This window comes from Ruegeria sp. B10 (genome assembly GCF_056539825.1).
This window is the reverse complement of sequence record NZ_JBQFVP010000011.1, coordinates 1-114,256: the sequence shown is the minus strand read 5'-3', so window position 1 is coordinate 114,256 and position 114,256 is coordinate 1. Positions and strand designations below refer to the sequence as shown.

The 114,256-nt window shown below is 54.6% G+C and carries 108 protein-coding genes and 1 tRNA gene (1 of these 109 cut by a window edge); 62 read left to right on the top strand and 47 right to left on the bottom strand.

The genetic code is table 11. The annotated features are described in order from the left end of the window. A protein-coding gene (gene ubiE, locus ACR0J4_RS16195; protein WP_170643546.1) for a bifunctional demethylmenaquinone methyltransferase/2-methoxy-6-polyprenyl-1,4-benzoquinol methylase UbiE crosses the window boundary here: on the bottom strand, positions 1-630 show its 5' portion. 123 nt of this gene lie to the left of the window's left edge; 630 of the gene's 753 nt are visible here — the first part of the coding sequence; it begins with the start codon at positions 628-630; the stop codon falls past the left edge of the window. A gap of 86 nt (positions 631-716) precedes the next feature. Here ubiE and mutM point away from each other — a divergent pair, with 86 nt between their 5' ends. The 6 genes from mutM to recF all read left to right on the top strand — a co-directional run bounded on the left by mutM (position 717) and on the right by recF (position 7,313). Further along, entirely contained in the window at positions 717-1,568 is an 852-nt protein-coding gene (mutM, locus tag ACR0J4_RS16190; protein ID WP_170643547.1) for a bifunctional DNA-formamidopyrimidine glycosylase/DNA-(apurinic or apyrimidinic site) lyase, read from the top strand. A gap of 66 nt (positions 1,569-1,634) precedes the next feature. Beyond that, positions 1,635-2,411, top strand: a complete 777-nt coding sequence (locus ACR0J4_RS16185; RefSeq protein ID WP_170643548.1) for an enoyl-CoA hydratase — start codon at positions 1,635-1,637, stop codon at positions 2,409-2,411. 227 nt (positions 2,412-2,638) lie between these two features. After that, complete coding sequence (gene rpsT, locus ACR0J4_RS16180) at positions 2,639-2,902, top strand: 30S ribosomal protein S20 (protein ID WP_170550252.1); 264 nt, start codon at positions 2,639-2,641, stop codon at positions 2,900-2,902. Positions 2,903-3,432: 530 nt separating this feature from the next. Then, positions 3,433-4,809 carry a chromosomal replication initiator protein DnaA gene (gene dnaA / locus ACR0J4_RS16175; RefSeq protein WP_480668738.1) on the top strand — a complete coding sequence of 459 codons (1,377 nt, stop codon included), beginning with the start codon at positions 3,433-3,435 and terminating at the stop codon, positions 4,807-4,809. A 225-nt stretch (positions 4,810-5,034) separates the two neighbouring features. Beyond that, positions 5,035-6,156 carry a DNA polymerase III subunit beta gene (gene dnaN / locus ACR0J4_RS16170; protein WP_170351930.1) on the top strand — a complete coding sequence of 374 codons (1,122 nt, stop codon included), beginning with the start codon at positions 5,035-5,037 and terminating at the stop codon, positions 6,154-6,156. Positions 6,157-6,215: 59 nt separating this feature from the next. After that, entirely contained in the window at positions 6,216-7,313 is a 1,098-nt protein-coding gene (gene recF, locus ACR0J4_RS16165; RefSeq protein ID WP_170643549.1) for a DNA replication/repair protein RecF, read from the top strand. Here the strand turns inward: recF and ACR0J4_RS16160 are convergent. Beyond that, a complete protein-coding gene (locus ACR0J4_RS16160) occupies positions 7,310-7,876 on the bottom strand; it encodes a carboxymuconolactone decarboxylase family protein (protein WP_170643550.1) in 567 nt (188 codons plus the stop codon). The genes recF and ACR0J4_RS16160 overlap by 4 nt on opposite strands. A gap of 100 nt (positions 7,877-7,976) precedes the next feature. Here ACR0J4_RS16160 and ACR0J4_RS16155 point away from each other — a divergent pair, with 100 nt between their 5' ends. After that, positions 7,977-8,549, top strand: a complete 573-nt coding sequence (locus tag ACR0J4_RS16155; RefSeq protein WP_170643551.1) for a TetR/AcrR family transcriptional regulator — start codon at positions 7,977-7,979, stop codon at positions 8,547-8,549. Between the two features lie 102 nt (positions 8,550-8,651). Beyond that, positions 8,652-11,069, top strand: a complete 2,418-nt coding sequence (gyrB, locus tag ACR0J4_RS16150; protein WP_170643552.1) for a DNA topoisomerase (ATP-hydrolyzing) subunit B — start codon at positions 8,652-8,654, stop codon at positions 11,067-11,069. A gap of 577 nt (positions 11,070-11,646) precedes the next feature. Here the strand turns inward: gyrB and mgrA are convergent. The 4 genes from mgrA to ACR0J4_RS16130 all read right to left on the bottom strand — a co-directional run bounded on the left by mgrA (position 11,647) and on the right by ACR0J4_RS16130 (position 15,006). Then, a complete protein-coding gene (gene mgrA, locus ACR0J4_RS16145; protein WP_480668742.1) occupies positions 11,647-12,678 on the bottom strand; it encodes an L-glyceraldehyde 3-phosphate reductase in 1,032 nt (343 codons plus the stop codon). A gap of 440 nt (positions 12,679-13,118) precedes the next feature. Next, positions 13,119-14,180 (bottom strand): YeeE/YedE family protein, encoded by a 1,062-nt coding sequence (locus ACR0J4_RS16140; protein ID WP_170643554.1) that lies wholly within the window; start codon positions 14,178-14,180, stop codon positions 13,119-13,121. Between the two features lie 42 nt (positions 14,181-14,222). Beyond that, positions 14,223-14,531, bottom strand: coding sequence for an ArsR/SmtB family transcription factor (locus ACR0J4_RS16135; RefSeq protein ID WP_170380040.1), 309 nt, complete (start codon positions 14,529-14,531; stop codon positions 14,223-14,225). A 100-nt stretch (positions 14,532-14,631) separates the two neighbouring features. After that, on the bottom strand, positions 14,632-15,006 hold the full coding sequence (locus ACR0J4_RS16130; RefSeq protein WP_170550228.1) for a thioredoxin domain-containing protein: 375 nt from the start codon (positions 15,004-15,006) through the stop codon (positions 14,632-14,634). Positions 15,007-15,086: 80 nt separating this feature from the next. Between ACR0J4_RS16130 and ACR0J4_RS16125 the strand changes: the two genes are divergently transcribed. The 14 genes from ACR0J4_RS16125 (at position 15,087) to ACR0J4_RS16060 (ending at position 28,006) form a co-directional block, all read left to right on the top strand. Beyond that, entirely contained in the window at positions 15,087-15,827 is a 741-nt protein-coding gene (locus ACR0J4_RS16125) for a cytochrome c biogenesis protein CcdA (protein WP_170643555.1), read from the top strand. A 14-nt stretch (positions 15,828-15,841) separates the two neighbouring features. Next, the gene (locus ACR0J4_RS16120) at positions 15,842-16,420 is read left to right on the top strand and encodes a SoxW family protein (RefSeq protein ID WP_170643556.1); all 579 of its coding nucleotides are present in this window, start codon (positions 15,842-15,844) and stop codon (positions 16,418-16,420) included. Positions 16,421-16,551: 131 nt separating this feature from the next. Next, a complete protein-coding gene (gene soxX / locus ACR0J4_RS16115; RefSeq protein WP_170643557.1) occupies positions 16,552-17,028 on the top strand; it encodes a sulfur oxidation c-type cytochrome SoxX in 477 nt (158 codons plus the stop codon). Between the two features lie 46 nt (positions 17,029-17,074). Continuing rightward, complete coding sequence (gene soxY / locus ACR0J4_RS16110; protein WP_170643558.1) at positions 17,075-17,491, top strand: thiosulfate oxidation carrier protein SoxY; 417 nt, start codon at positions 17,075-17,077, stop codon at positions 17,489-17,491. A 36-nt stretch (positions 17,492-17,527) separates the two neighbouring features. Further along, complete coding sequence (gene soxZ / locus ACR0J4_RS16105; RefSeq protein WP_170643559.1) at positions 17,528-17,857, top strand: thiosulfate oxidation carrier complex protein SoxZ; 330 nt, start codon at positions 17,528-17,530, stop codon at positions 17,855-17,857. A gap of 69 nt (positions 17,858-17,926) precedes the next feature. After that, the gene (gene soxA / locus ACR0J4_RS16100) at positions 17,927-18,772 is read left to right on the top strand and encodes a sulfur oxidation c-type cytochrome SoxA (RefSeq protein ID WP_170643560.1); all 846 of its coding nucleotides are present in this window, start codon (positions 17,927-17,929) and stop codon (positions 18,770-18,772) included. Positions 18,773-18,859: 87 nt separating this feature from the next. Next, a complete protein-coding gene (gene soxB / locus ACR0J4_RS16095; protein ID WP_170643561.1) occupies positions 18,860-20,557 on the top strand; it encodes a thiosulfohydrolase SoxB in 1,698 nt (565 codons plus the stop codon). A gap of 24 nt (positions 20,558-20,581) precedes the next feature. Next, positions 20,582-21,844, top strand: coding sequence for a sulfite dehydrogenase (gene soxC / locus ACR0J4_RS16090; protein WP_170643562.1), 1,263 nt, complete (start codon positions 20,582-20,584; stop codon positions 21,842-21,844). Further along, complete coding sequence (locus tag ACR0J4_RS16085) at positions 21,828-23,153, top strand: c-type cytochrome (protein ID WP_170747397.1); 1,326 nt, start codon at positions 21,828-21,830, stop codon at positions 23,151-23,153. Before soxC ends, ACR0J4_RS16085 begins: the two co-directional genes overlap by 17 nt. Positions 23,154-23,173: 20 nt before the next feature. Further along, positions 23,174-23,863 carry a c-type cytochrome gene (locus ACR0J4_RS16080; RefSeq protein ID WP_480668737.1) on the top strand — a complete coding sequence of 230 codons (690 nt, stop codon included), beginning with the start codon at positions 23,174-23,176 and terminating at the stop codon, positions 23,861-23,863. A gap of 24 nt (positions 23,864-23,887) precedes the next feature. Then, the gene (locus tag ACR0J4_RS16075; RefSeq protein ID WP_170643565.1) at positions 23,888-25,150 is read left to right on the top strand and encodes an NAD(P)/FAD-dependent oxidoreductase; all 1,263 of its coding nucleotides are present in this window, start codon (positions 23,888-23,890) and stop codon (positions 25,148-25,150) included. Between the two features lie 79 nt (positions 25,151-25,229). After that, complete coding sequence (locus ACR0J4_RS16070) at positions 25,230-25,664, top strand: DUF302 domain-containing protein (RefSeq protein ID WP_170643628.1); 435 nt, start codon at positions 25,230-25,232, stop codon at positions 25,662-25,664. A 1-nt stretch (position 25,665) separates the two neighbouring features. Further along, positions 25,666-26,889, top strand: coding sequence for a 5-aminolevulinate synthase (hemA, locus tag ACR0J4_RS16065; RefSeq protein ID WP_170643566.1), 1,224 nt, complete (start codon positions 25,666-25,668; stop codon positions 26,887-26,889). Between the two features lie 58 nt (positions 26,890-26,947). After that, positions 26,948-28,006, top strand: coding sequence for a YeeE/YedE family protein (locus ACR0J4_RS16060; RefSeq protein WP_480668736.1), 1,059 nt, complete (start codon positions 26,948-26,950; stop codon positions 28,004-28,006). A 1-nt stretch (position 28,007) separates the two neighbouring features. Here the strand turns inward: ACR0J4_RS16060 and ACR0J4_RS16055 are convergent, their stop codons facing one another. From ACR0J4_RS16055 to ACR0J4_RS16045, 3 genes are all read right to left on the bottom strand, one after another. Then, a complete protein-coding gene (locus ACR0J4_RS16055; RefSeq protein ID WP_170551060.1) occupies positions 28,008-28,949 on the bottom strand; it encodes an MBL fold metallo-hydrolase in 942 nt (313 codons plus the stop codon). Positions 28,950-28,951: 2 nt separating this feature from the next. Next, on the bottom strand, positions 28,952-29,875 hold the full coding sequence (locus tag ACR0J4_RS16050; RefSeq protein WP_170643568.1) for an MBL fold metallo-hydrolase: 924 nt from the start codon (positions 29,873-29,875) through the stop codon (positions 28,952-28,954). Positions 29,876-30,035: 160 nt separating this feature from the next. After that, a complete protein-coding gene (locus tag ACR0J4_RS16045) occupies positions 30,036-30,221 on the bottom strand; it encodes a hypothetical protein (protein WP_170643569.1) in 186 nt (61 codons plus the stop codon). A 587-nt stretch (positions 30,222-30,808) separates the two neighbouring features. Between ACR0J4_RS16045 and ACR0J4_RS16040 the strand changes: the two genes are divergently transcribed. After that, positions 30,809-31,702: a YegS/Rv2252/BmrU family lipid kinase gene (locus ACR0J4_RS16040; RefSeq protein WP_170643570.1), complete on the top strand. Its 894-nt coding sequence runs from the start codon at positions 30,809-30,811 to the stop codon at positions 31,700-31,702. 121 nt (positions 31,703-31,823) lie between these two features. On the opposite strand, the gene ACR0J4_RS16035 is transcribed toward ACR0J4_RS16040, so the two are convergent. After that, positions 31,824-32,918 (bottom strand): AI-2E family transporter, encoded by a 1,095-nt coding sequence (locus ACR0J4_RS16035; RefSeq protein WP_170641642.1) that lies wholly within the window; start codon positions 32,916-32,918, stop codon positions 31,824-31,826. Between the two features lie 365 nt (positions 32,919-33,283). Here ACR0J4_RS16035 and ACR0J4_RS16030 point away from each other — a divergent pair, with 365 nt between their 5' ends. Next, positions 33,284-33,481 carry a hypothetical protein gene (locus ACR0J4_RS16030; protein WP_170643571.1) on the top strand — a complete coding sequence of 66 codons (198 nt, stop codon included), beginning with the start codon at positions 33,284-33,286 and terminating at the stop codon, positions 33,479-33,481. A gap of 294 nt (positions 33,482-33,775) precedes the next feature. On the opposite strand, the gene ACR0J4_RS16025 is transcribed toward ACR0J4_RS16030, so the two are convergent. From ACR0J4_RS16025 to ACR0J4_RS16015, 3 genes are all read right to left on the bottom strand, one after another. After that, on the bottom strand, positions 33,776-34,354 hold the full coding sequence (locus ACR0J4_RS16025) for a TetR/AcrR family transcriptional regulator (protein ID WP_170550168.1): 579 nt from the start codon (positions 34,352-34,354) through the stop codon (positions 33,776-33,778). Then, a complete protein-coding gene (locus tag ACR0J4_RS16020) occupies positions 34,351-34,890 on the bottom strand; it encodes a dihydrofolate reductase family protein (RefSeq protein ID WP_170643572.1) in 540 nt (179 codons plus the stop codon). Before ACR0J4_RS16020 ends, ACR0J4_RS16025 begins: the two co-directional genes overlap by 4 nt. 366 nt (positions 34,891-35,256) lie before the next feature. Next, the gene (locus ACR0J4_RS16015) at positions 35,257-35,967 is read right to left on the bottom strand and encodes a M48 family metalloprotease (RefSeq protein ID WP_170643573.1); all 711 of its coding nucleotides are present in this window, start codon (positions 35,965-35,967) and stop codon (positions 35,257-35,259) included. A gap of 516 nt (positions 35,968-36,483) precedes the next feature. Here ACR0J4_RS16015 and ACR0J4_RS16010 point away from each other — a divergent pair. The 5 genes from ACR0J4_RS16010 to ACR0J4_RS15990 all read left to right on the top strand — a co-directional run bounded on the left by ACR0J4_RS16010 (position 36,484) and on the right by ACR0J4_RS15990 (position 48,305). Continuing rightward, positions 36,484-43,365 (top strand): GAF domain-containing protein, encoded by a 6,882-nt coding sequence (locus ACR0J4_RS16010; RefSeq protein WP_170643574.1) that lies wholly within the window; start codon positions 36,484-36,486, stop codon positions 43,363-43,365. A gap of 3 nt (positions 43,366-43,368) precedes the next feature. After that, positions 43,369-43,710: an Hpt domain-containing protein gene (locus ACR0J4_RS16005; RefSeq protein WP_170643575.1), complete on the top strand. Its 342-nt coding sequence runs from the start codon at positions 43,369-43,371 to the stop codon at positions 43,708-43,710. Next, positions 43,703-44,728 carry a response regulator gene (locus ACR0J4_RS16000; RefSeq protein WP_170643576.1) on the top strand — a complete coding sequence of 342 codons (1,026 nt, stop codon included), beginning with the start codon at positions 43,703-43,705 and terminating at the stop codon, positions 44,726-44,728. Before ACR0J4_RS16005 ends, ACR0J4_RS16000 begins: the two co-directional genes overlap by 8 nt. 544 nt (positions 44,729-45,272) lie before the next feature. After that, positions 45,273-47,162: an SLC13 family permease gene (locus ACR0J4_RS15995; protein ID WP_170643577.1), complete on the top strand. Its 1,890-nt coding sequence runs from the start codon at positions 45,273-45,275 to the stop codon at positions 47,160-47,162. 237 nt (positions 47,163-47,399) lie between these two features. Then, positions 47,400-48,305 (top strand): haloalkane dehalogenase, encoded by a 906-nt coding sequence (locus tag ACR0J4_RS15990; protein ID WP_170643578.1) that lies wholly within the window; start codon positions 47,400-47,402, stop codon positions 48,303-48,305. A 32-nt stretch (positions 48,306-48,337) separates the two neighbouring features. Here the strand turns inward: ACR0J4_RS15990 and ACR0J4_RS15985 are convergent, their stop codons facing one another. Beyond that, entirely contained in the window at positions 48,338-49,225 is an 888-nt protein-coding gene (locus tag ACR0J4_RS15985; protein ID WP_170643579.1) for a LysR family transcriptional regulator, read from the bottom strand. A 104-nt stretch (positions 49,226-49,329) separates the two neighbouring features. On the opposite strand from ACR0J4_RS15985, the gene ACR0J4_RS15980 reads away from it, so the two are divergent. From ACR0J4_RS15980 to ACR0J4_RS15940, 9 genes are all read left to right on the top strand, one after another. Continuing rightward, positions 49,330-49,620, top strand: coding sequence for a putative quinol monooxygenase (locus ACR0J4_RS15980; RefSeq protein WP_170643580.1), 291 nt, complete (start codon positions 49,330-49,332; stop codon positions 49,618-49,620). A 26-nt stretch (positions 49,621-49,646) separates the two neighbouring features. Then, entirely contained in the window at positions 49,647-50,660 is a 1,014-nt protein-coding gene (locus tag ACR0J4_RS15975) for a zinc-binding alcohol dehydrogenase family protein (RefSeq protein WP_170643581.1), read from the top strand. Beyond that, on the top strand, positions 50,661-51,041 hold the full coding sequence (locus ACR0J4_RS15970) for a VOC family protein (RefSeq protein WP_170643582.1): 381 nt from the start codon (positions 50,661-50,663) through the stop codon (positions 51,039-51,041). 143 nt (positions 51,042-51,184) lie between these two features. Beyond that, complete coding sequence (locus ACR0J4_RS15965) at positions 51,185-51,568, top strand: nuclear transport factor 2 family protein (protein ID WP_170747393.1); 384 nt, start codon at positions 51,185-51,187, stop codon at positions 51,566-51,568. Between the two features lie 136 nt (positions 51,569-51,704). Beyond that, on the top strand, positions 51,705-52,208 hold the full coding sequence (locus ACR0J4_RS15960; protein ID WP_170643584.1) for an aggregation factor core: 504 nt from the start codon (positions 51,705-51,707) through the stop codon (positions 52,206-52,208). Positions 52,209-52,221: 13 nt separating this feature from the next. Continuing rightward, positions 52,222-52,674 carry a TspO/MBR family protein gene (locus tag ACR0J4_RS15955; RefSeq protein WP_170550132.1) on the top strand — a complete coding sequence of 151 codons (453 nt, stop codon included), beginning with the start codon at positions 52,222-52,224 and terminating at the stop codon, positions 52,672-52,674. Between the two features lie 11 nt (positions 52,675-52,685). Beyond that, positions 52,686-53,240, top strand: coding sequence for a CIA30 family protein (locus tag ACR0J4_RS15950; RefSeq protein WP_170643585.1), 555 nt, complete (start codon positions 52,686-52,688; stop codon positions 53,238-53,240). Between the two features lie 263 nt (positions 53,241-53,503). After that, complete coding sequence (locus ACR0J4_RS15945) at positions 53,504-53,674, top strand: hypothetical protein (protein WP_170550126.1); 171 nt, start codon at positions 53,504-53,506, stop codon at positions 53,672-53,674. Between the two features lie 355 nt (positions 53,675-54,029). Continuing rightward, entirely contained in the window at positions 54,030-54,797 is a 768-nt protein-coding gene (locus ACR0J4_RS15940; protein WP_480668735.1) for a hypothetical protein, read from the top strand. A gap of 39 nt (positions 54,798-54,836) precedes the next feature. On the opposite strand, the gene ACR0J4_RS15935 is transcribed toward ACR0J4_RS15940, so the two are convergent. The 5 genes from ACR0J4_RS15935 to ACR0J4_RS15915 all read right to left on the bottom strand — a co-directional run bounded on the left by ACR0J4_RS15935 (position 54,837) and on the right by ACR0J4_RS15915 (position 59,383). After that, positions 54,837-55,286: a MarR family transcriptional regulator gene (locus ACR0J4_RS15935; RefSeq protein WP_170550122.1), complete on the bottom strand. Its 450-nt coding sequence runs from the start codon at positions 55,284-55,286 to the stop codon at positions 54,837-54,839. Continuing rightward, positions 55,276-56,226: an Acg family FMN-binding oxidoreductase gene (locus tag ACR0J4_RS15930; protein WP_480668734.1), complete on the bottom strand. Its 951-nt coding sequence runs from the start codon at positions 56,224-56,226 to the stop codon at positions 55,276-55,278. Before ACR0J4_RS15930 ends, ACR0J4_RS15935 begins: the two co-directional genes overlap by 11 nt. Positions 56,227-56,592: 366 nt before the next feature. Then, positions 56,593-57,270 carry a GntR family transcriptional regulator gene (locus ACR0J4_RS15925; protein ID WP_170643587.1) on the bottom strand — a complete coding sequence of 226 codons (678 nt, stop codon included), beginning with the start codon at positions 57,268-57,270 and terminating at the stop codon, positions 56,593-56,595. Further along, positions 57,267-58,298: a Gfo/Idh/MocA family protein gene (locus ACR0J4_RS15920; protein ID WP_170643588.1), complete on the bottom strand. Its 1,032-nt coding sequence runs from the start codon at positions 58,296-58,298 to the stop codon at positions 57,267-57,269. The genes ACR0J4_RS15925 and ACR0J4_RS15920 overlap by 4 nt, the downstream gene beginning before the upstream one ends. Beyond that, complete coding sequence (locus ACR0J4_RS15915; protein ID WP_170643589.1) at positions 58,295-59,383, bottom strand: isocitrate/isopropylmalate family dehydrogenase; 1,089 nt, start codon at positions 59,381-59,383, stop codon at positions 58,295-58,297. Before ACR0J4_RS15915 ends, ACR0J4_RS15920 begins: the two co-directional genes overlap by 4 nt. 135 nt (positions 59,384-59,518) lie before the next feature. Between ACR0J4_RS15915 and ACR0J4_RS15910 the strand changes: the two genes are divergently transcribed. From ACR0J4_RS15910 to otnC, 7 genes are all read left to right on the top strand, one after another. Further along, positions 59,519-60,526 (top strand): tripartite tricarboxylate transporter substrate binding protein, encoded by a 1,008-nt coding sequence (locus tag ACR0J4_RS15910; RefSeq protein WP_170643590.1) that lies wholly within the window; start codon positions 59,519-59,521, stop codon positions 60,524-60,526. 84 nt (positions 60,527-60,610) lie between these two features. Continuing rightward, positions 60,611-61,333 carry a tripartite tricarboxylate transporter TctB family protein gene (locus tag ACR0J4_RS15905; RefSeq protein ID WP_480668733.1) on the top strand — a complete coding sequence of 241 codons (723 nt, stop codon included), beginning with the start codon at positions 60,611-60,613 and terminating at the stop codon, positions 61,331-61,333. 4 nt (positions 61,334-61,337) lie between these two features. After that, entirely contained in the window at positions 61,338-62,849 is a 1,512-nt protein-coding gene (locus tag ACR0J4_RS15900) for a tripartite tricarboxylate transporter permease (RefSeq protein ID WP_170643592.1), read from the top strand. Further along, positions 62,849-63,136: a putative quinol monooxygenase gene (locus tag ACR0J4_RS15895; RefSeq protein ID WP_170643593.1), complete on the top strand. Its 288-nt coding sequence runs from the start codon at positions 62,849-62,851 to the stop codon at positions 63,134-63,136. The genes ACR0J4_RS15900 and ACR0J4_RS15895 overlap by 1 nt, the downstream gene beginning before the upstream one ends. After that, positions 63,133-63,930: an N-acyl homoserine lactonase family protein gene (locus ACR0J4_RS15890; RefSeq protein WP_170643594.1), complete on the top strand. Its 798-nt coding sequence runs from the start codon at positions 63,133-63,135 to the stop codon at positions 63,928-63,930. Before ACR0J4_RS15895 ends, ACR0J4_RS15890 begins: the two co-directional genes overlap by 4 nt. After that, positions 63,927-65,204, top strand: a complete 1,278-nt coding sequence (gene otnK, locus ACR0J4_RS15885; protein WP_170643595.1) for a 3-oxo-tetronate kinase — start codon at positions 63,927-63,929, stop codon at positions 65,202-65,204. The genes ACR0J4_RS15890 and otnK overlap by 4 nt, the downstream gene beginning before the upstream one ends. Further along, on the top strand, positions 65,201-65,842 hold the full coding sequence (otnC, locus tag ACR0J4_RS15880; protein ID WP_170643596.1) for a 3-oxo-tetronate 4-phosphate decarboxylase: 642 nt from the start codon (positions 65,201-65,203) through the stop codon (positions 65,840-65,842). The genes otnK and otnC overlap by 4 nt, the downstream gene beginning before the upstream one ends. 490 nt (positions 65,843-66,332) lie before the next feature. Here the strand turns inward: otnC and ACR0J4_RS15875 are convergent, their stop codons facing one another. Beyond that, the gene (locus ACR0J4_RS15875) at positions 66,333-67,919 is read right to left on the bottom strand and encodes a phospholipase D family protein (RefSeq protein ID WP_480668732.1); all 1,587 of its coding nucleotides are present in this window, start codon (positions 67,917-67,919) and stop codon (positions 66,333-66,335) included. Positions 67,920-68,059: 140 nt separating this feature from the next. Here ACR0J4_RS15875 and ACR0J4_RS15870 point away from each other — a divergent pair, with 140 nt between their 5' ends. Continuing rightward, positions 68,060-69,241, top strand: coding sequence for an adenylate/guanylate cyclase domain-containing protein (locus tag ACR0J4_RS15870; RefSeq protein WP_170643597.1), 1,182 nt, complete (start codon positions 68,060-68,062; stop codon positions 69,239-69,241). A 129-nt stretch (positions 69,242-69,370) separates the two neighbouring features. Here ACR0J4_RS15870 and ACR0J4_RS15865 read toward each other — a convergent pair whose 3' ends face one another. Next, positions 69,371-69,577 carry a hypothetical protein gene (locus tag ACR0J4_RS15865; protein WP_170643598.1) on the bottom strand — a complete coding sequence of 69 codons (207 nt, stop codon included), beginning with the start codon at positions 69,575-69,577 and terminating at the stop codon, positions 69,371-69,373. 232 nt (positions 69,578-69,809) lie between these two features. Here ACR0J4_RS15865 and ACR0J4_RS15860 point away from each other — a divergent pair, with 232 nt between their 5' ends. Further along, a complete protein-coding gene (locus tag ACR0J4_RS15860) occupies positions 69,810-70,310 on the top strand; it encodes a hypothetical protein (protein WP_170643599.1) in 501 nt (166 codons plus the stop codon). A gap of 11 nt (positions 70,311-70,321) precedes the next feature. Here ACR0J4_RS15860 and ACR0J4_RS15855 read toward each other — a convergent pair whose 3' ends face one another. The 6 genes from ACR0J4_RS15855 to ACR0J4_RS15830 form a co-directional block, all read right to left on the bottom strand. After that, positions 70,322-73,066 carry an AsmA family protein gene (locus ACR0J4_RS15855; RefSeq protein WP_170643600.1) on the bottom strand — a complete coding sequence of 915 codons (2,745 nt, stop codon included), beginning with the start codon at positions 73,064-73,066 and terminating at the stop codon, positions 70,322-70,324. Positions 73,067-73,174: 108 nt separating this feature from the next. Further along, positions 73,175-73,924, bottom strand: coding sequence for a DUF3299 domain-containing protein (locus ACR0J4_RS15850; RefSeq protein WP_170643601.1), 750 nt, complete (start codon positions 73,922-73,924; stop codon positions 73,175-73,177). A 263-nt stretch (positions 73,925-74,187) separates the two neighbouring features. Beyond that, positions 74,188-74,568, bottom strand: a complete 381-nt coding sequence (locus ACR0J4_RS15845; RefSeq protein WP_170643602.1) for a hypothetical protein — start codon at positions 74,566-74,568, stop codon at positions 74,188-74,190. A 24-nt stretch (positions 74,569-74,592) separates the two neighbouring features. Continuing rightward, a complete protein-coding gene (locus tag ACR0J4_RS15840; protein ID WP_170380100.1) occupies positions 74,593-74,991 on the bottom strand; it encodes a hypothetical protein in 399 nt (132 codons plus the stop codon). Positions 74,992-75,055: 64 nt separating this feature from the next. After that, positions 75,056-76,447 carry an amidohydrolase family protein gene (locus ACR0J4_RS15835; RefSeq protein ID WP_170643603.1) on the bottom strand — a complete coding sequence of 464 codons (1,392 nt, stop codon included), beginning with the start codon at positions 76,445-76,447 and terminating at the stop codon, positions 75,056-75,058. Between the two features lie 68 nt (positions 76,448-76,515). After that, positions 76,516-77,877, bottom strand: coding sequence for an amidohydrolase family protein (locus tag ACR0J4_RS15830; RefSeq protein WP_170643604.1), 1,362 nt, complete (start codon positions 77,875-77,877; stop codon positions 76,516-76,518). Positions 77,878-78,059: 182 nt separating this feature from the next. On the opposite strand from ACR0J4_RS15830, the gene ACR0J4_RS15825 reads away from it, so the two are divergent. After that, on the top strand, positions 78,060-79,085 hold the full coding sequence (locus ACR0J4_RS15825) for a helix-turn-helix domain-containing protein (RefSeq protein ID WP_170643605.1): 1,026 nt from the start codon (positions 78,060-78,062) through the stop codon (positions 79,083-79,085). A 368-nt stretch (positions 79,086-79,453) separates the two neighbouring features. Here the strand turns inward: ACR0J4_RS15825 and ACR0J4_RS15820 are convergent, their stop codons facing one another. From ACR0J4_RS15820 to ACR0J4_RS15810, 3 genes are all read right to left on the bottom strand, one after another. Beyond that, a complete protein-coding gene (locus tag ACR0J4_RS15820) occupies positions 79,454-80,869 on the bottom strand; it encodes an FAD-binding oxidoreductase (RefSeq protein WP_170550064.1) in 1,416 nt (471 codons plus the stop codon). Positions 80,870-80,985: 116 nt separating this feature from the next. Beyond that, a complete protein-coding gene (locus ACR0J4_RS15815; RefSeq protein ID WP_170376838.1) occupies positions 80,986-81,243 on the bottom strand; it encodes a DUF4242 domain-containing protein in 258 nt (85 codons plus the stop codon). A 27-nt stretch (positions 81,244-81,270) separates the two neighbouring features. Then, a complete protein-coding gene (locus ACR0J4_RS15810; RefSeq protein ID WP_170643607.1) occupies positions 81,271-84,870 on the bottom strand; it encodes an adenylate/guanylate cyclase domain-containing protein in 3,600 nt (1,199 codons plus the stop codon). A gap of 603 nt (positions 84,871-85,473) precedes the next feature. Between ACR0J4_RS15810 and ACR0J4_RS15805 the strand changes: the two genes are divergently transcribed. The 3 genes from ACR0J4_RS15805 to ACR0J4_RS15795 are packed head-to-tail and all read left to right on the top strand — an operon-like array spanning position 85,474 to position 86,658. Next, positions 85,474-86,094: a PNPOx family protein gene (locus tag ACR0J4_RS15805; protein ID WP_170643608.1), complete on the top strand. Its 621-nt coding sequence runs from the start codon at positions 85,474-85,476 to the stop codon at positions 86,092-86,094. Positions 86,095-86,134: 40 nt separating this feature from the next. Continuing rightward, the gene (locus ACR0J4_RS15800; RefSeq protein WP_170643609.1) at positions 86,135-86,446 is read left to right on the top strand and encodes a hypothetical protein; all 312 of its coding nucleotides are present in this window, start codon (positions 86,135-86,137) and stop codon (positions 86,444-86,446) included. 47 nt (positions 86,447-86,493) lie between these two features. Further along, positions 86,494-86,658 carry a hypothetical protein gene (locus tag ACR0J4_RS15795; RefSeq protein ID WP_170376127.1) on the top strand — a complete coding sequence of 55 codons (165 nt, stop codon included), beginning with the start codon at positions 86,494-86,496 and terminating at the stop codon, positions 86,656-86,658. Between the two features lie 878 nt (positions 86,659-87,536). Here ACR0J4_RS15795 and ACR0J4_RS15790 read toward each other — a convergent pair. After that, on the bottom strand, positions 87,537-87,893 hold the full coding sequence (locus ACR0J4_RS15790; RefSeq protein ID WP_170643611.1) for a VOC family protein: 357 nt from the start codon (positions 87,891-87,893) through the stop codon (positions 87,537-87,539). 40 nt (positions 87,894-87,933) lie between these two features. Beyond that, complete coding sequence (locus ACR0J4_RS15785; protein WP_170643612.1) at positions 87,934-88,371, bottom strand: VOC family protein; 438 nt, start codon at positions 88,369-88,371, stop codon at positions 87,934-87,936. A gap of 106 nt (positions 88,372-88,477) precedes the next feature. Here ACR0J4_RS15785 and ACR0J4_RS15780 point away from each other — a divergent pair, with 106 nt between their 5' ends. Further along, positions 88,478-89,182: a helix-turn-helix transcriptional regulator gene (locus tag ACR0J4_RS15780; protein WP_170643613.1), complete on the top strand. Its 705-nt coding sequence runs from the start codon at positions 88,478-88,480 to the stop codon at positions 89,180-89,182. 426 nt (positions 89,183-89,608) lie between these two features. On the opposite strand, the gene ACR0J4_RS15775 is transcribed toward ACR0J4_RS15780, so the two are convergent. From ACR0J4_RS15775 to ACR0J4_RS15765, 3 genes are all read right to left on the bottom strand, one after another. Next, a complete protein-coding gene (locus ACR0J4_RS15775) occupies positions 89,609-89,812 on the bottom strand; it encodes a hypothetical protein (protein ID WP_170550039.1) in 204 nt (67 codons plus the stop codon). Between the two features lie 1,328 nt (positions 89,813-91,140). Beyond that, entirely contained in the window at positions 91,141-92,685 is a 1,545-nt protein-coding gene (locus ACR0J4_RS15770) for a ShlB/FhaC/HecB family hemolysin secretion/activation protein (RefSeq protein ID WP_170643614.1), read from the bottom strand. A gap of 124 nt (positions 92,686-92,809) precedes the next feature. Beyond that, positions 92,810-93,121, bottom strand: coding sequence for a hypothetical protein (locus ACR0J4_RS15765; RefSeq protein ID WP_480668731.1), 312 nt, complete (start codon positions 93,119-93,121; stop codon positions 92,810-92,812). Between the two features lie 378 nt (positions 93,122-93,499). Here ACR0J4_RS15765 and ACR0J4_RS15760 point away from each other — a divergent pair, with 378 nt between their 5' ends. Together ACR0J4_RS15760 and ACR0J4_RS15755 are read left to right on the top strand one after the other, a co-directional pair. Then, on the top strand, positions 93,500-94,015 hold the full coding sequence (locus ACR0J4_RS15760; protein WP_170641590.1) for a DUF805 domain-containing protein: 516 nt from the start codon (positions 93,500-93,502) through the stop codon (positions 94,013-94,015). A 74-nt stretch (positions 94,016-94,089) separates the two neighbouring features. Continuing rightward, positions 94,090-94,860, top strand: coding sequence for a hypothetical protein (locus tag ACR0J4_RS15755; RefSeq protein WP_170643615.1), 771 nt, complete (start codon positions 94,090-94,092; stop codon positions 94,858-94,860). Between the two features lie 21 nt (positions 94,861-94,881). On the opposite strand, the gene ACR0J4_RS15750 is transcribed toward ACR0J4_RS15755, so the two are convergent. After that, positions 94,882-95,775, bottom strand: a complete 894-nt coding sequence (locus ACR0J4_RS15750) for a helix-turn-helix domain-containing protein (RefSeq protein ID WP_170643616.1) — start codon at positions 95,773-95,775, stop codon at positions 94,882-94,884. Between the two features lie 342 nt (positions 95,776-96,117). On the opposite strand from ACR0J4_RS15750, the gene ACR0J4_RS15745 reads away from it, so the two are divergent. The 3 genes from ACR0J4_RS15745 to ACR0J4_RS15735 all read left to right on the top strand — a co-directional run bounded on the left by ACR0J4_RS15745 (position 96,118) and on the right by ACR0J4_RS15735 (position 99,525). Then, entirely contained in the window at positions 96,118-97,776 is a 1,659-nt protein-coding gene (locus tag ACR0J4_RS15745; protein WP_480668730.1) for a sulfatase-like hydrolase/transferase, read from the top strand. A 67-nt stretch (positions 97,777-97,843) separates the two neighbouring features. After that, positions 97,844-98,704, top strand: a complete 861-nt coding sequence (locus ACR0J4_RS15740) for a tyrosine-protein phosphatase (RefSeq protein WP_170643617.1) — start codon at positions 97,844-97,846, stop codon at positions 98,702-98,704. Positions 98,705-98,868: 164 nt separating this feature from the next. Further along, positions 98,869-99,525, top strand: a complete 657-nt coding sequence (locus ACR0J4_RS15735; RefSeq protein WP_480668729.1) for a lipid-binding SYLF domain-containing protein — start codon at positions 98,869-98,871, stop codon at positions 99,523-99,525. Between the two features lie 164 nt (positions 99,526-99,689). On the opposite strand, the gene ACR0J4_RS15730 is transcribed toward ACR0J4_RS15735, so the two are convergent. The 5 genes from ACR0J4_RS15730 to ACR0J4_RS15710 all read right to left on the bottom strand — a co-directional run bounded on the left by ACR0J4_RS15730 (position 99,690) and on the right by ACR0J4_RS15710 (position 102,405). Continuing rightward, positions 99,690-100,223 (bottom strand): GNAT family N-acetyltransferase, encoded by a 534-nt coding sequence (locus tag ACR0J4_RS15730; RefSeq protein ID WP_170643618.1) that lies wholly within the window; start codon positions 100,221-100,223, stop codon positions 99,690-99,692. Further along, positions 100,220-100,774 carry a helix-turn-helix transcriptional regulator gene (locus tag ACR0J4_RS15725; RefSeq protein ID WP_170643619.1) on the bottom strand — a complete coding sequence of 185 codons (555 nt, stop codon included), beginning with the start codon at positions 100,772-100,774 and terminating at the stop codon, positions 100,220-100,222. The genes ACR0J4_RS15730 and ACR0J4_RS15725 overlap by 4 nt, the downstream gene beginning before the upstream one ends. A 119-nt stretch (positions 100,775-100,893) precedes the next feature. Then, positions 100,894-101,910 carry a Fe(3+) ABC transporter substrate-binding protein gene (locus ACR0J4_RS15720; RefSeq protein ID WP_170550012.1) on the bottom strand — a complete coding sequence of 339 codons (1,017 nt, stop codon included), beginning with the start codon at positions 101,908-101,910 and terminating at the stop codon, positions 100,894-100,896. 203 nt (positions 101,911-102,113) lie between these two features. Next, positions 102,114-102,239 (bottom strand): type B 50S ribosomal protein L36, encoded by a 126-nt coding sequence (gene ykgO, locus ACR0J4_RS15715; RefSeq protein ID WP_008755722.1) that lies wholly within the window; start codon positions 102,237-102,239, stop codon positions 102,114-102,116. Between the two features lie 91 nt (positions 102,240-102,330). Further along, a tRNA-Val gene (locus ACR0J4_RS15710) sits at positions 102,331-102,405 on the bottom strand. Positions 102,406-102,552: 147 nt separating this feature from the next. Here ACR0J4_RS15710 and ACR0J4_RS15705 point away from each other — a divergent pair. Further along, positions 102,553-103,413, top strand: coding sequence for an N-formylglutamate amidohydrolase (locus ACR0J4_RS15705; protein WP_170643620.1), 861 nt, complete (start codon positions 102,553-102,555; stop codon positions 103,411-103,413). Positions 103,414-103,416: 3 nt separating this feature from the next. Here ACR0J4_RS15705 and ACR0J4_RS15700 read toward each other — a convergent pair whose 3' ends face one another. Further along, positions 103,417-104,670 (bottom strand): DNA polymerase IV, encoded by a 1,254-nt coding sequence (locus tag ACR0J4_RS15700; protein ID WP_170643621.1) that lies wholly within the window; start codon positions 104,668-104,670, stop codon positions 103,417-103,419. A 388-nt stretch (positions 104,671-105,058) separates the two neighbouring features. After that, positions 105,059-105,763 carry an orotidine-5'-phosphate decarboxylase gene (gene pyrF / locus ACR0J4_RS15695; protein ID WP_170643622.1) on the bottom strand — a complete coding sequence of 235 codons (705 nt, stop codon included), beginning with the start codon at positions 105,761-105,763 and terminating at the stop codon, positions 105,059-105,061. A 139-nt stretch (positions 105,764-105,902) separates the two neighbouring features. On the opposite strand from pyrF, the gene ACR0J4_RS15690 reads away from it, so the two are divergent. Then, a complete protein-coding gene (locus ACR0J4_RS15690; RefSeq protein ID WP_170641755.1) occupies positions 105,903-106,220 on the top strand; it encodes a hypothetical protein in 318 nt (105 codons plus the stop codon). Here ACR0J4_RS15690 and ACR0J4_RS15685 read toward each other — a convergent pair. Beyond that, the gene (locus tag ACR0J4_RS15685) at positions 106,190-106,774 is read right to left on the bottom strand and encodes an isopropylmalate isomerase (RefSeq protein WP_170641757.1); all 585 of its coding nucleotides are present in this window, start codon (positions 106,772-106,774) and stop codon (positions 106,190-106,192) included. The genes ACR0J4_RS15690 and ACR0J4_RS15685 overlap by 31 nt on opposite strands. 191 nt (positions 106,775-106,965) lie before the next feature. Here ACR0J4_RS15685 and clpB point away from each other — a divergent pair, with 191 nt between their 5' ends. Next, positions 106,966-109,584, top strand: a complete 2,619-nt coding sequence (clpB, locus tag ACR0J4_RS15680; RefSeq protein WP_170549998.1) for an ATP-dependent chaperone ClpB — start codon at positions 106,966-106,968, stop codon at positions 109,582-109,584. A 50-nt stretch (positions 109,585-109,634) separates the two neighbouring features. On the opposite strand, the gene ACR0J4_RS15675 is transcribed toward clpB, so the two are convergent. From ACR0J4_RS15675 to ACR0J4_RS15665, 3 genes are all read right to left on the bottom strand, one after another. Then, the gene (locus ACR0J4_RS15675) at positions 109,635-110,177 is read right to left on the bottom strand and encodes a hypothetical protein (protein ID WP_170549995.1); all 543 of its coding nucleotides are present in this window, start codon (positions 110,175-110,177) and stop codon (positions 109,635-109,637) included. A gap of 201 nt (positions 110,178-110,378) precedes the next feature. Then, positions 110,379-111,194, bottom strand: coding sequence for a cyclase family protein (locus ACR0J4_RS15670; RefSeq protein ID WP_170549992.1), 816 nt, complete (start codon positions 111,192-111,194; stop codon positions 110,379-110,381). Between the two features lie 128 nt (positions 111,195-111,322). Further along, a complete protein-coding gene (locus ACR0J4_RS15665; protein WP_170643623.1) occupies positions 111,323-112,282 on the bottom strand; it encodes a hypothetical protein in 960 nt (319 codons plus the stop codon). 198 nt (positions 112,283-112,480) lie between these two features. Between ACR0J4_RS15665 and msrP the strand changes: the two genes are divergently transcribed. Beyond that, positions 112,481-113,383 (top strand): protein-methionine-sulfoxide reductase catalytic subunit MsrP, encoded by a 903-nt coding sequence (msrP, locus tag ACR0J4_RS15660; RefSeq protein WP_170643624.1) that lies wholly within the window; start codon positions 112,481-112,483, stop codon positions 113,381-113,383. A 3-nt stretch (positions 113,384-113,386) separates the two neighbouring features. After that, a complete protein-coding gene (msrQ, locus tag ACR0J4_RS15655; protein ID WP_170549983.1) occupies positions 113,387-114,001 on the top strand; it encodes a protein-methionine-sulfoxide reductase heme-binding subunit MsrQ in 615 nt (204 codons plus the stop codon). Positions 114,002-114,256 lie beyond the last annotated feature (255 nt).

Below are 114,256 nucleotides of genomic sequence, written 5' to 3'. Positions count from 1 at the left end.
CGATTCCACGAGGTACTGGTAGCTGTCGTAGTCATTGGCGATCAGCTTGCCCATGCGCGGGATGACGTTGAAGCTGTAGAGATCATAGAGCTTTTGCAGACCGTCATTGGGCAACTGGCTGAACTCCAGCACCATCAGGCGGCCGCCGGGTTTCAACACGCGGTAGGCCTCGTTCAGCGCCTCTTGCGGGCGAGTGACGTTCCGAATGCCGAAGGAGATCGTGTAGACGTCGAAGGTGTTGTCCTCGAACGGTAGAGACATCGCATCGCCGACGACCCAGTTCAGGCTATCCGACATTTGGTCGGCCTCAGCCCGTTGGCGGCCCTCGACCAGCATCGGCTCGGTCAGGTCCAGGACGGTGGCGTGGCCATAGCCCGCGCGTTTCAGGAAACGGAACGAGATGTCTCCGGTGCCGCCTGCGACGTCCAGCAGGCGCTGACCGGGGCGCGGGGCAAGCCAGTCCATCATCGCGTCTTTCCAAACCCGATGGATGCCCATCGACATGACATCATTCATCACGTCGTATTTCGAGGCCACCGAGTTGAAAACGCCCTGTACGCGCCCGGCCTTGTCGGCCTCGCGGACGGTTTCGAACCCGAAATGAGTGGTCTTGTCGCTGTTGTCGGACATTTGCCTTGCCGTTTGTCGAATTTCGCCTCTGTTATAGGGCCATCAGAGGCGGGCACAATGCGGCCCTTTGGAATAGGAGCCATCTAATGCCCGAATTGCCTGAGGTCGAGACAGTAAGACGCGGCCTGACCCCTGCGATGGAAGGGGTGGTAATCGAGCGTGCTGATGTAAACCGCCCCGATCTGCGCTGGCCCTTCCCGGAGCGTATGGCCGAGAGATTGACGGGACAGCGGGTGGATCGGCTAAGGCGACGTTCCAAGTACATTCTGGCTGATCTCAGCAGTGGCGAGACGTTATTGATTCACTTGGGTATGTCGGGGCGTATGACGGTATCAGGTGACCCGTTGGGGCAGTTCGTCCATGACCATCCAATGCCCGAAAAGCATGACCATGTCGTGTTCCACATGGCCAATGGTGCCCGCGTGACGTTCAATGATCCGCGCCGGTTCGGGGCCATGGATTTACTGCCAACCGCAACCGCAGAAGACCACAAACTGATGTCCGTTCTGGGGCCAGAGCCATTGGGCAATGATTTTCACGAACAGCACCTGATTGATGCGTTCAAGGGCAAGAACACGCCGGTCAAATCGGCACTTCTGGATCAGGGAATCGTTGCCGGGTTGGGGAATATTTACGTTTGCGAGGCGCTTTATCGCGGCAAGGTGTCGCCACGTCGCAAAGCCGGACAAATTTCTGCGGCGCGTGTCGCAGCCCTTGTGCCGATCATCCGGCAGGTGTTGCAGGACGCGATCGAAGCAGGGGGATCGTCACTGAAAGATTTCCGTCAAGCCGATGGAGAACTTGGATATTTTCAGCACAGCTTCGATGTCTATGGCCGCGAAGGCGAATCCTGCCGAACCCAGGGTTGCGGTGCCGAAATCAAGAGAATCACCCAGTCCGGTCGCTCATCCTTCTACTGTGCGCAATGCCAAAGATAGCTTGATCCAGCGAAATCGCGTGTTAAGGAATCGTACCTGAACGGAACAACCGGAAGCTTATACCTCATGGCTTTTGAGACGATCATCGTCGAAATCGAAGACCACGTCGCCCTTATCAAACTCGACCGACCAGATGCGATGAACGCGCTGAACACCCAATTGGTGGGTGAGCTGTGCAACGCGCTGGAAGAGGCGGATCAAAACGACAAGGTGCGCTGCATCGTGCTGACCGGCTCGGAAAAGGCGTTTGCCGCAGGTGCGGACATCAAGGAAATGTCCGAGATGAGCTTTGTCGATGTGTTCAGCACCGACCTGTTTGCCTCGGTCAACGAGCGTGTCTCGGCCATTCGCAAACCGATCATCGCGGCGGTTGCGGGTTACGCGCTGGGCGGTGGCTGCGAAGTCGCCATGATGTGCGATTTCATCATTGCGGCCGATACAGCCAAGTTCGGCCAGCCCGAGATCAATCTGGGTGTTATAGCCGGTATCGGCGGCACCCAGCGCCTGACGCGTTTTGTTGGGAAGTCCAAGGCGATGGACATGAACCTGACCGGTCGCTTCATGGACGCCGAAGAAGCTGAGCGCGCGGGTCTTGTCAGCCGCGTGGTTCCGGCGAAGAAGCTGCTCGAAGAAGCCGTGGGTGCAGCCCACAAGATCGCTGAAAAATCCCTGCTGACGGCGGCAGCCGCCAAAGAAGCAGTGAATCGCAGCTATGAACTGCCGCTGAGCGAAGGTTTGCTGTTCGAGCGTCGCGTCTTTCATTCGATGTTCGCGACCGAAGACCAGAAAGAGGGCATGGCGGCGTTTTTGGAAAAACGCGCCGCACAATTCCGCGACAAGTAAGGTCGCGACAAAGAATTCAGGAAGGGCAGGCTCTGGCCTGCCTTTTTTTGTTGGGCGTACCGGGCAAGAATCGGCTTGGCAAACCCGTAAAACTTGGGTAGAGACCGTCGTCATACATGCGCGTGCGGCCCGCTTGGCCCGACTCACACTCGTGATTTCTGATCCGGTGCGGATAATTCCGTGGCGCGCAACCCTAGATAACCGTACCGAACAAAGGTCAGAGACACATGGCAAATTCGCCCCAGGCAAAGAAACGTGCCCGTCAGAACGAAAAGCGTTTCGCCGTAAACAAAGCGCGCCGTTCGCGCATCCGCACCTACCTGCGCAAAGTTGAAGAAGCGATCGCTTCCGGCGACAAAGACGCTGCAACCACGGCTCTGCGCGCAGCTCAGCCTGAACTGATGCGCGGCGTCACCAAAGGCGTTTTCCACAAGAACACCGCATCGCGTAAAATGTCGCGCCTGTCGGCGCGCGTTAAAGCGCTGGGTTGATTCCCTCTGGAACGCGTCAAGCATTTTCCTAGGTAAAGGCGTCGCGTATTGCGGCGCCTTTCTTGTTTGTTGCCGGAAAGCCGCGACCTCACGAAGTCGAGAGATTCTTTCGCCCTGAACCCCGAGTCAATATCAGAGTTTCGTTGCTGCGACAGGCAACATCTTGCTACCACTGAGTCAGCGATTCACTCGCTTGGGGGGACAGGCTGTTCCAGACATCTGACTGACGGGCATCAGTCAGACATCAGGAACCAGCGTTCGAAAACCGGCCTTGGCCGGTGAAACGATCTGCTCTGGGTCTCGGGTTTTCCGATGATCTCAGCCCTGTCAAACAATTGGGTTACGACGCGTGCCCCGGTTTTCCGGGATCCTGCTGCGGGATACGATTTGTGCATGCTGAGTGTTCATTTACCCGCCGGATGGGACAGTCCGGTGCAGGGTACCCTTGCGCGTGAACGTTAATGACCGGGAAACCGGCGACGATTGATAAGACCGACAGGTCAAAAAAAATGGGATGCGTGAGGCGCTTGATGACACAAGAGAAATGGGGACAACTGCGTAGCAAACTACTGAAGGCCGTTGGTAAGAACAACTTCACCACCTGGATTGAGCCTCTGGAATTTCAGGAGCTGCAGGACGGTGTAGCCGTGTTCTCGGTACCGACGAACTTCATGGGGAACTACGTCAGCCAGAATTTTGCAGATTTGATTCTGTATGAACTGAATACCGCGGGTGAGACGGTGCAGCGTCTTGCGTTCAAGGCGGCTGCCAATTCGACCACCCGACCGGCAGTTGTCACGGATGAACCCAAGCTGACAGAAGTTGCTGCACCGGTTGCGGAGTCCGCCAATGCGGCGCTTGAGGATCTGCAAGCCGCCCCCTTGGATGCGCGCTTTACCTTCGACAGCTTCGTTGTCGGCAAACCTAACGAACTGGCCCATGCCGCCGCGCGCCGCGTAGCCGAAGGTGGCCCGGTCACGTTCAACCCGCTGGTTCTCTATGGCGGTGTTGGGCTGGGTAAAACCCACCTGATGCACGCCATCGCATGGGAGCTGAAGACCAAAAGCCCCGAGCTGAACGTGCTTTATCTATCCGCGGAACAGTTCATGTATCGCTTTGTACAGGCTTTGCGCGAACGCCGGATGATGGATTTCAAACATCTGTTCCGCTCGGTCGACGTGCTGATGGTGGACGATGTGCAGTTCATCGCGGGCAAGGACTCGACCCAGGAAGAGTTCTTTCACACCTTCAATGCGCTGGTGGACCAGAACAAGCAGATCATCATCTCGGCCGACCGCGCCCCGGGTGAGATCAAGGATCTGGAAGATCGCGTGAAATCGCGCCTGCAATGTGGTCTGGTCGTCGATCTGCATCCCACCGACTACGAATTGCGTCTGGGCATTTTGCAAAACAAGGTCCAGCAGCACATCGCCACCTATCCCGATCTTGTTATCGCCGATGGCGTGCTGGAGTTTCTGGCGCATCGCATCTCGACCAATGTACGCGTTCTCGAAGGCGCCCTGACCCGTCTGTTCGCCTTTGCCTCGCTAGTGGGGCGTGAGATCGACATGGAACTGACGCAGGACTGTCTGGCGGATGTGCTGCGCGCCTCAGAACGCAAGATCACCGTCGAAGAGATCCAGCGCAAAGTGTCGGACTACTACAACATTCGCCTGTCCGACATTATCGGCCCGAAGCGCCTGCGGTCCTATGCTCGTCCGCGTCAGGTGGCCATGTATCTGTGCAAGCAACTAACCAGCCGCTCTCTACCAGAGATCGGCCGCCGTTTCGGAGGGCGCGACCACACAACCGTCATGCACGGGGTGAAGCGCATCGAAGAGCTGAAGACGACCGATGGTCAGATCGCAGAAGACGTGGAAATGCTGCGCCGCTCGCTAGAGGCCTGAACCGCACCCATTGTCAGTAAATGCCCCGGGCCAGTGCGTCCGGGGCATTTTCTTGTGCGCTATTCTCCACGGTTGCGGAGGAATGGACGCGTTTCGCGCGCGTACCTCTTGACCACCGGGGTATTCCCACCCAGAAATCGGTAAAAAATCCTTGTGCCTCAGGGCTGAGACGCTAACGTGCCAGTCCCGCCCATTTTCGGCACGCAAGTCAGAGGAACAGAGGGTATGAAGATCAGCATCGAACGCGGCACCCTTCTCAAGGCCGTTTCCCAGGCCCAATCCGTTGTGGAACGTCGCAACACGATCCCGATCCTTGCCAATGTGCTGATCGAGGCCGAAGGCGACCAAGCCCTGTTCCGCGCCACCGATCTGGATATCGAGGTTGTCGACAAAGCGCCTGCGCAGGTCGAAAAGGCCGGTGCGACGACCGTGGCCGCTACGACCCTTCATGAAATTGTGCGTAAACTGCCGGATGGCGCGCTGGTCACCCTGACGGCCGACAGCGCCGCAGGTCGTTTGACGGTTGAGGCGGGCCGGTCGAACTTCTCTCTGGCGACTTTGCCGAAAGAGGATTTCCCGGTCATGGCGTCCTCGGAATATCAGTCAAATTTCACCGCGTCGGCGGCGTTGCTGCGTCGTTTGTTCGACAAATCGAAATTTGCCATCTCGACCGAAGAGACGCGGTACTACCTGAATGGTGTCTACATGCATGTCGCGGACGGTTCCGAAGGCGGCAAGGTTCTGCGCTGCGTGGCCACTGATGGCCACCGTCTGGCGCGGATTGATGCAGACTTGCCGGATGGCGCTGCGGACATGCCGGGTGTGATCGTGCCGCGTAAAACCGTGGGTGAGCTGCGCAAGCTGCTGGACGATGACGAGATGGATATCGCGGTTTCGGTCAGCGAAACCAAGGTGCGCTTTGCCACGCCAGATATCACGCTGACCTCGAAGGTCATTGATGGCACCTTTCCCGACTACACACGCGTTATTCCGCAGGGCAATACGCGCCAACTGGAAGTGGATGCAGCCGAGTTCGCGCAAGCCGTGGACCGGGTTGCAACGGTTTCGTCAGAGCGTTCGCGCGCCGTGAAGCTGCAACTGGATGCGGACAAGCTGGTGCTGTCAGTCAATGCCCCAGATAGCGGCGCGGCTGAGGAAGAGCTGGCCGTTGCTTATGGCGATGAACGTCTCGAGATCGGGTTCAACGCGAAATACCTGCTGGAGATTGCATCGCAGGTGGATCGTGAGAACGCGGTGTTCCTGTTTAACTCGGCCGGTGACCCAACTTTGATGCGCGAAGGCAATGATCTAAGCGCGGTTTACGTTGTCATGCCGATGCGCGTCTGATCGCGCTGGCGCGCGATGCCTCCGGCGGAGGTATTTTTGAACAGAAGAAGGGAGGGGTCATGGGATTGGCCCTGACCGAGCTTACGGTCTCGCATTTTCGGTCTCATAAGCTGGCACGTTTGTCTTTGGATGGGCGCCCGGTTGCGATCCATGGGCCGAACGGGGCCGGGAAGACCAATATCCTTGAAGCAGTGTCACTGTTCTCGCCCGGTCGCGGGATGCGGCGGGCCAGTGCGGCGGAGATGACCCGGCGGCCCGAGGCCTTGGGCTGGAAACTGTCCGGCCTGCTGAGCGCCCTGGGCGGGCGGTATGAGATCGAGACATGGTCCGAAAGTGGCTCGGCACGTCAGGTTCGGATTGATGGCAAGGCCGCCAGTCAGATTGATCTGGGCAAGCTTGCGCGCGTGGTGTGGTTGATCCCTTCGATGGATCGGTTGTGGACCGAAGGAGCCGAGGGGCGGCGGCGGTTTCTGGACCGCATCGCGCTGAGCTTTGATCCCGCGCATGCCGAAGCGTCGCTGACCTATGAGAAAGCCATGCGTGAGCGGAACCGGCTGCTGAAAGATCAGGTCCGGGACGCCCATTGGTACACGGCTTTGGAAGGTCAGATGGCCGAGACAGGGTACCGGATACACGCGGCGCGTCTTGCCGCATTGGATCATTTACGTGCCGCGCAGGATCAGGCCGAAACAGCGTTTCCTTCGGCCGAGTTGGAGTTGGTTCAGACAGAAGGTGCGATGCCCGAGACGGCGGATGATCTGCGCGAGGCGCTGAGCGAAAGCCGTTTCCGTGATCTTGCAGCAGGGCGGACTCTGGTCGGGCCGCATCGCTCGGACCTGTATGGGGTGTTTGCTGCCAAGGGGGTTCCGGCCAAGGATTGTTCCACGGGTGAGCAGAAGGCGTTGCTTGTGTCCCTGATCCTGTCAAACGCACGGGCGCTAGCGGGAATGGTCGGTGCGCCACCGATCGTTCTGCTGGATGAGGTGGCTGCGCATCTGGATGCCGGGCGACGCGCGGCGCTCTATGATGAGATCTGTGCGCTGGGCGCTCAGGCCTGGATGACGGGCACCGGGCCTGAGCTGTTTGCGGAATTGGGCGACCGGGTCCAAACGCTGGTTGTAACCGAAGGCGATGAAGGCTCGGTCGTGTCGGCTTAGGCTGGTTCGCCCACTTTACGTTCCCACAAGAAGCCGCGCATGACCTGATCGACCGGAGTCTTGGCCATGTGGTTGACGTAGTTCGACATGGTTTTCTGCGCCAGACCCAGAACGACATCCAGAACAGCGCGGTGCGAATAGCCTGCGTCAAAGAAAGCCTGCAGCTGTTCTTCTGTCGGGTTGCCGCGGGTTTCCATCACTTGCAGTGTGAAGGTGCGCAGCGCTTCCAGCTTGGCAGTCGGCAGCGGGGTTTCGTTGCGCAGGGCTTCGGTGATCTCGTCCGAAATCTTCATCATCTTGGCGATGCCTGTGTGGGCGGGGACGCAGTAGTGGCATTCGTTTTCAACGTTGATGGTCTGCCAGACGACGGTTTTCTCATCATTGTTGAAATCGGTTTGCAGGAAGAGGCCGTGCAGAACCTGATAGGCCTCAAGATGCTGCGGGCTTTCCGCCATCACCTTGTGCAGGCCGGGCAGGCGGCCAAAGGCGGCTTGCGATTTCTCCAGCAGCGGTTTGGACCCTTCAGGGGCGGATTCGAGGTCGTGAGACGGGAAGTTAGCCATGTCAAAACTCCTGATTTCTGGCGCGATGAGTCGTATTTAGGGTTTCTTGAGCGATCACTCAAGTATATATTTGAGCAAGCACTCAAGAATTGGTGATCTATTGCCACGTAAACCCGCATATGACCGAGACGCGCTGATCGCGCAGGCGCGTGATATCTTCTGGCGTCACGGCTGGGCCGGGACGTCGCTGAAGGACCTTGAGCGCGAGTTGAAGCTGAAGCCGGGTAGTTTCTATGCGGCGTTTGGCTCGAAAGATGCCCTCTATGCGCTGGCGCTGGAGCGCTACGCGCATGACGGGGTTGCGAGCATGTTGACCTTGGCTGAGGAACTGGGGCCGCTCGGGGCGCTCAAGGCGCAGCCCTATCGCGTGATCGCTGCCTCTGACCTGCCGACCAAAGCTTGTATGCTGGCCAAGACCTATGCCGAATTGCAGGCAAAGGATCACAATTTGGCCGGTCAGGCAGGTGCGCATATGATCGCTATGAAATCCTGTTTCGCAGACTTGTTCCGCCGCGCCCAGAAGGCCGGAGAGATAAGCCCAGATCACGATCCCGAACGCCTTGCTGCGCGCTATCAGTCGGATCTTTTAGGCCTGCGATTGACGGCCGAACGGGACGACGTCAACGCCGCCGAAATTGCAGCTGATATCGCGGCAGACCTCGATCGGCTTTGATCCGCAGATAAATCGGATCTCAACCACAAAATCTTGGGGGAGCGCGTGACATTCCCCACCAGAAAACGTATAAGTTACCAAAATAATATAGGTACTAACGGCATGTCCGAAGACGCACAGGCACCCCAGGAATACGGCGCAGATTCCATCAAAGTTCTCAAAGGCTTAGAGGCGGTTCGCAAACGTCCCGGTATGTATATCGGGGATACGGACGATGGCTCGGGTCTGCACCATATGGTGTATGAGGTCGTGGACAACGGAATTGATGAGGCTCTCGCCGGTCATGCCGACCATGTGACCGTAAAAATTCACGCCGATTCCAGTGTCTCGGTCAGTGATAATGGCCGTGGCATCCCGGTGGATATTCACCCCGAAGAGGGCGTCTCGGCGGCCGAGGTCATCATGACCCAGTTGCACGCGGGCGGTAAGTTCGACAGCAACTCGTACAAGGTGTCGGGCGGTCTGCACGGCGTGGGCGTTTCGGTTGTGAATGCTCTGTCCGAATGGCTGGAGCTGCGCATCTGGCGCGCGGGCAAAGAACACGTTGCGCGTTTTGAGCGTGGTGAGACCGCTGAGCATCTGAAAGTCGTCGGTGAGTGTGGCGACCGCACCGGGACCGAGGTGCGCTTTCTGGCCTCGACCGACACGTTCTCGAACCTCGAATACTCGTTTGAGACGCTGGAGAAGCGCCTGCGTGAGCTGGCCTTTCTGAACTCGGGCGTGCGCATCATCCTGATTGATGAACGCCCTGCCGAACGGCTGGAGACCGAGCTATTCTATGAGGGTGGCGTCAAGGAATTCGTCAAATACCTCGACCGGTCGAAAAGCCCGGCCATGCCCGAGCCAATCTATATCAAGGGCGAGCGGGACGATATCGGTGTCGAAATCGCCATGTGGTGGAATGACAGCTACCACGAGACGGTTCTGCCTTTCACCAACAACATCCCACAGCGGGACGGTGGCACGCACGTGGCCGGTTTCCGCGGCGCTCTGACCCGGACGATCAACAACTATGCGCAGTCCAGCGGGATCGCGAAGAAGGAAAAGGTCAGCTTTACCGGCGACGATGCACGCGAAGGCCTGACCTGCGTGTTGTCGGTGAAAGTGCCGGACCCGAAATTCTCTTCCCAAACCAAAGACAAGCTGGTGTCGTCCGAAGTCCGCCCTGCAGTCGAAGGCCTGATGAACGAAAAGCTGGCCGAGTGGTTCGAAGAGAACCCCAATGAAGCTAAGGGTATCGTCGGCAAGATCATCGAGGCCGCATTGGCACGTGAGGCCGCCCGAAAGGCGCGTGAACTTACCCGCCGCAAGACGGCGATGGATGTGAATTATCTGGCCGGTAAGCTGAAGGACTGTTCCGAGAAAGACCCGTCCAAAACCGAAGTTTTCCTGGTCGAGGGTGACTCGGCGGGCGGCTCCGCCCAAACAGGCCGGGATCGTCTGACTCAGGCCGTTCTGCCCTTGCGCGGGAAAATCCTGAATGTCGAGCGTGCGCGGTTTGATCGGATGCTGTCGTCTCAGGAAATCGGGAACCTCGTGATGGCGTTGGGCACCGGCATTGGCCGCGATGAGTTCAACATCGAAAAGCTGCGCTACCACAAGATCGTCATCATGACCGATGCGGATGTCGATGGCGCGCACATCAGAACCCTGCTGCTGACCTTCTTCTACCGTCAGATGCCGGAATTGATTGAAGGTGGCTATCTCTACATCGCGCAGCCGCCGCTCTATAAAGTTTCACGTGGTAAATCAGAGGTTTACCTGAAGGACCAGGCCGCGCTGGACGACTATCTGATCAATCAGGGGGTAGAGGGTGCTGTTCTGAAGTTGGGCTCTGGCGAAGAAATCGTCGGCCAAGACCTGACCCGCGTTGTCGACGAAGCGCGCCAGTTGAAACGCGTGTTGGATGCCTTCCCAACTCACTACCCGCGTCACATTCTGGAACAGGCCGCCGTGGCCGGTGCCTTTGTCCCCGGTGCTGTCGATGCCGACCTGCAAGGTGTTGCCGACAAGGTTGCCGCCCGTCTCGACCTGATCGCGCTTGAATACGAGCGCGGCTGGCAGGGCCGTATCACGCAGGATCACGGCATCCGCCTAGCCCGTATCCTGCGCGGCGTTGAAGAGGTCCGCACGCTGGATGGCCCCATGCTGCGCTCGGGCGAGGCCCGCAAGACCGGCAGCTTTACCCAAAGCCTGCAAGAGGTCTACAACACCCCAGCTACCCTGATCCGCCGCGACAGGATGCAGGCGATCCACGGCCCGTTGGACCTTTTGCGCGCCATACTGGAAGAGGGCGAAAAGGGCCTATCGCTGCAGCGCTACAAGGGCTTGGGCGAGATGAACCCCGATCAACTCTGGGAAACCACGCTGGACCCGGACGCGCGCACCCTTTTGCAGGTGCGTGTGGATGACATGGTCGAGGCCGACGATCTGTTCACCAAACTGATGGGAGACGTGGTCGAACCCCGCCGCGAGTTCATTCAACAGAATGCTCTGAGCGTGGAGAATCTGGATTTCTGAAAACTTTTGTAGGTGCGCGCATAATGCTGCATTCCTAACATTGATTTTATTCAGAGAATCTGGGGATCTTCGCCCATAAGTATGCGCTGCGCGATTGTCTGCATTGGCGATGAATTCAAACTTTTTTTGGCTTAGTCGTTGCGGCTATCGCCCTTTACGTTGCTCAATCCCGCTTAGGGCCTCCCCAATTCGCGAGCGTAGGACACAACTCTTCGAGAACCGAGGATACATTCTTGACGTGATCAAAAAAGGCACTGAACGGGAGCGAGGGCGCACCGAGGCGAAAAGGCGGGATGTAGTTAATGCCCCGGGTCTGTTCCAGTTGTAGCTGACAAGAGGCGGGCGAGCCGGATGAATTTCCGTTTCATCCGCGCTCCCGACATTCGTCCCTCATCAATTCATGCTACTGCAACGAATGGTTTTTTGGGCGGGCCTCATTGCAGAGCAGTGGATGTTCGGCCAATGAACATATTGGGACGATCGCTCTTGTTGTCTGGTTGGTCGAACTACAAACGTTCAATCTGCTAAAGATCGTATGCCTTGAAGTGTTTGACTTTTGCGTACGTTCTAAGGATCGTCATTCTGTTTCTGACGACCGCGCCCACAAATTGATATCTTCTTCCGAACTGATTTCATCGATCTTTTCCAACTCGTCTGCACTGAAGTCGAGATTATCGATAACGCCTGCGCAATCCACGATTTGTTCGGGTCGGGACGCGCCAATAAGTGCGGTCGTCACGCGCCCACTTCTGAGCACCCAGGCCAGGGCCATTTGCGCCAGAGTTTGACCACGTGCCTCAGCCATGTCGTTCAGAGCACGGACACTTGCCAAGGACCGCTCGTTGATCATGCCATCGAGCAATGACTTCCCTTGCGTGGCACGGCTACCACTCGGAATATCGGTCAGATATTTGGACGTCAGAATGCCTTGTGCCAGCGGCGTGAATGCAATCGATCCTACCCCAAGATCGTCCAGGGTATCGAGCAAACCGTCTCGCTCCACCCAACGGTTGAGCAGATTGTAAGAAGGCTGGTGAATCAGACAAGGTGTCCCAAGGTCGTTGAGAATTTTCACCGCCTCGCGCGTGCGTTGGGAGTTGTAGCTCGAAATACCTGCGTAGAGCGCGCGGCCCGATCGTACGATATGATCCAACGCGCCCATCGTCTCTTCGAGCGGGGTGTCGGGGTCAAAGCGGTGGGAATAAAAGATGTCTACGTAATCAAGCCCCATGCGCGCAAGTGATTGGTCACAGGACGCTATCATGTACTTGCGCGACCCCCACTCTCCGTAGGGTCCCGGCCACATGTCGTAGCCTGCTTTGGAGGAAATGATCAGCTCATCCCTGTAATCCGCGAAGTCCGTTTTGAGGATCTGGCCAAATGCTTCTTCGGCTGAACCGGGCGGTGGACCGTAGTTGTTCGCCAGATCAAAGTGAGTGATCCCATGATCAAACGCGGTTCGACACATGGCGCGCTTATTTTCGTGCGTCGAGTCCGCTCCAAAATTGTGCCACAGCCCTAGGCTGACAACAGGAAGCTTCACTCCGGATCGCCCACATCGACGATACGCCATCCGCTCATATCGGTCCGGCTCCGGAGTGTAGGGAATTGGTTTTGGCTTTGGCGGTCTTTGAGCTTTGGTCATGCGCACATAATCAATGGATTGTTGGGCCTGTCAAACGGATCACCTCCAGCAAGATCGACGCGAGCTCATTTTCGTCCTGGTGGTTAGCCTTGCTCCATGTGTGAAAGATTTCACGATCCGATAATTCGCATTCATCGCCAACTCTCCAACGCAGCGGATGTCTCCTATGGTGAACCACACCGCAGCGAAGAGCAAAACAAACGGGAAGGTTTTGAGGCGTAAATCGGAAGTTGCGGGTCTGTTGCTTACACACCGGCGGCATGGACCGCGATTGTCATCTTACTTTTCGAACTGCTAACGGGCATGGTTTGCGGTCTATTTGCCTTCAACGGCGATCGGATGCTGAACAATAGAGAACCGCCGAAACCGTCCTTCACACGTGAATTCTTGTTTGAACTGTGACGTCAACGCTCAGTTATGAAGGACAGCCCAGACACGAGTTGTTTCAACCCAATCGCCGCGCCGGCGAAGATGGCAGCGAATGTTACGGGCGCGCTGTAGGCCAAAAGTGAGAAGGCAGATATACCTTGCCCGACGCTGCAACCTACTGCGATGATCGCGCCTGGCCCCATAATCGCTGCGCCGAGCATTTGACGCTTGAGTTCACGTGGATCCTCGCATGCTTCCCATCGGAAATGACCTTTGGACCAGGACCCCAAGAATGCGCCAATGAGAACGCCGGAGACTGATCCGACCGCAAAGGACAAAGTGTTTCCGGAGGCCGTCATAAGGTAGAATATTGTGTCGCCGAGAGGCGCAGCGAAGGTATGGGTTTGAACCGGCTCACCATCGAAACCGTGCGTCGCAACCCAATTCGTGCCGAGCCACCCTGATACGATCGCCAGTCCAACTACAGATCCCCAGAACACCTGTGCGGGAGTTCGGCGGAAGCGCTGGTTTGCCAAGGCGAAAATCACCAATGCAACGCCAATAACGGAGCCAATGAGCCAAGCTGGGATAGAGGTCAGTTGTTCGGCAAGGAAGCTGATGCTTTGGGGGCCACTAAGACCCATCTCCTCGGGGAAGACCCAAACGCGCAAATAGGCCAGGGGCCCGGACATGACAACGTAAGCAGATAGACCCATGATCAATACTATGACGAATGATCGAAGGTCGCCGCCCCCAAGCCTTGCCAGCGCGCCATAGCCGCAATTTCCGCTGATGGCCATTCCGTATCCGAACATGAGGCCACCTACGATCGACCCAATTGGGTTCCAGGTCTGTGCAAGGTACCTTGTTCCAACAGGGTCCAGCCATCCTAAAGCCATAGCCAAGTGGCTGCCGACAATTGCTACGCCGATCGCAATTGCCCACATGCGCAGCCGCCGGTCATCATCTGCGTAGAGGTAGTCTTCGATTGCACCCAGCGTGCAAAAACGGCCTATGCGTGCGGCCAAGCCCAACACAATGCCACCGATCAAACCGATCAGGGCGACGGTGTTGGCGTCTCCCAATGCTTCAAACATTGCCAGTCTCCTCCCAAAGCTGGCGGGTATTTTTGGCGGCTTCTACTTTTCCCTGCAGAATAGATCGTAGACGACTTCCAGAATCTGTGTCGATCGATCATCCGCCAATCTGTAATAGATCGTTTTCCCCTCGCGTCGCGTTTTGACCAAGCCCTCGAAGCGTAAGCGAGATAGTTGCTGAGACACGGCGGCCTGGCGTGCCGAGAGCATTTCTTCCATCTGCGTGACAGATTTTTCACCCGAAGACAGGTAGCACAAGATCATCAAGCGCCCTTCATGGCTGATTGCCTTGAGGAAATTTGACGCCGTCTGAGCATTTTCCATCATTCTGTCCAGGTCTTCGGCGCACATGTCCTTGGAGAACACAGGCAGTTTCGAAGATTTGTCCAACAAGATCGCCTCGCTTTCATAGCTTCACGCATTCGAAACAGTTTATTTTATTGGCCACGTTTTATCCAGAGGTCTCAATCGGAACCCCAGCGTCACGCAGCAAAACGCCCAGCAACCCCCAGAAAAAGTCTTCGCCGGGATAGCCTTCGATCCGTCCAACCTCTTGACCATTGTCCAGCAGAACAAAGGTCGGCGTGTAGTAGAGAGGCCGCTCCAACACGATGCCTTCAGGCATAGCTGCGTGGATATCGATGCGTTGAAGTGGCGCCGCATGTCCTTCGGATGTCTTGGGATAGATCTCCGAGATTTCGGTGTCCCAACGTGCGCACCACATACATCCATCTTCTTCGGCCATCAGAAGCGTCATTTCTGCCCGTGAAATCACCGGAGAAACGAGCAACGTGATTGCAAGTAAAGGCAGAAGTAGGTGGCGCATCTTAAGCTCCGATTGACCGCAGCGACATATCTTTATTATTTTGAATATGTGAATGATAGCGCGCCAGGACAGGTTTGACCATGCTCGACATTACATTTGCAGGAGCTTTGGTCGCAGGACTGTTGTCTTTCCTGTCGCCCTGCATCCTACCTATCGTGCCGTTTTATCTTAGCTATCTGGCAGGCGTCGGGATTGATCAGATATCTGCGGGCTCAACACTTTCCGCCGGCGTTCGTCGCAGGGCAACGCTTTCTGCGATAGCATTTGCAGCTGGGATCATAACGATCTTCATGACGCTAGGGGCGACAGCTTCGATCTTCGGGCAGCTGGTCCGAGAGTATTTCGACATCCTGCGCTGGATTGCAGCGGCGATCATCCTTGCGATGGGGCTGCATTTCCTGGGGTTCATTCGCATTGGGTTCCTGTATCGCCAATTTCGTGCGGACGTCGGTGAGACATCAAATGTAAGCCTTGTTGGGGCATATGTTCTTGGATTAGCATTTGCTTTTGGCTGGACACCCTGTGTTGGGCCAGTGCTCGCTGCGATCCTGTTTACAGCGGCCGGAACCGAGACGGCTTGGCGTGGAGCGGTACTTCTATTCGTCTACGGGGTTGGAATGACCGCACCGTTTGTTCTGGCGGCCTTTCTGGTCCGCCCTTTCATGCAATGGATGGCGCAGTTCAGAAAGCACTTGCCCCTCATCGAAAAGGCCATGGGTGGCTTTCTGGTTCTCTTCGGCATCCTCATCGCAACCAATTCCATCAACTACATCGCACAATGGATGCTCGACCATATGCCTTGGCTCGCAGCCATTGGATAATCCGGGAGGAAGACATGAAACGAGTTTTGTCAGTATTGATCGCGTGTCTGATCGGCGGGACAGTTTCCGCCGCTGAGCTGGGCGACGACGGTTTGCATAAAACACCGTGGATGCGCGACACGTTCAAAGACCTCCGCGAGGATCTTGAAGAGGCCTCAAGCGAGGACAAGCGGTTGGTTTTATTTATTGAGCAACAAGGCTGCATCTACTGCAAAAAAATGCATGAAGAGGTGTTCCCCCAGCCTGACCTTGCAGCGTTCATCGAAGAGAATTTCTTTGTCGTCCAACTGGATCTGCATGGCAGCACCACCGCTACCGACTTTGACGGGGAAGAAAATGAGCAAAGAGCGCTGATGCGAAAATGGGGGATTCTGTTTACCCCGACGCTTGTTTTTCTGCCGGAAGAGGTGCCGGAGGGCGCGACAGCCATCGATGCTGCGGTCGCTGTTATGCCCGGAGCGTTCTCAAAGGGAACAACCTTAGACCTTTTCACCTGGGTCGATGAAAAGCGATATGAGCTTGATAACGGTGAAGATTTCCAACGGTATCATGCGCGGCGCATTCAAGAGCGAAACAATGTTTCTCAAGATTGAGCGCTGCCGTTATAAATAAAAAAATTCATTATTATGAATTTAATGTTGCGACAAGCGGTACTCGTCGACTACGGTACACAGAGGCTTTGGGTCGCAAGGCGCCGTCGGCGCGTTAGCAAATGGGAGGGATCATGAAGCTGAGACTCTTGACATTGGTCTGCGCAATGACGGGCGTTGCTGCATATGCGGCAGATACAGACCCGCAGGACGTAACCTATGACGACTATGGTGCCATTGAGGCTTCGTTGACCGGTGCTGCTGGCGACGCGGCCAATGGCGCGATCATCGTTGGCGACAAGTCAAAAGGCAACTGCGTCGCGTGCCACGCGGTCACGGTTTTGGCGGACATCCCGTTCCACGGTGAAGTCGGTCCAATGCTGGATGGTGCCGGTGATCGTTGGACCGAAGCAGAGCTTCGCGGGTTGGTCGCAAACGCAAAGATGACATTCGAAGGCACGGTGATGCCAGCTTTCTACAAGGATGACGGCTATATCCGCCCGGGCGACGCCTATACCGGAAAAGCGCCAACCGCGCCTTTGACGTCGATCCTGACAGCGCAGGAAATCGAGGACGTGGTCGCGTTTCTTGCGACCCTGAAAGAGGAATAGTCGCGCTTTTAGGCGTGTATTCACGAAGTTTCAAAGGAGATTGAAAATGGAACTCTCTCGCCGCGAGACACTGGCCCTAGGGCTGGGCGCCGCGTTCCTGACAATTATGCCGCTCCGCGCAAATGCAGCCGCCGAAGATGCCATCGCCGCGTTCACAGGTGGGGCGGATGTGGTCGATGGTGGCGTCACTCTGACGGCGCCGGAAATCGCAGAAAACGGCAACACTGTACCAATCGAAGTCAGTGCTCCGGGTGCTTCTGCAATTCTGATCGTGGCCGCAGGCAACCCCGAACCGGGCGTTGCAACATTCAATTTCGGCCCGCTGGCTGCTCAGCAATCCGCTTCAACCCGTATCCGTCTTGCCGGGACGCAGGATGTCATTGCCGTGGCCAAGATGGCAGATGGCAGCTTCGCCCAGGCATCCGCGACCGTAAAAGTGACAATCGGCGGCTGCGGCGGCTGATCGCCACGCGCGCCTCGAAGAACAGGAGATTAACCCATGGCATCCGGTGTAAAACCCCGCGTCAAGGTTCCAAAGACAGCCGCAGCTGGTGGAACCATCACGATCAAGACTTTGATCAGCCACAAGATGGAAAGCGGTCAGCGCAAGGACAAAGAAGGCAACGCCATCCCGCGTTCGATCATCAACCGTTTCACTTGCGAGTTTAACGGTGAATTGGTTGTTGATGTGACGATGGAGCCCGCGATTTCAACCAATCCGTACTTCCAGTTCGAAGCAACCGTGCCCGAGGCCGGTGAATTCGTCTTCACCTGGTACGACGACGACGGCTCTGTCTACGACGAGACAAAATCGATCGAGATCGCCTGACGGCTCGACCGCTAAGGCAGATCAGCGCTGGCCTGAACGCTGGCGCTGATCCACCAAGGGAGGAACGCAATGAATACCAAGGCACTTACGGCGATCGCGGCCGTTCTGGCTTTCCCAGTGGCAGCGCTGGCCGGACCAGACGAAGACAATCTTGTGATCAATGACGAGCTTGAGATGACGTCGGTCACCGAAGCACCGGCGCATCTCGAAAACTTCGACACGATTTATTCGGGTTGGCATTTTCGCACGGATGAAACCCAAGCGCTGCAGATCGATGATTTTGACAACCCGGCCATGATCTTCGTCGATCAGGCTGCGGACCTTTTCGAGACTGTTGACGGTGCTGCGGGTGAAAGCTGTGCCTCATGCCATGAGGGCGTGGAAAGCTTTGAAGGGCTGCAGGCGTCCATGCCCAAGGTCGATGCCGCAAGTGGCAAGCTGGTGGTCATGGAAGATCTGATCAACGCCTGCCGAACCGACCGTATGGAAGCCGAGCCCTGGAAGTGGTCCGGAGCAGACATGCAGGCAATGGTTGCTCTGATCGGCCTGCAGTCACGCGGGATGCCGATGAATGTCGCGATTGACGGCGATGCCGCACCGTACTGGGAGCAGGGCAAAGAGATGTACTATACCCGCTACGGTCAGCTGGAACTCAGCTGTGCCAACTGTCACGAAGACAATTGGGGCAACATGATCCGGGCTGACCACCTGAGCCAGGGCATGATCAACGGGTTCCCGACATATCGTCTGAAACAGGCCAAGCTGATCTCGCGCCACAATCGTTTCCGCGGCTGTATTCGCGATACGCGGGCGGAAACTTTTGCCGAAGGTTCGGACGAGTTTCGCGCGCTTGAGCTCTATGTGGCCTCGCGTGGCAACGGGCTTTCAGTCGAAACTCCTGCTGTACGCCAATAACGAATGAGCCGCGCGGGCGTTGTCCTGCGCGGGTTTTTCATGCATATAACATTCACACATTTATATGTGTTTTAGGAAAGCTGATAGATGATTTCTCGACGTGACTTCTTGCAGGTTTCAATGGCAGCCTCGGCTCTGTACGGGGCGTCCGGGTTTGGCAACTGGGCCAGGCTCGCTGCGCAGCAAAGCCTAACGCAGGATCAATTGCTGGAGTTCGAGACCTTCGGCAATATCAGCCTGATCCATGTCACCGATATTCACGCGCAACTAAAGCCGATCTATTTTCGCGAACCCGAGATAAACCTTGGTATTGGCGATGCGCGAGGGCAGATGCCGCATGTCACAGGGGCGGCGTTCCGCAAGGCCTATGGGATCGAAGATGGGAGCCCGTCGGCCTATGCGTTGACCTACAATGATTTCTCTGCGCTGGCCAAGACCTACGGTCGGGTTGGTGGATTGGACCGCGTCTCAACTGTCATCAACGCCATTCGTGCTGACCGTCCCGATGCGCTTCTATTGGATGGGGGCGATACCTGGCACGGTTCCTACACCTGCTATCAGACGGCCGGTCAGGACATGGTCAACGTCATGAACGCGCTGAAACCCGATGCTATGACCTTCCATTGGGAGTTCACGTTGGGCAGCGACAGGGTTAACGAAATCGTCGAAAGTTTGCCCTTTGCGGCCTTGGGTCAAAACATCTTTGATGCCGAATGGGACGAACCTGCAGAATTGTTCCAACCCTATAAGTTCTTTGATCGGGGCGGTGCAAAGGTCGCTGTTATCGGGCAAGCGTTTCCTTACATGCCAATCGCGAACCCAAGCTGGATGTTCCCCGAATACTCATTCGGAATCCGAGATGAAAACATGCAGGCCATGGTCGACGAGGTTCGCGATGCCGGTGCCGATGTCGTTGTTGTCCTCAGCCACAACGGCTTTGACGTGGACAAGAAGATGGCAGGTCGGGTGCAAGGGATCGACGTGATCCTCAGCGGTCATACCCATGACGCCCTTCCCGAGCCGGTTCTGGTCGGAAAAACGCATATCATCGCGTCTGGCTCGAACGGAAAATTCGTCAGCCGCGTCGATCTCGACGTGAGGGTCGGGCAGATGATGGGGCTGAAGCACAAGCTGATCCCGATCTTCTCTGACGTCATCGCTCCTGATCCTGCGATCACTGCTCTGATAAATGATCAGCGCGCGCCTTATGAAGCTGCGCTGAGTGAGGTGATTGGCAAAACGGATTCGTTGCTCTACCGCCGCGGCAACTTTAACGGCACTTGGGATGACCTGATTTGCGATGCTCTGATCAATGAGCGTAAGGCAGACATCGCGATGTCGCCTGGCGTCCGTTGGGGGCCCTCAATCCTGCCGGGACAAGATATCACGCGCGAGGACATCTGGAACGTCACATCGATGTCGTATCCGAATGCCTATCGCACAGAAATGACAGGCGAATTCATCCATGTGATCCTCGAGGATGTCGGTGACAACCTGTTCAATCCCGACCCCTACTACCAGCAGGGCGGCGATATGGTCCGGGTCGGTGGGCTTGGCTACCGCATCGATGTGACCAAACCACAAGGGCAGCGGATCAGCGAAATGACCCTGCTCAAAACGGGTGAAGCGATTGATCCATCGAAGACCTACGTCGTGGCTGGTTGGGCCAGTGTCAACGAAGGCACCGAGGGCCCGCCGATCTGGGATGTCGTCGAAAACCACATTCGCAACCTTGGCACCGTCACGGTGCAAGAGAACACCAGTGTCGATGTTGTCGGCGCTTAAGAAACAGATGGAGACCTAAGAGATATGGATGACGCGTTCAAACCGTCCCGCCGGGCCTTCCTGAAAGGCAGCGCTGCGGTCGCCGCAGGATCAGTTGCGGGCGCGGCAGCCGCAAACACGCCTGATCCACTGATAACAGAGCTTCAGGATTGGGCATCTTACACGGGTGCCGGTGTCGATGAGTCACCTTATGGCATGCCGATCAGCTTCGAATCTCATGTCGTTCGGCGCAACGTGGAATGGCTGACCGCCTCTCCGATTTCGTCGATCAACTTCACGCCGATCCACGCGCTTGATGGCACGATCACTCCGCAAGGATGCGCTTTTGAGCGTCATCATTCGGGCGCGATCGAGTTGCGCAAAGAGGACTATCGCCTGATGATCAACGGGCTGGTCGATCGCCCGCTGGTCTTTACCTACGATGACATCGAGCGGTTCCCGCGCGAAAACCATGTGTATTTCTGCGAATGCGCGGCAAATACAGGGATGGAATGGGCCGGTGCGCAACTCAACGGCGTCCAATTCACCCATGGCATGATTCACAACATGGAATACACCGGTGTTCCGCTGCGTACGCTGTTGCAGGAAGCAGGCGCGGATATCTCACCAGACAAATGGGTCTATGTTGAGGGCGCAGACGCGTCATCCAATGGCCGCTCCATCCCGATGGAAAAAGCGCTGGATGACGTGTTGGTGGCTTTCAAGGCAAATGGTGAAGCACTGCGCATGGAGCACGGATATCCCGTGCGACTGGTTGTTCCGGGTTGGGAAGGCAACATGTGGGTCAAGTGGCTGCGCCGCATCGAAGTCGTCGATATGGCGGTCGAAAGCCGCGAAGAAACATCAAAATACACTGATGTCTACGCCGATGGCACAGCCCAGAAATGGACGTGGGTGATGGATGCAAAATCCGTCATCACCTCACCCAGCCCGCAAATGCCGATCAAACACGGACCGGGACCTTTGGTAATTTCCGGACTTGCCTGGTCAGGCCACGGGCAAATTACGCGGGTCGATGTGTCCAAGGACGGTGGGATCACCTGGGAGACGGCGCGCCTGGGCAAGCAGGGCGACAGCAAGGCTTTGACGCGGTTCTATCTCGATACAAACTGGGACGGAGCGCCAATGCTTTTGCAGGCCCGGGCAATAGATGAGACCGGCTATGTGCAGCCGACCAAAGACCAGCTACGCGATAAGCGCGGAGAGAACTCGGTCTACCACAACAATTGTATCCAGACTTGGTACGTGAGCGCAGAAGGGATCGCCGAGAATGTCGAAGTCTCTTAGTCATGTTTTCCTGCCTGTATTCGGCGGCACGGCGTTAGTGCTTGCGGCGGCAGTGGCTATTGCGAACCGGAATTACGGCCAATCGCAGATAGAAACCTTGGAAACCCGGATCAGTCAGGTTGAGGCGCATGCAGCTACAGCCCAGGAAAACGCGCAAGCAGAGGCCAGCCGGGCAGCCGAACTGGCGGCCAAGGTCGAAGAAATCCAGACCGCAGCGGCCGAGCGGGTCGCAAACGGGATGAACCTGACCGCGCCTGCGCCCAGCAGCGAAGGCACCTATGGGCTTGGGCGCCCCGCGCTTGAGCAAGAGATCGCGGCTTGGGACGTCGATGTCTTGCCCGACGGGCGCGGTTTGCCGGTTGGATCAGGCGATGTCTGGACCGGAGAAGAAGTGTTTGTCGATCGCTGTGCGACCTGTCACGGAGAGTTTGCCGAAGGCGCCGACAATTGGCCTGTTCTGGCCGGCGGTTTCGACACGCTTGCCGACGAAGATCCTGTGAAAACCGTTGGGTCTTATTGGCCGCATTTGTCGACTGCTTGGGACTACATTTCCCGCTCGATGCCATTTGGCGAAGCGGGCACGCTTACGGCGGATGAGACCTACGCAATTGTCGCCTACATCCTTTATTCCAATGATCTGGTGGATGACGATTTCGCTCTCAGCAATGAAAACTTCGCCGAATTCGAGATGTACAATATGGACGGTTTTGTCGTCGATGTGCGACCCGAGACGGAATACGCGGAATGGCGAGAAGAGCCTTGCATGGAGAACTGCAAGACAGAGGCAGCGGTTACTATGCGTTCTGTCTTTCTGGTTGAGACACCACCAGAAGGCGGTTCGAATTCGGTCATGAATGAAGCCAGCGCGGACGGGTTACCGACGTTTACGGCGGAAGGGCCCTCGTTCATTCCAGCCGCAGCGCCAAAGCCTGAGGAAGAAGCCGCCGCAACACCGGCTGTTCAGGAAATCGACAAGGCTGATCAGACTACGGAACTGTTCGCAGCCGGTGAGAAGGTCTTCAAGAAGTGTAAGTCCTGCCATCAGGTTGGTGACGGTGCAAAGGACAGTACGGGCCCTGCGCTGAACGGGGTTATCGGGGCCAACGCAGGTTCGGTTGAAGGGTTCAAATACTCCAAAGCTATGAAAACAGCTGCCGAGGCTGGTCTTGTTTGGACCGAAGAAGAAATGGCGGCCTTCCTGGCAAAACCAAAGGACTACATGAAGGGCACACGCATGTCCTTTGCTGGGCTTAAGAAACCAGACGATATTGAAGCCGTGATCGTTTACCTCAAGTCGTTCGGAAGCTGATCATGCGGTGGTTGAACATTTTGACCTGCGCGGCGGTTTTAGTTGCTGTTGCCCCATCGACCCACGCCACCGAAGGCCTCGGCGACGCCGAAGCCGGGAAAGAAGTGTTCGCCAAATGCAAAGGCTGCCATCAGGTTGGAGATGGAGCCAAAAACAAAATTGGGCCGCATTTGAATGGTGTCTTTGGGCGCAAGGCTGCTGGTCTGGATGGTTTCAATTACTCAAAAAGCCTAGAGCGTGCGGGTAACTCGGGTCTGGAATGGCACGCTGATACTCTGTCCGCCTACCTTGAAAACCCACGTGCATTTGCGTCGGGCACGAGGATGAGTTTTCCCGGTTTGAAAGACCCGGAAGACCGCGCCAACGTGATCGCCTATTTGCGGGCGTTTTCTGACAATCCTCAGGACATCCCGGAAGCGGACCCAACCGCGAAAGGCACGGATCATTCGATCGATCCCGCGATCCTGGCGATACAAGGAGATCCTGAGTACGGCGCATATCTCAGCAGCGAATGCACAACGTGTCACCAGATCGAAGGGGGCGATGAGGGCATTCCTTCGATTGTGTACTGGCCTGACGAAAACTTCGTGGTCGCCATGCACGCTTATAAAGACAAACAGCGGCCACATCCGGTCATGCAAATGATCGCTGGACGGCTGAGCAATGACGAGATCGCGGCATTGGCCGCCTACTTCAATAATCCAGAATGAAAGTGCCTAAGGGGAGGAAACGCGATGACACTCAATAGACGAGTATTTCTTGGAGCCGCCGGGGTAGTGGCCGCCGGGCTATCTGCTCCGATGGTGCTGGCTCAAGGCAATCCCCGTGTGGTGGTTGTTGGCGGCGGTGCAGGCGGTGCAACTGCCGCGCGGTACATTGCAAAGGACAGCAAAGGTGAGATTGACGTGACGCTGATCGAGCCGTCTCGGACTTACTACACCTGTTTCTTCTCAAACCTTTATTTGGGAGGTTTTCAGGAGCTATCGGACATCGCCCACAGCTATGGCACGCTTGCCGCGAATTACGGTATCAACGTCGTGCATGATTGGGCCACTGGGGTCGACCGCGACGCAAAGACGGTGTCCTTGGCAGGTGGCGGGTCAGTTCCTTATGACAAGCTGATCCTCAGCCCGGGTATCGACTTTGTTGATGGCGCGGTCGAGGGCTGGGACCTATCGTCCCAAAACAAGATGCCACATGCGTACAAGGCTGGTTCTCAGACTGAGCTTTTGAAAGCGCAGATCATGGCGATGCCCGAAGGAGGTACCTTCGCGATGGTCGCTCCTCCTAACCCGTACCGTTGCCCGCCCGGGCCGTATGAAAGGGTTTCGATGGTGGCGCACGTGCTGAAGGCAAACAACCCAACAGCAAAGATCATTGTAGCTGATCCGAAGCCGAAATTCTCGAAAATGGCATTGTTCCAAGAAGGCTGGGGAAACAACTATGAAGGAATGGTTGACTGGATCGGCGAAGATTTCGGCGGCGGCAATGTATCCGTGAATCCGGAAGCAATGACGGTGACTATCGACGGCGAAGAGACGAAGGTTGATGTCTGCAATGTGATCCCAGCGATGAAAGCTGGTCGAATTGCGGAAATGGCGGGAGTGACCGATGGCAACTGGGCACCAGTAAACGCTGCGGACATGTCTTCCAAAGCCGATCCGGATATCTACGTTCTTGGTGATGCCAGCCAGCAGGGCGACATGCCGAAATCCGGTTTTTCGGCAAACAGCCAGGCAAAGGTCTGTGCGAACGCAGTAAGAGGTGCGTTGACCGGGTCAAAAGTATTCCCGGCCAAGTTCTCGAACACATGCTGGTCGCTCATTGACACCGATGATGGTGTGAAAGTTGGCGCGACTTATGAGGCGACGCCTGAAAAGATCGCCAAAGTCGATGGCTTTATCAGCCAGACCGGTGAAGATGCCGACCTGAGGAAAGCAACTTACGAAGAGTCTCTTGGTTGGTACGCCGGTATCACGTCGGACATGTTTGGTTGAGGCAATCGGGGCTTTGACCAGTGTCAAAGACCCCGATGATCAATCTGAGAAAATGCGGTTTAGGAGGAGGACTAAAACCATGAAACACTTTATCGCCGCAGCCGCGTTTTCCACTGTTCTGGCGAGCCAAGGGCTTGCAGAAGAGATCATCACTATCCCCTTCGACGGCAGTTTTGATGATGCAACGTTCGCCGTGGAGTCCGCGATTGTGGGACAAGGGCTGGTCATCGACTATGTGAGCCATGTTGGGGAAATGCTGAATCGAACAGGCGCAGATGTTGGCAGCGACAAGCAGATATTTGCGGCCGCGGATATCTTTATTTTCTGCTCGGCAAAAATCTCGCGTGAAGTGATGGAAGCAGACCCGATGAATATTGGCTTTTGCCCTTACGGAATATTTGTGACCGAAGACGACGATGGCGTGATGGTTGGATACCGAAGCTATCCTGATGGACCAATGCAAAAGGTCCAGACTCTGTTGTCAGGCATCGTCGAAGAAGCCGTTGGGAACTGAAATGGACTATCAGCAGTTTTTTCGAAATCAACTCGGCCAGCTTCAGGAGGAAGGGAACTACCGGGTCTTTGCGGATCTCGAAAGGCAGCGTGGCGCGTTCCCGACAGCACGTAGCTACGCGGAAAATGGCCCCGAGAAAGTCACTGTGTGGTGCTCAAATGACTATCTGGGAATGGGTCAGCACCCCAGTGTTGTCGCAGCAATGCACAAGGTGATCGATGAGCTTGGTGCCGGGGCGGGAGGAACGCGGAATATCTCTGGAACCACCCACCAGCATGTTTTGCTGGAGCAAGAGCTTGCTGATTTGCATGGCAAGGACGCTGCGCTTCTGTTTACGTCCGGGTACGTCTCGAACTGGGCCGCGCTGGGAACATTGGCGTCTCGCATACCTGGCATCACAGTCTTGTCTGATGAGTTGAACCATGCCTCGATGATCGAGGGCATTCGCCACAGTCGGTGTCAGAAGCGTATCTGGAAACACAACGACGTGGCGGACCTTGAAAGGCACCTTGCTGAGCTGCCTGCCAACGCACCGAAGCTCATTGCATTCGAGAGCGTCTATTCCATGGATGGCGACATTGCACCAATTGCCGAGATCTGTGATCTGGCCGATCGCTACGGCGCGATGACCTATTTGGATGAGGTTCACGCCGTAGGGCTTTATGGACCGAGCGGAGGCGGCATAGCTGAGCGCGAAGGCCTGATGGATCGGTTAACCGTTATTGAGGGGACATTGGGCAAGGCGTTCGGCGTAGTCGGTGGATACATCGCGGCGTCGAAAGAGCTTGTCGATTTTGTCCGGTCGTTTGCCAGTGGGTTTATCTTCACCACTGCGTTGCCTCCCGCCGTGGCCGCAGGAGCTGCCGCGTCGGTTCGGCACCTGAAGCAAAGCAATTCGGAACGACATCTACACCAGCAGCGCGTGCGCGAGGTACGAGACAGGCTCGACGATCTGGGCATTCCGCATACACAGAACCCAAGTCACATTATTCCTGTGATGGTCGGCGATCCGGTCAAGTGTCGCTTCATCTCTGACGTACTGATGCGTGAATATGGAATTTACATCCAGCCGATCAACTATCCAACCGTCCCCAAGGGAACTGAACGTCTACGGATTACACCTTCTCCAGTGCATTCCACAGACGACGTGGATCGACTGGTATCTGCCTTGGGTGAGTTATGGACTCAATGCCAATTGGCGCGCAGGCCAATGGCTGCGCAGTGAAAATGACAACTTGACCGAGGACATGGAAGCGCAAGCAACGAAGTGAGAGTTTCTGTTGATGGAAAGGCTCATCGATTTGTTGGGAGACCCTGGCGCTTTGGCATTTGCCGGTGCGCTTGTCGGTATCTTGTTCGGCGTGACGGCCCAGAAGTCTCACTTTTGTTTGAGAGCGTCGACCATCGAAGTCGCCGAAGGCGAGCTTGGTCCACGCCTTGCGGTTTGGCTGATCGCCTTCACCGCTGCGCTCACCTTAGTACAGGCGTTTGTCGCGTTTGAGTGGTTAAACCTTTCTGAGACACGCGCGATTGCGTCGACGGGCAGCCTTAGCGGCGCAATAATTGGCGGGGCGATGTTCGGCGTTGGCATGGTTCTGGCGCGTGGGTGTGCATCTCGCCTGTTGGTATTGGCCTCCTGCGGTAACCTTCGCGCTCTGATTACAGGATTGGTATTAACCTTAGTGGCTCAGGCGGCCTACACGGGCGTTCTTAGTCCCGCCCGCGAATTGCTTTCCGGGATCTGGACTGTCTCAGGAGGCGCCTCGAGAGATATCTCGGAAATACTTGGATTTTCGACAGTGGCTTATACAGCCGTTGCAGCGTTGGGATTGGTGTCGGCAATTGCATTCGCATTCCACCGGAGAGTCGCGCTTAACAGGGTCGTTACAGCCGCAGGCGTTGGCGTGGCTGTGGCGCTTGGCTGGATGATGACCTTTGCGATCGCGCAAGCATCTTTTGACGTCGTGCCCGTGTCGTCAATCACATTTACCGGACCGGCCACGGATACACTAATGGCCTTGGTTGCCGAGAGGAACGTCGTGTTGTCCTTCGGTATCGGCCTCGTTCCAGGCGTAGCAATTGGTGCCGCAGGCTCGGCCCTAACTGCAGGAGAGTGGAAGATCGAACGGTTTGGCCCGGATACTCCGATGGAGCGCTACCTTGCTGGAGCTGTCCTCATGGGGTTTGGAGCGATGCTGGCCGGAGGTTGCGCCGTGGGAGCAGGGCTTTCCGGAGGGTCCACCCTGTCATTGACGGCGTGGCTTGCCGTTTTCTTCATGTGGGTTGGAGCGATCAGCACGCATAGGCTATTGAGGCGAATGCCTGTTCCACAAACGTCCTGAGCTATTCGAATTCCATCTGCTCAAATACGCGCCCGGCATTTTTTGTCGCCAGTTCCTCAAACGTGTCCAAATGGGCATATGGTGACTGATCGACATAGTAAGCCTCAGCCAGATCGCCGCCAGCATCCATATGCTCTTGGATCTTGCCGCGCAGATAGATCAGGTAGTCGCGTGTATAGCGGCGCACCTGATCCATGTTTGTCGGATGACCGTGGCCGGGGATAACAAATGTGGCTCCCAAAGCTTCGAACTCGTTGTCCCAAGTCTCAAGCCAATCCGCCGTATAGGTCTCTTGAAAAATAGGCAGCATGCGCTCGTGAAACGCCATGTCACCCGCGATAACAAGGCTTTGGTTCGGCAGCCAAATCGAGATATCTCCAGGACTATGGGCCGGCCCGAGATATTTGGCCTCAATCCGGAAATCACCCATTTCAACAACGTATTCATCCTCGAATGTCTCGGTTGGGCCAGCCATAAAGGTTCTTTCCGCCTTGTCCTGATTGTAACTTTGCATTCCTTCAAGGATCTGAGGGCCGTATTCCTCAAATTCAGCCGCAGCATCCGAATGGGCGATAATTGGAACGTCGAGCTCTGACCAGTAGGCGTTGCCAAGCATCGCATGCCCCTGACCATTCTCGTTGAAGACAAGCTTAACCGGCTGTTCCGTGATCGCCTGAATTTCCTGGTGCAGCGCTTCGGCAAGCACGTATGCCGCACCGCCGTTTATGACGACCACGCCCTCCCCGGTAACTATGAAGCTGAGGTTGTTGTTGTGACCAGAGTTTTCATAGGTCGGCGGTGCAGTTGCGCCAATGGCGGAATAGACGCCGGGTATGTATTCGACCGGTTTGGAATACAGAACACTTTGCGGGTATTGGTCTGCAATATCCTCGCTTGCCCAAGCTGGTGTGGCCAGGGCCAAGACAATCGCCAGCGATCGCATCATTATGGTTCTCCAATGAACTTATAAGCAGAGCCAGTCTTCTCGACCCTGCCGATCCCACCATTTGGCAGGTGGAACCCAATCATTTTCATTTGCTCGTGGGAAATCTGATCCAGCAGTGAGTTCCGAGCTGCTGCGGCCGCCTGTGGATCCTGATCCGTGCCGCTGTGCCAGTCGGGGCGTTCAAAAGCTACGTGTGGATTTCCCAACGCGTCGCCGACAATCATCACGGATTCACCACCGCTGCGAATTTCAAACGCCATGTGGCCGGGCGTGTGTCCAAAGCTTGCGCGTGCTGCAACACCGGGAAGAATCTCTTGTCCGTCGTCAAAAAACGCGACCTGATCCTCAATTGCCGCCATACGCCGCTTCGCGCCTACAGCGAACGCAGCGCGATCTTCTCCAATGGTATCCACCGTTGAGGGGTTCCACCAATAATCCCACTCATTGCGGCCAAAGTGATGCCTGGCGTTGGGGAAAAGAAGGTCATCGAAATCATCCAAAACGCCCCAGATGTGATCTGGGTGCGCATGGGTGAAGATCACGTGCGAGATGTCTTCGGGCGACAGGTTGATAGTTTCTAGAGATTCCAGAAGCTTGCCAGATGTTGGCATGAAATCTGGCCCAGCTCCCACATCGAACAGCACCGTGTTTTGACCCTCTCGATAAAGTGCCACATTGCACTCTGGCTCGTACTTGTTCGCGTCCACCTTGTAGCGGTCCAGAAGCTGCCTGAGTTCTTCCTTCGGCATGGCGCCGAAGACCATTTCCGGAGGCAATGACAGGTACCCGTCTGACATAGTTGCAATCCGAGCCGAAGAACCGAGTTGTAGCTCTGCCCAAGCGATTTTGGACTGAACACCAAGTGCCGCGATACATGCGGCGTTGTGTAAGAAAGTACGTCGAGAAAATGAATTTTTACCCATACACAATCAATAAAATGAATGTTTTAATTTGTAAATGACGAAAGATGGAGAAGGATGGAGTTTCGCCAAGCGATCTGCAGGCTGGGCGCTATGTAGAAGAGCTTTTGGTTTCAACCCAAATATGCCGAGTCACGGTTCCCGATCCCGGGCGTTTCCCGCATCAGTTAATCCATACTACTCTGTTGCCGAGACAGCTGATGAGATGATGAAAGAACTCTTTGAGGAAAAGCCGGGACTCGAACTGAGGTTTCGTCGTCGGCTGCTCTGGCGGCACCCTCTTTTCAAGCTTCAGATGCGCCTCGAGCGCCTCTTCCAGTAGTTCTCCCAAACAGATCCATTCTTCCATGCCTCGCTTGAAACGCGTGTTACTTTTAAGCAGTGCACTGTTTTGTGTAGCATGCGTGCAAGGAAACTGAGGGTGCCTAGCTGTAGGGCTTGTGAGTTTGGACGCTCAAGATGACGGTACTGTATAGGCGTTAGGGATCCCCGAAGCCTCAAGAAAATGCGCAATATCATCTTTCTATGTTCAGGCTGTTCGGATGGAAAACTAGGGAAATGGGTTCGTTTGTGAATCTCGCAAAATGACTTTTTTTCTCCCTTGGGAGTTCACGAGCGAGATTGAATCGCGAATTGTTTCGGGCAATCGGCGCGAAATTCTTTGGTCTGCTACACGCAAAATTTCTCAATGATTTTGAGAGGCGATGTGAACGCGTTCGCGGCATGCTTGTAGTATCAGGGAAGATCTTCGGATAGCTACTTACAGCCCGAAGAGGACCTTCACTACTAAGCTTTGTATACTCCGAGATGCGGAGAAAGCTGACTATCGTCATTTGGGGTTGGCTAGCACAAATAAGGTTTCAATTGCTTGAGCGCCTCTGCCATTAGAAATTTTAAAGCAGTTGCTCCAACGTGCGAGAGCTTTATGCTGGAACCATGGCCAAACATACCCTGCTAATTCTCAATAGGAAGTCCGCAGCAAGACCCGATCTGCGTTCTGCTGTCCGCCCATTGGAAAAAGAGCTTGGCATTAGGGTATGTATTCCTTGGTCAGGAAAAGACTTGAGGAAGACCCTTCGAGAAGCCGTAGGCGATGGGGTAACCCGAATAATCGCTGGCGGTGGTGACGGCACTTTGAACTCGGTCGCGAATGCTGTTTTGAAGTTGAAGACAAAGTCGCCTGTCTCGCTAGGTCTTGTTCCCTTGGGAACAGCGAACGATTTCGCTCGGTCGTATGGTGATAAGGGGTTGGACTTGGCAACATCGGTTCGAGTTGCTGCATCGGGAAACGCGCGGCCTATCGATGTAGGATACATAAACGGCAGTCCGTTTGTGAATGTTGCAAGCGGCGGATTTGGAGCGATGATCACTGCAACGACACCCAAGGAAATGAAGAAAAGACTGGGGGGACTCGCGTACACTCTGTTTGGGCTTGCTCGTTTATCTGATGCAAAATCTGTTCCCGCAACAATCTCAATTGATGATGAAGACCCGTACGACGTTTCCATTTCCGCTATCGCGATTGCGAACAGCCGCTATGCAGGTGGCGGTTTTGACGTGGCGCCTGAAGCGGAAGTGTCCGACGGGTTGCTCGATTTAAGCGTGCTTTCCGCAGAGCGTTTAATGCCAGAAAATCTGCCCTTTGGCAGACTGCCGGATATCTCGGATCCCAAGGATGGCGTTGTACAGCGCTCTCGTCTGAGATCTATGGTTTTGAAAACCTCCCAACCGTTTCATATGAATTTGGACGGCGAGCCGTTGATCGATCAACGCTTTGAGGTTTCAATTAAACCAAATGCGCTGAACTTCGTTTTCCCAAGCGGTAAGTAGCTCGGGTTTCTCTTTAAACTCAAACTTCGCACGCTGTTTCGAAATATGTGCGGGGCTGCTTCATACATTCGGTGATATAGTTAGTTAAAAAGCCGCCATCCAGTCGGCGAACGTCTCTCGCTTAGCTGTTTACGGCGTCAGTGTTGTTTATTTTCCCATCACCGGACATCAGTATCGCGATTGGCTGGGTAGATGGGATATTCGATAGTACAATCATTATGCACACGGTGATCGGGACGCTCATCAACGCTCCGGCAATCCCCCAGATCGCAGTCCAAAACGTGAGCGCCAAAATGACCATGAATGGCGACAAATTCAGGCTTTTCCCAAGTAGCATTGGCTCCAGGATATTTCCGACAGAGAATTGAACAGCGCCACAACCAATTAGAACAACAAGAAAGGGCACGACTTCTTCAAACTGTACCAGTGCGACAATTGAAGGAAGCGCGACGCCGACGATAGAGCCGACTGTTGGGATAAAATTCAACAAAAACGCAAGAACCGCCCAGGTTTCAGAGAAGTCTAAGCCGACGGATGCCATCACTGCATAACTGCCCAAGCCAGTCAGTGCACTCACCAGCGTTTTGATACCAACATATCTTTGAATGCTGTCCGACGTGCTCTCAAGAACGCGACGAACTTTTTCAGCGGCTTCCCTGTCTTTGATTGCGAGCTTGATTTTGGCGCGCATTGGAACACGTTCAACCAACATGAATGGCACATAAAGCAGCACCAAGAAAAAAGCGCTTAGGAATGCCCCAGCAGAGCCGATCACTCCTGTCGCGAGCCCAGCCAGGTTGATCTGCTCCAAGGCTTTGATCGCGGCTGCATAGTTGTCTTGCCCAACCAGTGACACCAGCTTTGCGACTATGCTGGAAAACCGTTCCTCATAGCGCGGAAACGCTTCCGAAACCTCGCCGGCTTGACTGGATAGTATCGACAACACAAGCGAGAGGCCGATTAACACAATTGAAATTGCGGCCAAATGCGCAAGCCACTTCGGGACGGTGCTGCCAAATATCTTGACTCTGCCAATTCGATCCGCAGTCGCGGTAAGAAGAACAAACAGGAGAGCCGCAAAAGACAGGGGAACCAGCACAGAGGAGGCGAGGACTAGCGACGCTACGGTCAAGAACACAAGGACGACCAACTGATACCAGAACGTGAGTCCCAAGAAACCTGATGAAGGATCTTGATGATGCATACCCTTTTTCATTTGTAGGCTCCCTACAGGACTGAGCGTTGTCCGACCGCTTTCTGCATTGATAGTGTATTAGCTCGCCTTGATCGTAACTTGGCAAGTGGCTTGGGTACTTCTCTCCAGCGCGAATAGCTGAGGTTTTCAGATGATGGTCCTCACTTCTTTGCCTTGAACTGGCCGTTGATAAGAAACCTTAGGCTGTAAGACTATCAGAAATAGTCTTGTTTCAGCCTCCTTTTGAGATTGGATGTCGGATGGATCGCTTTTGGCTCGGTTCTGTCATCTGAGCGCTTTTTCCGGGTGACCTAAAAGCGACTGAAACTAGGCTCTCAATCCAGTCAGTACCTCGGCAGCGTCTGTATTTACGTCCCGCTGACGGCTTGTGCAGGAATCCGGCTGACAGCCACGAACTCGCGCAGCAGCTTTCCGCCGTCGACATCGCCCGCCGGTCCTACAACGACGCCGGCATTCTCGCGGTTTCACCTGAGATGGCGCAGCTTGGCTTCGAATTTACGACCGTCGCTGACGGCGTGTACAACCTTGTAGACAATGGCGGCTTCTATTTTTCCGTTTTCTAAGCGCTTGGAGTGGATGGACCGGACAAGGGCGAATTCGTGCAAAATAAGTTGCTCGTGCTTTGAGATATTCATTGGGAAGTCTCGATTTCACGAAAGCACAACAGAAAGGATACTTAAGCATAGCGCGTGACTGTGCTCGTCAATGTTGGGTTTTTGAGTTTTGGCCGCCAGGAACGGGCATTAAGCCCGGGTCTCTTTCATAAAATCTCCATTGTATTAGGCGCTCTGCCTCATACGTTTGGCGCACGTAGGCCTTAAAGCGAGACCGGTCAAAATCTTTAAGATTTGAATGCCTCATTTTGAACGGCCGTGCGCACCGCCGATCGCACGCGCCAGTACCCAATCAATACCTCGTAAAAAGTCATCGATTGTTAACGGGTTGTTTTTGCTGCTTGACGCAGAGAGGACAAAACCATGTGTGTAGTCGATAAGAAGATGCAAAAGCACATCGTTTTCGTCACCATCGTCAATTTCCCGCGTACATTCCCGCAGCTTATCTGTGACGTCCAAGAGATCTTTGCTGATGAGCGTGACGTCTTCCAGAACTGCGCGCAGTAGGTTGGCATTCGGCAAGGCCCGAAGATAGTAGGCACTTAGTATGCTACGCGCTTTTGCGCTGGCTCCTTCTTCAAAGGTGGCCTGAAGCGTGTTCGCAAAGGCCAGTTCAACCAAGTCAGCCAGCAGCTTTCGCTTGCTGCCAGAATGGTAAGTTACCGCCATCGGCGTGACCTTTAGCTTATTCGCAAGCAACCGAAACGAAAGCGCATCGGCTCCCTGCTTTTGAACAATTGGCAAGGCTGTTTGCATGATAAGCTGTTTCGACAGACGTTCCTTGGACTTTTTGGGTCGCCCGACAGTTGGTGCTTTGGTCATACGCTTTTCACTTCGTAAACCAGATCGACCATACCCGATGGAAAGGGTGTGGCAGAGATCAGTTCAAGATCAATATCGCCATCCGTTTCACCGAAAATGCGAATGCCATCACCTAGTAGAATAGGAACCAAAGTAATCTTCATGTCTTGTATAAATCCGGCCTGAAGGAACGACCGAATGATCGCACCGCCATCGACATATGCGCGGTTGTAACCGCGCTCGCGAAAGATTCCCCATAACTCTTCGGGGCTGGCAGTGGAGAAATCAATTTTGTCGTGTAGATTTTCAGGTACGTCCTGTTTCGTCATTGAGCGGCTGAGTACCACGACGGGTTTCTCATATGGCCATTCACCAAATCCAAGGACTGTTCGCAGTGATCCGGTCCCCATGACAATAGCATCTACGCTGTTCATAAACTCGATGAGCCCGTGGTCTTCATTTTCAGCGTGCTGTTTATTTAGCCAATCGAGCGAATGGTCTTTTCTTGCAACGAAACCGTCGAGGCTCATGGCCATCATGATGTGCCCGCTTGGCATGGTGTTCTCTTTCCCTTTAAATTATACATAGTATAAATATTTAAACAAATACCTGCAACTTGATCAGTCAAGACGCGCCGCTCTAACGAAGAAAGGGGACATTTGCCTATTCAGTAACCCAAGTGAATTGGGTTCGGCGGGGAAATCCCGACGTTCCAAGAGTGACCGTTTTGCGCAAAAAGCCGCTTTAGTGCGCGATCTGTCATTGCTCGCGCAGCATTTGTACGCGGTCGCATCACGGCCATCGCCTGCATCAAAGCGAGTGTCAGCGGGGCGACCTTGAGAACGTCGAATTAACCCGGGTTCGAAGCTCTCTCTAGCCGCGATCAGACTTTGAGGCCCGGTGAAGACCTTAACTCAAAATGGTTAGCGACTGATCTGAGCCATTGTATCCTGCACCGCATAGTATCTTTGTGCGTTGGGAGGATGCGTCCCTAGAAAACGATCACCGGGATCAGGAACGCGCGCAAAGTAAAGCGCACCATTGAGTGGATCATAGCCAGCTTTGTAGACTATCACCGTGCCTAGTCGATCAGCTTCCAATTCAAAGTTTTTTGAATAGCTGCGACTGCCCACAAAGGCTCCGAGATCTTGTGCTGCGGCAATGTCATTCGGCCCAGTCCCCGCAATTGTTGCCAGACCTGCCAAAAGTACCGCTCCAGCCGCTGCATTTTGGGCCTGTTGGGCCAAATGCCCTTGAATGTGGTGAGCGGCTTCATGCGCCATAACAAATGCAAGCTCATCGGCATTGTTCACATCTCGTGTCAACGCTTGGGTCATTGTTATGACAGGGCGTCCTGACTTACTTAAGCTCTGATACGCGTTTGAGGGCGCATTTTTGTTTGGATCAATTCGGATCAAAAAATCGCAATTCACGCCCCTAGTTTGGCGGCGACACTCGTTTTCAGCAACGGGCTCAATTCGAGAGGCAACCTGCCGAAATCTAGCTTGTGCCTGTTTTGAATTGACCTGGGCACTCGTGCGACCGGGATTTGGGATGGGTGCCGATGGCGGAGGCGCGGTTGAAACGCATCCCGCCAACAAAAATGCAAGCAATACCGAGGCAATCCGCTTCATACCTAAGCCTTCCTACCTTTTGGGAGATCCTAAATTGAGCTCTCAGGCGTCGATAAACCAACACCGATACCCGAATCTTAGGGCCTGCAAAAATTGATATTCAATAACAGAGGAGGTTTGCTGTAGCAGCACCCGATTCCGATGCGACCAAAATGGTAGGCAACGCAAATGGCCTTGAATCAAAGGACCGCGGCTGCCCCTCGGGTACTAAATTATTCCATCTATTGGTATCTTTCGCTCACTTTATCGTAGCTATCTTAACTGGATAGAAAAATGCACTAATCAGAAGAGGCAGCTCAGTCACGGATGCTGTCCAGAAAGAAACTCTGTGACTTCTATCGTATGCCCTCTAAACTCCGGTCTTGTGTGTTTCATTAGTTTGCGTGGGGGGCACGAACGCAGGTGGGTGGAAAGAAGGCATCAACAGAGACTGCTGACTCAGCGTCGTCATCTGCGCAAAGCTCTGGGCTCAGCGCGGATGATCAGCAGGCTCGGTTCGAAGCCACCGCGCGGGTTATGCAAGCGATCTCCGAGACCAAGGACGACATCCAGCCAGTATGCGACCTGATTGTAACGCTGGCAAAAGATCTGTGTGATGCCTTTTTTGCCGGTCTGGTACTCGGGCAAGAAGGGGATGCTTGTCAGCAACTGGTTGCCAGCGTCAATTTACACCCGGATATTCAACAGCTCTGGCTCGATGGCAAATACACGATGGAGCCAGGCAACTCCATTGTGACCGACACTATTCTCAGCGGTGAGACAAAACGTGTTGTCGATATGGGCGACACCGATTTTCACAAATCGGGAGATGAGCGCTTTAAGCTCATTGTCGACACGCATGGGTGCAGGAGCAATCTCTTTGTTCCATTGAAAGTGGGTGGCAGCGCAATTGGATGCCTGATGTTGGCACGGGATGAGGTGCGACCTTATTCCGACGATCAGGTCCAGCTGGTTGAAACTTTCGCCGCACAAGCGGTCATTGCAATCGAAAATGTTCGACAGTTTAGCGAGTTGCAGGTGCGTCTGGCGCGTGAAGGTGCCACGCGTGATGTTCTGGAGACGATCAGTCGGTCTCGGGATGATGAAGCGCCGGTATTTCAGACGATCTTGGAAAACACGGCCCGGCTTTGCGAAACAGATGTAGCAACGTTGAGCCTGCTAAATGAGGCAGGAACGCATTTGGAATATGCCGCCCATTTTGGTGATCAATTGGCGACATACAAGGTGGGCGTGGATCGCTGGTCTCTGGACTCAAATTTACAAATTGCCGAGTCCGTGCGGGAAGCGCGCGTCATTCACAACGTCGATTTGCGCAAGACAGACCACTACATCAACGGGGATCCCTGGCGTCGGCAACTGGTTGACGAGGAAGGTGTTCGTTCGTTTCTGACGGTTCCATTGATGTCAGCAAATGGTGACCCCGTAGGTGTCATTGGGATTTACCGACGCGAAGTGCGACCCTTTTCCGATGACGAGATTTCTTTGGTCGAGAGCTTTGCCGCGCAAGCCGTCATTGCCCTCGACAACACTCGTCAAATGAAAGAGCTGCACACTCAACTGGAACGCCAAGCGGCGACGCAGGAGGTTCTAAGTGTTATCAGCAAAAGCCGGGACAATGACGCACGAGTCTTTGAAGCCGTGCTTCAGCAGGCCACTGAAATCTGTGACGCAGATCAGGCGGCGCTGGTTTTGGTCAACGCTGCGGGAACCCATATTCAATTGGCCGGTGCATGGGGGCACGATAGAACCGACGTCGAATTGGGAGAAGAGTGGCCTCTTGATGGTTCGGTCACGGCGGCGGCTGCGATACGAAATTGCAAGGTCGTACGCGTCGAGGACATCGCCGACACAGAGTTCTATCGCTCGGGGGATCCTACTGCTGTTACAATGGTCGAGGTCGAAGGCATCAGGTCACGGGTTGTTGTGCCCCTGATGCAGGGGGAACAGGCGATAGGTGCTATTGCGGTTAGCCGCCGCGAAGTGCGCCCGTTCTCTGATCCCGACGTACAATTCATCGAAGAGTTCGCCAATCACGCGGTCATAGCGATAGAAAACACGCGACAGTTTCGAGAGGTTCAGGAACGACTTGAGCGCGAAAAAGCATCGCGAGAAATCCTCGAAGTTATCAGCCGTAGCCGCGACGACGAAAGACCTGTGTTCCAAAGCATTCTCGAAAACTCCAGCCGTTTGTGCAAAGCCCCGCTGGCGTTTTTATGTGTCGCTGATAACGAGCGTGGGCTCGCAACGATCCCGGCCAATATCGGCGCAAGAACCGACTTTGACGAAGCGCTCAAAAACTTTGTCGAGCCGCTGACACGCACGGAATTAATTGCGATCAAACCAATGATCGACGGCGAGGTCATTCGCCAGGACGATATCGCGGACGACCCCCTGTACTTCAGGGATCGTGACCCGAAACGGGTTCAGATGGTTGAGATTGAAGGAGCCCGCTCGGTTCTGGCAGTTCCGTTGATGAAGGATGGCACCGGTCTAGGGGTGATCGTGCTCTACCGTCGTGAAGTTGCACCTTTCTCAGACGACGATGTCGCTTTGGTTCAAACCTTCGCGGCTCAAGCCGTGATCGCAATGGAGAACGTCCGCCAGTTCCGCGAAGTCCAGGATCGCACGGCGGAAGTGACGCAGGCTTTGGAATACCAGACCTCTACATCCGAAGTGCTGCGGGTGATTTCGGCATCACCAAATGAGTTGGCCCCTGTTCTTGATGCTATTCTCAAAGAAGCGTCGCGGATCTGCGAATTGCAGGATGCCTATGTTGCGATGCTGAACCCCGACGATCAGCTTTTTCATGTTCATGCGATACTCACGCAGGACACGACCTTTGCGGAATATGTCAAAGCGCATCCTATTTCGCCTGATGAAAGCGGTGTCAGCGGGCGTGCCATTCTGTCGAAACGCACTGTCTATATCGAAGATATTGAAACCGAGACCTCTTATACTTGGATAAAAGACAGCGGCGTCGGGGAATATCGGTCCGTGCTCGGGGTCCCATTGGTTAAGAATGGCGAGGTCGTGGGTGTAATTTCGGTCGGATCAACCGAGGTTTCGGGATTTTCCACCAAACAGATTCAGTTGTTAGAAACCTTTGCCGACCAAGCGACTATCGCCATTACGAATGCCAACTTGTTCCGGGAAGTGGAGGAACGCACTGCTGAAGTCGTGCAGTCACTAGAATACCAGACTGCCACGTCAGAGGTTTTAGATGTCATCTCTCGCTCGCCCAACGATCTTCCACGAGTGCTGGATGCAATCCTGGAAGTTTCCTCACGTATCTGCGACCCAGAATATGCATTCTTCGCAATGCGGGATGCTGACGATGGGTTGTACCGTGTGGCCATGTCCCACAACGTGAGCGATGCGTTTCTTAACTATTTGTCAGACAACCCTATTGCCCCGGAGGAAGGTTCGTGCATCGGCCGCACGGCTCTTCATGGCAAGACTGTTTACATAAAAGACACGAGCAAGGATCCAACTTACACATGGAAGGTGGCGGCAGAGATTGGTGATTACCTCACCACCCTCGGCGTTCCCTTAGTCAGCGACGGCGTGACCGTTGGTGTTATTGTCATGGCCCACCGGAAGCCCGGGGCGTTTAGTGAAAAACAGGTCAACCTGTTAGAGACATTCGCATCCCAGGCTGTGATAGCCATAAACAACACCCGGTTGTTCAAAGAAGTGCAGGCACGCACCGCGGAAGTTGAAGAAGCGCTCGACTATCAAACGGCCACGTCTGAAGTACTGGGTGTGATCTCCCGCTCGCCTAATGAACTTGACCCAGTACTCAAAGCCATTTTGCAAGTGGCGGTTCGCATCTGCAAACCCGAAGCGTCTTACGTCGCACTTCTAAACGAAGAAACCGGAATTTATGACGTTGCAGCGACCCACAATTCCGCCGCAGCTCACAACGACATCATAAACCGTCAGGTGTTTGTTCCAGACAAGGGCACGACCACTGGACGCGTCGCGCTTACAGGCAAAACGGTCTACATTGAAGATTTTGAGCACGACCCGGATTATGCTTGGAAAGAAGAAGCACTGGGTGCCGGATTTCGTTCATCTTTGGGGGTTCCGCTCGTAAAGGATGGGGTCACGCTCGGCGTGATTTCACTTGCTCATTCGAAAATTGGGGCGTTCTCAGACAAGCAAATAGCCTTGGTTGAAACATTCGCCTCGCAAGCGGTCATAGCGCTTGGAAATGCGCACCTCTTCGACGAGGTGACAGCCCGAACGGCGGAAGTTGAGGAATCGTTAGAGTACCAAAAAGCCACAAACGAAGTACTCGAAGTTATTTCCCGGTCTCCTGACGCGCTAGAGCCCGTACTGGAAGCATTGCTGGCCGTTTCGTCCCGCATTTGCCGCCTACAGGATGCCTTCGTGGCGCTTAAGACACCCGAAGATGGAAAGTACCATTATTTTGCCGGACACAATGTATCGGCCAAATTCGCGGATTTTCTAAAGGTGCATCCGTTTGAACCCGGGGAAACATCAGCCACAGCACGTGCGCTTTTGCATGGAAGGGCTGACTATGTTGAAGATACGCAAGCTGACACCAATTATGATCCGCTGCTCAAGTCCAATCTCGAAGGCTATCGATCTGTTCTTTCCGTGCCACTGATCCGTGATGGTGACACAATTGGTGTTATCAGCATGGGGAGCCGAACAGCGGCCGCTTTTGACGAAAAACAAATCAAGCAAATGGAGACCTTCGCGTCTCAGGCAATAATCGCAATTCAGAACTCGCAACTCTTCAACGAAACGCAGACCGCACTCGCGCGCCAAACCGCAAGCGCGGACGTCTTAAGAGTAATCTCTGAATCCCCAACAGATACCAAGCCGGTTTTTGAAAAGATTGTCGGACTAGCGACAACCCTCATAGATTGCGACCTGTCGATTGCCATTCAGGCGAACAAGACTGAACTTTGGCAAATCGCCGCCGCGACACCCGATGGCGTCGAAGAAATCACATGGACCGAGCGCCTGCCAATTGATCCCGAAGACAATTTGCCGTCCAAGGCAATCAAGAACGGCAAGACCTTGCATTTGCCCGAATGGCGATACGATGAGCTACCCCCACGCGATCAGGAGATCATCCGCAGGAAAAGGTTCAAGTCTTCGCTGACGGTGCCTCTGATGCGCGGGACAGAATGTTTCGGTGCCTTGGTATTCATCCGAAAAACTGCCAAAGTTTTCAGCGAAGATGAGGTCGCCATTGCCGAGTCCTTCGCCGATCAGGCCATCATCGCGCTGGAAAACGTTCGCCTGTTTAATGAAACGCAATCTTCCCTGGCACGTCAGACTGCGAGTGCGGACATTCTGCGGGTGATCAGCCAATCTCCTGACGACATCAAGCCAGTCTTCGAGGCAATCGCAGAAGCCGGTGTGCGGTTGGTTTCCTCAGATATGGTTGCGGTCATGACCGCTCAAGGTAACACGTTCGAGGTGCTCGCGCGGGTGAGTGCAGACGGTGTTGCCACCCTTAAAGGAAACCAGAGTTTCCCTATCGACCCGGATCCGATGTCCAGTTTTCCCGCTCAGGTTCTTCATGAGAAGAAGATGCTCCACCTTCCGGATTGGGATACGCTCGAACTCTCGCCGTTCGAGCAGATTACGTATGATCGTCATGGCGTTCGCGCGGCCCTGTTGCTGCCACTAATAAAAGGCAAGGCGTGTCTGGGTGTGTTGGTGTTCACTCGGAAAACAGCTGGCGCCTTTACCAAAGATGAGATCGACCTCGCCTACTCGTTTGCAGACCAGGCAGTAATTGCCATCGAGAATGTTCGTCTATTCCGCGAGGCCGAAGAGGCGCGAAAAGTTGCTGAGGAAGCAAACGAAGCAAAAAGCGCCTTCCTGGCGACGATGTCCCACGAAATTCGAACGCCAATGAATGCCGTTATCGGGATGAGCGGGCTGTTGATGGACACAGAGTTGGATGCAGAACAAAGCGACTACGCCAATACGATCCGCGATAGCGGCGATGCGCTTTTGGGTATCATCAACGAGATCCTTGACTTCTCGAAAATTGAGGCCGGACAAATGGATATCGAGAACCATCCGTTCGACCTGCGCGAATGTGTAGAAAGCGCGCTCGATTTAATCAGCGGCAAGGCTGCCGAGAAACAACTCGATCTGGCCTATGAGTTCGATGACGCGCTACCGCTGGCGATTAGCGCCGATCTAACGAGATTAAGGCAGGTTCTGCTAAACCTTCTTTCCAACGCAGTGAAGTTTACCGAAAGCGGCGAAGTAGTTCTGTCTGTTGAGCAATCTGCCAAGGTACAGGGAATGCTCGAACTGACATTTAAAGTCCGAGACACCGGAATCGGCCTGTCCAAAAAAGGCATGAGTCGACTATTTCAGTCTTTCAGCCAGGCAGATAGTTCAACGACCAGGAAATATGGCGGCACTGGTCTGGGTCTTGCGATCTCAAAACGTCTTGCGGAACTCATGGGCGGGACCATGTGGGCTGAAAGCGATGGCGAGGGGAGCGGTTCCACCTTCATTTTCAAGATTCAGGCAAAAACTGCGAAACCCGTTAAGTCGTCTTCTCGCAGTCTTGTCGGCGTTCAGCCTGAACTCGAAGGCAAGCGAATTTTGATGGTGGACGACAATGCCACCAATCGAAAAATCCTGTCTCTTCAAACCGAGAAATGGGGCACGCAGACCACGACCTGTGAATCTCCGCCAGAGGCGCTGAGCATATTAGAAGAAGGCGTCGAATTCGATTTAGCCATTCTTGACATGCATATGCCCGAAATGGATGGAGAAGAGCTTGCCAAAAAGGTTCGCGCCAGGAAGCCGGGTTTGCCACTCATCCTTTTCAGTTCACTTGGTCCGCGAGATATAGAACTGGAAGATGGACTCTTCGCCGCCAACCTCGCCAAACCTTTGCGCCAATCCCATTTGTTCGACACCCTGGTCACACTGTTCGCGACTGAAAAGGTGCGCGTAAAGCCGTCCAAACCACAGGACAAACCTCAAACAGATCCGGATATGGCGACGCGACATCCGCTGCGCATTTTGCTGGCTGAGGATAATTTGGTGAACCAGAAACTTGCACTCCGACTGCTCGAGCAGATGGGTTACCGCGCGGATTTGGCCAGCAATGGTGCTGAGGCGGTCGAAAGCGTAAACCGGCAAACATACGATGTCGTTTTCATGGATGTGCAAATGCCCGAGATGGATGGTCTTGAAGCGTCTCGCCGCATCAACAAAGCGCATTCGGATGGAAGTCGTCCTCACATTATCGCGATGACCGCGAACGCAATGCAGGGGGACCGTGAGATGTGCCTGGATGCAGGGATGGACGACTATATCACCAAACCGATCCGCGTACCTGTCCTTGTCGAAGCCCTGTTAAATTCCCCAAGAATAAGAAGGTGATCCATGACAGACAGCCCAATTGATCATGAAATCTTCATGGAGCTAAGAGACGCCACAGGCGAAGACTTTGCAGCGGAGCTTGTGAACACCTTTCTCGATGAAGCGCCCAGTATGATAGTCGAATTGAAAGCGGCTGCGGCTGCGGCCGATGCCGACCGTTACCGGCGTGCTGCGCATTCTATCAAGTCAAACGCCAACACATTTGGTGCGACGGCTCTTGCCGAACTGGCCAGGAAAGTCGAACTCGGAGAATTGCCCGAGGCTGGAGTCCTAAAAGATGCGACGGCGCTGGAGATAGCCCTCACCACTGCGGCCGCGGCTTTACGGAGGCTGATTGATGACTGACGCCCCCGGCCACTTGCTCATTGTCGACGACAACAAGGTGAACCGCTTGCTTTTGTCGCGCAGCGTAGAGCTATTGGGTCACCAAGCATCTGTTGCGGAAAACGGCCGGGTTGCGATGGAGATGTTGTCTAATCAGCCGTTTGACTTGCTTTTACTGGATATCGAAATGCCGGAAATGGACGGTTTCCAGGTCCTGGAGGCCGTCAAATCCGACACCGACCTGCGCGATCTGCCGGTAATTGTGACGTCATCTGTTGAGGGTCTGGACAATGTCGTGCGGTGCATTGAATTGGGCGCTGAAGACTACCTGCCAAAACCAGTCAATAAGACACTTCTCAGTGCGCGCGTCTCCAGCGGCCTTGAAAAGAAAAGGCTCAGGGACGAACAAAAAAGACTGCTAGAGCGCTTTGCAACAACGGAGGTTGCACAAGACCTGCAAGAATCCGGTTTTGCGATAGGAGGCAAACGTGCCAACGCTTCGGTCCTTTTCTGTGACATTCGCGGCTTCACGACCCTATCGGAAGATCTCGCTCCCGAGGAAACAATCGACCTGCTCAACACTTTCTACACGCTGATGTTCGAGGCTGTTACCAGCAATGGCGGGATTGTCAGCCTGATGTTGGGAGACGGTTTGATGGCTCTTTTCGGAGTTCCGCAGCCGCTGTCCAACTCCGCGCAAAGTGCAGTGGCGGCAGGGCATGAAATGCACAACATGATTGAGATATTAAATCTCGAACGGCGCTCAGAAGGGAAAAGTGACCTCAAGATCGGTATCGGAATAGCGACTGGAGAAGTCGTCGCTGGTTACGCCGGTACAGACAACAGGGCGACGTATACTTGTATCGGATCGACCGTAAACCTTGCTGCTCGCCTGGAAGCAGAAACGCAGAAAACTGGAAGTCGAATTCTGGTTGATCAAGAAACCTGCGATCTGTTGGAAACGGTTAATGTACTGGAGACATTTGTCGGCACTAGGATCAAAGGTTTCTCCGATCCGTTCGACATCCATGCGCTATGACCATTCGTGCAACGCTTTGGGCAAATCGTGCAAAGTTATGCGCAAATACTGCGCAGAATAATGGGCGAGCGTCCAAGGTTTTCATTAGTCAAATCAATGTAGGAAATGCAGCTTTATAAATACCTACAGACTTGTAGGTTTGCGCAAAATACTTAAGGCACCCCAATTAGACTATGTAGTTTGCCCAAAGTTTACCGCAGAGTGATGCATCACTCTTAACTCCTTGGTGAAAGGCAAGACCAAATAGAGTGAGCGCGCCGGTTTAGGCGCACTCTTTTCGCGGGTAAGGCAATATCTACTATGGACGCGGGGATCTATCACAAGTCTGCGAATGGACACCTTCCCTCCGATTGCGGTGACTAAGAGACGCTTTTGAGTTTATCATCAGGGTCTCTTTGAGTTGGCGAATTCCATGTTTCAGCAGATACCATGTCCAAAAAACGAGCTTCTTGAGCCGGCCTGATGGTTTTTGGCCTTACTTCCGGCGCAGAGTTGGTCCTTCGCATTTGCTGCTAATCAGGTAACGTTAGGTTGGGAGTACGATATGGAATTACCAGCACTGACGTACGAAATGATAGCCGTACTGAGTCTACTGGCTTTTACTGTCTTACTTTTTGTTACCGAGATTATACGGATCGACGTCGCAGCAATTCTTGTGATGGTGCTGCTTGGCGCGCTGAGCTATCTACCGGGGCTAGGTAATCTTGCCGATGTTTCCAGGCTCTTTGAAGGCTTTTCCTCGAACGCTGTGATGTCAATCATCGCAGTTATGATAATAGGGGCTGGGCTTGATAAGACCGGACTTATGTCAAAGGTTGCGGCCTTGATCCTTAAGAATGGTGGCACGACAGAGGCCCGGATAATCCCAATCATATCAACAACGGTTGGCGTCATCAGTTCCTTCATGCAGAACGTCGGAGCTGCCGCGCTTTTTCTGCCTGTTGTAAGCCGCATCTCAGCACGTACGGAAATCCCGATGAGTAGGTTGCTGATGCCCATGGGGTTTTGCGCGATCCTGGGTGGTACGATTACTTTGGTCGGGTCGTCGCCCCTCATCCTGCTGAATGACCTGATTGTTTCGGCAAACTCATCCCTTCCAGCTGACCAGCAAATGGAGACGTTTGGGTTGTTTTCAGTCACGCCTATCGGTGTGATGCTGGTGCTGACAGGGGTGCTTTACTTTGTGCTCTTTGGTCGTTGGGTCCTCCCAGCGCAGCGGGAGCGTGGAGAAGATGCAAGCTCGGCTCGGTCCATGCAGGCCTATGTCGAAAACACCTATGGGCTTAGGGCCGATATGTTTGAGATACGTGTCCCTGAAGGCTCAATCATTATCGGCCAAACGCTTGCGGATCTTATGGTCGCCCATAACATGTACATTCTTGGCACATCTTATCGCGGCCACAAGGTCATCGCGCCGATGGCTGATACCAAGATCGAAGCCCCGGCGCGGCTTGCAGTGCTTGGCCTGCGTCGGGTGGTTGAGCACCAGTTTGCTGAACCTTACGGCTTGGAGATCCTGCCCCAACTAGATGTCTTTGCAGACGATTTCGCCGCGACCCAATCGGGGGTGGCCGAGGTTGTTATTCCTCCCGGTTCTTCAGTGATCGGCCAGACTCCGATCGATTTACGTCTCCGCCAAACACATGGTTTGTCTTTGTTGGCGATTCAGCGTGGCGAAGAAACACTAAGCCACGTTGAGACCGAAGATCATTCAGCTACGCATATCGGGCAAGTTCCTTTGCAAGCCGGCGACACGTGTGTGGTGCACGTGCAGTGGGACCGTCTGACACGAGTGAAGTCAGACAGGGATTTCGTCGTTGTCACCTCGGACTTTCCCCAGGAAGAGTTGCGGCCACACAAGGTCGGATGGGCGCTTGCCTTCTTCCTAATAGCGTTGAGCTTAATTCTGTTTTCTGACCTGCGCTTGTCGTTGTGTCTGTTGGTTGGCGCCGTTGGCATGGTTTTGAGCCGGGTGTTATCGATTGATGAGGCCTACGAGTCGATAAGTTGGAGCACAGTTTTTCTACTCGCTTCACTGATCCCGTTGGGGCAGGCGGTTCAGAACACCGGCACTGCGGATTGGATTGCAGCGCATGTGTTGGCCCTTTTGAAGGGGTGGCCGATCTGGTCGTTGCAAGCAGGAATCGCCGTTTTGGCAACGGCGTTCACGCTGGTCATGTCGAACGTAGGTGCAACTGTTCTGCTGGTGCCGCTAGCAGTTTCTATTGCTGTATCGGCGGGTGGAAACCCGGCTGTATTTGCTCTCACTGTGGCAATTTCAACGTCCAACTCATTTTTGATCCCAACACACCAGGTGAACGCGTTGATCATGGGCCCGGCAGGTTACAGGGTGGTCGATTTCGTTCGCTCGGGCGGAATCATGACTCTGCTTTTCTTAGTTGTTTCAATGACTGGACTTGCGATTTTCTTCTGAGCCACCTCTCGGCGATCCGTACAGATGAACTCATAATATAGGGTTTTTGAGACCAAATTTTTTTGTCGGAACGTTAGATTCAAGACGTCTGCAAAAAAGAACCTCCGCCGCGAGGGACCGAAGCAATGCGTCGAAGTCAACCAAACCTGAAGTCGGTATACGCTGGAACTGGACCGTTTTAGTTTTATCCATCACTGTTGTCGGACCAAGACCGTCGGCAATTTTGGAGAGTTCACGATGAAGTTCCTTCGTACACCGGACCACCAGTTTGACGGGTTGCCAGATTTCGAATTTGGCCCGAACTATCTTGATGTGGATGATACCGAGGGCGGTCTTCTCCGTCTGCACTATTTGGACGAGGGACCGGCGCAGGCACCGCCAGTGTTGTTGATGCACGGAGAGCCAACCTGGTGCTTCCTGTATCGGCACATGATTCCGTTATTCAAAGATGCGGGCCATCGAGTTCTGGCTCCTGATTTGATTGGGTTTGGCCGGTCGGACAAGCCCACTGAGCGATCCGACTACACCTACCAAAGCCATGTAGACTGGATGTCCGAGTGGTTGCGGAAAGTTGACCTGACGGGCATCACATTGGTTTGCCAAGACTGGGGCGGACTCATTGGCTTACGGCTGGTTGCGAGTATGCCCGAGCGGTTCTCTCGTGTGGTTGTGGCGAACACGGCCCTACCTACCGGTGACGTGCCCTTGGGTGAGGCATTTCTTTCATGGCGGGAATACTCGCAATCCGTGCCGGAATTTAATTCGGGACGCATCGTATTCGGTGGCACAACATCCAAGATTTCAGATGAAGAGGTCGCAGCCTATAACGCACCGTTCCCGGATGCGCGCTATCTGGCAGGCGCTCGTGAGTTTCCAGTGTTGGTGCCCGACACGCCTGACAATCCAGCTTCAGAAGCCAACCGAGCCGCATGGGAAACCCTCAAAACCCTGAACACTCCGTTTCTGACTGTTTTTGGAGAAGATGACAGGGTCATGGCGGGGGTAGACAAACTGTTCCAAAAGTCGATCCCCGGCGCAGCTGGTCAAAATCATACTGTTTTGCCTAAAGCGGGGCATTTCATTCAAGAAGATGCTGGGGCAGAGCTAGCACAGGCGACTTTGAAATTCATTGAGCAAACATAGCGGCTATCAGTATAGTGTCTTCCCCTATGGCCTCAACTCACACCAAATTTGCGACGCAAATGCTCGGCCAAGGCCGTTATGCGACGTGGTTGGGCTCGGCTCGGCGGAAACATCATTTGCAAAGGTTTCGGCGGTGGGAGGAAGTCGCGCAAGACAGAAACAAGTCTGCCAGATCGAACATCGTCGCCGACATCCAGCTCTGACTTCAAGACGACCCCATGGCCTGCGATCGCCCAATCGCGGATCAGTGAACCATCATTGACTATTCGATTTCCCTTTACCGATACGCGCTGGGCATTTGGTCCTGACCCAAACTCCCAAACGTTGTCTATCATGTCGCCAAACCTCATAACCAAGCAGTTGTGGTTTAGTAGATCTTCTGGTTTTTCAGGCGTTCCGAATGAGGCCAGATAACTTGGGGATGCACATACGAAACGTTGGTAGCTTCCTAGATTTCGTAACCTGAGCGAGCTGTCTGTGATGTTGCCGAAGCGAACTGCGAGGTCGAAACCCTGGCCGACGAGGTCAACATAGCCGTCCGAGAGGGATAGTTCGATTGAGACGGCAGGGTTCTCTTCGGTGAATTCGGCGACAACCTCGGAAACAATGCTCCGTCCCAAGTCAATCGGCGCGCTTATGCGAATTGGACCAGACAGAGTTTCAGCGCCGTGCCGAACAAGCGTATCTAGGTCCGCAACCTCACTGAGTAAGCTTCTTGCTCCGTCAGCGAGTGTCCGGCCTTCTTCGGTCAGGCTAATGGAACGGGTGGTGCGGTTGAACAAAACCACACCGTAATGTGCCTCCAGAGCCGCGAGCCGCTCGGACACTGTCGTGCTCGACACACCTGTCTCGCGCGCCGCCGCCACAAGACTGCCTTTCTCGGCTATGGTCAGAAACAAGCGAAGATTGCCTAAAAGCATTAAACGGAATTTCCGGATTATATGTTCGATTATGCCCTGTTTATCCCGAAAGTACTGCGGCGTAAATCTTGCGCATCGCTCGAGAACAAAAGGGACCTATTCCAATGGCCAAGCTGACAATCCTCGCCAACATCAAAGCCAACCCCGACAAGATCGACCTCGTAAAAGGTGAGCTGATCAAGCTCATCGACATAACCCGTGCCGAAGAGGGTTGTATTAACTACGACCTGCACCGGGACAACGACAACCCGGCTCATTTCGTGTTCTACGAAAATTGGGAAAGCCGAGAGCTTTGGCAAACCCACATGGGTGCTCAGCACCTTGCGGCTTACCTGGAAGCTACAGAGGGCGCTGTTGCAGAATTCACGTTGAATGAAATGACAGTCATCGGTTGATACAGAACCGGACAAAGGAGCACGTTATGAAAGCCGTGGGATACCGTGAGACAGGGCCGATTGATCGAACGGACGCCTTGATCGACTTCGAGGCCGACAAACCGACGCCGAAGGGGCGCGACTTGTTGGTGAAGGTGCAGGCCGTGTCAGTGAACCCGGTTGATACGAAAATTCGGCAAAAACGTGCTCCTGCGGGTCCAGTACCTGATATTCTGGGGTGGGACGCAGTAGGCGTCGTCGAAGCCGTTGGTGAAGCGGTGGAGACTTTCAGTCCGGGCGATACAGTTTGGTATGCCGGGGCGATCAACCGACCGGGAACCAATGCCGAGTTTCATCTGGTGGATGAACGTATTGTCGGAGCCGCGCCAAAATCCATACCGGCGAAAGCGGCTGCGGCGATGCCGCTAACGACGCTTACTGCTTTTGAGATGCTGTTCGACCGCTTGCGCGTCCAAGATGCCGTTTCCGGCGGAACCAATACGTTGCTGGTTATTGGTGGCGCAGGCGGTGTCGGGTCAATCACCATTCAATTGGCGCGGGCTCTCACTGACTTGACGGTGATTGCCACTGCGTCCCGACCCGAGACACAAGACTGGGTTCGAGAGCTTGGCGCACACCATGTCATCAACCATGCGGAACCTTTTGGCTCACAACTCGAGGCTCTCGGTATCGACAGCGTGGATTTCATCTATTCGACAAACCATTCCCAGCTTTATGCCTCTCAAGCCGGAGAGGTGATGACCCCACAAGGTCGCTTTGGGTTGATCGACGATCCTGAGACCTTCGACATCGCGCCGTTCAAACCCAAATCGATCTCATTGCATTGGGAGTTCATGTACACTCGGTCGCTTTTCGGGACTGGAGATATGAGTCGTCAAAGCGAAATCCTGAATCAGGTCGCCGGGTTGATAGATGATGGAAAGATCAGATCCACAGCGACTGATACACTCGGTAGGATCAATGCTACAAACTTAATGAAAGCCCATGCTATCCTCGAAAGCGGCAAGGCCAAAGGGAAGCTTGTGCTTGAGGGTTTTTAGATGAGAATTGAGCGGCTGGATCATGTGAATATCGTGACGAACAGGTTGCCTGAGATGGTTACTTGGTATGAAGAGGTCCTGGGTTTGAAACTCGGGGCCCGCCCTGATTTTCCGTTTGCCGGAGCTTGGTTGTATGCGGGTGATCACGCGGTGGTTCACCTTGTGGGGCACGAAGGAACGCCAAGTGTCGGCTCCGAAGTGAAGCTCAAGCTCGAGCATTTTGCACTCTCAGCCAAGGGGTTGAGCGCGTTCGAAGAAAAATTGAATTCGAGTCAGATCAAGTACCGCAAAACTGACGTCCCCGGCGCCCGAATGGTCCAAATCCACGTGGCCGATCCTGATGGAAATCATATTCATATTGATTTCGAAGAAACCGAGTAAGTGCAAACCCTCGGAATAGTCGGGCCGCAAAATCAAGCTCGTAACTCTTTGCCGATCAATGATCGAGATCCTTGCCGGGTTGCTTCCAAGAATTACTCGGACCAACATTTTTTGGCGGTACAAACGTCAATTTGGAGATCAGCATGCCGGACCTCGAAACAAACAAGAAAAACGTCATAGCTTTCTACGAAATGATGTTCAACGCGTGTCGACCCGCCGAGGCCATCGCAACCTTTGTTGGGGAAGCCTATACTCAGCACAACCCGCATGTTGGCGACGGTAAGCAAGCCTTTGTCGAGTACTTCGAGCGCATGGCCGCCGAATACCCGGGAAAGCGTGTGGATATCAAACGTGCCTTTGCTGAAGACGATCACGTTATTCTGCATTGCCATCAAATCTGGCCCGATGGTCTCGAGTACGCAGGGATCGATATTTTTCGCCTAGATGCTGATGGCAAGGTTGTCGAACACTGGGACGTTCTTCAGGAAGTTCCAGCAAACGGCGAGAATGACAATGGCATGTTTTGACTTCGCCGTTCTAACTGCAGAGCATGGAACTTCGAAAGCTGCTGTCTGCTAAACCACGATAGTCAAAGGGTATAAGTCTGATCCAGGAGACCCGCCGAGGCGTATCTATCAAGAAGCGTTTAATTAGGAGATAAATATGTTCTCGAAGAGTATTCTTACGGCCACCGTTGGACTATTTGCAGCCACGTCCCTTCAAGCTGGTGTACAAATTCGCTTTATAGAAGGCGCACCCAAGGACCGTTTTGTTCTGACAAATGTCGGAGCTTGCGAAGTAGAAGCCTCGACCCTCAAAATTGACTTGTCGCAATCTGCCGGACGTCTGATTTTCGACGTTACCGAAAAGGGTGCTGGCGTGGAGGTATTCCAACCTCTCGAATTCGTTGAGGGTGCGAATGCTCTGCGGCAAATCCCAGCGGTCGTGGACGGGCAAGATACAATTGAACTTGAGATCGCCTCCCTCGCAGCCGGGGACACACTCGCCTTTACCATCGATGTCGATGATACTATCGGGCAACGCGAAATCACCGTAACGGGGTCGGAGATCGAAGGCGCCACGGTGTCATTTACCGATGCGGATGAGACCAGTACGGCGACCTTCTCTTCCGAAGCACTTGTGAACGTGGCGACCAAGGACTGCTGAAAGCTCTCCCACAATGTCGAACTGGTTGATCCGCATAGCATTTCTTGCGCTCATGGTGGGAGGCGGCATCCTGATCGGGACACTGACTGCACCCGGCGATTGGTATGCGCAGCTTTCTAAACCGGCCTTCAATCCACCTAATTGGATTTTCGGGCCGGTTTGGACGGTGCTTTATGTCTTGATCGCAATGGCGGGTTGGCGTCAGTTTGAAACAGACCGAAGCTCGACCGCGATGAAGCTGTGGTGGGCGCAGATGGTTCTGAACTTTTTGTGGTCCCCAGCCTTTTTCGTACTGCAACTGCCGTGGTTTGCCCTTGTTGTCATTGTTGCGTTGTTGGCTGTGATCGTCATGTTCATTGCTCGGGTCAGGAATTCGGATCGGGTTTCCGCACTCGCCTTCCTGCCGTATTTTGCATGGGTCGCATTTGCCACGGCGCTTAACCTTTCCATTGCGATATTGAACTGAGAAGGAACAATATGCGTGCCAACTTCGTTGGGCTTGTTTCAGGTCTTGCTATCATCGGATGCACAATGGCTCAGGCTGATGGAAAACTGACTGAAGACTTCTCCAAGTCTCCGGAGACGCGTTGGGACTACGTAGCCGACACCGTCATGGGAGGTGTTTCCTCAGGACAGGTGCAATTTCGTTCGGAAGGTGATGTAGCATTCGCGCGGCTGACCGGAACCGTCAGTACAGAAAACAACGGCGGTTTCATCCAATTCCGACGCAAGTTGTCTGATCGACCAGATGAGGGTGTATCAGGCGTCAGGCTATTGGTACGGGGGAACGGTGAGCCATACTTCGTTCACCTCAGAACGCGTGGCACGGTGCTTCCGTGGCAATACTATCAGGCCGAGTTCGCAACTTCTGAAGACTGGACCGAAGTTTATTTGCCTCTATCAGGTTTCAAGGCTTCAGGCGCCATATTGCGCGCTATTCCCGTTGCTGATGAAATCACTTCAATTGGAGTTGTAGCCTTCGGGCGCGATCACAAGGCCCGCGTAGATGTCAGTGAGATTGGTTTCTATTGAAGATCTCCAAAGAGAGGGCTGTGATATTCAGATAGGTCTGCTTGACACCGGTTGAGATCGAGTTGTGCCAATGCCTGAACGTAGATGTGCTGTTTCTTCATTTTAGATGCTGAACCTGTCTTTTCTGAGCAAACATTTCCAGCGTGCTGCATTCCGAACAGACAACTCCACAGGCAGTCTTCAGTTAAAAAAACTTAATCAAAGCAAAATACATTCAGCAAAAGACAACTCCCACATGAAGCTCATCTAAAGGAGTGAGTATCATGAAGAGGATTGCAGCTTTGGGCCTTGTTGCCCTGACCCTATCATTTGTTGGCACTGGTGCATTTGCGGACTGCTATTTTGGAAACGATGTGGTAACCGGAATGGAGACGATCATCTGCGAGACAGACGGTGGCTTTTCCAGTTGGGGCACATTGATCGCCGAAGCTTGAGCGTTTCGGGGCATAACACCAAACTTTCTGTGAGTTAGTCTAAATCAGATCGAACTCTGCAATTGGTAACACCAAAGCTAAGGAAAACTCAGCGCCAAGAGTGGTGACGTGAAAAACTCGTCTATAGTTTTTGCGCGATACGGGTCTCGCTGCGATGCAAGAAACTGCTCCAGTTCTTCACCTTGGTTTGCATCGCTGTAAATCTCCAGTTCGAGTAACCTGGCACCGATTCTTGGCGTCTGCGTCTCTCTGACCTGGCAATGTGGTGACCTCTGTTGTGGGGAGCTCGATCGTGCTTTGCATTGACCCGTCACGACACCGCCCCACCTTTCTAACTCAGTTAGGAGCATCCTGAGTGTTTGTGAGGACCATTGCCTTATTGATTTTTGCTGTGTCGACCCCGGCCACGGCATTGCAGCTTCGCGAAACAGGGCGCTATGAGCTCAATCAACCCGCAAGTCTGGACTACGATCCGACGTTTTGTGGGTTGTGGATTGCGAATGAGGGGCCCGAGGCCATTCTCGTTACATTGCAAGGGGATGAGTTGCGCCGCATATCCAGCGATCTCTTCCGTATCAAAGCAATTGCTATCGAAGGGGATCACTTGTTGTTGGGCGATGGTCTCGGCAGTCTTCAACGTGTCACCAAAGATGGAGAGCCACTCGGAGCGCCTTTCAAACTGGACGGCGGATTCGCAGACACCGAGGGGATCGCGATCAATGCGCAGGGGCAGATCGTGACCGTAGAGGATGACCCCGAACGGTTGTCCTGGTTCACTTCAGAGGGTGCTTTGACGGCAAGGTTGGATACCATGAAGCTCTCTCCCCCGTTAAGTGAGGCACAGGGCATCGCGATTGACCCACGCACCGGTCACATGTTGATTGTTGATGACTGGGAAGGGTCAAACAGCTTGTATGAGTTCACGGCAGATGGTCAACTGCTCGCCCAGCAAAGCCTGTTGGAATTCGGAACTGACCCTGAAGGCATCGCCATTAGGCCGGGATCTAACCAACTGTTTGTAGCATTCGACGGCGGCGCGACGATTGTGACATTTGACTACACGCCCACCTTGCCTGAAGGATCACCGCCGCTTCCCCCGGGCGGAGATTGCATGATGTTCTAAGAATTTGGCTTCGTATTCTGGCAAAAACCGGTTTTTTACCTAGTCCCGTTCGCTGTCCAAAGCTTCGCGTATGAGCGTCAGATTCGGCAGCGAATTGTGAAACGGACCTGACCCGAGTCCGGACAATACTGGAGCCAGGGATTCCGACATCCGCTTCGTACAAGCTTTCAAAAACTCCGCGCCTTGTGGCGTGGACCGGGCTATTTTCGAACGCTTGTCATTGGGGTTGGTTTCAAGGGTAATCAGAGCATGGTTTTCAAGGCTCGCGAGCATGTGCGTCATCGAGGTCTTGGGCACTTGAAACGCGTTCGATAGCTGTAGTGGCGTTTCTCCCTCGGGACGCCGGACCAGGTGGCCCAATATGCCAAATTGGGTTGCGGTCATTCTGCCAGGTAAGAACGCTTCAAGCTTGGTCGAGATCAGCTGGTTGATGATCCCGACCTCGGTGAAGAACCGGTAAACTTCGTTGGTCTCTTCTTCAGGCTTCATTCAGAATTCGCGTCTCCAGCGGCCAGCGGGGCGTGGCAATTGGCTCGGGTCCATACCCCAAACGCAGCAACATTTGCACCGTGTGGCCCGGTGACGCAAGAAGCTCATGCGCCAGAGCGTATTCATCGGCCATCTCAGGATATTCCTGAAGGGCTTGACTGACGGGATGCACGCCTAGCCCCATTTCGGTTGTTTTCAGGTAGAAACGCATTAATTGACGCCCGGCATCGAGTTGATCGCTTCGCGTATTTGTAGCTGTCGTGAGGACTGCGTATTGCGGCGTCGCGTCTAGCATAGCGAAGTAGCCACGCATGTGAGACTGAGTGCCTGGGTGGTCAACATTCATAAGGGTCTCATTGTCCAAAAGGCCGGTAAGTCGCAGCGTTTCCAGCATGGGATCACGCAGTTCAATCCCGTCTGGGTTGGCGTTGATTTCTGCTTTCCCGATCCGCATGAGGTCCACGGATTCTTTCAATGTCTGGGGTGTTCGCATTTCGATTTCGAAAGCGCGTTTCGTGAGATCTCGAATACGGGCCACCAAATCTTTATCGGTAATCAAAGTTGCATAGTTGCCAAGCGTAGACACTTGATCGGCAGAGAGTGGCTGTTCAGTGTACGGTTCTTTGTTGGAATGTCGGTTGAGGATTTGATCTGAGAGCGGATCGGGCACTCCGCCAGGAACAAACACTGCTTCTGCGATTGGTCCGTCATCTCCATTTGGCAGTAGTTTGGCCTCGGTATCAAATCCCTGTGCACCTGCCGCCAGAACCATCGTCTCAACAAATGCGCCGAGGCCAATAAAGAGCTGGCGGTGGTAAGGATCGGTTTCCGGAAGTTCGCGATCAGGATCACGGTGGATGCGCACCGTGTCTTGCCCAACCAACTCGACCAGCCAAGGTTGCAAGTTGTGTGGATTGGGGGCGAGAATAGCGTGGGACAAAGCAGCTTTGCGTGGGTCGTCATACGGTTTTGGCGTCCACGGAGCCAGCGCGTCATGCGGCGTGCGTGTAGCGAGGAACCCAACCGCGCCCGTTGCCGCCAGAATTGTGCCTCCGCCTAGAATCTTAAGAAAACGTCTTCGATTTGGCATCTTGAGTCTCCAATAGTACGATATCGAACTAAATAATACGAAATCGTACTAATTCAACCCCAAGCGATGCAGCGATTGGTTAAGTGATTTGAAAAAAGGAAAGCAGAACAGTCGGACGCAACCACGGACTGCCGCTATCGACAAGTACTCGGAGCGCCTTTTATGTCGCCAAAAAAAGCAGTTATTTTAGTTGATTAACGACCGGATACGAGAAGATCAGAGGCTGTTAAGTCGATGCTTTTCGAGTATCCCGCAAAGCATAGCCTGTGCTTGCAGCCTGTGTTCTCGATGACGTTCACGGGCAACATCTGGTCGACCTTCACTAATCGCTTGAAAAACAACCCGGTGATCTTCGTTGGATTTGACGGGCAGGGGCCTGATGAACAACGTCGTTGCGCGTGCGCGGCGCACCTGGTCGCTCATCATGGCGACAATCGCTTCGACCCGTTTGTTGCCGCCCAACCGAACGAGCTCCTGATGAAACAACTCGTCAGCCTCGGCCCAGGCTTCAAGGTCTTCGGCTTCGATGGCTTGATCCATCTTGGCAATTGATCCAGCAAGGACCGCCAGTTCATCTTCTGAATAACCCGCTTCGGCAGCGCGCTGTGCTGCGAGACTCTCGAGTTCCGTCAGGATGTCGTAGATTTCACGCATATCATCTGATGAAACAGGCAGTATCCGCACGCCCTTACGGGGCCGCATTTCAAGCAAGCCCTTACTCTCCAACATCAGCGCAGCTTCCCGTATCGGGGTGCGGGACATGCCAAGGGTCTCGGCAAGTTCCGATTCCAGATGGTCAGTTCCGGCTGCTAGTTCGCCAGACAGGATCATCTGTCGCAAATCCCTAACAGCGCGTTGGGTATTGGAAAGAGTTTTTGCGTCCTGACCCTTCACGGCGTCTCCAGGTTGATCTTTCGTCCCTCCGCAGCCGAGAGATAGATGTTCTCTTCAATGCGGATCACGTCCAAATAGTCTCGGGCCGTGTTTTCCAACGGCGTGCCCTTTACAAGGCCTGAGACGACGTGACTTTGCAAGGCGTGTACGCAGTCTCCTCCAAACCCATCATGATCGCTCGGAGGAAAAATCTGCTGTCGCTTCTGTTTTCCAAAAGCGCGGAGTTCAACTGAACCGTCGCCGTAAAGAACCAGTGATCCTTCGGTTCCTTCGATGAGAGCCTCACCCATGGTTTGACGCAGGTTTTCGGCACTGTGGTCAAGGCATCTGTTGCCATCGAAAAGGGCTTTCAAGCCGTTGGGGTGATCAAATAGGATGAAACCTGCATCCTCGCCCGCGATAAAGGGGTTAACTTGGCGCAAGTCCGCATAAACCGCGCTGGGCGCATCGAACAAAAATCGGAATGTGTCTACCCAGTGAACCGCTGTTTCATGCACCAGGAAACGCGGCATTTCCTGAAAGTACGGCTGCCGGTCAAGGTAGGCTCGTGGCCCCTGTCCGTCGCCGGGCCGAAGCCGGAAAGTCGCTTGTAGAGGTGTTCCAATACGACCCTCGGTCATCGCCACCTTGATCGCACGATACCAGGGCTGAAAGCGAAAATTCTCATGCACGACAATGGTTGCGCCTACCGCTTCAGCCTCGGAGACGATCTTCTCCGCTTCATCCAGAGACATGCAGAATGGCTTTTGACAGATCAGCCACTTGATACCAGAGTTCAGTACCGTTCGGATGGCTTCGGCCTGCGCTACAGGTGGAAGGATGATGTCCACGAGATCTGGTTTTTCCGCCTCCAGCATTTGTGACAGATCATCGTAAGCGGCAAGTCCTGTTTCTTTAGCCTTGTTGATATCACGGTTGCAGGACGCAATCGGAACCGCTCCGGGCATTCGGGACCAGCTTTCGTAGTGGAACCTGCTGAAATATCCCGCGCCCACACAAGCAACCCTGATGGTTTGTCGAGTATTCATGCCCGTAGTGCTTCCAATACCGATGCGGCTGCATCCTGCGTTCCGGCGGTGCCACCTAGGTCACGCGTCAGGTTCTGTCCGTTCGCAGTCACTTTTTCCACGGCTTCACGCAATCGTTCGCCGTCGTTGGACAGGCCTGGGTGATCATGGGTCAGCCCCAACCATTCAAGCATCATTGCTGCGGACAGGATCATTGCAAAAGGGTTGGCGACACCCTGTCCCGCAATGTCCGGAGCGGAACCATGACAGGGTTGGAATACAGCGTGATTCAACCCTATATCCGCTGACGGAGCCAGTCCAAGACCGCCCATGAGACCTGCACCAAGGTCGGAGAGGATGTCTCCGAACATGTTCTCGGTCACCAAGACATCGAACTCCCAAGGTTTTTGGACCATCCACAGTGCGGTTGCATCAACATAAGCATGGTCTGCCAGCAAATCTGGATGGTGGGCGGCTTCTGCATCAAACATTGATCTGAAGAACGCAAAGGCGCGAAATACATTGGCCTTGTCGACACATGTAACTCGCCCCCGGCCGCGCCCGGTTCTTTTGCGGTTCTGGGCGAGCTCAAACGCAAACCGGAATAGTTTTTCGGACACTTCACGCGTGATCAGCAAGGTCTCACGTGCTTCATGTTCGGTGACTTCGCCAGCGCCTTGGGTGAAGAACAGCCCTTCTGTGCTTTCGCGTATCAAGACAAAGTCGATCTCTTTTCCGGGAGGCAGTGCCAATGGGGTCATTTGTCCGCTGCTTACCTTTACCGGTCGTACACCAGCGAAAAGTCCCAGTTGCTTTCGCAGATCGATCTGCGGTGAAATCTCGGTTCCGTCCGGGTATCGAACATCGGGCAAACCCATTGCCGACAGCAGAATCGCGTCAGCATTGCGCGCAGTCTCGAGTGATCCAGCCGGAAACGATTCTCCAGTTTTGGCGTAGTGGCCTGCGCCTGCCGGCGCGTCTGTAAACACCAGTTCATAGGTGGGATTGCTGAGCGAGAGCTGGAGCAGGATTTCAAGCGTGGGGCCCATAATTTCTGGGCCAATCCCGTCCCCGTGGAACACTGCAATATCGTAAGTCTTTTTCATTTTGCCCCGCTTCCTTCCTGTTTCGCATTCATAGCGCGATCGCAGCTTTCACTACAGTCCGTTGACAACGCATTCTTTAATGTATACGCAAATAAATGCAATAATAAACGCGAAGTTGTTTGGGAGGACTTGGAAATGAAACTAATGCTAGGGCGGTTGGCGGCCGCAGCTGTGATGGCGACCAGTATTGCAGGCGCAGCTGCTGCGCAGGATTACCCCTATCGTGATATCACCACAGCTGTGGTCTGGGGGGCCGGTGGCGGTACGGACACGATCAACCGTATGATCATGGCCGAGATGGAAAAACACCTTCCGGTCTCGATCAATGTGATCAATCAAACAGGTGGTGTCGCAGGCTCCAACGGTATGGTCTACGTTATGAACCAACCAGATGATGGCTACACACTGGTTGGTCTGTCTGAATCGAATGTCACCGCTGGTGTGCAGGGTGGTTGGGATAAGAAATTTGACTTTTGGTATCCCTTCATTGTTGGCGGATCACCTGATCTGATCTCGGTTCCGGCGGACAGCCCTTACAATACTCTGGAAGAACTGGTCGACGCCGCGAAAGCTGCTCCGGGCACTATTCCAGCCGCGGCTTCGGGCGCAGGTTCGATCCACCACTTGAACCTTCTGGCCATCGAAAAAGGGTCCGGTGCAGAATTCAAGTTTGTTCCATACAAAGGCTCCGCGCCCGGGCAGGAGGCAGCGATAGCGGGTGAAGTTGCGTTGGTTGTGACCTCACTGGCTGAACAGGCTCCGTTGATCGAAGGCGGTCAACTTAAACCGCTTGCTATGTTGACGCCTGAGGACGCGCAGATCGCAGGGTCAACCGTGCCGTCTGCCTTTGGCATCTATGACGGTCTCGACCAGTATTTGCCGCTCAAACAGGCGATCGGGTTTGCGGTTCACAGCTCGGCCGGGGATGACGTTAAGGCTGCCTTAGGCGATGCGTTCGAGCAGGCTATTGCGTCTGACACCGTCGCCGAATGGGCTGCGGCAAACAACTACGACGTCGGTGGTCAGCACGGCGAAGAGGCTCAAGAGCTGTTTGCGAACCTCGAGGCTACTTTTGCCTACACCTTGCAAGATTTGGGTGCCGCGACCGTCGATCCGGCCTCGCTGGGTATCGAGAAGCCCTAATCCGATCAATTTTGAAAGGGCGCGCTTGATTGCGCCCTTTCCCTAAGGAGGCAGGCAATGGACAAACCTGACGAAACACTGGTCATGCGGACGCGCGACTTTTGGGCAGCAATTGTTCTAATAGCGGTGTCCGTCTTTTTTCTTTGGAAGACGACAGACATCCCACTTTGGGGTGAAAACCGCGCAGGTGTAAGTGGATCTGATTGGTACAACTCGGCTGCAATTGTACCGCTATTCATTTTCGGTGGATTACTTGTCTTGTCCTGCGTGTTGCTTGCGATTTCGATCCGCTCAGGAGGCGCTCAAAACGTGCTTAGCGCGTTGGGTATCGGATGGGATAAGTCGGAAGCCTATCGAGCTTCAACAATAGGCCTGATCCTTCTTGCATATGTCGTGGGGCTCGTTCCCAGAGTGGACTTCATTCTGTGCTCTGGATTGCTGATTACAGCTTTGACTTACGGCTACTACGGCGGCCATGCTCGGCGTGCTTTGGTTGCCTGTATCGCAGTTGTCGTCACCGGTTTGTTTGCGTTCGCCGCGTTTCCTGCTCAGGCGGATTGGAATGCACACGGTGATGATTGGTTCACACTGGCCATTTGGATCGCGTTAACGCTCGTGGTGTTCACCAAAGCGGCCTCTGAGCCCATTTTGCGGTTCGTTCCATTGGTGGCAATACTTGCCCCGCTCCTCCTTGTTTGCGCGATGGCCTTTGTTTTCCGGCAGAACGTGCCCGCGCGCGGAGGGCTGATCTTCAAGCAAATCGAATACCACTACTACGTGACGCTTCGTCCGCTATGGAAAGACTGACCGGATGGACTTTATCCTTTCGCAACTGGCTGGGTTTGGGACCGCCTTCGTGGGCCTGGCAATAGACCCGCTGACCTATCTTTATTTAGTCGCTTCCGTGTTCCTCGGCATCACGTTCGGCGCATTGCCCGGTCTGACGGCGACCCTGGCTGTGACGATCCTGACGGGTTTCTTCGGCAACAAGATCCCATTGGACTATTCACTCATCGCGTTGCTCGGGGCCTATGTCGGCGCGATCTACGGCGGCTCTTATCCGTCTATTCTGCTCAACATACCTGGTACAGCAGCCAGCGCGGCGACGGCCATGGACGGCTACCCTTTGGCCAAAGTGGGTCGAGGGGGCGAAGCGCTCGGGCTGACCACGACGGCCAGTTTTATTGGTACAGTTATCGGGACCATCACGCTTTTGATTTTTGTCTGGGCGCTGCTTTTGGTTTCAAAGAACATCGCAAGCCCGGAGAAAGCACTATTGGCCCTTTTCGGCATTCTGCTTTCTGGCACTTTGATGAGCGAAGACCTGGTGATTAAGGGATGGATCGCCGGTCTGATTGGGCTTGCGATGTCCATGGTGGGGCTCGACCCTCTGTTGTCTGAGCCACGCTATACCTTCGGCTGGTCTTACCTTATGAGCGGATTTCAGGTCGTGCCAGTTTTGATGGGGGCTTTTGCCATTCCCCAAATCATCGACGGTTTGAGGCACGTCGAGGCCGGGAAGGTTCTGGCCTTGAAAGGTCGTATCCTTCCGAACCTTCGCTCAATTCGACGCTACCTTCCCACCATTGGCCGGTCAGGCGTGATTGGGACAGGGGTCGGAGCACTTCCCGGAGTAGGCGAAGATGTAGCCGGTTGGGTCAGCTACGGTGTTGGCAAGACCGTATCCGACGAGGGCGACAAGTACGGCAAAGGATCATTGGAAGGTCTGCTGTGTTCTGAGACAGCAAACAACGCCTGTATTGGCGGCGCGCTGATCCCGCTTTTGGTTTTGGGTATTCCCGGTTCACCACCCGCCGCCGCTTTGATGGGCGCTTTCAAGATTAACAATGTGATCCCCGGGCCGACGATCGACCCCGAGATCATTCTGCGCGTGGTTGCGATCCTGGTGCTGGCCTCCCTGACGATGTTCCTGATGGGGCTTTTCACGGCTCGGGTCTTTATCAAGATACTCGCCATCCCGCAGACCATCTTCTTGCCCGTCGTTATGGTTCTGACAACAATTGGGTCTTTCAGCGTCGGCGGTGGCATAAATGACCTCTACCTGATGCTCGGCGTCGGTGCCGTTGCCTATTTCATGAACCTGATGAAATACCCAATCGCGCCGTTGGTTATCGGCGTTATACTGGGCGGCCTGTTTGACGAAACCTTCCGCCGGTCGCTGTTCTTGTCGGACGGGGATCTTTCGGTCTTCTTTTCACGACCCGGTGCGGCCATTCTGCTGGTGCTCAACATTGGTCTGATCCTCAGCCAACTGCCCGTCGCAAAGCGCGCTTTCTCACGTCTGAAAGGACTTTCTGTCTAATGTTTGTGGTCACTGTCACTTTCACTCTCAAACCTGGTACGAGAGACACTTTCTTGCCTCTGATGGTAGAAAACGCTTCAACTTCTTTGCGTGAAGAACCCGGATGCCATCAGTTTGACGTTTGCCTCGGCGACGATCCCGAGACAATTTTTCTCTATGAGGTTTATGATGACAGCGTGGCGTTCTCTGCCCACCTAGAAAGCGTGCATTTTCAGTCCTTCGATACGGCAGTGGCTGATATGATCGCCACCAAGGTGGTTCACCAGTATTCCGAGGTCATCCGATGAACGATTGGGAAATCCACGCCGTGAAATACGCGGATCGAAATGCCCGGACGCGCGCTGATAGTTTCATCGTCGATGATAATCACGATGCGCCCCATGCGATGGATTACTTCGTTTGGGTGCTCAAACGCGGCAACAAAGTCATTCTGGTAGATACTGGCTACGACGCCGATGAGGCAGCCGCCCGTGGTCGTCCAATTGCGATGGATCCTCGCGAGGCTTTGCGGCCCTTAGGCATTTCGCCAGAAGCGGTGACCGATGTCATCGTGACCCATCTTCACTATGACCACGCAGGGGGGTTGCATATGTTCCCCAACGCAAAGTTGCACATGCAGTCGGCGGAAATGGCCTTCGCGACAGGTCCCTGCATGTGCCATGGCCACCTACGCGCGCCTTTCACGGCTGGCCATGTTTGCGAGGTGGTAAAGCGTCTCTATTCAGGTAAGGTCGTGTTCTACGATGGAGAAGCTGAGATTGCAGATGGGGTCACCGTGCACTGCATCGGTGGGCATTCGCGCGGGTTGCAATGCGTTCGCGTAAGAACGGCAGCCGGTTGGATGGTGCTCGCCTCTGACGCCTCGCACTACTACGAGAATTTCATGGCGCGCAAAGCCTTTCCCATCGTCGTCGACCTGCAAGACATGATGGATGGTTTCGAGACGCTTGAGAGGTTGGCCTCGCACCCTCGACTTATCGTGCCTGGCCATGATCCACTTGTGCGTGAGATCTTCCCCGTCGGAGCAGCACCGCATATTCATAGGCTGGATCCCGGGCCAACCAGGGACATCAAACTATGAAGATCGGCGTCATTGCAGACGATTTTACAGGTGCGAGTGATATTGCGAACACCTTGGCAAAGGGTGTTGAGCCGGAAGGTGGATTACGAACGGCTCAGTTCCCGGGTATTCCTACGACCCCAGCCGACGAGGAGATCGAAGCGGGTGTGATTTCACTCAAGAGCCGCACCGCACCGACTGAGGAAGCGGTAGCGGACAGCTTGCGCGCTCTGCGGTGGCTTAAAGATCAAGGATGCAAGCAGTTCATCTTCAAGTATTGCTCCACCTTCGATTCCACGATTGAGGGAAACATCGGCCCCGTTGCGGAAGCGCTGGCCAACGAACTGGATGCGCAAAAGGTGGTTTTCTGTCCGGCCTTTCCGACAACGGGGCGCACAGTCTATCACGGTCATCTTTTTGTGTTCGGCAAGCCGTTGAACGAGTCCGGGATGGAAAACCACCCACTTACTCCGATGACGGATGCAAACATCAGGCGATGGTTGCAGCATCAAACCAAAGAATCGGTCGGGTTGGTGTCGATCGACGCCGTCAAGCAAGGATCAGAGGCGATTGCGGCAGCTTTGCAGAACGCCGACGAACGTTTTGTGATCGGTGATGCGATTTCGGACGAAGATTTGCTGGCCTGGGGCGGGGCTCTGAAGGATGCCAAGCTCATTACCGGGGGATCTGGAATAGCATCGGGTCTACCCAGAAACTCCGTCAGAAAAGCTTCTGCTAAAAGAGGTGGCAGTGTGTTCACAGGTATCGCTGGGCCTGCCGCGATCCTTGCCGGGTCGTGCTCGGGTGCAACCCGTGGGCAGATTGGTGTTCATTTGAAATCCCATCCGACCTTCGCCATTGATGTGCCAGGCGTCATGTCCGGGGATGTGACCACGCAAACGCTTCTGGATTTCTTTGAAACGCATCCGGATCAGGCGCCACTCGCGTATTCATCGGGAAGCCCGGATGATGTGCGCGCCATCCAAAGTCAATTTGGCCAAGAAGCCGTGGCGGAAAAGCTGGACAATCTCTTTGCAGATACAGCACGACAACTTGCCAAGACAGGGTACAGGCGTCTTGTGGTGGCAGGAGGAGAGACGTCGGGAGCTGTTGCCAAGGCCGTCTCTGAGGCACTGGGGTCTCCGGCCATGTCAATTGGCCCAGAAATTGATCCGGGCGTGCCAGTCTTGAGCGTTGGAAAATCTGAACCCATTGCGCTGGCTCTAAAGTCTGGAAACTTCGGCGCTCCGGACTTTTTCGCGAAGGCCCTCAAAATGATGGAGGTCGGCAAATGAGTTCTGAAGAACTGGCGCTGCGACAGCAGATGTCGGAACTGTGCGCCTCGCTGTCTGCGCGTGGCTTTTCCGTTGGCACTGCTGGCAATGTCTCCGCGCGTTTACATGACGGGATTCTCATGACGCCAACCAACTCCACCTTGGGGAATATCGATCCCGAGCGCATCGCCAAGATTGATTTGGATGGGAACCATGTCTCCGGAGACAAGCCGACCAAGGAAGTTTTTCTACATCAAGCCTTCTATGAGACGAGACCTGAGGCTGGCGCCGTGGTGCATCTGCATTCGACCTGGGCCACTGCTCTGTCGTGTCTGGAAGACACCGATCCAGACGACTGTATTCCGCCGCTGACACCATACGTGGTGATGCGCGTCGGCACGGTCAAACTGGTTCCATACGTTAAGCCGGGTGACCCAAAATCCGGTGACTTGATCCGCGAACTGGGCGGCGAATGTAGTGCTGTTCTGCTGGCTAATCATGGCCCGGTCGTGTCGGGAAAGGACCTCTTCTCTGCTGTTTGTGCAGCAGAAGAGCTGGAAGAAACGGCCAAGCTGCTGGTGGCTTTGCGCGGTTTGCCAACCCGCCTACTGGATGCTGAACAAGTCACAGAACTCAAAGAGACTTTCGGAAGGATGTAGTCGGACGCCGATAGGAGGAGTGTGCAAACAATTGGGAAAATCGTGAAAAGTTATTCGAAAACACGCTTGAGCTTAATCAATGCAATCAATTGCAGGAACGCACCGTTATGAGCGCGCTTACATGATGCTTAGGTTTGCGCATAACACTACGCTCACCCCATAAGTTTGCGTAGTTTGCCTGTAGTCTTGCGCTGCGCGATTCTCTGCCTTAGCGACGAATTTAATCAGTTTTTGTCGTAGTCATTGCGGCCATGGTTCTTTGCGGGGCTCAACCCCACAAAGGGCCTCTCTAAGGCCCCTTGGGTTCCATGCGGCTTTTCTGCTTGGATTCTCGCGAAGGTCTGCAATGCGCTGAAAGCGAAGTTTGCAAATTCTGGCGGGCGGATGATCCAAATGGCCGGCTGGAAAGGAGCAACGGACGTTTTGAACCCAATCCAGCCGTTTTTGCAGGCCGGAGTTCTCTGGTAGCGTCGGGTATTTGCCAAAATACCTACAGCTGAGACCCAATTGGTAAAATACTTAAAAATCCGGCAACTATGTGATCCCAGGTCGATCCTGTCGGTTCCGATTGGTACTCAAGAACGTTGCCATCATCGCCTCTTGTCGTCCATTTAAGCTGACCAGCTTTCTCGAGAGTCACGTTATATGTGTATGCGGGTAGCGCGTCGTCCAAGGCACCCATGGTCTGTGTCGCCAATGCCGGCGAGTCAATCAGAATTCCCATCTCGGTGTTGATGTTGACAGATCGCGGATCCCAGTTGAACGATCCTACGAACAAGTATCGGTCATCGACTGCAAATGCCTTGGAATGCAGGCCTGACCTGGATTGAGCCCAGTTAATACCGCGGCGTTGGACCTGATAGGCGTCCGGTCGCAGTTCATAGAGTTCTACTCCACCGCGCAGAAGTGCACGGCGTTTTTTGGCGTAGTGGGCGTAGACGGGTGCGACGTCGTTAGAGGCAAGTGAATTGGTTACAACCTTTACGTCGACGCTGCGGCTTTCCAGTTCGGTCAGCCATTTCACACCGTTGTTGCGTGGCACGAAATAGGCGGAGACGATGTTCACTTCACTGCTTGCATTCTCAAAGTACGGAAGCAATTGAGATGCCAGAACGGGACCTGAGTTCTCGAGACCGGCGGCTTTTGACGGCGGATCGGCGTAAAGCTTCGCAGGCAGCCAATCCAGTGACAGGGCTCCATCTGCGAAGTTGTCTTGTGCCGACTTTCTGAGGGCCGCACCATACTGCGTCTGCTTCGCTTCCTCGACCAGTTCGTTCAACCTGACTCGCGCATCACCAAGGTTAAGTTCCTGAGGTTCTCCAACGACTACCCGAGCCGGAACGGCGAATTCGCTGTTCCAGTACGTGTCAAAGCTTTGTGACACCTCGCGTACAACGGGGCCCGCGGCCAGGACATCCAAATCAGCGTAGTTCATTTCTTCTCGCGCGAGAAAGTACTCGGCGCCGATGTTCCTCCCACCCACAATCGTGAACACATTGTCAGCAGTCATGGATTTGTTGTGCATTCTGCGATTGATGCGTTTGAAATCTGTCAAACCTGCGATCAGAAGGCTTTGTTCCCGCCAGAATGGATTGAACAGCCGGATCTCAATGTTTTCGTGATTGTCCAACGCGGCGGTCATCGCGTCATAGCTGGACGTATCCATGTCATCCAGCAACAATCGGACACGAACACCCCGATCGGCTGCCTGCAAAAGACTGGCGGCGAATAGGTGGCCCGTTGGGTCGTCGTGTAGAAGGTAGTATTGCGCGTCTATCGTTCTCTCGGCCGCCGCAGCGAGCAACAGCCGCGAGACAAGAGCTTCTTCGCCGTCACTGATCAGCTTTACGCCCGACCGACCGTCTTTGGGATCGCCAAGCCGATTGGCCGCCCGACTGAGAGCTGTGCGCGAGTCCGCCGGCAGCGAAGCCGATACCGTCTTTTCAAATGTGCGAGTTTTGGGGGCGCAAGCAACAAGGGTCAACGTGCATAAAATACAGACAACCAGCTTCCATCGTGTCATCAGCTTCCTCCATCCCCTTATATTAGGTGACAACGCCGAGACGGGTGATTGCAAGTCTGTTCTGTGAAGTATGAGACTGTTTTGCTGGTCGTTGTTGATTTGGGGAAACCCTCAACTCCCCCATGCAGTTATGTGATTTTGACGCAATCTCAATTCAAACGTACTCTACCAGCAACCAAGCGCGAACGAGGACCATGCCTGATCCCGAACACAGAAATAACTCCGCTGCGGAGCCTTCGCCGCGTGCTGTGGCCGACGGTATCGGCGTGGCAACGGAAGAGTTCAAAATCTCGATGCCAATCGGGATCGGAGCTGTCTTGGCTGCTCTGGCTTCCTTGGCCACGTGCTATTCCGGGATTTTGCTCACCTATTTGGTTGGCTACGAAGCGCTTACGATAAATCCACATGCGCAAGCGGTGCTCATGTGGGTGTTTGCGTTGTTGGCGGTTAGTTTCTTGTGGAGAGACCGAAAACGGCATGCCAAGGAGCTTCCACTCGTCCTTGGTGGGATTGCTGCCGTCATCCTGATTGTCACACTGTACTTCGGCTATGATGAACGCGTCGAAGCTTTGGCTTATGTGCTTTTGGTGATCGCGGCTTTGCTAAACCAGAACTTTATACTCGATGCTTTGAACCACACGGTTCGCAGCCAGACACATGAAATAGAAGCATTGAACGAAAGACTGACTGAGAAGGTAAAGCGCCAGGAAGGCGAGATTGACAGGCTGGGGCGTCTCAAACAATTCCTTGCGCCTCAAGTTGCGGAGCTTGTAGTCGAAGAAAACGCTGACGATCTTTTGAATACTCACCGTCAATACATCGCTTGCCTATTCTGCGACATCCGGAATTTCACCGCCATTTCCGAGGCGATTGAGCCGGAAGATGTCATTACGCTTCTCCAGCATTTCCACGATGAGGTTGGCCATTTAGTTGCCCGACACAAGGGAACAATCGGATACCGAGCCGGAGACGGATTGATGGTCTTCTTCAATGACCCGGTTCCGTGCGATCAGCCCGTTCTGCAAGCCGTGCGGCTGGCCAAGGCAATAAGCGAAGCTTTCGAAGAAATACGAGCGCCCTGGCAGAAACTCGGACACACGATGGGACTGGGTATTGGGATAAGTAGTGGTTACGCGACACTTGGGCTTATCGGGTTTCATGGTCGCGCCGACTACACGGCAATAGGTGGGGTCGTGAACACCGCATCCAGGCTTTGCGACTTTGCCACCGACGGGCAGATCCTTTTGAACCAACGGGCGCTATTAGACATAGAAGAACGTGTGGAGACTGAAGAAATGGGAGAGCGGGAACTGAAGGGCATTGGTAACCCCGTGCAGATTTTTCGTGTTGTCAGCCTCTCCCATCAAGCAAAATAATACTCTTTTTCAATAGCTTTTCGAATTTTCAAGGCCTGCTTTGGACTGCTAGCGGCCTGAGGCACACTTTTTTGAGAACGGCAGCACTGAACGCGCGGCGGCAATCCTACGGATCGCTAAACGCTACACTCAACGGGCGTAGCCGATGGATTGGAAGCTTTTTCCAAGCATCTTGGAAAAGTGACAAGTGGCAGAAAAACCGCGCAATACGTCAAAGTTCACCGACCACTCGGTCAAGGAAATTTCGTGGTCGCTTTTAGCCATGTAGAGCGAGACGAGCGCGACTGGGCCGTTTTTTACTTGTCCCGGATCAAGAGTGGAAAGATCGTCGAACATTGGGATTTTCAGGAACAGATCGGCCCGAAAGAGGCCTTGAATAACTCTGGCAAATTCTAGCTGAGTAGAGCGTCATTTTTTCTCTGGCGGCGGCTGAAGATGATTTCGTGTTCAGGGCAAAGGCGTACTAGCGTTGGCTCAGCATTCCATAAATTGAATGGTTGTATTTGATTTGTCCCGCAAGATAATCTGAATGCAGCTTTAGATACACGGACCATTTGTGGAGCTTTAAATGAACAGGTTGGCGCTGACAGCAATGGCATTGATCTCCGCTGGCGTGGTGTGGGCTGCTGGTATGGAACGGTGGGGTGAATCCGGGGACTGGACAATCCTGATTGATCCCGAAAAGGGCAATGGCTGTCTCGCGTGGAAGCTCTTTGAAGACGAAATGACTGTTGAAATTGGCGCGGCTCCCAATCAGGCTGGTGGTTTTTTTGCCGCCTATAATCCGGCCTGGGTGCAGATCGAGGACGGCGCGACCGGCATCGTAAAGTTCGATTTTGGTGATGCAAAATTCGAAGGCGAAGCGGTTGGTATCTACAAGAATGGAGTTCCCGGTGGCTATGCCTTTTTCGACAACCCAGCGTTTGTGACCGAGTTTGGAAAACGCCAAAGCGTTACGATTATTGGCGAAAGTGGCGCCGAGGTTGAACTCGACCTCAGCGGGTCCGCAAAAGCCATTGAGGCCGTTCTGACGTGTCAGGCCGAACAGCCGGAACCACTGAAGAACTAGGTCACGCCCGACTACTGCAATTGATTGATGTCCGGCACACAGGGTTGCCTGTCGACAGGCATAGCGTCAGCGCCCTCTGGAGTCTTGCTTCTCGACCCACCCACATCCAGCTTGAACTTTGGCGACGAAAGCTGACCCGTTACATCAAATGGCCAAGCACTCCGGGATAGGGGTTTGCCGACGCGACGAGGCTCGGCTCTTAGTGCGATGCTATCGTTCAGCCAGTCCACTTGCCCCCTGGCCACCAATTGAACCGATCCAGTTTCGATGACGATGGAGTTTGAACTGACCCGTCCGGCCTGGATATCAACCGGGGCGACCACGCAAGTGATGTCGGTATAGCCTTGTCGGAACTCTTCTGAAAAGAGCCAAGGGAAAATACCTAGCCCGGCCAACTCTAGTAGGCTGGTACTAATGTAACCTTGCGACATCGACAACGACGCATTGCCACGCATCGAATTGACGAAGGTCTTGCCCGAGGCGGTACTGCCAGAAACGTTGAACTCACCGCTCAAACGCCCATAGGCCTCAATACCAATGCCCAACTCATCTAAGATTTCGCCGAATTCCCATCCCGAGGTCGATCCCGACAATGAAAGCCAATCAGGAGAGTCAATCAGATCCATGACCGCCAGCAGGCTGAAGTTTCCGCCACCATAAGCCATCTGAAGAGGCCCGAAATCCACGGTTCCTTCTTTGGCAGACAATTGGCTTGAAACAGACGTTACTCCTTGCTGGCCTGCAATCTCTTTGAATTCGATCTGTACCTCGACGTCCGCTTCTCGAAGCACGCGTTGTACATCCAGAAGATCGGCAGGTTTTCCTTTTTCCTTTGGCAATACCAAGGGCTGGACGTCTGTCTCCTTCGGTAAAACCAAAGGTTGAACTTCGGCTTCAGGTTCCTTTGCGGTCTCGCCTACCAAGCTTTTCAGTTGGTCCAGCACGGCAGTCAGGTTCTTCAGGTCGTTGAGATCGAGCCTTTCGCTCGTGATGTCGCCCCGAACAACAGTAGCACCCTCGGGAAATTTTGTGTCCAAAGCCGCAAGAAGATGCGAGGACCCTGCTTCGAACTGGATTGCGGCATCAAAGTCCTCGCCCTGTTTGGAGGTTTCCGCATCGATAGCTAGCGATCCGATCTCGACAGGCTGCAGATTCACTGCGGTCAGAAACTTGGCGCTGTCGTCGATGTCCAGTTCCACGTCGAAATCGAGACCGGAAAGCCCTTTTAGCTCGTTGACAGATAGTGCGAGATCGAGCGCCCAGAGATCGGTGCCGTAAGTGGTCGCGTTAAACCTGTTGAGTGAAACCGGCCCACCCGCGTTGGATATGTTGAAATCGGCTTTGATGCCGCCGAACTGGTCAACGTAGTCTTCATCGAGGTTGGGCAAAATCAACTTGGCGGGCCCGTTTAGCTCCCCATCGAAAGTCACGTCCTGAAGCTGAAGCAGATCGAGGATTTCACCTTCGGCTTTCAGGACAGGCTGTTCGATTGGACCGGCTTGTAGCGCAATGCCCAGCATGGCAAGCCGTCCGTCTGGCATGCGGCGAATACTTTCGATTGAGGCTGGGCCGATTACGTCCAGCCCTTGGTCAAATGCATTGGTTTGGAACAGCAACTTCTCAAATTCGAAGGAAGCCAGGGATCCGACCATATGCATTTCAAAGCCGGTGAATTTAAGTTCCTGGATACTTTTTGCTGCTGGCGGAGGCTGTCCTTCGGGATGAAGCCGCGCGTTGAAGATCAGATCAACGCCCTGAGCGGTGTAGAGGTCATCTATTGAACCCTCAGCTTCGAGTTTTTGCCCATCCTCCAAGCTTACAGTTGTTGTAAACGCCTCGATCTTCAGAGCGTCCTGAGACACGAGTTCTGCTTGCAGCTGACCATTGCCTTCCAGAACGCGTTCCAGCCCGATGACGTCCAGAAAATCACCGAACTCACCTGTGTCCATTTCCAAGACTGCCCGATAACCGCCCCCTTCGTCTGCCGAGAAGGGCTCGCCATCGTAGCCTACGGTCATTTCGCCAAAACTGGCGCGTGTCGTAAACGGTGCGGCGTGTGGGTAGTCGCCTTCGATTTCGAAAACCTGACCGTTGACGGAGCCGGAACCAGAGACCTTTGTTCTTTGTCCATTGTCTACTTGTTCGAGCGCGAGTGACTGAAGGTCAAATACAAATGAAAAGCCCGAGACCTTGTCGTCAATGTTTAACCCGATTGATTTGAAACTGACGTTCTTGTCGCTCAGGAAGTTCAGGATTCCACTGCTTTCCGTGTCGGTCTTATCGGTACCATCAGCGCTCGCGACGTCTTTTTGATCATCCGCTGATACAGTTTCCTCTGAAGTTGGCTTGGGTGTTGGCTCGCCTTTTCGCCAGCTTGTGGTGCCGTCTTCTGCCGTCAGAAGATTTGCTTGGAGGCCTTCCACGACGAGATTGTCAAAGTGCAGGCGCCTGTTGGCCAAAGCTGCAATATCCAGTTCCAGCTCCAGCAGGTTCAATTCCACAAGAGCTTCCTCCGGCATTGTCAGGCTCGGGATGACCACACCACCGACGTAAATGTAACTCGTGCGGCCAAGCGCGACGCTTACATCATCATTGACATGAAGTGGCCGACCAATTTGTTCCGAAAGAACTCTTTCCACAAGGTCGCGCCGCATGTCCGAGAACATCGGAGCAGCAAACAACAACCAAACAAACGCGACTGCTGCGAAAGCGAGAAGTGCGACAAGCCCAATTATCCTAAAAAGCCAAACCCTCATGCGCTCCCCTATCGCCGCTTTCGCCGTTCAGTCTCTCACAAGCAGATATTCGGCCCACTAAACTGAATGCCCTTTCTGAACCTTATTCGGGTCAGTTGGGCCGTGTCACTATTCGTCTTTGATAGCCCCGCCAGTCGCTTTTATTCTTCCCATCAGTACACTTGTCCTATTGGTCGTAGCCTCTTCGGAAGTTTTGGTTGGTCCAAAAGTCTGAACGTCATCGACCTCCAAAGTAAACGCAGCCTTCATGAGGACGGGACCATCAACAACCAGCATTTCTTTCTGCGTCGGGTCGATCCTGATTTGACCGGTTACAACGATGGGCTCGTAAACCGTCGAGGGCCTCCAGGAATCACTAAGGCGCAAACGCACCATCTGGTTCGGAGGCGGAGGCGGTACGTGGCTGCACATTCCACGTTCCGGTACGATATACGCCATTTGGGAGCCATCTTCGTCGCGGGGTGCCGGGATCACAAATCCGCCCAATGAAACGGTCACGCCATCGATGTCGACATTGGCGGCCGTGCCCGCCTTCTCACGTCTTTCCATCACAACCCAGCGTTGGGAAATCAGCCAGTTCGCATCAATGCCGTCCTCAGCAAGAGTTGCTTCGGTCGTCTCGATATCCACTTGAAGCTGGTCCAGCTGTTCTGGCGTCGCCCCGCCTTTTTCTTGCCGTGCGCGCAACCGGACCAATTTACGAAGCGCGTTAAGCTGTTTGTCAGTCAATTCAACGAAAGGATCTTCGTAGTCTTGAGCGGATTCATCGATCAGGTCTGACCATTCGATACGTGCAATTTCCGAATGAACCGGCAAAGCCAAAAAGTACGCGGCTATTACCGCAAAGGAAAGACGCATTGTCATATGCTCCTCAATTGTACGCAAAACAGCGCCCACTGCCACTGGCTCTGACGGGTCATTATTAAGTTCCAACGGATTCCTGCGCGAGCAGGACGCGTGCTCATGAAAGGGTCGCAAGCGCAAAAAGTATAAGAAGGGCTTTTTCGATCGCTAGGCCTGGTGTCTGGGTTTTGAACTTGGGCCGGGGTTCACAGAAAGATCGCCCCGGCCAGCGTCAGGGCAAACGAGGTAATTCTTGCCCTGAAACATCGTACTTTCGTCTAGTTGATAAGATCACCGACGATGCCGACGGCATCAACAACGGTAGACAGGTCATTCGTAACTTCGAGAACTTCACCATCGACCTGAATGTAGCGGTTTCCATTGCCCGGCTCCTTCAGCTTCCATTTGGAAAGGTCCCCGATTTCTTCGAACTCCAGGTCAGACGGGAGCTTGGCACCGCGCGTGTAGCGCTTGATCTGACCAGGTGGCACAGCCTTTGGGCCTTTGCCGGGTTTGTCTTCAATCTGAATGCTTACATCACGGTCTTTACCCCCCTTGTTCGGCTTCTTACCCTTGTTGTCTTTGGCATAAGCTTCGCTGCCTCCAAGGATGAAAAACACAACTGATAAGGCTGCGAGAATTCCGTACACGATCTTCATAGACTGTTCCTTTGCTTCCTAACTTCATTCGACCGGAGTTGAAAATTCCGGCACGCGCTTCAGGGCTTCAACCCTGTCCGCGCTCGTCATCAGTTCGATGAACCTGTAGTCTTTCAGAACCCCTTGGCTCAGACGCGAAACATACATGGCCTGCACCATGCCCGGATCGTCTGGGAAACGGACGGTGATGTAGTTCTTGCCATCGGCCAGTCCCCAGAAATAGCTGATCATCTCACCGCCCATTGCGGCGAGTGCAGCGCCCATGTCCTTTTCCCGGTCGGTCGGGTTGTCGATCATGATTTGCCAGGCATCGGGGTTTGGTTCCCCGATCCCCAGATAGTATCGGCTTTGGGTTTGTTCCGCTGCTGCTTCAGCAACGCCGATCCCAAATACGCAAAGAGCTACTGCGATTGCCTTGTTCATTGATCGCTCCCCTGTTCAGGATCGACGATGCAAGGCGCAGGTGTCAAATTCCCGAATACTCCGCTCATTCGAGTGTATTCTTGTAGAAGACGCCGTCTTTCATGATCACGCGAATGGTCTCGAACCCCCGATCCCGCGGTGCTGCATCAAACCACTTTGGATTTGCTCCAAGAACCGACAGATCCTCCAGCGGGTTTCCGTCGGCGATCAGGATGTCTGCATAGGCCCCTTCTTGGATCACCCCCAGTTTGCCAGGGTACGGGTTCCGCTTGCCCGTCAGCTGCGCCAACTCGCCACCGGTTGACGTTGCGGACACCAACATCGCGTGGTTTCCAAACATCTGAGAGAAAAAGTACTTCTCAAAATCCCGGTGCGAACTACCAAAACCAATTGTCGACAATACCGTATCTACGTTGTGCACAACCTTGGGCTTGTGTTTCTTGATGTAGTCAGCAAGATTTTTTGACCCATCAAGATAGGACTCCAGTTTCGGTTTCACCGTCGGCATCGCATAGTTTGGATGATTGAGCAGCTGTGGACCCAAACCCGCAACATTCAGCGCCCAGAAAATCCCCTCATCCGCAATGCGCTTGACGCTCTCTTCGCTCACCATCTGGCCGTGTTCCAGTGATTTCACACCTGCGTCCAGCGCAATGTTCACTGTCTCATCCGTATAGGCGTGGACAGTCACGTAGGTATCAAAGAATGAAGCCGCTTCAACTGCTGCAGCAATTTCATCAACGCTGTATGCCACTGACCAAAGTGGATCGAGTTCTGACGACACTCCCCCACCGGCCATCAGCTTCAGGAAGCTTGCGCCATGGGCGAAGTTCAGTCGCGATGCCTTGCGAATTTCATCCGGGCCGTCAGCGATGTAAGAAAGATTCAGTCTCTTTCCCAATTCGTCAGCTTCATAGTCATAGGTCCGCTGAGTTGGGTTGCGCCAGTCACCATGTCCGGAGGTCGGTCCGATCACTGCCCCTGCGGTGTAAATTCTGGGACCTTCTACAACGCCTCGATCAATCAGTTCTCTCAAACCGGAACCCATTCCACCGGTATCTCGAATAGTCGTGTAGCCATCATAAAGATAGTCGGCTGCGTTCTCGGTAGAGACCGCTCCAATCTGATCCCATTTAGCCGCCTGCATGCCGGCGAATGTCTGAAACACACCAGTAGCATAAATGTGGGTATGGCTGTCGATAAGGCCTGGCATCAGCGTGCGCCCACCGCCGTCAACAAGTGTCGCGCCAGGCGCATCAATACCGTCGGTCGAGACTGTCTTTATGAGATTGCCTTCAACCAGAACATTTGCGTTTTCGATCCGCTCTTCACTAATTCCGTCAAAGATATGCACATTGGTTAACAAGGTCTGCGGGAGTGCGTCCTGCGCCAACGCGCCGCTTGCTGCCAAGGAAACAAGTCCAGCGATTGCTGTCAGTGAGGTCAGTGTCTTCACGTGTCAGTACTCCCATTTCCAAGCTAAGGGGGCGCGGGATGTCGAGGTAAATTCACCCCGCGCGACACTCAATCGAGTGTATTCTTGTAGATCACGCCATCTTTCATGATGAGGTCGATGTTGTTGGTGTAGTCGACCAGGATCTCGGCATCCTCGACTGGGTTACCTTCAACTAGCAACAGATCGGCGTATGCACCCTGTGCGATCACGCCCAGCGGGCCTGCTGTGTAGGGATTGAGTTTTCCTGACAGTGCCAGAAGTTCGGCCGATTTTGACGTGGCCTGTTGCAGGATTTCGTACGAAGTCCACGCCTCCAGCCGGTATTTGAACTCGTCATTCTGCTTGGTCAGAGCCACCGGGTCGCCAATGATATCAGTCGAGAATGCGACGTTTTCGATCTCATACTCTTTCAACAGTTTCATCTGGTTGCGTGCACCGGCCTGAACATCAAGGAATTTGGGCGCTGCCGCAGGGCCAAGCGCCTTCTTCACAACTTCCTCATCAAGCCCAAGCAGGGAATAAAACGGGACAATCCAGGCACCAGAATCCTTGATGGCCTGTGCCGATACTTCAGTCATAAGTTGCCCATGTTCTATGCTGATGACGCCCGCTTCGAGCGACCGCAGGATCGAGTCGTCGTTATAGGCGTGGACCATGACATAGGTTCCCCAATCAGCCGCCGCGCGAACCGAAGCCTCTAACTCTTCCGGTAATCCTTGAACGGTGTGCAACGGATCAACCGAAGATGACACACCACCGCCCGCCATTACCTTGATCTGCACCGCGCCCATACGCAGCGCTTCGCGCGTTGCCCGCAGTACTTCAGGCACGCCATCGGCCAGGAACTCGACATGCTGGTTGAAGAAAGACGGCTGCGCCCCCATGAAGTTCGGATGGGGTTCGGTATAGACCCGATGTTCGCCATGCCCCGAGGTTTGCGAGATCACAGGCCCAGAGGCGTAGATACGCGGGCCAATAGCCTTACCCCGATCAATCGCTTTTTGCAGACCAATTGCCGGGCCACCCGCATCCCGAACGGTTGTAAAACCACGCAGTAGCATTTTCTCGGCTTCAATTGTGGAAACCGCGCCCCAATACATCCAGTCAAAATTGTCCCTCAGGTCCGCGACGGGCTCGGTGATTGCCATATGTACATGCGCATCGATCAAGCCCGGCATCAGCGTGCGACCACCACCGTCAATGATCTGGGCATTGGCGACGGCCAGTGGTTCCACCGATACTTCTGCGATCAGGTTGTCTACGACCAGAACGTTTGCGTTCTCAATTCGCTGTTCATCGACACCGTTAAAAACGTGCACGTTGGTAAATAGGATCGGAAAGCTCTCTTCCTGCGCCAAACCTTGGCCCGCGATTGCCAGGCCTGCAGAAAAGGCTGTCATGGCCACCAGGTGTTTGAATTTCGGTGTCATTGAGGCCCTCCAAATACGAATCACAGATGTATGTTTCTGAATGTGATTTTAGAGTGATTGCCGGATTTTGCCTGACAGTATGGCGGGCTGCGCCAAATTGATTTGGCATTCTGCATGCTTTTGGCACCTTTTTGTGTGTTTTCTGTCTTTCTGTCGTTACCTTCATGATACTTGAGGGCGACATGGACGTATTTGACCAAAACACAAAGAAGGCCTTGCCGCTGGTTCGGGCATCGGTTGCTGCACCCGTGGTAGCTGCTTTGCGTGGCGCCGGTGTTGAACCAGCCTTCGTTCTGGACCCTCTGGGCGTGAGCGAAGCTCAGGTGATGGATCGCCAGAATTTCCTACCACACGAGACGATTTATAAAATCCATCAAGCCGCTGCTGACGCAACATCACCAGACTTCTGCGCGCAAGTTGGTCAATCAATTGACCTTGTTCGGTTTCTGCCCCTTGGTGACATGTTGGCCGAGGCGTTGACGCTAGGCGACTTCTTTACGCGCTACACTCAAGCCGTCTCGAAAGAATCCAACGCTGTCACGCAATCGCTGCTAGTGGAAGGCGAGCATGCTTATTTCAGTGCCAAGCGGAATTTCAGCATTTCGGTTTCGCCCGGACAGACCGACGCATTTCTGGCAAGCATCTGGATATCACTACTGCACCGGGTTCTGGATTTCAGGTGGGACCCGAGCCAGATCATTTTACGGGTAAGCGAACCTGACGTGCTGCCCAAGCACTTTCATGGTGTTCAAGCCATCAAGTGCAGTCCACAGGGATTTTCGATCCGGTTTCCTTCAACCTGGCTGAGCCATCAGTTGCTCTCGGAAACATTGGAAAACCCGTCAGACCTGACAGGCGCTACCCCCGACCAGCATGCGCCTCAAGATTTCTTAGCCGGGCTTCAGGGCCTGATCCGGATTCATCTTGGCGAGCAGGGATTTGGTGTAGACGAACTGGCGCGCCTATGCGGTTTCCACCGGGAGACTTTGAACAATCGGCTGGCCACTTATGGGCTATCAGCATCTCAGGTCATATCTGGTGTCAAACTGGAAGAAGCAAGGAAGCTGCTGGGTCCGGTTGGGAAGTCCGTTGGTGAGACCGCACTGCGGCTTGGTTACGCAGACTCCACCGCGTTTTCGAGGGCCTTCCGAAAATGGTCTGGGATGTCGCCGTCGGCCTTTAAGAAAACGGTGGAGGAACGGGCCTGATCATCTCGGTGCCAATGCTGATCGAGGTTTCTGTTCCTGTAACAAGACTGTACCAAATAGTGGTCTTGATGCTCGGCAAGAAGATCGGTGAACTAGTCCCAAATAGTTGCTAGTCGCCTTGCATCCATTTTTTTGAGGCTGAATTCTGCTAATCAAACTGCAACTTTGATTTAGAAATAACGCTTACACGATTTGAATTTAAAGATCGTATTGACGGAACCTGCAACTAGGTAGGAGCGGGGTCACTAGTTCGATTGTCCACTGGATGCTTCACTTGACCTGACAATTCGTCAACGAGAATAGCCACGTGATGTTAAGGCGCAACGCTCAACATTAATCTGGAACAGTTTATGCGGTTTTGAATTCTATCACGCGGGCAAGATATTGTGGTTTACCCTGAACAAATTGGCCGGGTCATATGTGCCCTTGATCCTAGAAAGCTTGCCACCGTTATCGCCATATGCCCCGGCCATGTGGTCTGCTTCGTCTTCTGGCATGAAGTTGACATACGCACTTCCGCTCGCGTGCGGTTGCATCTGGACGTAAAGTTTTCGCGCCCAATCAATACACTCGGCATCCTTGCCGGGATTCTCCCAACGCGTGTGAACATTCATGATGAAGTGAGCAGATCTTTGGGGATAGGCCGTTGAACCGGCGTCGACGCGCGCCATCGCTCCGCCCACATGGGCAATAAAAACTTCGCACGCCGGGTCAGGAAGATTTGCAATCGCTTTCAGTAAACTTGAGATGGCGTCCGAAGAAAGTTCATCTAAATCATGGCTCTTCCAATAGTTCCTAGCACCTGGTGTTAGAAGCGGGTCAAAAGCGGCCTGCCAGTCTACAAACTTGTGGGGAGAGATCACGTCGGCAATTGGTTCGCCAAGCGCGCGTAGTGCCGCAATAGCTTTTTCACCTTCGTCCATGGACCCGCTATAGCAGGCAGCAAAGATCAACACCTCTCGTCCATGCCACTCAGCTGGCAGAAAGGGTAGAGGAGGCGCTTTCCGCATCACGCTCCAGACGGTCAGTTCCTCCGGGGAATTGTCTGCAATGGTGGCGAATTCGGCCAATAGCTCTGGCGCCTTTTCTATCGGATGAACAATGAGGCCGGAAAGGACGTCGGGTCCTAGCTCATGCAGTTGAAACTCGAAAGAAGTCACCACACCAAAGTTTCCACCCCCTCCTCGAATGGCCCAGAAAAGCTCCGGGTGGCTTGTGGTCGAGGCGGTTACAATGGCTCCGTCTGCGGTCACGACTTCCGCTGAGAGCAAATTGTCGATCGTCATACCAAATTTCCGAGTGGTCCATCCAAAGCCGCCGCCTAGTGTGAGGCCTGCGATGCCCGTAGTCGAATTGATGCCAACGGGAACGGCAAGTGCATGTGCCTGAGTTTCGCGATCCACATCTCCTAGCAGTGCTCCGGGCGCAACCCGAGCAGTTTTGCTGACAGGGTCGACGTGAACCGACCGCATCTGGGACAGATCAAGCATGACCGTTTCATCTGCGACTGCATGTCCCGCTATCTGATGCCCACCTGACCGAATGGACATTATGAGGCCATTGTCGCGTACGAAGTTCACGGCCTTCTGCACATCGCTTGCACCCAAGGCGCGGATCACGAAACCGGGGTAACGTTCGAACATGCTATTCCACGTGGTCCTAGCATCTTCGTATTCCGCAGTGCCCCTATGGTAGACTCCGCCGCGAAGCGAAAAATCAAGAGCGTCTAAAGCGTCTTGGTTTACAGTTGCCGTACTACCATCAAGTGTTTTTAGGTCAAACATGCATTGGCCTCCCTATTGTCAGGTCGGGCTTCTTGCAGGGTTGCCTCAAGCAATTGATATTTCCGTCGCGTTGTCTCGCGACGGCGTTTCATTGAATTAGTAAAATACGATGCTGATCAGGCGAAAATTGCCGGATCAATCCGATCCACAGGCGTTATGACATCGGCGGGAATGTTCAGGCGTTCGGCCGCCTTTCTCAGGCTTTCCTCATCCGGGGCTTCGTACAAGCAGTAGGTTTTGCGCTTGTCTGCGCTGAGAAACGAAAAAATCCACTCGACGCCGACTTCGTCATTGATCTCTTTTATGTGAATTTTGTCATCGTCTGTGACGTTGAGCTGCTCAGCGAAATTTCTTTCAATTATGTACCTTGGCATAAAGTCCCCCAAACCAGATTAATTAGCTTAACTCGCTACTCCTTCGAGCTTTGACCTAAGGGAAACCATACTCAATTTCTGTGAAATTGCCAACGCTTCCCCTTCTAGTTGAAACGCCTGTTCCACATCATTCGGGCGCCCTCGTCGCCTTAATGCAGTAGCAAAAGCCGCCTTACTGTGCGCGACCCAAGGTGGGCATTTCATGCGCGTGTCAATTTCTATGGCCTTCTCAAACATCTTCTCAGCGGCCTCCCAGTCTTTCAGAACCTTACTCAGACTTCCGAGGCGTCGTGCAGCTGCGCCAGTGCAGACTGTAGTGGCCCCAGCGGTGATCGTAAGGTCTTCGTAAGGAGCAAGCATTTCATAGAGCGTCTTGGCGTGTTCCTGATGCTCAATGGCGACACATATGTCGGCCAAATAGGACAATGTCGTTGAATACATGGCGTCGGGGGGAAGATCGAAGCCATTGGCAGCCATTTCGTTCAGTATTCGTTCGGCAGGTTCTTTGTACCCAAGTTCTGCAGCGATAAGACCAAAACCGGGCTTCCATGAAATGTCTTCGGGGCTGTCTGTCATCAGTTTCTTAATCACAGGCGCAACTTCGTGCAGTCGGTTTTGCTCGCGGCGGATCGTGAACATCTGAACTCCAAAGACGCCCTCAACATGTTCCCCATGGGTCTTTCGGCCAATTTTCACCGCCTCGGTGGCGTGTTTCTCAGCTTGTTCAAAATCGCCGTCCATAATTGCAACCATGGCGCGTGCGTGTTTCTGAACCCAATAGAGTTGCAGATGATTGTCCTTTTCCGAAATTTCGGTAAGCAAACCCAAAGAATGGTCCATCAACTCACGGTCGGCCATCTCGGCGCCTACAAACAAGCTCAGAGTTCGGTCCCGCCCTTGGTCGATACTTCCAAGATGCTCGGCCACACCGTGCATCGCCTCCAGATTTTCGCGCCAATGACGGGCTTCTCTTCCCTTCCGCGCAACGAATGGGGCCCCAAAATGCATCATCATTACCGAGAACTGCGATTTATAGTCTCCCAGTTTTGCGGCCAGTTCCATGGACTGCTGGCCAAAACGCGCACCTTCGGAGAACTGACCGACGAACATGTGCGCGCGCGCGAGTTGGCTCATCAGTCTGCACCGACGGACTTCATCGGCATCGGGCAAGTCTTTTAATGCATTGTCGCAGAGATCGATTGCTTCATTGTGCCTTTCGCTGGACATCATGCATGAGTCGGCGAAGTGGTTGGCCGCGTCAGCAGCCAATTCCACATCGTTCACCGCCCGCGCTGCGTTGGAGGCGTCTTTCAGAACTGCTATCCCTTCAGGCAATTGGCCTAGGCTGTCATGGCTGCGACCAACAAGGATCTTGCCTTTGATCAATTCTGTTTTGGAGTCTGATCCAAGTTTTTCAGCAGCTTGCAGCGTTTCTCTGGCGTTCGTCATCGCCTCTTGGCTGGCAGATCGCGCCAACGCCATCTCTGTCGCAATTTGCCATTTTTCGAACGCAGCGCTCCAATCCTTAGCTTCTGAAAGGTGTCGGGCGACCAGTTCGGGACGACGCTCGATCTCGGCGGACCTTGTCTGCATCAACGCACGCGCCACATCCGCATGCTGTTGTTTTCGAGTTGAGCTCAGCATGGACTGATAGGCGGTATCGCGGATAAGGGCATGACGGAATACAAAGTGCCCGCGATTGTGCCCGCTTTCGAAGATTATGCCTGTTCGCGAAAGTTCTTCGAGGCAATTGTTGATATCAGAATCTTCAAGACGCATCGCTGCATTCAAAATGCTCGGCTCAAACTCTCTGCCAATAACAGAGCCTGTAAGCGCGACCTGTTTTGCCTTAGGCGAAACCGCATCAAGACGCGCCATCAAAGCGCCTTTCAGAGACGAGGGTATATGGATTTGCCCTTGCTCACCTGCTTCCACAATCGTTCGCGTCAATTCCTCCACGAACAAAGGTACACCGTCGGTCTTTTCAATGATTTTAGCAATCAGGGCATCGTCCGGTTTTTTGCCTGTGATGTTTGCGACAAGGTGTGAAACATGCGCAGAATCGAACCGGCGCAGTACGAGTGACTGAACGTGCGTGTCCCCATCCTCGCGGGCCAATTCCCACCCAGGCCTGTGGGTAATCAGGATCATCAGAGGAAGGTCGCTGGAAATCGACTTAAACCGCTCCAACAAGGCTTGTGTGGAAGGATCGATCCAATGCGCATCTTCTACACACAGAACAACCGGGCACACGTCTGATCGCACCTGCACTGTGTGAATCAAAGTTTGGATTGTGATGTCGCGCTGCTCCTGCGGCGACATCTCGAGCACCTTTTGGGCCAGCGCACTACGAGGTGCAACCAAAGCTGCGAAGACAGGCAGAACTTGTTCCCAGTCCAGTCCCGGCCGTCTTTCCAGCATCTTCCTGACATGTTCAAGGATCAGATTGTCATCGAAGTCCGGTTCGACACCTGCGTCCTGGGATATCCGTTGGGCAACCGGATGAAAGGGGCTACTGCTGAGATAAGGAGAACAATTCAGCCTTATGATATCTGCCTGGTCGTTCGCGGTGATATCTGCGAGGAATTCCTCTGTAAGTCGCGATTTCCCAATCCCGGCTTCACCGGACAGCAACACAACCTCTCCATGACCATTCTGGGCACGTTGCCATGATTGCAGCAGAATACCTTTTTCGTAGTCCCGGCCGATCATAACACTGTCGACTTCATCGCGATGTGCGGCTCGGAACCGGCTTTCCGCACTGCGTTCCGACACCACTTTCAGTAGAGTCCGAGGCTCAGCAAAACCCTTTAGCTCTTTCTTGCCAAGAGATTTGTATTCAAAAATCCGATGCAAAGCGGTCTCGGTTTCTTCTGCCGACAACACGACCGAGTTTGGTTCCGCAAATTCTTGAATTCGCGCCGCAAGATTGACAACTGGGCCCGTCATGGCCCCTTCTTCATATGTGTTTTCACCGATATTATCGCCGACAACGACATCACCACTCGCAATGCCCAGCCTTACTGACAAGCGCTCTCCGTCCGGGGTTTTGAGTTCGCTGACGCGATGAACGGCCTCAAGACCGGCTTTGATCGCCCGAATTGCGTGATCTTCGTAGGCCCTCGGCCAGCCAAAAAACACGAGAAGACCGTCGCCCAAGTATTTTGCAACATAGCCACCATATCGACTTACGGCGCCCGCAACGGCGTCTTGGTAGTTCTGTAGCAACTCCCGCATATCTTCGGGGTCGAAACGATTGGTGAGTTCCGTCGAGCCGACGAGATCGGCAAACAAAACAGTTACGTGGCGCTTCTCCGCAGTGGCCGGTTCACCATGCTTACTTTTGAGTGGATCGTCACTTTGTGAATGGTTTGAGATGGGTGCGTTTACGTTTTCCGGGGGGTCTTCACGGGATGCTTGTGGCGATGAAGTTGCGCGTTGCTGGCCGCCTAACTCTTGCACTGCGGCGAGGATGATCTTGCGGTGGCCAAGGCTCACCCCGAGCTCTTTTAAGTCGTCGTCTGACAGAAGTGGCAAAACACGCGCATCGATATCATTTGCCGCAAAAACATCTGCGTACTGACACAGTTCGAGATCTTTCAACCACTTTTCAATTTCAACCAACATCTTTGGATCATGCTGGGATACGCATCACTAATCAAGAATACGCATTCAAAACGGGATGACCTTTAATGAATAACTCCAGAATACCATTACCTTCGGATCAACCGAATAGGTCGGTTCTTGCCCCAGCATTCTAGAATTGCGCAACTTGCTAATTTGCTGCACGTATTTGATGATTTGTCTTTGAAGAGAGCTGTATCCGCGATGTGCGAGTGCGTGCAGCGCTAGGCCACATTAGCGCAGTGAGCGTCTTCTTTGATGGGCCGCGACGCGGCATACAGACTCAGCAATGTAGGGCAGCTTTGCGCCGCACAAGATGAGCTAACTCGCCAAACCTCTACAGATGCTGTGCTACCTCTGAGGTCGGTTGTGAGCCCACTTTGCCGGATGTTGCATTGGGCAAGAACGTCTGCTCTCGGGAAGCGAGCCAAAACGATCGTTTTTGACGCCTACAACACCAACGAACACGCGCTGAGTGACTTGTGACTTGGTCGGCTGCTTTGGGTCAGGAGCGGTGTTCACATTATTATTGCATTATTGCGTGCGACAGTTTGCATTGCTTTACTATTTAAGAGTTCTCCGTGGTTCCATTGGGAGTTTTTAATAATGCGATTGACGTTTTTGACTATGTGCACTTGTGCTTTGCCAACGCTCGCGTCCGCCGCGGATGTTGGGCAGGAAGCAATTGACGGCTGTATCGACCAATTGCGCGTTGTAGGTGGTCCAGATGGACAAGGTGGTACGGTGCTCTCTACCGAGTTTTCTGAAGCAAACTCGCTTGTCATGTTGCAAGACAGAGGCGAAACAATCTGGCGATGCCTTGTCTCAAACGATGGTCAGGTTGCAGAATTGAGCGTTGCACAAGCCGCAGATGACGGCGGTGGTGCGATGGTGGGCTCTTCTGGCACAGGCGCGCCAAGCACGGAGCGCGTGGAGTTCGCAAGTGGCACTTCCGGTGCGGAGCTGACCGGCTCCCTCCTGCCACAAGAGAATCGGCGTTATATCCTGGGTGCGCGCGACGGTCAGTTCCTTTATTTCCGTCTCGCCGCGAACGGACCCGGAATGACCTATGTGATATATAATCCGGACGGGTCTGTGCTGCTCGATGAAACGGACGCGGCGCAAGAGTATCGTGGGCAGCTCTGGCAGTCGGGAGATCACGTGATCGAGGTCTACAACACTTCCAACGGTGCACAGTCCTACAACGTGATCTTTGGCATCGAATGACATGAACACGGAAGAGTTTCCTTATCGTAATGGAGATTCCATGAAGAATCCGCTTATGCTGGTTTGTGCATTTGCGACACTCGGCGCGGTGGTGGGTTGCGTGGAGACATCAAGCCCCACTGCACCTTCAACTGACCAGCCGTCCGAAGGAAGCTCCGCCGATCTTTCCGCATTTGAAGGTGCGCGGGCCGGTCAGGCCGAGATGGGCATTCAAAACCTCGGCTACGAGTTGATCCGGACAGACGGTCTAACCGCCTTCTGGTTTAACCGCAGCACGGGTGCCTGCGCGCGTATGACAACTGCCAATGGCCGTTATTCGGATGTCACGATGCTGCCCGCCGCAAATTGCTAACGCTTTAGGTCGTGGCTGAGCACTTGGTCTGATCGAAAGGAAGTTTCATGAAATACACGCTTGCAGCCGCAACACTGTTCGTCGTTTTGGCAGGATGTGCAGAAGAGCAATCATTCACCACGGAAGCGGATATTTCCGAAGCAAACCGCAACACCGAATGCCCTGTGGATGTATCGGAAGCGGATCGCGCGAACTATCCGGCGTGCAACTAATCTGACAGCGGCACGCGGTGAATCTCACTTACACTTACCAAAGAGATTAAGCAGTGTCAGGATCGGCAAATGCCTGTCGTTGGGTTGTTCGAACCGTTGGGGTCTTGTACCTCATAGCACTCGCTCTGTTTCTGGTCGGCACCTTCGGGCTTTTTGCTCAGCAGCGAGACCCTCTATCCGGTATCTTCCTGCTGCCTCTAGGCTTGCCATGGGTTCTTTTGACAGATGGTTTTCCAGAGTCTTGGCGCCCATGGCTTGCGAGTCTGGCTCCGGCGCTCAATCTTGTAATCCTAACGTTGCTTTGCCGTCGCATAAAACAACGCCAATAGACATCATTTCAGTTTTCTGAAAGGAACGCTGTGAGCCTCGATATTCCACATATGATTGTCACCGTAGCAATCAGCTTTGCTGTCCTCTGGGGCCTCGATCAGACGCCATTTTTTGCGAACATGCCGAAACGAAAAGCAACAGTGCTTAAGCTTGTCACCCTATTCGTTGCAATCTTAATTCTGAACCTAATCTGGCCTTACGGGTCGAAGGGCTAACCCGAGACGCAGCTTTGAGGGTCGTAGCTGCAGATTGGTAGTACACCGACGTCGCGCCTTTCGAAGGCAGCCGACCGTCCAAGTTCGAAGTGACGGCGTAATGGTTGCGAAACACTGATGCGAGGAACATAGGGTCACAGGGTTCACCGACACCCACGTGCAGTCTTTTTTGAGATCGGGTGCCTTGTCTGCAGAACGATTGATCGCTGTGACGACTAAATTCTTTGCGAGCGCAGCATCGAGGACAAGCTTACCTGTCCGCCCATTCGCGCCCAAAAGAACGGGCTTAAAAACCTTCTCCTTTCGATCAGGAACTGCACTTGCGACCTGCCCTCAGGCGGAGAGGCAAATCTTGTTGCTGTCCAGATCCCTGACGTAGGCCGAGAAACGCGGTCCCCGTTGGTTCGGCTCGCCTTCGCTCGTGCCACCTAGCTCGATGGCCAATGCATAAAGCCTTTCGACCTCTTCAGCCGACCCGACGCTGAAGCCGACCATGGTTCCGTTTCCATTGGTGGCAGGGTTTTCGTCGAACGGGATGGCGACTGCAAAGGCAAAGCCAGGTCCGAGCCAGTATGTCATTCTGTCGGTGGGCGAGACACGCTCCATACCCGTTTGACCAAAAAGCTGATCATAAAAGTGCGTTGCGGCGGCCATGTCGTTGGTACCGACGACGAAGTAGTTCATTTGCATGGTGCGATGTCCGTTGAGATAGCGCGGAGTGTTGAGTGCGTCACTTAACTGTCAGTTTAAAAAACTCGATCAGCTGACCGTTCGGATCGGTGATCTTGAGCAGGTGGATGCCAGGCTCTTCAATGATTTCCGGGGTGGTCGCTCCGGCGGCAATGGCGCGCGCGTGCAGGACCTCAAGATCGGCGGATTGCAGGTGGGGAACTGCGCCCGAACCTGCCTCGGCCCCCGGTGCGTACTTATCCCGTGACACGATCGCGAACCAGCCACCAGCCACGTCGAACGCCACGAATTCTGGTAGCTCGATTGTCGGTTCACTGTCGAACAGGGCGCGGTAGAAGGCCTCAGATTCCTCCATGTTGTCGGTCGGCACATAGGCGCCCATGGCCATGATCGTCGCAGTTCCCCGCCGCTCGGAAGACTCCGCTGCGAGTGTTGTTGGCAGAACAGCGGCGAGGGTTAAGGCTATGAAACGTCTCATATTCTGATCTCCTTGGTTGAAGCCTTTCCTGCTTTTACCGCGCCTATGCTGACAGCGTGTTGTCAGCATGGTGTCAGTATGATCTGTTTCTTAGAAAGGAGATCACATGAGGCGCGGCGACAGGCTATTTGAAGTCATCGAGATTCTGAGGCGCGCCAAAGGCCCGATCTCAGCCCAGTCCATTGGTGAGGAACTGGGCGTGACCAAGCGCACGGTGTATCGTGATATTGCTGCGCTGATGGGGCAGGGCGTGCCAATAAATGGCGAGGCCGGTGTCGGCTATGTGTTGGAGCCCGGCTTTCATATGCCACCGCTAATGCTGACCCCGGATGAGATCGAGGCTGTTACGCTTGGTGTGCTGTGGGTCCAGACCCGAGGCGAACCCGAGCTTGCGCTGGCGGCTGAGAAGTTGATCACCAAGCTAGAAGCTGTCGCTCCTGACAAGTACCGGACGTCGTTTCTTCAGTCAGCCGTCAGCGTCGCGCCCGTCGCTCAGCCGGATGAAGTGCTCGGCGCGGCGGCCATTCGTCTGGCCATTCGGTGTCGCAAAAAGATAGCCTTGAAGTATTCAGATAACTCAGGCCAAAAGACCCGTCGCGTGATATGGCCCATACTGCTGGGTTATCGAGACACCAGCCGCATCATCGCCGCATGGTGCGAGATGCGAGAAGGTTTTCGTTACTTTCGGACAGAGCGGATCATTGACGCGGAGGTCCTCGAAGACATTATTCCTCGGCGAATGGACCTACTCCGCGCCGAATGGCGCTATGCAGGTGATGCAGAACGAAAGCGCTATGAAGAAGGGGCATAGGGCGGGGCTTGCCGCAGGACCGCTTTGCGAAATCTGCAGCGCAGCGGAGCGCTGGTTCAAAAACCGCTCCGATCAGATTCGTGATGTCATCCGCTCCCAATCAGAGCAACTTTTACGCGACCGTCTTTAACAACATGGATGCCGTGATCACGTGTCGGAGCGGCTTCTCGCGCTTCTGTTAGGGGGAGAGGGAAAACATGCCGAATTGCTTCGAAAAAATGGAAGCTGGTCAGCGCCAAATTCGGAGCATTTGGTAACCGCAATCCATTTGCGTACCAGGGCGACCCGCTCGCGCATCTGACCAAGCTCTTTGAGCCAGAGCGTTTTGAGGGTATCTTCCAGAAAGACCGTCTGCACAACCGATGGGCCATGATCTGGTGCACGGCGCGCGCCAGAGAGGACGATTGCGGTCGCTTGCCCGCTTTTTCACAACAGCGCAAAAGCCCGGTCGCGGCAATTCCCGAGGGATCTGGACAGTGTGATACAGACAATGCGTTCCGGTACCCAAGCACTCCAGGAACGGTTCAGCGTGTCGTCGCGGATGCCTTTGCTGTGCATGGGCAGGTTGATCGCATGATCCGTCAGCGTGGCTGTCGTGGCGTGACCAATGCGATGGTCGCCGCAGATCATCCAGCTGTGCCCGTTGGTAGTGACGCTGAGAACGGATGCGCCAAGGCAATGGCCGGAAACGAATTCCCTGGAATCTCAGTTTCCGTATCTCCGGGCAAAAGCGCGGACTCCTTTATTGTCTGAATGCAATCAGTTTCAGAGGCGCAGCGTTGTGCCCGTACCTACATGACCTTAAAGATGCGCCAAGTGCTACAAGCGCACTAAAACCCACCAAACCGGTTCAACGCTGCTTTCGTTTGACCGATATAATGCAGCCAGAGTGTTTTGGATGCCGTGCTGGTACATCCCGTGCCATTGCGTCCACGTTTCCAAGGTGCCGCAACGCTCCGTTGTTAAGCAAGACACCTCGACCAGCATCATACCGTCGCTGTCCAAATCCGCTGGCAACGCATTCCCAGTTTTCCTTGGCCGCAGCGCTGCGGAATCTCGGTAGGTCGTGCGGGTCATGCCGTCCGGGTGTTGCTGCGACGTGATCGTGTTTCTTTGAATTGCTTTGGTGGGTTAAGTGGTGGGTCACTTGTGTTGAGCCAGGTTGCTGAACAGTGCCGGTTGTCGGCCTCGGCCTTGGGCGCATGATTGTCACGACGCCTTGTGGATTCTGATGTCCTGGGACGGCTACATGAGTTGCCGTGGGTCTTGGTGTCAATTGTGGAACCTGGCCAGGAACCGCTATGGGAACCTGATTGGGAGTCGGGGTTGGGACAAGCGGTGGCACAGCAGTTTGGCCGGTAGGCTGAGGCGGGATCTGACCAGGAACGGCGACTGGTATTTGGTTGGGTGTCGCTGTCGGCACAAGTGGCGGCACATTGGGTTGAGGCGGAACCTGGCCAGGAACAGCTATCGGAACTTGATTAGGAGTCGCGGTCGGAACTTGCGGCGGCACAGTAGCCAATGGCGGAACCTGATTGGGAACGGCTGTCGGAACCCGGTTTGGTGTCGGATTTGGCACTAAGGGCGGAGCTAAGGTCGGCGCTACGATCGGAGTTGGAACTTGCCCCGGAACCGCTATTGGCGTTGCGATCGGAACCCGACCGGGAATTGCGTTCGGGACCGCGCCCGGCACAAGGACAGGCACAGCAACGGACGTGGGCGTTTGCGGCGTTCCCCTTGGTGGCAACTGATTTGCCACCGGCTGCGTTGGACCGGTAATTTGATTGCCTACCCCTTGCCCACCGGCCTGCCCACATCCTTGGCTCGACTGGTGCGGATTCCCTACGCCACGGCACCACCCGAAATGATGTCCCTGTGCGACGACCTGCGTAGCGGCCAGTTCTGCAAACAAACAAGCTGCGGTAAGTAAAGCAATGCGGTTCCGTTTCATAACATCCTCACCAACTTGTTGTCAGAGCAAGATACGCGCCAGGATCTCCAGAGTCGGTCAAAGGGCCGTCTCTCAAAGGGACACCGACATATCCGGACAGGAATAGGTTTTGCTTAAACTCAATGTCCAAACCCAGACCTGTCGAGGCCAGTGTAGCATTATCAACTTCAAAACTCGCAGGGTCATTGTTCGAGATGTAGCCCACGTCGAAAAAGACAAAGGGCGTTAAGCGATGAATGCTTTGGGAACTTGGAAAGTAGGAGTGAGACACTTCGAAAATCGCGGAAATCCCGGAATCACCATCCACTTCGTCAAACCGATATCCACGCAAAGCATAACGATCACCAAGGAAGTACTCCTCGACCGAGGGCAGCCGGTCGGTGGTGTACTGCCCCCAAATCTCAGTGCGCCAAGCTGTGTTGGGCGACAAGCTCGTTAGCGGGCTTTCGTATCCAATGCCGCCCCGCAGATGCCAGAACGAAGAGTCTCCGTCGTCGAAATTCGCGTCTGTCGTGTCGTTGTCATTGTCACCAAAAGATAAGGTTATCCCCGCTTCCAGAGCTTGTCCTTTTGGATAGTTTTGGCCGTAGAGATATGTCAGGCCAACGACACTTGCGTCACTGGACAGTGGAACGCCACCACTGACTGAGTCCGCTTCGGAAATGCGATAATCCAGCAGAAGGTACCCATAGCGGGCCACATCGCGGATCACGGGATATCCCAACGCGACAGTGAAGTTCTCGCCATCAACATCTGTTCTTGCAAAATCCCCCGAGAGGTCACGTTTTGCGTTTATGTTTCCGTAGAAAATCTCACCGTACAGACCATTGCTGTTCAGCGGCGTGCGATAGGTAACAGCGCCCCACAAAGAGTGTTCGTCGTCTTTGTCCCAATTGTAGTTGCCTGACCCCTCAAATCGAAGCAAATCCCCGACGGTCAGCGTCGAATAAAATTCTTGTACGATATAGAAGCTGAGCGCTTCTCCAAGCTCACGCGGAGGGTTGTCAAGTGTCGCACTGCCGGCTTGTTTGCGCAGGGGCTCTCCCAATACCCTCAGCCGAGCACCAGCTTGATCCGGGTAATCAAGTTCGGTCGACACGTCCAAGTCGGGTATGTCCTCGGCCAGCATAACGGCCCGCTCAAATCGTTTGAGAGTTATTGGATATGCGGTGGTGAGGGGCCGAAAAATCTTTTCCAAGGTTTGGAACGTGCGCGTATCTACACCTTCAATTTCGATGGTTTGAATACGCCCTTCATCAACAATTATGCTCTGCCCATCGGGACCGGGCCAGGCCTCAGCCAAGAAGTAACCGTCTTCTCGGTAGATCTGCGTGATCGTTGATGCGACATCCGCCGCTGTGATGCGACCCGACCGATCAAAGGCCAACTGACCGGCAAAAGTTAGCAGCTCATCCGTATCATACACCGTTACGCCGCTGACAGAGTGCTGAGATGCTATGTCCCAAGTTTGGGCCATGCTGTATTTTGGGACGGATACAATAGCCACAAAAGTGCAGATGATCGCAAATACAACCGAGTTTGATACGGGCATTTTCCACAACCTTAGCATGATTGAGCAAGTTAAAGCCCAATCCTATTACGAGGTTAGAATGTCTGAGCTTACCGGTATTCAAATTTGATCACGACTGGTGCTTTCGAGATACACAGCGAGCAGACTACAATGCGCCTTCGTCGCCCAGGAACTCGATACCAGCCGTCGCGCCATCGGTGTAAGCAATACAATTCCAAGGAGCACGATCCTCACCAACACCGACAGTGACTTGTGTTCCAGCTTCGCTAAACGCGGACGAGAGCACAACGACTTGCGAATTGTTCGTTGTTTTGGCCACATCTCGCAAACACGCCTGCTGAGCGGGTGTGGGTTCGGCAGATGCGCCCGACGTACTCGTTTCGTCACATGCCGCAAGCAATGCAAACAAAGTTGTGCCTGCAATCATCACTGTCTTTTTAGTCATTTTTTTCTCCATCAGGGTCCTTCGAACTTAATGAATTTGGACACTCCTTTTTGAAGCGCCCGCTTCTATTCAGCCAATTGAGCACAGCTCGATCCGGTGCTTACCTATCCCAAAGATTTGTCGCCAACAGATTGGTCGGGAGAACGATATTGGGTTGATTGCCGGGGCCGATAACAACGGGGGTCAAATAAAGCTTAGTCGAATTCGCATGTTTGAATCTTATTTTTCATAAATCAACATTTTTTCCGCGCGTAAATTTCGCTACCTTATTGAAAGATAGGTTTTTGGCGTTCAAAAAATAGAAGGCGGGAAAACCCAGAAGGGCGAATGCGTGCTTTTGGGTCCGCGAGGCGTTCTGAGGCCGCACAGAAACGAAGAAAGGATTGAAAAATGGGATTTGGTGAAGCCGTTAAAACGTGTTTCTCGAAATACTTCCAGTTCTCCGGTCGGGCTATACGCTCAGAATACTGGTGGTTCTTCTTGTTTGTGGTTCTCGTGAGTGCGGCTTTAGCTGTGCTGGATACAATCATATTCGGGACCAACCCCGAAACCGGGCAGGGATCTCGGGTTCTTTCCTCTGTTTTCCAACTGGCCGTTCTCATACCAATGCTGGCCGCCGGTTGGCGGAGGCTACATGATACAGGTCGACCTGGCTGGTACTTGCTGCTGCCGATGGCGCTCAGCATTGTAACTCTTTTTGTTATGCTGGGTGGGGTGGCGTTCTTTTCGGTATTGGAGCAAGGGACCGAAAACCCCGATGCATTGCGAGGACCTGCGGCCGTTCTGGGTGTGACCGGTATTGTTGTTGTCTCAATTCTTCAATTGGTTCTGTCCATCCTGATGATCTGGTGGCTGACGCGACCTTCCCAAGAAGGCGCAAACGAATACGGCGCACCTGTTTCCTAACCTTGTTGCCCGGGTAACGGGCCGGAAACTCTGGCTGAATGACAATACGAACCACAACACCATGGAGAGAGACAATGAGTTTCAAAAAGATTTCCATTGGAACGCTGATGATGACAATGGCAACCACAGCATCAGCGGAGTGGTCGTTCAACTCCGGGCCTAACCCCAATGCTTTTATTCAGACCGGAAACATGACCCTGGAACTTCAGTGTAACCGTATCCGCTTTGCTCCGGCTGGATATGAGGACAGCCAGGATATTGTGGACAAGCAGGGGCTCTCCATTCGATTTTTGAAGAACGGCACGACCGAAGTTGGTGCATTTCAGGTTGGCGCAGAAAACGCTGTCGTGCAAATCGTCGATAATTACCCCGTAGAGGTCAGTTTCGATAGTCAGCAGGACTATGGTTTTATACTGGACCAACTTGCGGCCAATGCATCCGTTAGTCTGTCTATGATTGATCAAGATGTCAGCTACGGTCTCTTTGACTTGAAAGGTTCCAGCGCGGCAATTCGGTCCCTTCGTTCCGCCTGCGATTCAGGTGCTAGTCAAGGGGCCTCCTACGAACCCCCAGAAGGCATCGTCTATTGTGGTGGCGGAGCGGTAGAGCGAGTCATCGAACCCGTAATTTTGGACAACCCGGAGGGAGAATGGGACGCGCGAGTAACGGTCAACGGCGAGTCGATCAGAGCCATGACGGCCTACAGTTACTTCGGAAACTATGAGCCGCCCGCCGGATTTGTCGTTGCCCTGCTTGGGGAAGACAGATCCGAGTTTCTGATTTTTAGCGAAGGCTCGGCAAACTGGCTGGAATACGGGGACTACAGGTATGATCAATGCAATTGATTCCACCCTCCGATTGGCACCTTACTTTGTGTCCGAAGGCAGCTCACCGAAAAACAGTCGATAGTCTTTCGCAAACTGGCCCATATGCCAAAACCCGTGGCGGTTGGCAGCATCCGCTATTGAGCCATCGAAGGACCTGTTCAGCAGGTCCTCGCGAACCCGGTTCAGCCGGAGCCTCATGTAATATGACTTCGGGCCAAGGCCGAACTGTTCATTGAAGGCGCGGTCCAATGTGCGCCACGAAGCTGCGCATTCCGAGCAGATCTCTTCGATTGAGATCGGGTCCTCCAGATTGGCAAGCATCAGATCAATTGCGCGGCTCAGGGAGCGCCGTCTGGTCTCGGCTTGGCTTTTGTCAAAATGCGCGTCCGTATCGGTCAGGATCTTGAGGGCCTCAAGCATCAGCGCCTCTTCAGTGTCCTGAGACCAGTTGGCAGTTGCGTCGTTCAGCAACCGGACGACAGCCCCCTGCAGTCGCGCCATGCTGGCCAACCCCGCTTTGGTGCCCAATTTGCGGGCTTCCGGTTCGTCGCCCTCGATGTAAAACCCGCAGGTTTCGGCCAGCTTTTCTAGCCTTTCAGTTGCAAACGAAACAACGCTTCCTGAAAACCCTGCGGTCGTGATGCCATCAAAGCCATCCCGATCACCGAAGACCAGAAAGGCGCTGTCCGTGACGTCTTTGGCCTGCCACTTTTCGATTGCACCGCGCGTGGGGATGCCAAATGTCTTCCATCCGTCCGGCGAAACACCACGCTGGTGGACACGCTGGTTCATCGCGATGTTGAGGGCAGAGACAGCCTGTCCTGAACGCACGGTTATCGCCGTGGACAACCGCCCGGGATCGAGCTGCCGAAAGTCGATCTCCCAGGGCGTGAGCTCTCCGATTCTGTTTGGATGATCAAGAGATAGGGCCATCGCCGGTGACGCTCCGTCCCAACCGGACGGCGCCGCGTTTCGCATATTTGGCGAATTCTTGATGTGGTCCACCCCCAGATCCTGACAGTTTACCGGTAATGTAACGAATTCGATAGGTGGAATGTCAAGTGAAGCCGGAGTCTTCAAGCGATACGATAATGGGCCGCCCTCGGCTACCGAAGGGGGATGCCCGATCCGAACGTGTGGTGACGTTCCTGACGCCTTCGGAACATTGCCAGCTTTCAGAGCTGGCAAAACAGTCAAATCAATCCCTTTCCGCAAAATGCCACGAACTGATCGTTCAGGCGTTGGAATCTACGAGTGTCAAAAGGAGGTCCGAGAGTGACTAAAGCCTTAGGTAAGACCAGTGTCGCAGCCTGTTTGTTTGCCATGCTGGGCGTCATGCCTGCAAGCGCGCAGCAAGAGGCGATCGTTCATGATGGTGAGTTCGAATTCCTGCGGGCCCAGTTCGGGGATCAATGGGACGCGCAGGATGCTGAGATTGAGGCTAGGTTGGCCGAGATCCGCGAGGCCAATGACGGCAAGCCTCCGAACTTTCTGTATATTCTTATCGACGACATCAGCTTCGGCCAGATGGGCGAGCGCAAGATGAACTATGTGATGGGGATCGAGACCCCCAATATCAACGACTTCGCCAGTGAAGGCATGTCGCTGATGCGCATGTATACGGAGCCCTCCTGCACGCCAACACGCACGGCCATGCTGACCGGTCGGCACCCGATCCGGGCCGGAGTGGAAGAGGTTAAGGTTGCCCTGGTCGGCGAGGGACTGCCCGCAAGCGAGGTTACCCTGCCGGAGATCCTGAAACAGGCTGGTTACAACACGTCGCATGTAGGGAAGTGGCATCAGGGCGATATCGAAGAAGCCTATCCGCACAATCAGGGCTTTGACTACGCGGTTTTTCCGCTGCACCAGCAGGTTCAACTCAGCCTGATGACCCGCGAGGCCATGGAGGCCAACAACATGCTGGGATATCACTCCTCGGGGCAGAACAACCAGTTTCTGCTGGATGAACGGTTCAAGCCCTACGGTCTGGTCACCGGTGTCGAGGCACAGGCAGGCGGCACCGCGCGCGAAGTTGACATGGAAGCGGGCGAAGAGTGGACGCAGGCCAAATACGAACAGATGAACGAACGCTATCAGGCGCAGGCACTGGAGCAGCTTGAACAAGTCGCCGCGCAGGATGAGCCGTTTTTTCTGCAATACTGGCCGCTTTACCCGCTGAACTTCGCCTACCCGGATCAGGCGCTTTCGCGGAACGGCGGCTTCCATGCCGACAAGCTGCAACTGCTCGACGGCTGGATCGGAGAGGTGCTGGCCAAACTGGATGAGACCGGCGAGGCCGACAACACCATCGTCATGATCATGGCGGACAACGGGTTGATGTATCACTACGAGGGGACCTCGGGCCTGAACCAGTTGATCTATCGCGGCGGCAAGACCCAGCATCTTGAGGGCGGTGTCCGCACCGATGCCTTCATCCGCTGGCCCGGAGTGATTGAAGCCGACAGCGCTGCCGGTGACATCTTTCACGTCTCGGATATCTACACGACGATGGCCCGCATCGCAGGGGCGACGGATTTCATCCCGCGCGACCGGGTGATTGACGGCATCGACCAGACCGCCTTGCTGCTTGAGGGTGAGGGCAATGGCCGCCGCGACTACGTGTATGTCTATGAGGGGCCGGTTCTGCGTTCGGTCGTTAAGCAAGAGTTCAAGATGCATCTGCCCGCGCCCGGCGCCCCCGGGGCCGCAGCGCCGACCTATAACGTCTATCGCGACCCCCGCGAAGAACACCCGCTGGTTGGATACTCTCTTTGGGCCGGTGCCTCGTTCCAAGATATGATTAAGCGCCATCAGAAAATGATCGCTAAATATCCAAACTCCGAGATCGGCAAGGATATCCCCTATGGCGGCATCGAAAACCTGCGCCCTGAAAGCCAAGAGGCACGCGAGGTGTTCATGAACTGGCAAGAATAGCCTTCAACGACGCGCTCTTCGGGGCGCGTCGATCACAGTCCCGCTCGAAACAGCAATGGAGAGAGACATGAGACTATTCAGATCTATCGGTGCTGCGACCCTGCTGTTTGTCGCCGGTACCTTTCATCCTGTTCTTGCAGCCGAAGATCGTGCCATCCCGCTAGAGGGTGTCTTGAATACACGCGATCTGGGTGGCCTGGAAACACAGGACGGTCGCACCGTACGGGCAGGGCAGCTAATCAGATCCGGTGAGATCGACCAGATCAGCGCAAACAGCATGCAGCGCCTGGACGACATGGGTGTCAGCGCAATCGTTGATTTGCGAACAACGTCCGAGGCAACGGCGCATCCCGCGCAATGGCCTGAAGGAGAGGGACCCGCGCGCCATCATTTCCCGGTGATGGAGAATGAAAGCCAGATGATTGATGATATGCGTGCCAGCATCAAGGCGGGCACGGCAACCGAAGCAGAAACAGATGGTTTGTTCTTAGGGGCTTTTGGCTATATCGCAACTGACTACACCGAAGAGTATCGCGATCTGTTCGACGTGTTGCTGGACCAGCCGGAGGGTGAGGCAGTTCTGTATCATTGTTCAGGCGGCAAGGATCGTACCGGTGTCGCGACCGCGCTCGTCCTGACAGCGCTTGGTGTTTCCAAAGACGAGATCCAATCGGATTTCATGATGAGCAATGCGCTCAAGGACGCGGACAACAAGGCCCAGCAGATCGCGGCCGAGGTCAATGCGGCCGAAGGGACAAATATGACGCCGGAAGCAGTCTGGCCATCGTTGGGGGTGCGAGAGGCCTATCTTGATGAGTTCTACAAGAGCGTTGAGGCAAGCTATGGCTCGGTCGACGACTACCTTCGCCAGGGGCTGGGGCTGACGGATGCGGATTTTGACACCCTACGCAACCGGTATCTGAACTGAGCCAGCCGCAAAAAATCACTTGTGAAAACAATCGGTCGAAGGCTGGCGGTTTCGGACACCAAAACCGTGCGAAGCAAGCGTTCGTACCAGATGCCAGCCAATGGGTTTCCACCACAAAGGGTCTCAGGTACGGTTCTGCAAAACAAAACCCAGAGGAGGAAGAAATGCTGCGCTTTATGCCTTTGGCTTGCATCGCGATGGTGGGTTTTTTCCACCTTTCAAACAGTTCAACTGCCAACGCACAGAACTTTTTGGACAAAGTGACAGAAGGGGTTTCTGATGCGGCCAAAAAGGTTGGGGATGTCGCTGAATCGGCAGGCGAGACCGTACTGCATGCGACGGACGGGGCGACTGCGTCTGAGATCGACGCCAGTGTAGATGCAGCACTCGGGCAACTTCTCGCGAACTCCCCTGAAGCGGCGGAATTGTCCAACAAAGCAGTAGCAATTTTGGTTTTTCCCAGGATCACCAAAGGCGGCCTGATGGTTGGAGGTCAGTTTGGAGAGGGCGCGATGCGGGAAAACGGCGTCACGACCGGGTACTACAATATTGCCGGTGCGTCCTATGGTTTTCAGGCTGGTATTCAGCATTTCTCTTACGCTCTGTTTTTCCTCAACTCCGACGCCCTTGCCTATATGCAGAACAACGATGGGTGGGAGGTCGGCAGTGGCCCCACGCTCGTTGGCGGTGACGAAGGCTGGTCGGCCTCGATGGGAACAAACGATCTGCAGGGCGACATCGTGCCAATCATCTTTGGGCAAGAAGGGCTTATGGCAGGCGCCGGTCTTCAGGGTACAAAGATCACCAAGATCGAAAAGTGAACTACTGGGTGACTGCGTCACACAAGCAAGGTTCGCTCATTTCTTGATACGAGGCACCCATGGCCTCTGTTCAAATAGTCCCGTTTGATCCGTCACGAGGGTCGCCTGCTTTCCGTCCTAAAACCTGACGACCTGGACAGATCAACTCAAAGCGCGTCTCCGGTCTATGGCTTTGGCGCTTGGTTGAGGTCTTTGAACATGAAGGTTGTCGCCTCCAGTGTGGGTTCGAACGGGTTGCGGCAGTAGTTCGGAATCTCTCCTGCTGTTTGAAAGCCAAGACCTTGGTAGAGAATCCGCGATGGGTCGGTGCTGCGTGTATCGAGCACCAGCATTGTTCTACCCAGCTCAGATGAGCGAGCGAAGAGCGCGTTCATCAAGCTGCGCCCAAGGCCTTGGCGTCGGGCGTCTGGATGGACCAAAAGCTTGGCGACATCGGCGCGGTGCGGCTGATTGGGCATTGAGGCCGGAATCAACTGTACCGTCCCACGGATACGCCCTCCGCTTTCCGCAACAAACAGGTCCAAGGCTCCTGCGCGCAGTTCAGGGCGAACGCGAGTCTCCCAATAGCGCTGGGCGTCTGCGTGGTGGAACGGCAAGATGAACCCGATACTCGCGCCCGCATGTACGCAACCATGCAGGATGTCGGTCAAGTCCTTTAGCGCCGCGTCGAAGGTGGCATCGGTTAGTCGTGATATCATATCAGTACCAGCATGTAGCGCGCGCCTCGGGTGGCGCCGGTTTCAAATTGTGTCGGGCCGGACAGATGGTATCGCAGGCAGTCACCTCCACCGAGCGAGTGCGCTGTTCCGTCCACGGTGAGCTTCAGGCTTCCATCCAGAACGATGAGGTGGTGTTCCTGCCCCGGTTTCGGAGGCGTTTCGTACCGAACCACCGTATCCGGCGGCAGGTGGCATTCCAGCACCTCACCGCTCAATCCGGTTGAAGGGGGTGAGACGGATCGGCGCGTGAACCCCGTTTCTGGATCGCTCCATTCGGGTTGCCGTTCAAACGGGACCTTGGGGTCGAAACTGTCCTCGACCATCATCAGCAAACGCGACATTGGCAGACCATACGCGGCGCAAAGTCGGCCGAGTGTTTCTGCCGTCGGGCTGACCCCAGCCTTTTCCATACGCGAAAGGGTTGCCCGGCTGACGCCGCTACTGTCCGCCAGCTGATCCAATGACCAGCCACGGCTTTGGCGCAGCTCCTTCAGGCGGATGGCAAGGCGGCTTGAGAGGGAATCTAACATTGATCAATTGTGAGAATAGTTTCCGTATGTGAGAATAATAGCTATGAAATACAATATTGCAAAATAAAAAGGGCGCGAAATTTACCGCGCCCTTTGTACTTCTTGAGTTTGGAGGCGTCTTACTTCCAGCCAACCTCGTTAAAGGTTTTCTGCGCTTCGGGCAGGTTCTTGGCGACGGCCGACAGATCAACATCGTCTGCTTTGAAATCGCCCAGCTCGGCCACGGACTCGGAAACCGCGACGCCCTCAACCGTTGGGTATTCGTCGTTGCCGGCCGAGAAATACTGCTGCGCCTGATCGCTTGCCAGATATTCCAAGAACTTGATGGCGTTATCCTTGTGCGGCGCATTTGCGGCAACACCGCCACCCGACAGGTTCACATGCGCGCCATTGCCGTCCTGATCCGGGAAAACCCAGCCGATCACGTCACGCTCGGCCGAGACGCCATCGACGTCTTTCCGGATCGCGCGGGAAAAGTAGTAGGTGTTGGACACGGCAAGGTCACACTCACCTGAGACGACGCCGCGCAGCTGGTCGGTGTCACCGCCTTGCGGGTCACGCGCCATGTTGGCCACTACGCCTTCGGCCCAGGTTTTGGCGGCTTCGGATCCGGCGTTTTCGATGATCGAGGCCAGCAGGGTCTGGTTGTAGACATTGGTGCTCGAGCGGATGCACAGCTGGCCCTTGTATTTGGGGTCTGCCAGATCAGCATAGGTCTGCGGCGGCTCGGAGACTGCTTTTTTGTTGTAGAAAATGATGCGCGCCCGCTGCGAGAAACCGAACCACTGGTTGTCGCTGTCCTGAAGGTTCGACGGGATACGCTCTTCCAACACGGCGCTGTCGATTGTCTGCAGCACGCCCGCGTTCTTCGCGCGCTCAAGACGCGAGGTGTCGACGGTCAGCAGAATATCAGCGGGGGAGTTCACGCCCTCGGCTTCCATGCGCGCGATCAGCTCGTCTGCTTTGCCTTCGATTCGGTTGATGGTGATGCCGGTTGCATCCTCGAAATCCGAATAGAGGCGCTCGTCGGTGTCGTAGTGGCGCGACGAATAGATGTTCAGCTCGCCTTCTGCTGCTGCGGATGTGGCGACCATGGCTGCAAGGCCAGCCGCGATACAGGTCGTGGATTTAAACATGATTGCTCCCAACATTGAGTATTCCACCGGGGTAAACCCGAGTTAAACACTCAATTAACGCATTGGATTTGGTTTGCAAGCGAAACCCGACAAAAATCGTGCGACATATGGGGCGCTTTGGTTAGCGACGCTGAACGAAGCCAACAGGCACAAAAAAAACCGCACCCAAAGGCGCGGTTCTTTCGAAGAGATATGTGCAGTTCTTAGCCCTGGCGAGCTTTGAACTTGCGCTGCGTCTTGTTGATCACGTAGACGCGGCCTTTGCGACGCACAATACGGCAATCACGGTGCCGGTTCTTGAGCGAGCGGAGCGAGTTCTTGACCTTCATGGGTCTGTCTCCAATCTGCGGCGCCTTCATCAAAGACGTGGCCAGCGCCTGGGTTTGTCGGGTGCCTCGGCGAGCCGAAGCAGTGAATAGATGGTGGGCGGTACAAGGATCGAACTTGTGACCCCTTCGATGTCAACGAAGTGCTCTACCGCTGAGCTAACCGCCCACGTCCCTTTGCGTGTCCTGCCCCTTAACGAAATGGGGCGCGGATACCCGCGCCGGTAGCGGGGTCTATAAAAGGAGTCGCAAAGGGGTTCAAGGGGTTTGGAAGAACTATTTTCCAGTCTATGTTAATCCTGAACACGGAGAGACCATGAAGAACCCTTCCTATTTTCTGGATATGCCCGAAAACCGCAGTTCATGCGTTGTTTTTTCATCGCCGCATAGTGGCCGTGACTATCCAGAGGCGTTTCTGAAGCGCTCGGTTTTGGGGTCTGATGTGATTCGATCCTCGGAAGATGCCTTTGTGGATCAGCTCTTTGCCTCGGCCTCGGATTTTGGGGCGCCGTTGATCAAGGCGGCGATGCCACGGGCTTATCTGGACCTTAACCGCAGCGCGGATGAGCTGGACCCGGCCTTAATTCAAGGGGCCAAACGGCAAGGGCACAATCCGCGCGTGGCCTCGGGGCTTGGGGTGATTCCCCGCGTGGTGGCAAATGGGCGTGCGATTTATCGTGGCAAACTGACCATGGATGAGGCGCGCCTGCGCATCGACACCTATTGGCGCCCCTATCACAGCCGCCTCAAGGCCTTGCTGGCAGAGTCACATGCGAAATTCGGGCAGGCGATTCTGGTCGATTGCCATTCGATGCCGCATGAGGCGGTGGCCATGGCCAGCACCGCGCGCAACACACGCCCCGAGATTGTGCTGGGCGATCGTTTCGGTGCATCGGCATCAACTGAGATCGTGGACCGAATTGAGTCTGCCTTTACCTCGACGGGATTGGTCGTTGCGCGGAACGCGCCCTTTGCCGGGGCTTATGTGACCCAAACCTACGGTCGCCCCGGTCGGCAACGACATGCGATTCAGGTTGAGATCGACCGCTCAATCTACATGAACGAAGACACGATCTCTCCCAAAGCCAATTTCATGGCTTTCTCCAAGATACTGCGGCAAGTGATCGCCGAGATTGCCGAGATCGGTTCCGAACCGCAGCGGCTGGCGGCGGAATAGGCGTTACCGCAGCGCGCGGCCTTTCACGATTGCATCACTTCCAAACCGTTTGCGAATCTCATCCGTGGCGCGCTCGGCCTGAGACCTGCGCGTCGCGTTAGGGTCCAGTAAGTCGCCTGAGATATCCGCCTGATCTGCCGGGCACAGATCCGACAACCCGCATCCCAACAGACGATAGGGACCCTGATCTCCCACCTGATCAAACAGCCCGCGCGCCGTTCTATAGATGCGATCCGCGATCTGTGTTGCATCGCGCAGCGATACGCGGCGTGTGATGATCTTATGATTGGACTTTTTCAACTTAAGCGTCACCACCCGGCCTGCCAGATCCTTGGCCTTGGCCCGGTCCGAGACCTTCAGCGCCATGCGCCACAGATGCCCATCCAGAATCTCGAGGTTTGAGGTGTCTTCAAAAAACGTGGTTTCGTTGCTGATCGACTTCATCGGTTCATGGGCCGATACCCGGCGCTTGTCCTGACCGCGCGCCAGATGCCACAGGCGATATCCCATCGATCCAAACCGCGCGGTCAGCGCCTCCTGATCCCAGCGCAGAAGGTCCGAGAAGGTACGGATCCCCGCGCGCTCCAGCGATTCCTGCGCTGCCGGGCCGATGCCCCAGATCAGCCTGACGGGTTTGTCGTGCAGGAAGTCAGCCGTCTCTGCTTTCCCGATCACGGAAAACCCCCGCGGCTTGTCGAGGTCCGAGGCGACCTTGGCCAGAAACTTGTTGTGGCTTAACCCGATGGAGCCGGTCAGCCCCAGCTCATCCTTCATGCACTTGACCAGACGCGCCAGCATCACCGCTGGCGGCGCGCCATGCAGACGTTCGGTGCCGGAAAGATCAAGGAAAGCCTCGTCCAGCGACAAGGGTTCGACCTTGGGTGTCAGTTCATCCATCATCGCACGGATCTGACGGGATACCTCGGCGTAGACTGACATGCGCGGTTTGATCACCACGGCGTCCGGACACAGTTGCAGCGCTTTGAACATCGGCATGGCCGAGCGCACCCCTCGGATACGCGCCACGTAACAAGCGGTTGAGACGACCCCGCGTCTCCCACCGCCCACAATCACTGCCTTGTCTGCCAATTCAGGATTGTCGCGCTTTTCAACCGAGGCATAGAACGCATCACAATCCATATGCGCAATCGACAGGTCAAACAGCTCGGGGTGCGATTTCAGCCGCGGGCTACCGCAGGACGGGCATCGCGGCGCGTCCGGGAAACTGGTCAGGCATTCGCGGCAGATCGTGGGCATGGCTACTTTTCCCGACCCGAAAAGGGTGGCTCCGGGTGTTCGAAGCTGTAGTGTCTATCGGCTTTCGTGAGAACGCAACAGAGGCTTCGACAGTCTTCAGAAATCTGGCGGTTTGAGCAGAGAGTTGGACTGTCAAGAAAACCCCCCGCTTGGGGCGGGGGGAAGGTAACGAACCACAGGAAGAGGTAGTTCGTTGGGGAGTAACTCCGCCCCAGAATCGCTCAAAACGCTATATTTAGATAGGTGGCCGCGTTTTTCCCTAAAACTTGTGCTGAGTTTGTGTGTTTTCGGGCACAGGGGGAAATCAGGGGAATATTCCCAACGTTGACCTAAGGTAAAGAAATCACTGCTGTTTCGGAGATCTGAGGCGTTGAATGCCCGTCCGCGATCAACGGCGTGTCAATGATTTTAACTCGGCCAGAACGGCCTCGGCTGCGGCTTTCGGGTCCTCCGCCTGATAGATCGGACGCCCGACAACAATATGATCCGCCCCATCTCCGATCGCACTGGCCGGCGTTGCGACGCGTTTTTGATCGCCCAGAGCAGCCCCGGCAGGGCGCACGCCCGGTGTCACGATCAACCGGCCCTCGGCCTGGGGCAGGGCGCGGATCAGCGCGGCCTCTTGCGGGCTGGCGATCACGCCATCGGCCCCGGCCTCCAGCGCTTTGGTCGCGCGCTCAACCACCAGATCCTGCACATCGCCTGCTTTCAACAGGCTGGCATCCAGATCGTCGCGGTTCAGTGAGGTCAAGATGGTTACCGCGAGGATTTTAAGGTCCTTGCCGGAGGCACCCTCCTTTGCCGCGCGTACCACATGCGGGTCGCCATGAACGGTCAGGAAATCCAGATCGAACTGCGCTAGACCACGGACAGCGTTTTCTACCGTGTTGCCGATGTCGAACAGCTTCATGTCCAGAAAGATGCGCTTGCCATGGTCCTGTTTCAGCTCATTGGCCAGAGCCAGACCACCGCCCGTCAGCATTCCCAGCCCGATCTTGTAGAACGAGACCGCATCACCCAACCGTTCGGCCATCGCCAAACCTTGCAGAGCGTTCGGGACGTCAAGGGCTACGATCAGGCGGTCATCGGACATGTTGGGTCTCCTTGCTGGCAAACGTCTGCCTCCTAGCGGGTTCGGGCGCAACTGTCCATGCAGGTCCGTCCAATCGAAAGAGGATGATCTGTGTTACAGTGGCTCAAATCGATCAATAGCTCACATGAAGGGACAGAAGATGAGAAAGCTTGCCTTGCTGGGAGTGGCGCTGATGATGGGCGCCTGCGATGAACCCGCCTCAGGCACATCTGACACAGGCGCGGCGCCCGCGCCGACCAATGACAACCTTCCTCTGGTCCGGGGCTACCGATCCGAGGATGATTGGTGCCAGCTTACAGGTGAGAGCGCCTTTACCGTCGAATTTCTGGATCACACCGCCGATCTTGTCTCGTGCCCGACCGGCAGCAGCGCTGAAAAATCCTTGGTCGAGACATATACGTTAGAGCCGGTGGCGCAAACCGGCGGCTATTCGGTATACTCCATTCCGCGTGGCTGACGGCGTCTGCCCACCCATGCTGCATTCGCCGCAATCAGGGCGATTCCGGACAGTTCCAGAAGCCAGTTCATTCGGATCGACATGATCTCGGCACCCAGAAAGGCATCGAAGTTGTGAAACCCGGCGGCGCGGATCAGCACAAAGCAGATCAGGGTGACAAAGCCGATCAGGGCGATGCCGACCTCTCGCAAGTTTTTACGAAGGAACCAGAGGCTGACAAGTGAGACCCAGAAGCCGCTGAACACGACCACAATGATAAAGCCGATCTGGACCGACCTGCGATCCTCGTACCAACCTTGCATCTGCGATAGGCAGCGGGCGCTGGCCGTAAGCGCGGACTGCAGATCCAGCTGTTTATTTACCATCAGCGCAAACAGCAGCAGCGCAAGGATCAGCCAAAACCACCGGACGTGGGAATTGCGCCTTGCGCGCAGGCACAGGAGCGCGGCAATACCGTATGCGGCAACCGTGAGCCAACCGATCACGCTTGGGTCGCCAATAGTGGGCGACCATTGTTCTGCAATGCAGCTGCGCAACGCAGTGGCTGAGATCATAAAGGCGCGCTCCTAAGACGGTTTTTTCGCAATTGACCGAGATTATTCAGGTTCCCAGCATGCATCATGTTATTCTGCCAAGACAATCTTGAATACACGCCGACATTACCCAAATTGAATGTGAGGCCTCAATCGACGCGTGCCGCCAAGCGGGCGCATCAAAACGGGGCGCTTGAGAAAAGGAGAATGCTATGGACTTGAACAAGTTCACCGAGCGGGCACGGGGATTCGTGCAGGCCGCGCAGACAATTGCGCTGCGCGAGGGGCACCAGAGACTGGAGCCCACACATATACTTAAGGCATTGATGGACGATGATCAGGGGCTGGCGAGCAACCTGATCACCCGCGCGGGCGGCGCGCCGAAACGCGTGGTTGAGGCCTTGGACGCCGCGATGGGGAAAATCCCGAAGGTCAGCGGTGACGCGAGCCAGATTTACATGGATGGCCAGACCGCCAAGGTTCTGGACGAGGCTGAGAAGATTGCCACCAAGGCGGGCGATAGCTTTGTGCCCGTGGAACGGGTGCTGATGGCTCTCTGCATGGTCAAATCCAAAGCCAAGGACGCTTTGGAGGCCGGGGCCGTTTCCGCTCAGAAACTGAACGAAGCCATCAATGATATCCGTAAGGGTCGCACCGCGGACACCGCGTCGGCGGAAGAGGGCTATGACGCGCTCAAGAAATATGCGCGCGATCTGACTGAGGCCGCGGCCGAGGGTAAGATCGATCCGATCATCGGACGGGATGAGGAAATCCGACGCTCGATGCAGGTTCTGTCGCGCCGCACCAAGAATAACCCGGTTCTGATCGGTGAACCCGGTGTCGGTAAAACCGCGATTGCCGAGGGTATGGCCCTGCGCATCATCAACGGTGACGTGCCGGAATCGCTGAAAGATAAGAAGCTGCTCGCGCTTGATATGGGTGCGCTGATAGCTGGTGCGAAATACCGGGGCGAATTCGAAGAACGCCTCAAGGCGGTGCTGACCGAGGTTACCGAGGCCGCCGGGGAAATCATCCTGTTCATCGACGAGATGCATACGCTGGTCGGCGCCGGTAAATCCGACGGCGCGATGGATGCGGCCAACCTGATCAAGCCTGCGCTTGCCCGGGGTGAGCTGCATTGTATTGGCGCGACCACGCTGGATGAATACCGCAAATACGTCGAAAAAGACGCGGCCCTTGCGCGCCGCTTCCAGCCTGTTGTTGTGGCTGAACCGACGGTCGAGGATACGATCAGCATTCTGCGCGGCATTAAGGAAAAGTATGAGCTACACCATGGCGTGCGCATTTCCGACTCGGCGCTGGTCTCGGCTGCGACGCTCTCGCATCGCTATATCACTGACCGCTTCTTGCCCGACAAAGCTATCGACCTTGTTGATGAGGCGGCATCGCGGTTGCGGATGGAGGTGGACTCCAAGCCGGAAGAGCTCGATCAGTTGGATCGCCAGATCCTGCAGATGCAGATCGAGGAAGAAGCGCTGAAGCTTGAGGATGACGCGGCCTCGAAGGATCGTCTGGACACCCTGCAAAAGGATCTGGCCGATCTGCAGGAGCAATCGGCTGAGATGACTGCCCAGTGGCAGGCCGAACGTGACAAGCTCGCGGGTGCGCGTGATCTGAAAGAACAGCTCGACAAAGCCCGTGCTGACTTGGAAATCGCCAAACGCGAAGGCAATCTGGCAAAAGCCGGTGAGCTGTCCTACGGCATCATCCCCGAGCTTGAGAAAAAGCTGACCGAGGCTGAAAACGCCGAAAGTAACGCCATGATGGCCGAGGAAACGGTGCGCCCGGAACAGATCGCATCCGTGGTCGAACGCTGGACCGGCATCCCGACCGCCAAAATGCTGGAAGGGGAGCGCGAGAAGCTGCTGCGGATGGAAGACGATCTGCACTCCCGTGTGATCGGCCAGGATGCCGCCGTGACCGCCGTGTCCAACGCCGTGCGCCGCGCGCGCGCGGGCCTGAACGACGAGAACCGCCCGCTGGGCTCGTTCCTGTTCCTCGGGCCCACCGGCGTAGGTAAAACCGAACTGACCAAGGCCGTAGCGAACTTCCTGTTCGACGACGACAACGCGATGGTTCGCATCGATATGTCCGAGTTCATGGAGAAACACGCGGTTGCCCGTCTGATCGGTGCCCCTCCGGGCTATGTCGGCTACGATGAAGGCGGTGTGCTGACCGAAGCGGTGCGGCGCAGGCCCTATCAGGTCGTGTTGTTTGATGAGGTCGAAAAGGCGCACCCGGATGTGTTCAACGTGCTGTTGCAGGTTCTGGACGATGGCGTTCTGACCGATGGTCAGGGTCGTACCGTGGACTTCAAGCAGACGCTGATCATCCTGACGTCGAACCTCGGCTCTCAGGCGCTGAGCCAACTGCCCGAAGGGGCCGACAGCGCGCAGGCGCGGCGGGATGTGATGGATGCGGTCCGGGCACATTTCCGGCCCGAATTCCTAAACCGACTGGACGAGACGATCATCTTTGACAGGCTCAAGCGGGCCGATATGGATGGCATCGTCGATATCCAGATGGCGCGTCTGCAAAAACGTCTGGCCACTCGCAAGATCGAGCTGGTTCTGGACGAGGGCGCAAAACAGTGGCTTGCCGATGAGGGCTATGACCCGGTCTTCGGTGCGCGCCCGCTGAAGCGTGTGATCCAGCGCGCTTTGCAGAACCCCTTGGCCGAGGCGCTGCTGGCCGGTGAGATCAAGGATGGCGAGACCGTCCCCGTCACCGCTGGCGCTGAGGGCTTGATCATCGGCGACCGGCTGGGCACCTCAGACCGGCCCCGCCCGGATGATGCCGTAGTGCATTGATCTATTGGAAAAAAGGCCCGCTTTTTTGCGGGCCTTTTTTGAAATTCCGATCAGCCGGTCATTTCGTTCAACTTTGCAGCCGCTTTGTATACTCGCTTACGGCGTGCTTCGGAGCGGATTTTCCTTCGGTACCAAACGATCAAAACCCCAGTGGCTGTGAAAAATAGTGTAACTGCCGGTAGCGTCTGGGTTTTCACCAATTCCATCGTTGCCGCCAGTACAAACAAATTGAAAGCTGTCGATCTGAGGAGTCGCAAACTGTAGTCGTTCTGAGAAAAACTTTCACTGGCCTCTGGGAATTTCAGGTAAAAATACGACGAGTCCCCCCACTCTTTTACGTGCTCATCTTCGGAAAAACGAAAAGTAAGTTTCTTGTGCCAGGCATTCTCTAAAAATGCAGTTAGGCCGTCTATCACAGCACCAATCGAATAGCACCATGCAATGAATGTGACCGTCGCCAGTATTTCCACCTCGCTTACTTCGTTGAGAAATGCACTCGCATCATTCATGCTCAGGTCGAAAATAAGCAAAAGCCATAAAGTACTTTGAAATCCAATAATCAGGATTTCAATTCGAAGCGTAGTTGTATTCACAGCAAATCTCTATCGCATTTATCTATTTTAGTTGGCCGCGAACCAAGAATACACATTGTGTGGCACTGGCCAAGTCAAAAACTTTATATTTTTAAATGGGTTGCATTGACTATGTCGATTTCGGCTTCGATTTGCATGACCGGTAATCGCAGAAATTTGTTTGTGCCCACCCAAACAGGCGGGCACTGTTCCGCTTATTCTTTAAACTAAAGCGAAAATCCGGGCCGGGCCTCCAGTGCCGCCTTTGTGCTTGGGCGCTCCTATCACCAGTGTAGCCCCGGCGGCTGGGACGCGGTCGAGATTGGCCAGACACTCGATCCCGAACCGGCCGGTGGGCAGCCAGGCGTAGTGTGTGGCGAAATCGGCGGACATGCCGTGATCCAGCGACAGCGTGTCGACCGCCATGGATCGCGCTCCGGTTTCCTCCATCAGCATCTGGGCGGCCTCTACGTGGAAGCCGGGATAGTGCTGTGCTTCTCCGTCGAAATTGCGAAACTCGTCGGTCGCCGTTTTTCCACCCCAGCCGGAATGCATGGCGACGCAGGCGCCGTCGGGGATGTCTCCGTTCGCCGCGATCCACGCCTTGAGGTCATCAGGCGTCACGCGGGTATCGGCGTCTTCGGCGGCACGGGCCGCGATATCCACAACACAAAGCGGCGCAACCAGGTCCGTCACCGGGATCTCATCGACTGAGGTTCCGTCGGCCGAGAAATGCAGGGGCGCATCGATATGGGTGCCGGTATGCTCGTTGATCGACAGGTTGAACAGGTTGAACCCGTGATCCCCGAAGTTGAACGCCTGTTCGGCGGAGACGCCCGGCTCACCTCCCCATGTTGGAAACTCGGGGCTAAGGGTGTGGGTCATATCCTCGACCCCGCCATGCCCTGCGGCCAATGCCGCCGGAGTACGCGCGCCCGTTGCGGCGGCTGCCACGCCAGTGGCTGCGGCGGCTTTGAAGAAGCTCCGCCGGGACAGCATCTTGTCTTTGACGGCATTCATTACGCAGATATCACACATTCGGTATCCTCCCTGATGGGTGGCAGGGTCGGGCGACCGGTGTCGCGGACCGTACCACCTATCAGGCAGAGTGCCGCGCTGACCCCTTCTGTGTAAAGGGTGCCGTCTGTTAAGGCGCGCCGGGCGTCCTAGCGGAACTCACGGCTTTTGCGCAGGGCACGCAGCTCTTCCGAACTCATTTTTGGGCCTGAGCTGGTCGTGGGCTGCGGTGCGGGTTGAATCAATGTCTCAGTGCTTGGAGCCTTGCGCACGGCACCACCGCTGAGGCGCAGATAAGCCAGAACCCCGCCAGCGCATTGATAGCTGAAGGCCCAGCTAGCCAAAAGGACATAGGCCACGACCGTTGCAATCATCGGCGCAGTGACTGAAAACGGGGCCGCTCCGGTCGTCATCTCGCCGATCAATTGAATGTCGTCGACCAGAGTGCTCGGACCGTAGATTGCGGTAAGTCCAACGATAAACAGAGCAAAGAAAAAGATAGCACCGACAAAGCTGATCGCCACCACGGCGAAAAGCTGCAGAAAGAAAGCACCGAAATGGTTGAAAGGGGTATAAGGGCGGCCATTGGGGTCCCGCCCGATCGAGGCCGCCGCAATCGGCACCAGAAACCCGGCCCTTAGCGCGCAGATCGCCGCAAAAAGCAGGATCACAACACCCGAGAACATCGTGATATGCACGGGTGTCAGGGTTGCAAAGAACGCGGCCGGGTCCTCGGGAACGCCGCCCCCTACGCTGACAGCACCGACGGCGAGCGCGGCGATTAGGGCGGCGGCCACACTGATCCCAATGGCTTCGACGGCGCCGTAGATGACCGCTGGAAAGACAAACTTGCGGTAACTGTTACTCGGAGAAACCTCGTAGGCCTGCAGGCCCAAACGGCTGCCGACCAGCATCGGGATGACGCCTGAGGATGCGCCTACAAAAAACGAAATCAAAACCGACAGTCCCGGAATGAGCAGCCCGATCAGCGCGCTCAGTATTCCGCCTATCAACCCGTAGACGATAAGCGCGACCAGCAGGACGGGAAAGACAATAATATAGCGCCACAAAACGGACAGCGAAAAAGGAAAGGCCTGAAATACGAGCACGGGATCAACTCTGATCAACTATTGGATGATTCCCGCATACCTAATTGAGACTGTTAGAACCAGCCGCCCAAAACGCATTAGTCGCGGGCTGACGCAGTTGCGTTACAGTCTGTTCGCTCAATCGTGACGCCTGTTTCCTTGGCTCTGTGCTATCAGCGGACTACCTCACTCTGAGGCGGATTCACTACGGAGACCCAAATGGCGCATCGCTGGACCAACACTTTGACACATGCCGACGTCACCCCAAGGGCGGCGTTTTTGAACCGGCGGCAGGTTATGGCCGGGCTGGCAGGTGTCGGGCTGACCGCGATGGCCCGCCCCGCAGCCGCGCAAGAAGCGCTGGAGCCGAACACCTGGGAAGAGATCACCAGCTACAATAACTTCTACGAGTTCGGCACCGGCAAAGACGATCCGGCCAAATATGCCCATACACTCGTGACCGAACCTTGGAGCATTCAGATCGACGGTCTGGTCGATCGCCCCGGCACCTATGACTTCAAGGACATAATGTCCGAGATGACAGTCGAAGAACGCATCTACCGCTTCCGCTGTGTCGAGGCCTGGTCGATGGTGATTCCGTGGAACGGGTTCGAACTGGCCGACTTGTTCAATATGGCGGGTGTGCAGGAGGGCGCGAAATACGTAGCCTTTGAAACCGCCTACCGTCCGGATGAGATGCCCGGAACGCGCTTCCCGATTCTGGAATGGCCCTACCGCGAGGGTCTGCGTTTGGATGAGGCGATGCACCCGCTAACCATCATGGCGACAGGCATCTATGACCGTTCGATCCCGAACCAGAACGGCGCTCCGCTGCGGTTGGTGGTGCCCTGGAAATACGGGTTCAAGTCGATCAAGTCGATCGTAAAGATCACTCTGACCGAGGATGAGCCGCCCACCAGTTGGAACATGTCCGCACCGCGCGAGTATGGCTTCTATAGTAATGTGAACCCGAATGTGGACCATCCGCGCTGGTCTCAGGCGTCTGAGCGTCAGATCGGCGGCGGTCTGTTTGCCAAGCGTGTCCCGACCCTCATGTTCAATGGCTATGAACAAGAGGTCGCCAGCCTGTATGAAGGTATGGACCTCAAGGAATACTATTGAGCCATGCAAGCAGTGAACCAGGCCATACGCAAGATTCCCGTTTGGGCGGTCTATCTGGCTGGGGCCCTTCCGGCCCCTTGGTTCCTGTATCTTGCGCTCACAGGGGGGCTCGGGGTCGAGCCGATCACAGCGCTCGAACATAAGTTGGGGGAGCTGGCCCTGCAGCTGCTCATTCTTGGCCTGGCAGTGACCCCTCTGCGCCAGCATCTTGGCTTGAACCTCATGAAGTTCCGCCGAGCGATCGGCGTGCTGGCCTTTGCATATGTTGCGCTGCACCTGCTGGTCTGGCTGGTGCTGGACGTTCAGCTGCTTGGCCAGATTTGGGCTGATATCCTCAAGCGGCCCTATATCACTGTCGGCATGGCAGGGTTCATTCTCTTGCTGCCTTTGGCGGTGACATCGAACAATTGGTCGGTGCGAAAACTTGGCCCGCGCTGGCGCAAGCTGCACAAACTGGTCTATCCGGCCGTTCTGCTTGGCGGGATCCACTATGTGATGTTGGCGAAGGGTTTCCAGCTAGAACCGCTTCTCTATCTCGCCGCGATCATAGGGCTGCTGCTAGCGCGTCTGCCGATACCAGGCCTGCTGACTCGGCTGAGGCAGGCCGATTCCGCGTAGGTTCTGACCGAGTCTGTGGGTAACTGTGTGGACAATGATCTGGTGGCAGCGATTCCGAATAGTCGGGGCGGCGATTGGGGTTGTCTGCGCGGTATCCGCCTTCATTAAGTTTATGTTTTTGTGTAACAAAATGGGGTATCCGAATTTTTCTTCGCTTTTTTGCTTTTTCCGCTTGCGGCCTTCTGCGCTAAACCTTAGAACCCCCTTCACCGGCGCTGCTGAGGCGCTGGGGCGCTGCTGAGGCGGCGGGGACGC

Excerpts from the sequence above, each read along its gene's own strand:
- mutM (WP_170643547.1), top strand. The coding sequence starts at position 717 with ATGCCCGAATTGCCTGAGGTCGAGACAGTAAGACGCGGCCTGACCCCT.
- ACR0J4_RS16185 (WP_170643548.1), top strand. The coding sequence starts at position 1,635 with ATGGCTTTTGAGACGATCATCGTCGAAATCGAAGACCACGTCGCCCTT.
- rpsT (WP_170550252.1), top strand. The coding sequence starts at position 2,639 with ATGGCAAATTCGCCCCAGGCAAAGAAACGTGCCCGTCAGAACGAAAAG.
- dnaA (WP_480668738.1), top strand. The coding sequence starts at position 3,433 with ATGACACAAGAGAAATGGGGACAACTGCGTAGCAAACTACTGAAGGCC.
- dnaN (WP_170351930.1), top strand. The coding sequence starts at position 5,035 with ATGAAGATCAGCATCGAACGCGGCACCCTTCTCAAGGCCGTTTCCCAG.
- recF (WP_170643549.1), top strand. The coding sequence starts at position 6,216 with ATGGGATTGGCCCTGACCGAGCTTACGGTCTCGCATTTTCGGTCTCAT.
- ACR0J4_RS16160 (WP_170643550.1), bottom strand. The coding sequence starts at position 7,876 with ATGGCTAACTTCCCGTCTCACGACCTCGAATCCGCCCCTGAAGGGTCC.
- gyrB (WP_170643552.1), top strand. The coding sequence starts at position 8,652 with ATGTCCGAAGACGCACAGGCACCCCAGGAATACGGCGCAGATTCCATC.
- ACR0J4_RS16140 (WP_170643554.1), bottom strand. The coding sequence starts at position 14,180 with ATGTTTGAAGCATTGGGAGACGCCAACACCGTCGCCCTGATCGGTTTG.
- ACR0J4_RS16135 (WP_170380040.1), bottom strand. The coding sequence starts at position 14,531 with ATGTGCGCCGAAGACCTGGACAGAATGATGGAAAATGCTCAGACGGCG.
- ACR0J4_RS16130 (WP_170550228.1), bottom strand. The coding sequence starts at position 15,006 with ATGCGCCACCTACTTCTGCCTTTACTTGCAATCACGTTGCTCGTTTCT.
- ACR0J4_RS16125 (WP_170643555.1), top strand. The coding sequence starts at position 15,087 with ATGCTCGACATTACATTTGCAGGAGCTTTGGTCGCAGGACTGTTGTCT.
- ACR0J4_RS16120 (WP_170643556.1), top strand. The coding sequence starts at position 15,842 with ATGAAACGAGTTTTGTCAGTATTGATCGCGTGTCTGATCGGCGGGACA.
- soxX (WP_170643557.1), top strand. The coding sequence starts at position 16,552 with ATGAAGCTGAGACTCTTGACATTGGTCTGCGCAATGACGGGCGTTGCT.
- soxY (WP_170643558.1), top strand. The coding sequence starts at position 17,075 with ATGGAACTCTCTCGCCGCGAGACACTGGCCCTAGGGCTGGGCGCCGCG.
- soxZ (WP_170643559.1), top strand. The coding sequence starts at position 17,528 with ATGGCATCCGGTGTAAAACCCCGCGTCAAGGTTCCAAAGACAGCCGCA.
- soxA (WP_170643560.1), top strand. The coding sequence starts at position 17,927 with ATGAATACCAAGGCACTTACGGCGATCGCGGCCGTTCTGGCTTTCCCA.
- soxB (WP_170643561.1), top strand. The coding sequence starts at position 18,860 with ATGATTTCTCGACGTGACTTCTTGCAGGTTTCAATGGCAGCCTCGGCT.
- soxC (WP_170643562.1), top strand. The coding sequence starts at position 20,582 with ATGGATGACGCGTTCAAACCGTCCCGCCGGGCCTTCCTGAAAGGCAGC.
- ACR0J4_RS16085 (WP_170747397.1), top strand. The coding sequence starts at position 21,828 with ATGTCGAAGTCTCTTAGTCATGTTTTCCTGCCTGTATTCGGCGGCACG.
- ACR0J4_RS16075 (WP_170643565.1), top strand. The coding sequence starts at position 23,888 with ATGACACTCAATAGACGAGTATTTCTTGGAGCCGCCGGGGTAGTGGCC.
- ACR0J4_RS16070 (WP_170643628.1), top strand. The coding sequence starts at position 25,230 with ATGAAACACTTTATCGCCGCAGCCGCGTTTTCCACTGTTCTGGCGAGC.
- hemA (WP_170643566.1), top strand. The coding sequence starts at position 25,666 with ATGGACTATCAGCAGTTTTTTCGAAATCAACTCGGCCAGCTTCAGGAG.
- ACR0J4_RS16060 (WP_480668736.1), top strand. The coding sequence starts at position 26,948 with ATGGAAAGGCTCATCGATTTGTTGGGAGACCCTGGCGCTTTGGCATTT.
- ACR0J4_RS16055 (WP_170551060.1), bottom strand. The coding sequence starts at position 28,949 with ATGCGATCGCTGGCGATTGTCTTGGCCCTGGCCACACCAGCTTGGGCA.
- ACR0J4_RS16050 (WP_170643568.1), bottom strand. The coding sequence starts at position 29,875 with ATGGGTAAAAATTCATTTTCTCGACGTACTTTCTTACACAACGCCGCA.
- ACR0J4_RS16045 (WP_170643569.1), bottom strand. The coding sequence starts at position 30,221 with ATGGAAGAATGGATCTGTTTGGGAGAACTACTGGAAGAGGCGCTCGAG.
- ACR0J4_RS16040 (WP_170643570.1), top strand. The coding sequence starts at position 30,809 with ATGGCCAAACATACCCTGCTAATTCTCAATAGGAAGTCCGCAGCAAGA.
- ACR0J4_RS16035 (WP_170641642.1), bottom strand. The coding sequence starts at position 32,918 with ATGAAAAAGGGTATGCATCATCAAGATCCTTCATCAGGTTTCTTGGGA.
- ACR0J4_RS16025 (WP_170550168.1), bottom strand. The coding sequence starts at position 34,354 with ATGACCAAAGCACCAACTGTCGGGCGACCCAAAAAGTCCAAGGAACGT.
- ACR0J4_RS16020 (WP_170643572.1), bottom strand. The coding sequence starts at position 34,890 with ATGCCAAGCGGGCACATCATGATGGCCATGAGCCTCGACGGTTTCGTT.
- ACR0J4_RS16015 (WP_170643573.1), bottom strand. The coding sequence starts at position 35,967 with ATGAAGCGGATTGCCTCGGTATTGCTTGCATTTTTGTTGGCGGGATGC.
- ACR0J4_RS16010 (WP_170643574.1), top strand. The coding sequence starts at position 36,484 with ATGCAAGCGATCTCCGAGACCAAGGACGACATCCAGCCAGTATGCGAC.
- ACR0J4_RS16005 (WP_170643575.1), top strand. The coding sequence starts at position 43,369 with ATGACAGACAGCCCAATTGATCATGAAATCTTCATGGAGCTAAGAGAC.
- ACR0J4_RS16000 (WP_170643576.1), top strand. The coding sequence starts at position 43,703 with ATGACTGACGCCCCCGGCCACTTGCTCATTGTCGACGACAACAAGGTG.
- ACR0J4_RS15995 (WP_170643577.1), top strand. The coding sequence starts at position 45,273 with ATGGAATTACCAGCACTGACGTACGAAATGATAGCCGTACTGAGTCTA.
- ACR0J4_RS15990 (WP_170643578.1), top strand. The coding sequence starts at position 47,400 with ATGAAGTTCCTTCGTACACCGGACCACCAGTTTGACGGGTTGCCAGAT.
- ACR0J4_RS15985 (WP_170643579.1), bottom strand. The coding sequence starts at position 49,225 with ATGCTTTTAGGCAATCTTCGCTTGTTTCTGACCATAGCCGAGAAAGGC.
- ACR0J4_RS15980 (WP_170643580.1), top strand. The coding sequence starts at position 49,330 with ATGGCCAAGCTGACAATCCTCGCCAACATCAAAGCCAACCCCGACAAG.
- ACR0J4_RS15975 (WP_170643581.1), top strand. The coding sequence starts at position 49,647 with ATGAAAGCCGTGGGATACCGTGAGACAGGGCCGATTGATCGAACGGAC.
- ACR0J4_RS15970 (WP_170643582.1), top strand. The coding sequence starts at position 50,661 with ATGAGAATTGAGCGGCTGGATCATGTGAATATCGTGACGAACAGGTTG.
- ACR0J4_RS15965 (WP_170747393.1), top strand. The coding sequence starts at position 51,185 with ATGCCGGACCTCGAAACAAACAAGAAAAACGTCATAGCTTTCTACGAA.
- ACR0J4_RS15960 (WP_170643584.1), top strand. The coding sequence starts at position 51,705 with ATGTTCTCGAAGAGTATTCTTACGGCCACCGTTGGACTATTTGCAGCC.
- ACR0J4_RS15955 (WP_170550132.1), top strand. The coding sequence starts at position 52,222 with ATGTCGAACTGGTTGATCCGCATAGCATTTCTTGCGCTCATGGTGGGA.
- ACR0J4_RS15950 (WP_170643585.1), top strand. The coding sequence starts at position 52,686 with ATGCGTGCCAACTTCGTTGGGCTTGTTTCAGGTCTTGCTATCATCGGA.
- ACR0J4_RS15945 (WP_170550126.1), top strand. The coding sequence starts at position 53,504 with ATGAAGAGGATTGCAGCTTTGGGCCTTGTTGCCCTGACCCTATCATTT.
- ACR0J4_RS15935 (WP_170550122.1), bottom strand. The coding sequence starts at position 55,286 with ATGAAGCCTGAAGAAGAGACCAACGAAGTTTACCGGTTCTTCACCGAG.
- ACR0J4_RS15920 (WP_170643588.1), bottom strand. The coding sequence starts at position 58,298 with ATGAATACTCGACAAACCATCAGGGTTGCTTGTGTGGGCGCGGGATAT.
- ACR0J4_RS15915 (WP_170643589.1), bottom strand. The coding sequence starts at position 59,383 with ATGAAAAAGACTTACGATATTGCAGTGTTCCACGGGGACGGGATTGGC.
- ACR0J4_RS15910 (WP_170643590.1), top strand. The coding sequence starts at position 59,519 with ATGAAACTAATGCTAGGGCGGTTGGCGGCCGCAGCTGTGATGGCGACC.
- ACR0J4_RS15905 (WP_480668733.1), top strand. The coding sequence starts at position 60,611 with ATGCGGACGCGCGACTTTTGGGCAGCAATTGTTCTAATAGCGGTGTCC.
- ACR0J4_RS15900 (WP_170643592.1), top strand. The coding sequence starts at position 61,338 with ATGGACTTTATCCTTTCGCAACTGGCTGGGTTTGGGACCGCCTTCGTG.
- ACR0J4_RS15895 (WP_170643593.1), top strand. The coding sequence starts at position 62,849 with ATGTTTGTGGTCACTGTCACTTTCACTCTCAAACCTGGTACGAGAGAC.
- ACR0J4_RS15890 (WP_170643594.1), top strand. The coding sequence starts at position 63,133 with ATGAACGATTGGGAAATCCACGCCGTGAAATACGCGGATCGAAATGCC.
- otnK (WP_170643595.1), top strand. The coding sequence starts at position 63,927 with ATGAAGATCGGCGTCATTGCAGACGATTTTACAGGTGCGAGTGATATT.
- otnC (WP_170643596.1), top strand. The coding sequence starts at position 65,201 with ATGAGTTCTGAAGAACTGGCGCTGCGACAGCAGATGTCGGAACTGTGC.
- ACR0J4_RS15870 (WP_170643597.1), top strand. The coding sequence starts at position 68,060 with ATGCCTGATCCCGAACACAGAAATAACTCCGCTGCGGAGCCTTCGCCG.
- ACR0J4_RS15865 (WP_170643598.1), bottom strand. The coding sequence starts at position 69,577 with ATGTTCGACGATCTTTCCACTCTTGATCCGGGACAAGTAAAAAACGGC.
- ACR0J4_RS15860 (WP_170643599.1), top strand. The coding sequence starts at position 69,810 with ATGAACAGGTTGGCGCTGACAGCAATGGCATTGATCTCCGCTGGCGTG.
- ACR0J4_RS15855 (WP_170643600.1), bottom strand. The coding sequence starts at position 73,066 with ATGAGGGTTTGGCTTTTTAGGATAATTGGGCTTGTCGCACTTCTCGCT.
- ACR0J4_RS15850 (WP_170643601.1), bottom strand. The coding sequence starts at position 73,924 with ATGCGTCTTTCCTTTGCGGTAATAGCCGCGTACTTTTTGGCTTTGCCG.
- ACR0J4_RS15845 (WP_170643602.1), bottom strand. The coding sequence starts at position 74,568 with ATGAAGATCGTGTACGGAATTCTCGCAGCCTTATCAGTTGTGTTTTTC.
- ACR0J4_RS15840 (WP_170380100.1), bottom strand. The coding sequence starts at position 74,991 with ATGAACAAGGCAATCGCAGTAGCTCTTTGCGTATTTGGGATCGGCGTT.
- ACR0J4_RS15830 (WP_170643604.1), bottom strand. The coding sequence starts at position 77,877 with ATGACACCGAAATTCAAACACCTGGTGGCCATGACAGCCTTTTCTGCA.
- ACR0J4_RS15825 (WP_170643605.1), top strand. The coding sequence starts at position 78,060 with ATGGACGTATTTGACCAAAACACAAAGAAGGCCTTGCCGCTGGTTCGG.
- ACR0J4_RS15820 (WP_170550064.1), bottom strand. The coding sequence starts at position 80,869 with ATGTTTGACCTAAAAACACTTGATGGTAGTACGGCAACTGTAAACCAA.
- ACR0J4_RS15815 (WP_170376838.1), bottom strand. The coding sequence starts at position 81,243 with ATGCCAAGGTACATAATTGAAAGAAATTTCGCTGAGCAGCTCAACGTC.
- ACR0J4_RS15810 (WP_170643607.1), bottom strand. The coding sequence starts at position 84,870 with ATGTTGGTTGAAATTGAAAAGTGGTTGAAAGATCTCGAACTGTGTCAG.
- ACR0J4_RS15805 (WP_170643608.1), top strand. The coding sequence starts at position 85,474 with ATGCGATTGACGTTTTTGACTATGTGCACTTGTGCTTTGCCAACGCTC.
- ACR0J4_RS15800 (WP_170643609.1), top strand. The coding sequence starts at position 86,135 with ATGAAGAATCCGCTTATGCTGGTTTGTGCATTTGCGACACTCGGCGCG.
- ACR0J4_RS15795 (WP_170376127.1), top strand. The coding sequence starts at position 86,494 with ATGAAATACACGCTTGCAGCCGCAACACTGTTCGTCGTTTTGGCAGGA.
- ACR0J4_RS15790 (WP_170643611.1), bottom strand. The coding sequence starts at position 87,893 with ATGCAAATGAACTACTTCGTCGTCGGTACCAACGACATGGCCGCCGCA.
- ACR0J4_RS15785 (WP_170643612.1), bottom strand. The coding sequence starts at position 88,371 with ATGAGACGTTTCATAGCCTTAACCCTCGCCGCTGTTCTGCCAACAACA.
- ACR0J4_RS15780 (WP_170643613.1), top strand. The coding sequence starts at position 88,478 with ATGAGGCGCGGCGACAGGCTATTTGAAGTCATCGAGATTCTGAGGCGC.
- ACR0J4_RS15775 (WP_170550039.1), bottom strand. The coding sequence starts at position 89,812 with ATGATCTGCGGCGACCATCGCATTGGTCACGCCACGACAGCCACGCTG.
- ACR0J4_RS15770 (WP_170643614.1), bottom strand. The coding sequence starts at position 92,685 with ATGCCCGTATCAAACTCGGTTGTATTTGCGATCATCTGCACTTTTGTG.
- ACR0J4_RS15765 (WP_480668731.1), bottom strand. The coding sequence starts at position 93,121 with ATGGAGAAAAAAATGACTAAAAAGACAGTGATGATTGCAGGCACAACT.
- ACR0J4_RS15760 (WP_170641590.1), top strand. The coding sequence starts at position 93,500 with ATGGGATTTGGTGAAGCCGTTAAAACGTGTTTCTCGAAATACTTCCAG.
- ACR0J4_RS15755 (WP_170643615.1), top strand. The coding sequence starts at position 94,090 with ATGAGTTTCAAAAAGATTTCCATTGGAACGCTGATGATGACAATGGCA.
- ACR0J4_RS15750 (WP_170643616.1), bottom strand. The coding sequence starts at position 95,775 with ATGGCCCTATCTCTTGATCATCCAAACAGAATCGGAGAGCTCACGCCC.
- ACR0J4_RS15740 (WP_170643617.1), top strand. The coding sequence starts at position 97,844 with ATGAGACTATTCAGATCTATCGGTGCTGCGACCCTGCTGTTTGTCGCC.
- ACR0J4_RS15735 (WP_480668729.1), top strand. The coding sequence starts at position 98,869 with ATGCTGCGCTTTATGCCTTTGGCTTGCATCGCGATGGTGGGTTTTTTC.
- ACR0J4_RS15730 (WP_170643618.1), bottom strand. The coding sequence starts at position 100,223 with ATGATATCACGACTAACCGATGCCACCTTCGACGCGGCGCTAAAGGAC.
- ACR0J4_RS15725 (WP_170643619.1), bottom strand. The coding sequence starts at position 100,774 with ATGTTAGATTCCCTCTCAAGCCGCCTTGCCATCCGCCTGAAGGAGCTG.
- ACR0J4_RS15720 (WP_170550012.1), bottom strand. The coding sequence starts at position 101,910 with ATGTTTAAATCCACGACCTGTATCGCGGCTGGCCTTGCAGCCATGGTC.
- ykgO (WP_008755722.1), bottom strand. The coding sequence starts at position 102,239 with ATGAAGGTCAAGAACTCGCTCCGCTCGCTCAAGAACCGGCACCGTGAT.
- ACR0J4_RS15705 (WP_170643620.1), top strand. The coding sequence starts at position 102,553 with ATGAAGAACCCTTCCTATTTTCTGGATATGCCCGAAAACCGCAGTTCA.
- ACR0J4_RS15700 (WP_170643621.1), bottom strand. The coding sequence starts at position 104,670 with ATGCCCACGATCTGCCGCGAATGCCTGACCAGTTTCCCGGACGCGCCG.
- pyrF (WP_170643622.1), bottom strand. The coding sequence starts at position 105,763 with ATGTCCGATGACCGCCTGATCGTAGCCCTTGACGTCCCGAACGCTCTG.
- ACR0J4_RS15690 (WP_170641755.1), top strand. The coding sequence starts at position 105,903 with ATGAGAAAGCTTGCCTTGCTGGGAGTGGCGCTGATGATGGGCGCCTGC.
- ACR0J4_RS15685 (WP_170641757.1), bottom strand. The coding sequence starts at position 106,774 with ATGATCTCAGCCACTGCGTTGCGCAGCTGCATTGCAGAACAATGGTCG.
- clpB (WP_170549998.1), top strand. The coding sequence starts at position 106,966 with ATGGACTTGAACAAGTTCACCGAGCGGGCACGGGGATTCGTGCAGGCC.
- ACR0J4_RS15670 (WP_170549992.1), bottom strand. The coding sequence starts at position 111,194 with ATGTGTGATATCTGCGTAATGAATGCCGTCAAAGACAAGATGCTGTCC.
- msrP (WP_170643624.1), top strand. The coding sequence starts at position 112,481 with ATGGCGCATCGCTGGACCAACACTTTGACACATGCCGACGTCACCCCA.
- msrQ (WP_170549983.1), top strand. The coding sequence starts at position 113,387 with ATGCAAGCAGTGAACCAGGCCATACGCAAGATTCCCGTTTGGGCGGTC.